This is a genomic window from Paenibacillus sp. J22FR5, from assembly GCF_059691975.1.
In genome coordinates this window covers 1-115343 of sequence record NZ_JCAUAN010000022.1, presented here as the reverse complement: position 1 = coordinate 115343, position 115343 = coordinate 1, and the positions used below count along the sequence as shown (strand labels likewise).

Here is a 115343-nt window from a genome sequence, read left to right as displayed (position 1 = left end):
TTAGCCTGGTACCGGATATACCGGTATGCAGTCGGATCTGTTATTTGAACCTCATTCCACTTCACCTCCGGCACGCCCGGAACAGTGTAAAGATCCGTCCAATTCGTGCCATCTATAGATCCCTGGAACTTGGCGCCTGGCATACGATCCGGGAAATTCCATCTTGGGTAATACGAAATTCGGCTGATCACGCGCTCGTTCCCGGCGCCCAGATCGACTTGCGTATATTTGTCGCCCGTATCACTGTCCGGCCACGTATTCGTATCTCCGTCCCATGCCAACTGTCCATTGATGGCCGAGGACGAGACCGAAGCGGCGGAGACTGCGATTTTACCGTCGAAAGGTTTCTCCAAAGCATCGAACGATTGCTGTACAGCCAGAATGGATGGAGGAACATCCGTTCCCGGTTCATTCGCGCTCAATCGATCCAATTCATCCCGCAGCTTCCGCACCGATCCTAACGAGTATTCGGCCGGATCGAAGGAGGCCTCCACGGCGTCGACAAAAGCGGGAATGTCGGCATACACATCGACCGTGACGAACGAATCCGCCGTTAACTCGCCATCGGAAGCGGAAACCTGGATCGTATGCCTTCCGGTTTGCAACGCGCCGGGCGTCCACGTCAGTTCCCCCGTGCCGGAATCCAACGTCACCCCGTCGATCGCGCCAGCCAAGCTAAGCGTCAGAGGATCGTCGTCCTGATCGGTCAAAGGCAGCTTGTGCGAGAAGCGGTATCCTGCAATTGCCTTCACCTGAACGTTCTCTGCAACCGGCAGCCTATTTGACGGCTCGACCTTGAAGGTCGACCAGTCGATATGCCCGGAAGCCGAGTCCGTCTTGAACACGAAGTACACCAAATACTCGCCCTGCATTGGCTTGGAAATTTCAAGCTCAACGGTTTCCCACCGGCCGTTCGTATTGGGAACATCGAACGTCCCGACCAGCGTGCCGGTATTTCCCCTGCCTCCTTCGCTTAAAGGATTGCCTGTGCCCGTACCGTCATACGACAACGTTCTTAGCTCGATATGTCCCGCAGAGGTTGTCGCCACCTTAACCTGGAAGGTTGACGCCGTCACTCCGAAATTAACCAACGGATAAGCCAGAATGGCGCCGTCCACGGCTCTAACACTTTGATGCCCCGCATCATCCGCATCACCTTCGGAGATGCCGCCTATGACGGCCCAATGATCCGCCGCCAAATACGTGTTATCAGGAATAAACGCAAATTTGAACGTATTCAGGGTCGCCGCCTGACCCTTGTAGACGAATACGATGTCATTGACTCCGGCAAGAAGGCTCGTCAGCTTGGTACGCACTTTAACGGCTTTGCCGCCCGTATTCGGCACCGCGATCGTTCCCAGCAATGCCCCCGAGCTACTCACTTTCCGCACCTCGATTGTACCGCCGCTGGTCTCGCTCGAAACTTCTGCGGATACATAAGACATGCCTTCTTCGAAATCCAGCGTATACGGCAAAACGGAACCGTTCGATAATGCTGCGCCTGCTGTCGTTTCTCTATTCGCGAAGTTGGAGGAAAACTGGAACCAGTCAAGGTCCATCAGCCAAGTGGTCGGATCTCCGCGGAATACCACATAGAGATTCGCTTTCCCGGTCGGAACGTTCGCCATATCGCCGTAAAACGTGTGGAAATAAGCCCAATCGCCCGTATAATCGAAGTTGACTTTCCCAAGATAAGTTCCGCCCGTTACGACAGGGTTATCTCCCTTGTCACTGAACGACAGCGTACCGTTGGTGACCGCGTAAAGCTCCACGTAATAATTGCGCGAAGCATTGCCTGTTGCCATCCGGAAGGCGACCGAGTTTAAGCGCGAGCCGAATCGCGAAAAATCAAAATCTTTATAAACAACATAGTTTCCGCTGCGCGTAGCGATCATGGCCGGATGGCCGTCGATTGCTTTGGTGGTCGGCACCGAATTGTCCGGGGCGCTAAGATCTTCGCGCCCTCCGGCGCTGTCGAAAGCTCCGGCGCTGAATCGTGTGCCCGTCAAACCGCCGATTTTCGCTTCAGTCACATACGCTTGCACAGGCACATCCTTCTCGGCTTCCTGCGAAGACGTAAGCGTCCCCAGCCCGATGTTGTCATGCGTAGCCTTTTCCGGGAAGAAGTTTTTGTCCTTGACCAGTTCCTGTAAATACCTGTATTTCGCGGGGTCTACCTTGGCCACGTTTTTGTAATAGTTGTAGACCTGCTCGTAAAAGCCGACGATATTCGATCTTCCGCGGTTAAAGGTTGAAATCGCGTTGTTATGATAGTTCCATGGCGCGTTATTCGTATAGCCGCCGGGCACTTCGCCTTGCTCCAGATCATAGCCCAGATTGTACCTTGCACCAAATTCCATCGCTTTCAGGACGAGATTGTCACCGGCTTCGTACAGATCGTTCGAGCCTTGCGAATAGGCGAGCTGCGCCAATGCGGCCAGCAAAGCGACGCCGCCCATGGCATGAGCCTGATCCCGATCGCTTTCCTTATTTTGACCCGTAATCGGATTAACGTTGAAGAACACGCTTCCGCCGTAGTAACCGATTTCTTCCCGCGTAATGGCAGGATTATAGAACTGGGCGACCGCCTGATTATACAAGTTGATGTCGTCCATAAAAACAGCCATCGAACCGAGCGCCGCATTATTCAAGGTGGCATGGTTATGAAGCAGATTTTGCAAAGCGACGTCGATCATGCTGTAGCCCGAGCCCGCCACGCCCGTTCCCGCATCGTCCGCCTCGAACATGGCAATCAGTTGATCCGTATCCGCTTGCGACCATCCTGAATACGAAGCTCTTAAAATTTCCGCGGCGGCCGGGAATTTCTGGCCGGGGCCGCCGTTGGACAGATCGGGCTCGCCGACTTGCAGCGTCGGGTATCCTCTCATCGTCTTGGCCCAGGTGATCATGACCTCCCTGGATTTTACGGCATAGCCCTCGTCCCCGGTAATATACCACATCAAGGCCAGATTGTACGCGGCATCGGCGTCGTTTCTGAATCTTGCTCCTTCCCAAGGGTTCGGAATGACCTTCATCGGCCCTTCCATCGCGTAGCTTTTGATCGCGTTGCCCGTCGCCTTCAGAGCCTCGTAGCCGCTCTTCCAAGGCTCAACACCCGCGAGAGCGTATGTCTTCATGCGATCCAGCTCTTCCTTCGTATGAAAGATCCCGGGATGCACGAATTCGAATGCGTTCCTTTTGTATGCGGTCGGAGGAACGTCGTATCCGAGCGGCCCCCATTTGGCATAAAAGTTCGTATTTTCCGTAACGGGCTTGGTCATATCTGCAGAGGTAGTCAGAGAGGCGTCGCTGTACCAGCCAACGAACACATATCCGCCTTTGATCGGCTTCCTCGGTTTTTTGACGGTTCCGCCGTACGGAACGACCTGGTTCTTGATCGCCCGTCCGCCATTGGCTTCAAACGAAACGGTGTACGCGTTGGCCGTCCATTTCGCAAAGACCATCGTATATTTCGAGATCAGAGCATTGAAGTCAAATGGGATCGTCGAGTCCGCGTTCGAATACCAGCCCGCAAACGTATATCCCGCTTTAACCGGCGTCGTGGCAGGCGGGGGCGCCGTTGCGCCGGCCGACAACCGTTCGCCCGGAACGGTTGAACCGCCGTCCGTATCGTACGCGACCATTAACGTCGATTCATATACGAGCTTCGATAAAACGGGGCGCAGCGACAGCACGGCCGCATTGATTTCAATTTGCTTCGTTTTTGCGTTCGCATTCGCCAGAACGCTTCTCGCTGCCTGGATAACCGATGCATAATCGGCTTTCGCCTGCTGAAAGGCGGCAAAGCTGGCAGCCGTATAACGCTGCGAATCGGCGTTGTCGAGCTTGCCCAGGGAATAGGACAACAGCGTAGTGTCTACCGGCGTACCGTACAGCTCGACTTCCGCGACATTCAGGTAGGAGCCCTCGGGTCCTACCACCCGCACATACCGGTAAGGAATCGTCGGCGCTGCCAGCTTGACCGTATTCCATCCGACGACGGGGATTGACCCAACGGTATGCAGCGTTGTCCAGTCCGTATTATTGTTGGAGCCCTGGAATTTGACTCCAACCATCCGATCGGGAAAATTGTACCGGGGATAATACTTGATGACGCTGATCGATTTGGCCTGTCCCTCTCCGAAATCAACGCCTGAATACCGCTCTCCGGGATAATCCGGCCAGGTGTTAATATCTCCGTCCCATGGCAGCTTGTCTCCGCCGGAGCTTACGACTGCCGCGTCGCCAATATAAGATACGGCGATATCCGACGTATTCCATTTTCCGTCGGGAGCCGGCTTCAGCTGATCGACCGCATTATGTACGATTTGCTCCGACATGCCGGGATCCATAAGCGATTCTCCGACAGCCCGAATCAGTTTAAAGGCATCCGTAAGCTTCTCGTAGCTTCCCATCGAATAATCCGAGCGCTTGTAAGCGTTCAGCGTGCTTGCAATCAAGCCGCTGAATGCGCCGTTCGTATAGTCTTCATTCGACCAAGGATTTTCGATCGGGACATCCGTAACCGTGCCATATAGCTCAATTTCACTCATATTCAGAAAGTCGCTTTTAGGCGCTTCGTATCGGATATAACGATAGGGGCCCTTCGAAGAAGCCAGCTTCACCGTTGTCCAAGCAGAATCTTGTGGGACCGCTGTAATTTTCAATAATTCATCCCAGGTTATACCGTCTTTCGATCCCTTGAATGTTCCTCCCACCGCTCTGGCAGCCCAGCCGGGACGAGGGTAGCAGCGTATGCCGCCAACCGTTATTTGTTTAAACTGGCCAAAATCGACCGCAGTCCAATGCGTGTTGTCCGCAGTAGCGTCATTGATGTTATAATCCGCAAAGGTGCTCGTATCTCCATCCCAAACCTTGACGCCATTATGCTGGAGACCGTAGTCGCCCGAAAAGACGCCAGGAGAGGAGAGGTAACTCACGGTGCTGCCGGACGTGTCTACTTTAACTCCCATGCCTGCTTCAAGTGTGCCGTATAATTGTATTTCCGCTACGTTCAAGAAGGAGTTTTGCGGCGTTTCATACCGGAGATACCGATATGGGCCGCTTGCCGGGGTTATAGCAACTTCCGTCCAAGCTACACTCGGCACTGATGTTATTTTGTAAAGCTCTACCCAGTTAACGCCGTCCAGCGAGCCTTTAAAGACGCCATTTACCATCCGATTCGGAAAATTCGAACGGGGATAAAACTTGATCCCTCTTAGCGTCACATTTTTCGCCCCAAAATCCACTTGGGTCCAGTAAGGTCCGCTTCCGGTGACGAAATCGACAAAAGTGTCCGTACTGCCGTCCCATGCTTTTGTCCCGTCATGATCAGAACTATATGAACCAACGGAGCTGCTGTAGGAGACTGCTCCGGCGGACGTATCCATCATATTTCCCAGGTCTACCGCCAGTGTGCCGTACAGCTCGATTTCCGCTACGTTCAGGAAGGAGTTTTGCGGCGTTTCATACCGGATATACCGATATGGGCCGCTTGCCGGGTTGATGGCAACTTCCGTCCAAGCTACACTTGGCACTGACGTTACTTTGTAAAGCTCTACCCAGTTGACGCCGTCTAGCGAGCCTTTAAAAACGCCATTTACCATCCGATTCGGAAAATTCGAACGGGGATAATAGCGAATTCCGCTAAGCGTCGTCCGTTTCGTCCCTAAATCGATTTGTGTCCAATAAGGACCGCTTCCGGTGACGAAATCGACAAAAGTGTCCGTACTGCCGTCCCATGCTTTTGTTCCGTCATGATCGGAACCATACGAGCCAACGGAGCTGCTGTAGGAGACTGCTCCGGAGGACGTATCGATTTTCGTTCCGGTCAATGTTGCTGCTGCTGCTGCTTTCTCTACGGGATAGATCACACTGTTCGGAAATGTATTCACGATAATTGCAAAGAAAAGTAAAAAAATCATACATTTGCTCAACATTCGTTTCTTATTTCTTCTGTTCATATGATTTCAACTCCTTATAAATGCCTTTTTATTGCCAGTTATACACATTTCCGTATACGCTTTCAATAGTTCAGCAAAACTGATGGCAATAACCATTTTTGGGAAAATGCCGACATCGAATCGATGCCGGCATTTTCTGCTAATCATTAGACTTCGGCTTACTTTCCTCCATTATCGAGAAAAGCTTGCACCTGCTTGATCAGTTCTTGACGAACCTTCTCCAATCCGTAGTTTACCATTTGCTGATTCGTTTTCTCAGCCGTTGCTTTCCAATCCTTGTCCAAACCGTTATTCAAGATCGGATCGCGAACAGAAGTAACTGGGTTAATCTTGGCCATTTCCGTCTTCACCGGTTCAGCGTTGAAGACGAATCCGGACAGCGGCTGCAAATAATATGTATCCGGTTTCGATTGGTAATTAAACAGCTTCAGCGTATCCGCATCGTTGTCCGCATTGATTCTGGACATCGTTGGCGACCACGTGAGTTCATAGCCTGGGAACAAATAGTTAGTCGTCTTGTCCGTCATCTTGTAATTGCGATCGCCGTCTTTCGTCCAATGCTCGCCTTCAAGGCCGTTTTCGAACAGATCGTGATTTTCCTGGCTGCTGAACAACCAATCGAAGAACTTCATCGTACGGTCCACATTTTTGCTTGTAGCCGGAATAACGATATCGTTCCATGCTTTATAATCAGTTCCGATTGCGCCTTTCTCCATGTTGCGAATATGAGAGTTGTACACAAACATTTCAATATCGGCCCCAGGAACAGCCGCTTGCAGCTTCTTGCGGATTTGAGCAGCGCCGTTGATTGTTCCTTCATTGGCAGCCGATTTTCCTGCAACAAACAGGGCTCCAGGATCTTTCTCGGAAAGAACGTCTTTCTGAACGAACTTGTTCCACTCAACAAACTTGTCATATTGCGGATACAAGAAGTAAGGATTGTTGTAAGGAGCCGGCAGGTTTGCAAATTTATCGGCAGAATCTCCGAGCGTCGTTGCGCCTAGCACTTTTTTGCCGTCATCGGACAAGATTACGTTGAATGCAGGAGATGTGCCGGCAACCGCTTTGACGTTCGTCAGTTTATCTTCCAAACCGAACATTTTGAAGAAGCCGCGATCATTTTTGAGGGCGAAAGGAATCATACTTTTTTCCGATTGCTGCACTTTCTCCAAGTAAGCCTTCAGATCATCGTAGCTTTTAATCGGCTGCAAACCGTATTTTTCGCGCAGATCTTTGCGGATGAACACAACCTCGATATCGTAGAATGCATTGGTTATCGGAATTGCGAAGATGTGCCCATTAATCGAATTGGCAGTAAGAAAATCTTTTGGAAACGCTTTCTTTAAACCTGGATATTCGTCGTTATTGAAATACTTGTCGAGTTGCTGGTAATAACCGTTCGTCACGTTCTGGTTCAGGCTGCCCCACGGAGCATCAAACGCGAAATCTACCGACTCTCCAGCCGTAATCTTCAGATTCAGCTTCTTCTTGTGATCATCGAACGGGTTGTATTCAATGTCCAACTTCGTGTTCAATGTACCTTTGGTCCGCTTTTCGAATTCGGCCAGCATCTTGTCCATGTCGATCGGCCTGTCGCCGAACAGCATGGCTTTCAAGTTGATCGGATCAGGAGTCTTGGTGGCTGTTGCCCCGCTGTTTGGGGAAGGGCTGGCCGTTTCTGAATTACCGCTTCCCGACTTACTGCATGCCGCTAGCGTAGCGACGAGCATCGTCGCTACTATCAGCGAGGACGTGCTTTTCATAGATATGACTTTCATTTTCTGTTTCCTCCCTATTTTTGTTGAATATCTATACCAAACCGCCAAATTGGCGAGTCCAGACACTTTTGAATCAGCCTTTGACGGCTCCGACCATGAGTCCCTTAACGAAGTACTTCTGTAAGAACGGATACAAGAAAATGATCGGGCCGATGGTGACTACGGTTGTAGCCAGCCTGGTCGACAACGTCGGAACAACGTAGTTCGGCAACGAGATTTTGACCGAGAGCTGATTCGCGAACTCTGCATTGCTCATGATCCGCATGATCAGATATTGAAGCGGGAATTTATTCTCATCGGAAATGAAGAGCATGGCTTCGAACCATTTGTTCCAGAAACTCATCGCATAAAAGAGTCCAACCGTGGCCAATGCCGGCATCGAGATAGGCAGCACGATCTTGAAGAAAATATACAGGTCGTTCGCGCCATCGATCTTGGCGGATTCCGCTAGAAACTCATCGACCGATTTGAAGAAGTTTCGCATGAGAAACATGTTCCATGGGCTGAGGAGGGCAGGAATAATCAGAACCCATATCGTATCCTTCATCCCCAAATATTTGGAGATCAGTAAGTAATTCGCGACCAGCCCGCCATGAAACAGCATCGTGAAGTAAACGTAAAAGTTAATCCCATTCTTGAATTTCAGAGCGCGGATGGACAACGGATACGCCAATGCGCACGTGACCAGCATGGCCAGCGCCGTGCCGACGATAGTGACGAAGATCGTCACCCCATAAGACCGATAAATCGTAGCATCCTTGAAAATGAGCTTATAAGCATCCAAAGTGAATTCCCCCGGCAGAATCGAATATCCATCCTTCAAAATCGACGATTCGGTGGACAAAGAGCTGCTGACAACGGTTATAAACGGAATGAGGCAATAGATGGCGAAGACCGTTAACACGGTATAAATCATGGCTTTCAACAGCCTGTCGCCACTGCTTTCCTTGATCATGACTGCACCTGCTTTCGTAAGAATTAGAAGAGCGCTGAATCCGGGCTGAACTTGCGCGCCAACTGATTGACGGTGATGACGAGAATGAATCCGACGACCGATTGAAAGACGCCGACGGCTGCCGCCATGCTCATATCGCTCAAATCCATAAGCGCCCGATACACGTAAGTATCGATAACATCCGTTGTCGGGTAGAGCAGCACGTTGCGGCCGACAAGCGCGAAAATCATGCCGAAGTCCCCATAAAAAATACCGCCCATCGCAAGGAGCATCATCAGGATAACCGTCGGTTTCAGCAGCGGGAGCGTAATATAACGAATTTTCTTCCACCGGTTGGCTCCATCAATCGATGCGGATTCGTAGATTTCCGGGTTAATACCCGTGATAGTGGCCAGATAGACAATCGAGCCGAAGCCCGCCCCTTGCCATATCTTGATCAGCACCAGAATGAAGGGCCATATTGACGGTTCATTATAGAAGGAGACCGGCGCGATGCCGAAAGAAGCAAGCCATTTATTCAGCATACCGGTATCGCTGGATAACAGCGCCGTCACGAACATTGCAACGACCGTCCACGACAGGAAGTTCGGCAGCGTGACGAGCGATTGGACGATCCGTTTGAACCATTTGCCGCCGAGCTCGGAGAACATGACCGCAATACCAACAGATGCGACCGTGCCGAATACGATAAATAGCGCGTTCAGGTAGAGTGTGTTGAAAATGACGTAAATAACTTCATTGGACTCAAAGAAAAATTCGAAATTCTTAAACCCGACAAACTCGCTTCCGGTTATGCCCTTGATCGCGTTAAAATTTTGAAAGGCTATCACAATGCCGCCCATCGGGAGATAGGAAAATATAAATATCAGCAAGATGCCAGGAAGAGTAAGCAAATACAATAAACCATGCTTGCGTATTTCGGTAACCAGTACGTTCCATATTCCTGCGTTCTTTCTAGTAGGATCGGTTGACTTGGACTTTAAGGCAACTGATTCGATCATCCGGTATTCCTCCTCTGTTTTTTGCAAAATCATTTGTCGATTGTTTGCTGTGGGTTAACTTTAACAAATTTGAGCCGCAGCTTGAATGTGCCTTTTTAAGTTTTGTTTATCCTTTTTTAAGCATAAAAAAGACGCATGCCGTTGTGCTCATGCGTCTTTTTAATATCATTTTCACGTTCATGTTCCGCCCGCGTCCAGATAAGCTTGAATTTGTTTGATCAGCTCATTTCGAATTTTCTCCAGTCCCAAACCTCGAAGCTTCACGTTCATTTGGACGACGGTAGAACGCCAATCGGGATCGAGCCCGTTTCGGATTACTTGCAGCGCTTGCTCCGTAACCGGCCGCACCTTCGCGATTTCCATTTTGACCGGCGACGGATTAAAGCTAAAGCCGGCTAGCGGAATCTTGTAATAGGTTTCGGGGTCAACAGAATATCGTAACAACTCGATGGCCTCCGGAGTTTGATTGGCATTGATCCGCGACATGGAAGGATTCCATGTCAATTCATAGCGGGGAAATAGATAGTTCGTCGCAGCAGGTGTCGGTGTAAACATCTGATTCCCCGCTTCTTTCCAGTGCTCGCCCTTCATGCCGAGCTCGAATAAGTCATGGTTTTCCTGACTTCGGAACAACCAGTCCAAAAACTTCATCGTATCGTCGGCATGCTTCGAGGTTACCGGGATAACCAGATTGTTCCATGCTCGAAAGTCGGTTCCGATGCAGCCCTTCTCCATTTTTCGTTGGCAGGAAGAATAAACAAAAGCTTCCAGATCGGAGCCCGGTATGGACGTGATCAGTTTCTGACGGATTTCGGACCAGCCCGATAACACGCCTTCGATAGCAGCCGATTTTCCGGCCTGGAAAAGGAGCAGCGGATTCCGCTCGTTCAATACGTCTTTATTAATATACTTATTCCACTTCATAAAACGATCAAACACACCGTAATAGTAATCGGGAACATTCAACGGGGCTGGAAATGCCTCATAAGCGGTCTGTGGATCACCATAGGTCGTTGCCCCCAGTACCCGCTTACCATCCTTGGAGAGCACAACATTGAAGTCGGTACCCGACCCTGAAATAAAGTAAGGACCCGTACGATAATTCGGTTGCTTGTCTTCATTGGCGAACAGCTTAAAAAAACCGCGGTCGCCTTTCAATGCTAACGGAATCATTTCCGGATACTCACTGTTGACGGCTTGCAAATACGCTTGCAAATCCTCATAGCTTTCAATCCGCTTCAGTCCGAGTCTCTCCCGCAAGTCCTTGCGAATATAGACGACTTCGATGTCATAAAACATTTGGGTGAGCGGTACGGTATACAAATGCCCGTTAAGCTTGTTGGACTCCAGATATTTCTGGGGAAAAGCTTTTTTCAAGCCGGGATAATCGTCATTGTTGTAATAATTGTCGAGCTTTTGATAATAGCCCCGTGCTACATTTTGCTCCAAACTCATCCAGGGAGCGTCGAACACGGCGTCGATTTCCTCGCCTGCCGCAAGCTTCAGGCTTACTTTCTGCTTGAATTCTTCCGGAGCGTCCCATTCCATATTGATTTTCAAATGAAGAGAATCCTTCGTTCTTCTCTCGAACTCCTTAAGCACGATATCCAAATCCGTAGGTTTGTCCCCGAAAAACATGAACTTTAATTCCCTAAGCTCCGATCCACTTCCATCGTTCTTGACATTCCCCGGTTGGGATTGCAGCATATCGCAAGCGGATAGTAAGAACATTACGCAAACAAATAGAAACAAGGCTCGTTTTTCCTTCACCAATACCTCACCTCCTCAAATCATCTGCTGACATATTTGACTTACAAACAATTAGTACTTTTTTTAAGATCTTACTGCACTTTTTTTAGAATTGGAACATCCCTATGTTCCAACAAAACATCCCATTCCCGATCCGCCTCTTTCATGGCCGTTTCCATGCTTATTTTACCGGCCAGCCATTCTTGGACCGTCTGATAGAACCAATCATTGAAGGAAGAAGGAGGCATATTTCGCCCGGAGAAGTCATCCATTGAGGTAGATTTTCCGGTTTTCGGATCGTTCATAACACGGAGCACATCGAGCATGGCTTCCGGCTGCGGATAGCTGACTTCTTCCCGAGTGGCCGGGATTCCGTTAAAGGCCTGTAAATAGCGGAGATATTGATCCTGGCCGTAGAAATAATGAAGAAACTGAGTAATCGCCTCCAACTTGGCGGGATCCGCAGCTGCTGCGGCAGAGATCGACCACCCAGTCGGCATCGGCTCCACTGCTGCGTTTATTTTCCCTTTATCATCCGGCAGCGCAAAAAATCCGTATTCGAAAGAAGGATCAGCTGCCTTGATTTGATTAAACATCCAAGGACTGGAAAACAGCATAGCCGCTTGTCCCGAGACGAGGATTGAAGCCGTTTGATTTTCAGCCGTCGTCAGAGATCCCCGTGCCACATACCCATGCTCCCATAGGGAAGCCAGTTTGTCCATCGCCTTCATGGGCCCGGGGTCGGTCCAACTGACCTTGCCTTCGCTCCGCTCGGCGTACCAATTCGGATGATCAATATAAACTTCGTCAATTAGAAACTTGTTGATCCAATACCTCATGTTTCCAATGTCTTTACCCCCGACGACTAAGGGGTCTATACCAAGCTGTTTGATTTTTTCGCACGCCTGCATAAATTCATTGAACGTCTTGGGCGAAGCAACAATCCCGGCCTTACGGAAAACGGCTTTGCTGAAGATGATTCCTTGCGGGGCGGCAAGGTCTAACGGCATTGTATAAATGAGGCCGTTTACTTTCGGAACGACTCGAAGCAGGTTTGCCAAATCACCCGGAATTTCATGAAGCAAGCCGGCGTCAGCGAACAACTGCGTATCGCGCATTTCCACTAAATCCGGAAATTCCCCGACAGACACCTTCATTTTCAAGTACTCGCCATAAGATCCGGACCAGGTTTCATTGACTTCATCGATCTCAAGATGCGGATGCGATTTCTCGAATGCGCCGATAATTGAGGCAATGCCTTGCTTATGCGACAAATCGTCTTTTGCATACGCAAGCGTAAAAGAGAGAGGCTGCGTTAAATTATGGTCATCGACAGCGGGACGGTTCCCTCTTAATATCCCACACGATGCAAGTATAATCAGGCTTCCTATTATGAGCAGCACAGCTGAAATCCGCAATCGCTGCATGGATGTGACCCCCTAGTGATCCATTAGGCAATCGTCTGCCTATGGATGTATCGATTGTTTGTATTCGAGAGGCTGTTTGCCGTACCGCTTCTTAAACATTTTGCTAAATTGCCGAGCATTATTGTACCCGATCCTGTCCGCGATTTCATACAACATCAAATCGGTTTGCATTAATAAGCTCAACGCATGCTTCATCCGCACCTCGGTGAGGTACTCCTTGAAGTTTACGCCCGTATGCTTTTTGAAAAAACTGCTGTAATAGTAAGGATTCATAAAAGCAGAAGCAGCCATCGATTCCAGCGTAATATTCTCTGCAAAATGTTCATCAATGAAAGCTTTAACCTCCATAATCTGCTTTAATTCCTTATTGCCTATTTTAACGGCAACATCACGGCGAATCTCGGCGATTACGGCGTAAACATATTCGGACATTTGATCGAACGTATGAAACCGTTCAAGCCTCGCGAGAAGCTCGTGGTCGTCCAGATCGGTCGTTCCCGCAGAAATGCCGAAATCCGCCAGTTCCTTCCGAATGCGGATGATTCCCGCATAGACAGCGATGACTACCGCCTGTTTGCCGTCAGGCGCAAGCGTACGCAGCACCCCCATCAGTTCGCTTACCGTATCCTCTGTATCTCCATGAGCCGTCGTGACCATAGAGGTTACAAGCTTCTTCAGCACATCGTTTATTCGGCTTTTTACCTCCGGATCCGCTTGCGTCTGCTGTCCCTCAATAACACAATTCCATCCGGTAAAAAATCGGACTTGCAGGGAGTGCATCGCAGATTGTGCGGAAATGTGCGTCTCCTCCAGCTTTTGTACCGCTTTTCCGACACCCAATGTAAAGTTCGTCTTGACATACTCATTCACCTTATCGTGAAAATCCCGCGACAGGGATAACGCTTCATCTAAACGGTCATGCTGGAGAAAAATGCCGTGCAGGTCCCCTTTGCGAAAATAGATGCCGGAGCATGTCTCCGAAATGGATTCGGCAAGAACATTGGCAATGGCAAAGTCGAGCAATTTTCTCTTTTTTTCCGAACTGCTGCTCCCGTCGTTCTTCATGCCATCCAATTCACCAAAGCACACTGTAATATAATTGCTGCGCGAGACGACACCCATTTCTATTAATTGGGATGATGCACCTTCATCCCCGTTTGTCATTCTCAAAAGCACTTCCTCAATGAGATCGGTTCGCTTTTTCCGTTCATATCGTACCGCCATTTCTTTCTCGCGGACTCTGTCCGACTGGTCTCCGATAAGCCGGATCGCCTTCTGAACGATTTGCTCCAATTGATCGATATCGACAGGCTTGACCAAGTACCCGATCGCCCCGTACTTCAGTGCATCCTGGGCATAGGCGAAGTCGCGAAAAGCGCTGATAAACACAACTTTTATATTCCGATTCGTCTCATGGATTTCGCGGATGATATCAATGCCTGTGTAACCGGGCATGCTAATATCGCTTATAATCAAATCAGGCGAGGTTGAATCTATCATCTGCCGCAATTCTTCCCCGTCATAAGCTTCACCGACGATTTCCAAGCCAAGCTCATGCCAATGCAGCAGCTTGCGCAGCCCCCTTAGAATGATCGGCTCATCATCCGCGAGCAACACTTTTAGTTTTCTCATATCGCCGTTCCTCCCTTTGCAGCGGATATAGCATTTGAACCGAGGAACCGATTCGCGGTTGGCTCTCGATCGTAATTCCATACGGCTCCCCACATGCCAAGCGAATCCTAGCATGTACATTTTTGAGGCCGATGCTTTTCCCCGTCACGCTCTCTCCCTCTTCCAATTGACGTTGAACCCGTGCCTGCGTATCGGAATCCATCCCAATGCCGTTGTCGAATATCGTAACAGCCAAACGATCCTCACCCGAATTCTCTATTGAAACAAGCACAGTGCCTTTCCCTCCTTTGGGTCGGATCCCGTGCTGCACCGCATTCTCGACAAGCGGTTGAATGGACAGCTTCAGAATAAGCGCATCCATTAAGTCCTCATCCACGGCTACTTGCAGATCGACCCTGCGATCAAACCGCACTTCAATCAAGTGAAAATAATGATTCAAGTGCTCCAGTTCCCGCTGTACAGTTACCCACTCTTCACCGAAGTCAATCACATATTCAAGCTGGTTGGACAAAGAGTGAATCATTTTCGCTACGCCCATAGCATCCTCGGCTACGGCGCTCATACGGATCACTTCCAGCGTATTATATAAAAAATGAGGTTGAATCTGCGTCTTCAGCGCATTCAATTCCGCTTGTTTGCGTTTGATCTCGGCCACATAAGCGTCGTTGATAAACAACTTGAGCCTTTCGATCATCCGATTGAAGCTTTGTGCCAGCCGACCCATTTCATCCTTGCGCGTCGTCGTGATTCCGGTATCCAGATGTCCCGACTCAACGCGAGCCATCAATCGCATAATATCAAGAATCGGCCTAGTAAACGTCTGGGAAAATAAAGCGCCCAGCGCGAGAAGCGCGAGAAGGCAAATTGCGGAAGCAATCATCACGTTCGATCTGATCTGAGTGAGCGAAGCGTAGAAATCTGCCTTGGATACCAGCCCTATAACTTGTCCGCCGATAAACGGGACCGGCTCTGAGTATAAGAGCTTAGTTCCGCTTCTTCTGGCGGCCAGCTCGTCGAACCGCTTCCCGAGCTTGTCTTCTTGATTGGAATACAGAATATAACCGTTTCCATCCACGACATGCACTTCATCCCTGCGATCAAGATCAACCTTTTTGAACAGGTTTTCGAAGATATCAAGATCAACGTCAATATACACCGTGCCAAGCACCTCTGTATCGGGACCAAGATTGCCGGAAGTATCGTTATAGTTGCGCGCAAACGTAATCACGGGTCTAGTCGACTTAAAATAAGTTTCTGGATGAGGCGGAAAAATAGCAAGCTGCCTCGGTTTTCCAGATAACGTATAGGACCAGTTGACAGGTGGATAAGGTTCATTCGAATCTAGCATTTTATTCGTGCGCGACTGGTTGTAAACGACTAAATCGGATTTGCGCACGAATAAAGCGTTTTCAATGTGGGTGTCGCTATACAATATCGTTTTCAAGAAATCATCGATCGTCATCCTATTGACCCTGCCGAAGCGGTTGAATTCTTGTCCCAAAGAATTGCTACTTTGACGATCCGCGATATCTATCGAATTATTATACATGCTTTTCGAAATAATATTGTAGTTACGTAAAATGTCATCTGCATTTTTAGCCAGATAGAGCACCATTTGTTTATAATTATTCTCCGTGTTTCGTTCAACCTGATCGGTAAATTGATTGAGCGACAGCGCACTTAGCACAAGAAGAGGAATCATCCCAATCATTAGAAATGCCAAGGAAAACTTGAAAAAGATGCTATGCCGTATTGTCGTCCATTTGTTCATGAAATCGTCTCCCAATCCCGGTGTGCAAAAAGGCATTCTCTATGATTATAACAGATTAAGTTTCTGTGCAGAAAGTGAATAATCTTGCTATTTCAACTAAATCGCACAAAAGACCACCTCCAGACCGTTTGGTCCGATGATGGCCTCTGTCCGTTTGCTTAAACGGGTATTGCATGCTGTCCGCATGCGGTTTCCTGACGGATTGTCACCCCGTCCGCGCCAACCTCTTGGACAAGTACGGACAATCCGTCTCCATCCTTGTCTAGATCGGTCACTTTAATGATCTGAACTCTGCCATCCGACAGTTCTACACGAAGTTCATCAGCGGATGCTGCCGCAGCTTTTGTAATCATGGCTGTTTTCTCATAGGTTTCGATAACAGATATGAAACTCGCGCTTTTACCGACAGCGCGAGCGCATAACATTTTGCGCCGGTACGTCTCATCGCCCAAGGGAAAATCTCCCCCGATGGACGCGACGAAGCGCACCGCGTTTAAGCCTGACAACTCTACGGTAATGACGCCTTCTCGGCCCAAATCCGCAGGATTAGCCGGTACTGCCAAGTCATACTGTTTGCCCATAAGCTTAACGGGACCTCCCAAGTAATCGACGCCAGCCCCGTTTCCTTGATCGGTATTGTGAAAGCGTATAGGCAAATCCGATAAATACCGGATTTCGCCGTTCTCCGTCACGACATAAGGATCACCCCAAAAAATCGTCTTTTCAGTCGTCTTATTCAAAAAGCCATGCTCGCCGTATGCTTCATCCGTTCGAACCCGAAGCTCCAACATCGCTATTCCCTCCACGGAAATGTCCAGATCGTCCCTTCCCAAAATCCACGCTCCGAACTTCCCTTGGGTAAGCGTTTGCCCGTCGCCCACCACCTCATAATGAAGCTGTTTTTGCACATGGAAGTATTCGGGGTCCGTGCCGACGATCATCTCCACCTCAGGCGGCCATACCGTATAATGATTCATGTTTAGAGGGCCGTCCTCGTTGTGCTCCGTCCGGTTTCCTCTATTGTCGAAGCCCGGTCCGAAGCCCATCTCGAACTCGGCTATAACGGTTCCGGACGTGTCGTACCAATCGCAGTCGGTAATGAATTGGGCGCTCCCCAGCGGATCGGCGCTGAACTGCTCCGTATGTTGCTTGTGCCGCTTGCGATCCGCTTCCAGTCCGACCAATCCTTTGCAGTGAAACAAATAGTCATAGGTATGCTCATCTTCACCGCATAAATAATCAAACAAAACCACATAATCGTCAGTAACAACGGTCAGTCTGCGCTGCAGGACCGGTTCCGTGAAGTCTGTTCGTTTCGAGTATTCCGGAATTTCTTCAGGAATGGGCACATATCTGCCCTCATTCCAAGTCCGTTCCTCAAACGTCTTATCTCCGTTAACCCGCCAACCTCCGTAGGGGGGATAGGACCAGCGGGCTTTGTTCTCCACAGCGCAAGCTTGGAATAACCCGCCGCTATGAAACAAAAGCCTTCGCCCTTCCGTCGGGTCCTGAAGCTTCTGATCCACGACGACCATATTGTGGGTAATGGAATTTTGCACGTAAAACTTGTACATAAACGTATGATAGTTGTACCAGATGCTCTCCGGGTTGTAAAAGCTTTTTCCATAACGCATGATGGATAACAAGCTGACCCTGTCGTAATGGCCGTGAGCCCCGCCGTGAGAGCCGTATTTCACAACGGCTTGAATCTGTTCGCGGGGAGCTCTGCCTTCGGTTTGCGAGCGAAGGACGGCTATGCCGGAATTGTCCGCATAAGCCGAGGACAGAAACGGCTTGGATTCGCTTGGTTTCAGGGCTGGAACGGCGTACAGCAGATCCCGATCCGCAAGACCGCAAGTCAGAAGAATATCGGCATATTCGGGTCGACCGTAGAGGTAATAAGCGAGATCGAAACGGGCATCCATATAGCCTCTTGGTGAAATGCCTGGAAGCTTGGATTCGGCGGAGTCATTAATGCCGAAGAGTACGCCACGATAGTCCGCGAAAGGCAGCAAGCTGTCCCAGAGCTGGGTGATCGAACGGTAGTTCCTGCGGCTTGGCCCCCAGATATCGACGCTAAGGCCGTCAATGTCCGGCTTCTCACCGGGAGTCACCTGGTCGTAATAATGGGCCGGTACCCATACGTCGGCTAGATTAATGCCCCAAGGCCGACAACTCTGCGATATCTCAGAGAACAAGCCAGCGGCCATCAGGTTGTAGCCGACCGAGCATTCATACCACCAGCCGTCGTCCAGAGTGCCTTTGGACAGATGATCAAAGAAGCCGCCGGTCCCGTAAAGAAAACGAGTCATCCGTTCATAATCCTGAATCGACTGGCTGCAATACAGTGCACCGATCATTTCAGCCAATGTCCAGTTGGATATTCCCCCTTTGCAGAGCGCCCAATCAATCAACTCGATAAACAGGCGGAAGGTTTGTTCCACATGAGTATGGTCTTCCTCGGACAGTAATCCTGAATCGTAGAGCAAATCATAGACAACCGCAGCATGCTTGAACAATTCGCCTTCGTGAACCAATTCCTGATGGCTGGCTCTCCGCGTTGCCGGATAACCCTTCGCCGGATCGACGAGCCGGCGAAGAAACATCGCCGCTTTCTCCGCCAAATCCCGTCTGCCCGTCACCTTCCAGACGATGACCGCATTCTCGGCTTCATGTGAGTGATGGGTCTCAAACAAATAAAGACCATCATGGAGTTCGGGCACGATCCACTTGTCAGCCCGTTGTTCATACATGTCCAGGAGCTCACCGGCCCATTCATGACTTTGTACCTTCTTACGCACTTCTTCCCATTGCGAGTCGATCATTTTCACATAGGGATGGGACAGTGATCGAAGGGTAAACAACTCCAGAACATCGGCGGCATCCCCTTGCCCGTTGGGAATCGCCGTAATTTTTTGTCTTTCATGTCCGCCGGGAGCGACCTTTTCCGGGACATCCACGCTGATGCAGAGCCTCCTGGACTCCCAAGGTTCCAATAGGATAAAGGGTGGGTCCAGTTTGACGGACATCGTTTCCCATCCGTATTTCTCGCAAACAAAACTTACGTATTGTTTGTGGTTCGTACAATTTTGAACCGTCGCTTCATATTGGCCTGTTTCCCCCGCAGGCACGGCTTTAGAACGAACCGGGGCGCAGAAATGAATGGCCTGCCTGCGTTTCAGTTCCATTCGCTGCAACTGAAAAGGTTCGTTCGAGCCCCCGCTCTTCCATTCACCGGAAATACGGATGCTCCGAACAAATTTCCACTTTCCCGACAATGACTTCTTATCGTCAAACTGATTCAAAGGGATGATGATGGAATGTCTGCCTTGTCCAGCTATCAGACATTGTGCAGTGGTAAATTCCACCTGTTCCGGCATAGGGCTTTTATTGATCAACAATCCGGCCTCAGCCTTCAGCTCAAGCCAACCGTCGACTGGCAGCTCCACTTCCAACGCAAGGCTGTGCCAATCTCTCAAATCTGCGCTGAAATCGTTTTTCTCCTCGAAGCCACGCAAATACCAGTTATTCGATTCTTGTACGTCAGGAAATTGAAACGTAACGTTGTCCCCCGGAGCAATAAAGATTGCCTCCTCATTCATCTCTCTTCTATTCGGATAACCGTCCTGTACAATTTCCCATTCCTTAAGGTCAATTCTCGCTGGCTGATTTTCCAAATCGTCCACCATCTTTCTCAGTAATATGCTATTAAAAGACTAGCACAAAGAGAATAACGGACATATGCTCTTTTTTATGAGTCTTAGGTGCTTTTTTTGTAAGTTATGATGAACGTGAGACAGCTCCGAATTTTTTTGGAATCGTAAGTTAAAATGGGAAGCACTATCCCGCACACGCCTGAAGCGCTGCGAAAACTAATTAAGCATTTGGGAGTTCAATAGTGTTATAATCGCCAACGAATTTCCTTATGATCGCAAGCACTCCGCAAGCCAATCAAAGGACTTACGTCCCGATATTTCGTGACTACCCGGAAAAAGATCCGTTTGGAAACAATCCAGTGCATTCATGCCATTATAAATCTCCTTAAGCTCCGCAACAGCCTCGCGTACATTCTCTACCGGAAAGATTGGATCGTTCTCGCCTGATTCTACAAATAAATTACGAGGGGCTATTAAGCCGATGAGCTCCGGTTGTTCGGCATCGAGCAGGATACCGGGCAAGTAATTGTCGATGCAGTGATGCATGGCAAGAATACTTCCCCGAAATGTATTCGTCCAACCGGCAAGTACAGTGGCCTTAATACGGTCATCAAGTCCTGCCGTAAATGCGCTGATCAGACCTCCTCCGGAAAAACCGAAAATCCCGATTCGGCTAGCTATGACATCATCTCGAGATTGTATGTAATCCAGCGCCCGGATAGCTTCGTAAACCCGCATGCCAGCCAATGTTCTACCGAACATCAACAATTGGGACGACAGTGTGCCGCAGGAGCTGTAGTTCGGATTCGCTTGGATCTCTTCCGCCATCCGACGCACGCCGAAACCCATGATTTCCGGAATGACCACAAGCAGCCCCCTCTTCACCAGTTCCACAGCAAAACGGTTATGGATTCCGGGTTCGTCCAACACGCTACCGTTCGGAGCCAGACCAACAGCGTCTCGTTGACCATTTCCATGTCCATGGCAAGCCAGAACCGCAGGCCATGAGCCTTTTCCATCTTTCGGTACCAAGACCATTACAGGGACATCTACGGATTCCATGGTTGTATATTGGATGTGCTCAAGATAATAGTCGCCGTAATCCTTCGTCTCCAGCACAATTGGCTGAAGTGGTGTTACCGTTCCGGGAAAGCTTCCCAGCGCTTGCCTTAATCGGCCGCATAGTTCCTGCCGATCTACTCTGGTAAGCTTCTTTCCTGACCGCAGCTTAAGTCGCTCATTCTTCGTTTCCTCGTACAATCGCTTCAGAAATTCATCCGTTGTCCATTTCATATTGCTTTCCTCTCTTCCAACACATCTATCAAAAGATACGGTGCTTCCATCCATTAATCTTCGATATCGCTTCCACATAATAATAATCGCCATAAATGAGCGAGACATCAATAAACGAAGTGCCGCTGCCAGTAGCATGCAGCAGAATGGCTTCGTGCTCCGGCTGATCCCAAGTCGCATAGTTCTCAGTCAGCGAACGCAAGATCCGCTCTGCTGCACCGGCGTACAACCTCTTTTCTCCTGGCGGCACGAAATCTGCAAGATCAAGTAAGGCTGAAGATGCAATCGCCGCTGCTGAGGTGTCCCTCGACATGCCCTTTTCCGATTCTAAGCGGAAATCCCAATACGGGACATGATCCTCAGGCAGCGCAGCAATGAAGTAATGCGCGATCCTCTTCGCTGTATGAAGAAACCGCTCATCCCCCGTGTGACGATACGTATTCACAAAACCGTATAATCCCCAGGCCGTACCACGGCTCCACGATGATTCCGGAGACAAGCCTTGGCCGCCAAAGTTTTCGATATAAGCGCCAGTCTCGGCGTCGAACGAAAGGATGTGCTTCGTCGATCCATCCTCCCGGATGCCATACGCCATCGTCGTCTCGGCATGACGAATCGCCATATGTTTATACCTAGGATCGCCAGTCACGTTGCTAGCCCAGAACAGAAGCGAGATGTTCAGCATGCAATCGATAATGACCCAGCCAGGTACTGGTTTACCGTCAGGTCCATTATTCCAGGCTCGAATATATCGCCCAACAGGATTATAACGTGCTGCTAGAAAATTCGCTGCTTCAATCCCTCTGCGGAATCCATCCGCATCCCCTGTTAACGTATTTTTGATAACAGCTGTTGGCAGAAATTGAAATCCTACGTCATGATGAAGCTCCTCCGTTGGTTTAATGAACCACTCTTCCAGAAGGCCATCCCACTGCCAGGCAGCCTCTTTATAGTAATCCTTGCCAGTCATATCATTCATGATCCACAGGATGCCCGGCCAGAAGCCAGTCGTCCACCAATCGGAGCCAATGTCGTCAAACTTGCCCTCTTCCCCTGCGAAATGCGGACATTTCGTACCCATTTGATCAATCGTGCGCGTAATTTTTCTATCGAGTCTTGCCATGATGTCTTGCCAATATGTTGTACTCATTATGAATACCTCCATCTGTTTTTTATCCATTATAGATCACCATTCCACGTAAAAGTTATGAAACATTATCAATAAATGTTCATATTTTGTCATATAGGAGGTAGTCTTATAAACCGGCTATTCGAACCTGTTATCTTTGATCATCAAGACATCGTTTGGGATTATCACCTTCGATCCGAACATGACTTCAAACGTACATGCGGCAATTCTACAAGTCTTAACAGCAAAACAATGGATACAAGGAATTGAAACGCTGCATATGATCAAAAAAGGGGCAGACCGAATTTAAACATTCGTCGCCCCTTTTTGTTGTTCCAATCATCCCTCAGTTGTTCGGTTTAAAGATAATCAGCTTGATTACCAGTAAGGCTTCCAATCTTTCACAATGCGAATTAATGCTTCAAAATAGAAATAATCTCCCCAAATGTTGCACTCGTTGATGCCCATTCCGCGTGGCTTATTATACACCGCGTGGATCAACACGCCATTTGACTCTGGGTAATTCTTGGCTGAGTAGTTTTCGTAAAGTGATTTCAGGATGTGCAGCGCCGCATTCTCGTAGACGTTTTTCAACGGGTCTAGAATTGGTAATTGTTTGGAGAGCTCGAGCAGACCGCATGCGGCAATCGCAGCCGCCGAGCTATCCCGCTCCTGTTCATTGCCTTCCAAGAAGATCAAATCCCAGTAACAGACAAGATCGTCCGGCAGACGGTTAAGAAAATAATTCGACAGCTTCTTGGTCAAGTCGAGCAGTTCTGTATCACCCGTATATAAATAGCTGAGCGGGAAGCCACTGATTCCCCAGGCTTGACCACGCGACCAGCATGTATCGTCGGCATAGCCTTGATGCGTTCTTCCGAATCTCGGCAATCCGGTTTTCACATCCATATAAAAAGTATGGTACGTCGATGCATCGTCTCTGATAATAAAGGCGGCTGCCTGCTTGACATGACTTCTCGCTGCTTCAGCGTACCTGGGTTCGCCTGACACTTCAGTCGCCCAATACAAAAGTGGCAGATTTAAGTTGCAGTCGATGATCATTCTGCCTTGTTGTTCGGGGTCGCTGAGTTCTCCCCAAGCCTGCACGATGCCTGCTTTATCAAAGTAGCGTTCCATTAATAAATCCGCTGCGAGCAAAGCTGTCTGCTTAGCTTCTTCATTGCCGGTTAGCTTGTAAGCAGCGACACAAGAAAGGGAATACAGAAAACCAATATCATGCGTATTTGTTTCGATTCGTTTCTCTACGCGTTCCTTGTAGCCTTGAAGTTGGCTTTCCGCGACAAGGCGGTATTTTTCATCCCCTGTATACTCGTAAGCAAGCCATAGCATACCCGTCCAGAAGCTAGAAGTCCACTCTACATTGTCAATGCCCGGATAAATCAGATTAACGCTTGCAGGCGCCGGAAATTGATGTGTGAATGCTTCCAGGTTACGATCGATTTGCTTAAGGATAAAACCAATGGCTTCCTCTGCAAATGATGAATCTATGACTGGGGGTTGCCCAAACTGCTCCAGACGGTTCAATGGTTCCAATTTAATCGCATGCACAGGTTATCACTCTTTCTTTTCATTGTAGACTATCTTCTCATTCTCACTGTTCCTGTTCTTCAAAAAAGAGCTCCAGCCCTTTCGTAAAAACTTCCGGCCGCTCCATATTGGAAAAATGACCTGCATCTGTGATATCCATTCTACGAGCGGATGGCACCAGAGCGAGCAGCTTTTCCGATGAACGGATGCTGCCCTCCCAGTCGTCGCCTCCGATGATGACAAGTATGGGCGTTCCGCTGCTTCGTTCGCGAAGGCCGCGAGTAAGAGCCGGACCGATCAGGCACTTGGGTTCTTGATGCCTTAGTGTCCACGCTGACCAGTCGCAGACCATGCTCCACAGCTGCTCACGGATTTCTTCCTTGTATGCTCCGCAGCCTTCCATCAAATTAGCGAACCACTCGTCTACCTTCGCCTGGATAGCCGGATCGCGACGGTCCAGTCCTGTCGATGGGGTCTCTTGGGCGGAATCGGCGTCCTGCTGCGGTTCTTTGTCCGACTCCTCCTCATCCGTATAGATGGCTCCGCCTGCAACAGAAACAGTCATCGTATGCTCCGGATACAGATGCTGAAAATCCAGCGCTACAAAGGCCCCCAAGGATAAACCAACGATATGTGCTTGCTTAACGCCCAGATGATTCATCAGCTTGTACAGGTCCTCGGCATGCAAATAATCTTCACCCTCTTGAGGCATATCCGAAAAGCCATAGCCTCTTAAGTCATAGCGAATGACCTGATAGCGGAAAGCCAAACTTGCAAATTGGGTATCCCACATTCTCCGATCTACGGAATGTGCGTGAATCAGGACGACAGCCGGTCCTGATCCGGAGACTTCGTAATACAGCTCTTTTCCGCCGATGTCGAGACGTCCTGAATGAACTTGAAGATTGTCCATGTTTATCCTATTCCTTTCGGTCATATCCGTTCACGGTAAGTAAAATAATCGAAATCGGCATGATGTCCGCCACCGCTCATATCCTGTGCGCATATGCCGACCATTGCGCCTGTAAAGCCCAGCTTTCCAGCGTATTCGTCGGAAAGAACGCCGAAATCAAGCGCAGGCCCGATGTTCGACCAACTGCTTCCGTCTCCGCTGACGGCAAACTGAAGCACCCCATGCTCAATCGTCACTCGCAAATAGCAGCGTTCCCAGCCATCGGCAATTACGACGCTTTCTAGAAGCTCTTCGTATTTACCCCCGACACTTTTGGCGACGCCAATATGTTTGCCCAAGCGTTCATCATGACTGATGCGCAGATAATAATAATCCAGTTCGTCATAGTAGCAAACGAGACCGGCCATATGGAAGAAAGACTGCGGATTAAACTCAACACATGTTTCCGCTTCGCACTCAAAGTGCTGCACACGACGCGCCACCATACTTTGTTTGTGCCAGGAATTCAGAGACTCCCTGCCGCGCAAGCGAAGATAGCCCGGACGCTTCTGCAAAGAGAGCCAGCTTTCATCAGCCGGCGTTCGCAGCGTACTGAAATGAATATTCAGCTGAGGAGCATCGAAATCGTCCTTCTCCGATACAGGGGTGAATGGATGCGGCTCCAGCCCTGGAGCTGCGACTTCAAGCGAAGGAAGCCGGGTGCCGTTTTTAAGGCGGGGCCACCCATCCTCCGTCCAAACGATCCGTTGGATGTTCGTTTCGCGTCCAAGCGGGTTCAAACGTCTTCCATCAGGCAGTACGCGTATTGCCAGATGGGAGATATACCATTCTCCGTTCTGTATCTCTACAAAGGCCGCATGGCCTGCATTTTGCAGCGGATGTTCACGATCATATGCCGTCGTCATCATCGGATTGTCCGGAGCTGTTTCGTACGGTCCTTCGATACTGCGGGAACGGGCGACGGTAACTGCGTGGTTGCATCCAGTACCACCTTCTGCTGTAATCAAATAATAGTAGCCGTCCTTCTTGAACATACTAGGCCCCTCGGTGACGCCAATTTCGGTTCCTCGATAAATGACCGACTCCTCTCCAACCAGCCTGCCCTCGGCATGATCGTATTCCTGCATCAAAATCCCGCTAAAGCGCGGACGGGCTGTCCGAAAATCCCAGCGCATCTGCATCAGCCATTTGCGTCCATCGTCATCGTGGAAAAAAGCAGGATCGAATCCTTTGGCGTTCAGATAGATCGGCTCTGACCATGGACCCATGATATTTTCAGCTGTAATCAAGTAATTGTGCAAGTCTTTAAACACGCCTTTGCGTCCCACTACATTCGTATACAGCAGATAGAACGTACCGTTATCGTAAGTCAGATTCGGCGCCCAAATACCGCCGGAGCTCGGCACTCCGAGAAGATCAAGTTGACCGGCCTTTGATAGCGGATGGGTCAGCAGCTGCCAATTGACCATATCTCGCGAATGATAGATCGCAACCCCCGGAAACCACTCGAACGTCGATGTCGCAATATAATAGTCATCCCCGACACGCAGCATCCATGGGTCTGGGTTAAAGCCGGTCAACACGGGATTCGTAATTTTCAACTTTGCTTCTGATATCGTCATTTTGTTCCTCCTGCGTTTTCTTTTTAAATATATTTCGTTTTGTTCTTCAACTTAAACGGATTCCCAGCCGGTTATGTGATATCGTTTGCCCGTATAGTTGCCTATGCGTTCAACATCAACACCTTCGTTCCAAGTCAGCTTCACCCAATTAAAGTTGCCTTCACGGTATTGAAAAGTCGATCCGTCATCCTCATAAAGGAAGCAATCTAAAGGTTTGTCTCCATAAGCTCTAACGGTGATGTCGAAAGTGACATCTTCGGAAACATACAGCAAAGGCTTGGCTAGCGGCAGAAGCGTACCATCCTTCACAAATACCGGAATACGTTCCAAGCTCGGCGCAAAGTTGTATGCTTCTCCGCCTTCGTAAGCCTCATTTGTCCAGAAACACCGCCAGCGGCCTTTCGGGAGATACACGCTGCGCTCTGCTGTGCCTGTTACGATTGGTGCTACAAGGATGGAATCACCCATCATGTAGGCATCTTCGATTCCGTACGTGTTAGGGTCATCCGGGTAATCCATAACAAGAGCCCGAAATGGCGGCAACCCTTCCATGCTATATTTCGCATAGCTTGTGTACAGATAAGGGATCAATGACATACGTATTTCGAACAGCGTTCGGCAAGTGTCTCGAATATCCTCGTAATTATCGAGGAATTCACCACGTATGTTTTTGTCGCGTTCCACTTGCATCCATGGCGGATTCGGAATTCTCCAGCAGTTGAGCAAGGCCATTGGCGAGAAGACGGCCGTTTGAATCCTTCGAATCAAATCCTCGGGGGAATCCGCTTGACGGACTTCGGGCGACCATAAAAGTCCAGAGAATCCGCTGTTTACGACACCGCGTATAAACACCTCGTGATTGTACAGATCGCTGTAAAGTACAAAAGGAAACGGCGAAGCAAGAGCTCCGGAGGATCGGACTTGAGAAAGAGTCCTTCGATCAGTCGCTTCGAAAGGAGCCTGTATGGCGGATTGATACAGCGTTCCCAGTTGGTTGTGCATCTGCTCCCCGTCCATCCCTGATGGGAATGTCGCTATATCCGGAAAGGACCAATTTGAATGCACAAAGTCGGAGCTGTCACATTCATCTAATTTAAATCCGGCTATCCCTTTTTCAACAAACTCCTTCAAATGATGCTTAGCGAAGATGTCTCTGGCTTCCTTTACGAATAGATCGGGGACAAGACCTTCCCAAACCTCATAATCACCGGAATAAGGGATCAATTCTTCGTACATCGGGGAAGTCGGATGCACAAAAAGGTGCTCCCAGAGGTTGACCCGGTAACTCATATCATACAATTCATCTAGCATGCCTTCATGGTCCGGGAAACGGTTATCATCCCATACAAATGAGCAAGAATAAGCCTTCGTTTGCCAACCGGGCTCAAAGCCAAACACATCGACCGGCATCCCATCGTCACGGAAGCACTTGGCGAGCCGCAAGACATCCTCACGTTTGGCTGCACTATAAGCCCGGTACCACATCCCGAGTCCCCACATAGGAGGAAGAACGCCTCCCCCGGAAAACAGATTGTACCGCTGCACAGCGGTCACCATGTCCGGACCTTCAAACAAATACACATCAATGCCTTCCGCTGATGGAATATCGACAACAACCGATCGATCTCCCTCCGTAGTCTGGTAGCCGTACAATTCTATTTCAGAGGTCCCGATTTCCTTCTGTTCAAATTTCTTGTTCTCCGAAGCTCCTTTACGCAAATTAGTCCCGCAGTAGAAAGTTGCGTAGCGCGATGTGTCAACGAAGACGCCATATCCTGCGGTCGTTACATAAAACGGTACAGGCGCATGACTGTCTCCTGTATCAGCCACGGGATCGCTGTTGACGCGAATTACTTTCTTCCTGCCTGTATGATCCACACGGTGCAGTTGCAGCCCAAAACCATAAATATGCTCCTCGGCTTTCAGAGGAAGTTCAAGATAAATTCCTCTTGCCGATTGCCTAATCACGATGTCACTAAGCGGGAAGGGCGGAACTCCTTGGCAATCGAGCTTCCCAAGTTCTTCCGTTTTCACTTCCGTTTCACGTAGATTGACTGGAGTGTGTGATTCGGGCTTTCCGAAACGAATTCTCCAAATGCCATTTGCTATTTTTTTCATCAAAAACCCTCTTTTCTGTGTTTCACCCAAATCCGAGTCAATTATTTCATAATTATCAAACGATATTTTTATAGATTATATCCCTTCTTCCATCGAAAAAGTTATAATGAGATATGAGGAAATGTTTGAATCTTATCCACTTTGGAGGAACTATGAACCGGCTGTTCGAACCCGTTTATTTTGAACCAAACTCGTTGGTTTGGGACTATAAAATACGCAACGACCATGATTTCAAAGGATATTATCACTGGCATCAGTGCTGCGAAATTTTTTTTGTTCACGAAGGGCAAGGAACTGTCGTTGTGAATCAGCAGACGTACGACATTCGCCGAGGCATGTTTTTTTTCTTTCACCCCTATCAGTTGCATCAAGTACACGCAGACGTATCCCTGGAGCATCCTTATATACGATCCATTTTCTATGTAGACCCGCTCTTGGTTGAGAAGCAGCTTCGGGCCTTTCCAAATCGGCATACTTTGTTCGCTGCATTATGGCAAGGCAAGGACAAAAATCATGCTTATGATTTGTACGCCCAGGTTGAAATCATGGAATGGATTTACGAATTGTACGAACAAGCAAGAGGCAAAGGCAAAACGGAATACTCCGAAGAAACGACGATGCTGCTGCTTCAAATTCTGAGTTGTCTTAGCAGAGCAGAGCCCTTCAAGAACGAGCAGGTGTCCCAAGTGATGGAACGAAGGACGCTTCGGTATTCCGAGGCTATCATGCGCTGGATCGAAGACCATTATCAGGAGGAAGTCAGCTTGGAACGTCTAGCAGAAGAAACACATTTATCCAAAAACTATGTCTCTAGAATCTTTCATCAGGAAACGGGAAGCAGTATTACGGATTATTTAACAGCAAGGCGCATTAAAGAAGGCTGTCGGTTGCTGGAGACGACAACTTTGCCTGTAGAAGAAATCGGTATCCGCATAGGTTTTTCGAACGCGTCTTATTTCGTCCAGTTGTTCAAGAAAGTTGTCGGAACTACACCGCTTCAATACAGAAATAAATTGTGAGCATGCTCACAAGAACCTCCTATTCCACTTGAAGAGAAGTGGAGATGCATAAATTCTATTTGCCGTACCCATTCAATGTTACTTGCGTTTAACCTCCTTTTCGAATCTAAACGCTCATCTCCCCTCTACCTGCAAATAGTATTGTTTACATAAGTAATTTTCATTGCACGATTTTATTGACGATTAAATAACTTTATTTCGCATCGTTGTACATCAAAAGGCCCTACGAGTTATCGTAAGGCTAAAATCAGTTATTAGTTTCTCCATCACAATTTAATGCACCAATCTTCCATCCCGAAACCGTACTACCCGCTTCGCCTGCTCCGCAACCTGCCGATCATGCGTAGGTTGAAGCTCATAGATATAGTTCCATTAGTTGAAGGAAACCCTTGAGATGCCGTAAGCGGATTGTAAATTTATTTGAACGAACGATCTCGCTAATAATAAAGAACTACTAAAGATTCGACCAACCGGGCCCAGTATTCTACATCTCCACTGCAACAACCTTGTTTCTCCCTGTTTTCTTCGCACCATATAAAGCGTTGTCGGCATACTCCAACAAGTTTTCCTTTGCAACCTCAGGATATGTTGCCACACCTATAGAAGCAGTGATTTGGATACTTTGAGAATCGGATACATGAAAATTGCGATCACGTACATCTTTACACAGCTGTTCTGCAACCTTAAGTGCCTGTGTCAAGGGACAATTTTCCATTATAACGGCAAATTCTTCGCCGCCTACCCTGAATACGAAATCGGAATAATACCCTGTCGAGTCCATAAGAATAGCTGCAAACTGTTTTAATACTTCGTCTCCTGTTTTATGGCCATACGTATCATTAATCTTCTTAAAAAAATCAATATCCACCAATAAGACCGATAGAGCTCCTTGTTTATGCTCCGCTTGTTGAAGTTTATGGTTAAAAACCGAATCAAAAGATCGATAGTTTAACAGCCCGGTCAAATAATCTTTAGTTACTTCCGATTCGTACTTTAAGAAAAGGGATTTTGATTTATCCAAATAATGAATGAAATAAGCAATGAAGACTCCACCTGGCAAAAAAATGGCGAGAAAAATTGGTGTAACTGATAGGCTTTTGGCTCCTAGCAAGAAATAATTTACAATCGCAGGCAAAAGGGCTGCGTACACCAAGGCGTAACCCCACTTTTTACGTGAATCCCTTACATAAAAAGCGATGGCACCACAACCAACTCCTGTTGCTACAGCTGAAATTGAACTCATGATGGCAGCAGTTGTAAATCCTCCGAATAGAAATATACGGCCGAACGAAATCATCAAACTTACCAATACGGAAGAATACAATCCTCCCACCATGGAAGCACTAACGATTGCAAGGGAACGTAAATCAACGAAAACCGTCGAAGAAACGTGAATGCCAAAAAACATCTGAAATATAGCTACAAGTCCGAATACAAGGCCTATGATGAATTTAGTTTTGCTATCGTGCCGAGAGGTTATCAGACTCTTTTTTGAAAACTGTGTCAAAATAAAAATACATGCGGCGAGTATAGAAAAGTTGGAAATTAACCCCTGTACCATTACATTCACTTTCTTTCGTTCAATATTGCTTACTGGGCACTAATTCAAATCCTCAAACACACGAAGGACGGTATGGGGCTGAATTTAATTAAATCCAATTTCGTTTCCAAAGCAAGTTGCTCCATCCCATGACTTCATTATCAATTACGTTATCATGAATTAGAGCTTTGCACCACAACCAAAAAGATGACCCCTGTGCAATATGCAATACAGGAATCATCTATTATTGGCCTCCTAGACATAAACAACTCTTTTTCAAGTGTCCTTGACAGAGGGTCCAGATCAATTGACCTTTTGGGACAGCCCCTTTTTTATGGCTTGAACGCCAGCAATGCCTCTCTAACCTCGGCCGCCGTGTCCATCTCCAAAATCCTTTCTGCTAAAGCCGCGCAATCGCTGCGGTTCAAATCCGTAATCACTTTCTTCACCTTGGAAAGCGATGAAGCAGCCATGCTCCATTCATGCAGACCTAAGCCGAGCAAAAGCGGTGCGGCAAGGGGATCTCCGGCCATGCTGCCGCACATGCCGGTCCATTTGCCCGCATCGCCAGAAGCATCAATGACTGTCTTGATCAGACGAATGACGGCAGGATGAAAGTAATCGTATAAATAAGCTACCTTCTCATTCATACGATCGACAGCAACTGTGTACTGCACAAGGTCGTTCGTCCCGATGCTGAAGAAGTCTACTTCCTTAGCAAATCTAGAAGCGAGCAATGCTGCTGACGGAATTTCAATCATAATCCCCAAATCAACAGAATCCGCATAAGAGATTCCTTCTTGGCTTAGCTGTTCACGCACCTGCTCATAGATTTCTTTCGCCTGACGCCATTCTTCCATGCCCGAAATCATCGGAAACATGATTTTCACATGACCGTGAACCCCCGCTCGCAAAATTGCACGAAGCTGGGTAATAAGCAGATCCTTGCGATCCAGACAAAGTCGAATGGCTCGGTAGCCAAGAAAAGGATTCATCTCCTTCGGCAAATCCAGATATGGAAGCTCCTTATCGCCACCAATATCGAGTGTACGAATAATAACAGGACGTCCCTTCATTGCTTCTGTTACTGCCCGGTAAGCTTTATATTGGGTTTCCTCGTCCGGCATCTGAGATTGCCCCATAAATAAAAACTCAGTACGGTACAGTCCTACAGCTTCAGCCCCTTGGCTCAGCAGGCTTGCCGATTCTTCCACCGTACCGATGTTTGCAGCCAGTTCCACACGAAAGCCGTCCTTCGTGACAGCGTCCCGTTCCACATAGGCCAGCAGATCGGCCTTCTCGGTTTCATCACGCAGCATGAGAGCATGGTAGGATTCTTTGGTTGGCGCCGATGGGTGTAAGATACAGTCTCCGGTCGAGCCATCAATAAGAAGCTCATCTCCTTGCTGAATCTGATCAATCCCATCCCCCAATCCCAGGATCGCTGCGATTCCTAAAGAATTGGCCAAAATAGCGGTGTGGGAAGTCTTGCCGCCTATACGAGTGACAAACCCGAGCACCAAATTTTTGTCCAACTGAACCGTATCGGAAGGTGTCAGATCGTCTGCTACGAGAATGACAGGCTCAGCGATATCGGACAGCTGTGTTCCTTTGCGTTCACATAGCTGAGCGAACATCCTGTTTCCTACATCGCGAACATCTGCCGCACGTTCCCGCATATATTCATTCTTCATGCTTTCGAACAGAGCAGCAATCTGCGTGACCACTTGATGAATCGCGCTTTCCGCTGTCCACTGCTCACCCACAATTAAGTTCTCCATGGGTGGATAAAAGGTTGGATCTTGCAAAAAGCTGATCTGCCCTTTTAGAATCACAGCCTTTTCTTCCCCAAGTGTACGCTGCGCCTTCTCAATCAGAACTTGCAGTTCTGCCTGGCAAGCAGCCTTAGCTTCCCGAAGCCGTTCAACCTCAGCGGCGGTATCTTGCGTTTTCTTTTTCTCTATGTCCGTTAGTCGCACTGGAGCGTAAACGAATGCTTTACCTGTGCGAATGCCGGCGGATACCCCTAGTCCTTGCAGTACTCTCTCCGTCATACTTGTTCCTTCCTCCTATCCCTCAAGCAACTATAAGCAGCTCTTATGCTTCTCCAAAGCCACTTTCCACCAATTCAGCCAAAGCATCCAAAGCCGCTTGTTCATCCGGTCCTTCTGTTGTCAGGGTAATGGCAGAGCCCTTTTCCAACCCAAGTGTCATAAGACCGAGAATACTTTTCCCGTCTATGATCGCGATATTAGGTTCATTTTTATATTCAAGCTTTACGGTCGATTGAAAAGATGCAGCTTTTTCTGTAAACAGTTGGGCAGGGCGAATATGAAAGCCGGAATCGTTCCGGATCGTAAGTTCTTTTGTAAGCATGACTTGCACATCTCCTCTTAAATGGTTTCCAAGATTGTTATTAACTGCTGCGCTTCGGTCACTTGTAGCAAGCTTTCACGAAACTCCTCATGAATCAGCTTACGGGAGAGCGCGATCAAAATTTGCAGATGCTCATTGCCTGCGGCGGCTTCCGGTACAGCGATCATGAAGACGATGCTCACAGGTTGGTCATCCAGTGATTTCCAATCCAGCGGCCCAGTCAACTTGGCAAAAGCAACTCCCGGCTTGCTGACTCCGCTTGACTTCCCGTGAGGAATAGCGACACCAAAGCCTATACCAGTCGAGCCGGTCTCTTCCCGCTTCAAAACTGCCTCCAGGTATGCTGCCTTATCCGTAATGCAGCCAGCCGCGACAAGTCCGTCGATCATGGATTGCATACATTCTTCTTTGCTTGTTGCTTGTAATGGGATTAAAATGCTTTGCTCATTCAGCAGCGCTTGAATATTCATATCGGTATCCTCCTACATAGAAAGGGGGAGGTGCTCAGCTTCTGCTTAGCTCCCCCTTCTTGCTAAATTTATTTGTTTAAAGAATTAGTCTCTTACAGGCTTCTTCAATATATTCAGCATGATGGCTGTAACAACCGTTCCTGCTACGATAGCTAAAGCATACAAAGCCAGGTGGCCAACGGCATTCGGGATCGGCAGAACGAAAATCCCTCCATGAGGCGCGCGCAGAGTAGCGCCGAACAGCATGGATAAAGCGCCTGTTAAAGCGGAGCCGACCATGATCGAAGGGATCACGCGAAACGGATCGCCTGCTGCAAACGGAATGGCACCTTCCGTGATAAACGAAATTCCCAGAACGGAAGCCGCTTTACCGGCATCCCGCTCCTCCTTCGTAAATTTCTTCGGAGCAAGCAGAGTTGCCAGCCACAAACCTAGTGGAGGTGTCATACCAGCCGCCATCACCGCTGCCATCGGACCGTATACACTACTGGCCAACAACCCTACAGCGAACGTATACGCCGCTTTATTAACAGGGCCGCCCATATCGAAAGCCATCATCGCTCCCAGTAGAACACCCAGCAATACGGCATTCGTGGATCCGAGCGATTTGAGCCATACCGTCAAACCATCCATAATTGCTTTTACCGGTTCGCCAATCACATAAATCATTAAAAGTCCAGTAATACCGGTAGCCAGTAAAGGAATAATCAGAATAGGTTTCAATCCTTCAAAATTCTTAGGCATCTTGATATGATCTTTCAACAGCTTTGCGACATAACCCGCAAGAAATCCGGCAATGATCCCGCCAAGGAAACCTGCTCCCATTTTTGAAGCGAGCATCCCACCAACAAGACCCGGCGCCAAGCCTGGCTTTTCAGCAATGGAGAAGGCGATGAATCCCGCCAAGATCGGTACCATCAGCGCAAAAGCTGCTCCGCCCCCAATGTCCATTAAAGCAGCGGCAAAAGTACCTTGTTCCTTAAAAGCCTCAATTCCGAATATGAAAGAAAGTGCAATGAGCAACCCGCCCGCGACAACCAAAGGTAGCATATTTGAAACACCTGTCATCAAGTGCTTATAGGCCCCGGTTCGTGAAGCGCTGCGCTGAGATTTCGACTGCTCTACTTGCTTCAGATAATCATCAGCAGAGGCCGCTTCTTTGTTCAACGCTTCATCGAGAAGACCTGCCGGATTTTTGATTGCTTGCGCCACAGGAACTTTAACAACAGGCTTACCGGAGAAACGGGATTCTAGCACATCCGTATCCGCAGCTACAATAATGGCATGAGCCTCAGCAATCTCCTGCTCGGTAAACTCATTTTCTACACCGACAGCTCCTCTGGTTTCCACTTTAATCGAAATACCCTTTTCTCTGGCTGCTTTTGCCAAGGATTCAGCAGCCATGTACGTATGTGCAACACCGGTTGGACAAGCAGTAACAGCAAGAATTTTTTTCATAGACGCCCCCGCCTTCAATTCGAATTTGTTGTTGTTGGAATAGACCATATGTTCACACTGCCTAGTTTTTCTTTCACTTCAGCAAGCAGACAAACCTGTGTTCCTGGCTTCAAAGCCGTCACGGTTCCTGCAGTTGAGCTCCACCTCGCAGCTTCTTCCAGCGACATACCATGCAGCATGCAATAAATGAGCGCGGCTACCATGGAGTCCCCAGCCCCAACTGTACTTAGGGGAGTAATTGGAGCAGGTTTGGCGCGAATGGCCTCCGTCTCCGTTACAAGAATGGATCCCTCTCCACCTAAAGAAACAGCCACGTAAGCAATCCCTTTAGCGATTAATCTTCTTGCCGCGTCGATAATCTCTTCATCCGTCCGGAAGGACTCTCCGAAGAACGACTCCAGCTCATGAATGTTCGGCTTAATCGCATAGGGAACAGCCTCAATACCATGAATGAAAGGCTCTCCATCGGCATCCAATACAGTCCGAACACCAGCCTCATTCGCAATCTGGATTAGTGTTTTATAGAAATCACTCGGTATACCCTTTGGCAAACTGCCCCCCAGGACAACCAACGATACATGACAAACATCAGTTCTGAAACGATCGAGAAATTGATTTAACACATCATCATCTACCGTGAATCCCGGCTCATTCAACTCCGTTGTTTCTCGGGTATGTTCCACATACACCTTCAGGTTCGTTCTCGTTTCACCTTTCGCCTGAACAAACCAATTCGGGATGTCCAGACTCGAAAGTGTATCCGTCAGCACATTCCCCTGGCGCCCTGCACACAAGCCCCACGCCGTCACATCAACAGAAAAATTCTTCAATACTTTGGCGACATTGATGCCCTTTCCTCCAGCATCCATTCGCCATTCTTTAATCCGGTTCAATCCGCCAAGAACAAAATCTTCTAAAGTTACCGTTTTGTCCAAGGCAGGATTCAATGTAATCGTCAAGACAGGCTTCATGACTTCCTCCCACCCGTCTGTATGACGGTAACGGTAATCCCAGCCGTATCTAGCTCTTTCAGCGCATTGTCCGATATACCGTCATCTGTCAGAAGCTGGTCAATCTCGTTTAATGCCGCAACCTTAGCAAAAGATACTTTTCCGTATTTACTGTGATCCATGAGTAGAATCACTTGCTTGGTTGATCGGAAGAAAGCCCGTTTGGTCGAAGCCTCCAACATATTCGGTGTTGTCAACCCAATGACAGGATCCAGACCATTGATAGCCACGAAGGCCTTATCGACATGCACAGATTCCAATGCCTTCTCGGCTAACGGACCTACCATCGCCAGCGTTTCATGACGCAAGGTGCCACCTGTAAGAATCAAATCGATGCCCGTGTTGGCAGACAATTCTTGAGCTACCGCAACGGAATTGGTTACCACCGTAAGCTTCTTGAATGATTTCAATTCCTTAGCCAAATAATAAGTTGTCGTCCCCGAATCAAGTATGATGGAATCGCCTTCTCGTACCATTGATGCGGCTTCTTTAGCTATCAGCTCCTTTTGTAAACGATAGCGATCTTCTTTTTCCACAAAAGTAGGCTCTGAATTGTCACTGACAAAGGCTACAGCTCCTCCATGTGTGCGGCGAAGCTTGCCTTCTTCCTCAAGAATCTTCAGATCTCTTCGGACTGTTGATTCAGACACCTGAAAATGCTGCGCCAGCTCCTGAACGGACGCACGCTCTCTTTCTTGAACATAATCGGCGATCTTCTGCTGACGTTCTTCTTCAAACAGTATCACGATCCCCCCCTATCCCAACAATTAACTTGCGCATATACAGTCATTTAATTGATTGTTTATTCTCATTTATGATTATATGTGATTGATATTTATTTGTAAAGCGCTTTCTATAGGTAATTTTTTGATGAAAGTTCATGCCTACCTGGCATATCTTCTAGTTATTGATAGTTGTTCAACTCTTGTTTCCCATTAGCGTAAAGCCGCTCCTGCCCAGAAAAAAATCACTACAGCCTCCGCCGCAGTGATTAGTTCTTGTTCCATATTAACGGGCTGATGGGAAAACGCGTTGAACCATTTCAGAAAATTCTTGAAAGAAACCGGCGATCGGTCTTCCTTGACCAACATCTGTCACATATTGGTTGACCCGATTGACAAATTCGGGATTTGTAGACACGTATACATTTTGGATGTTTGGGTCAGCCAAACGAACTTGGTCAGCGATTTGCTTTTCAAGCTGCGGCGTGATGCCTGTTTGACCGACATTTGTAACAGCCGCTACATAAGCATTCCGTTTGGCTACTAATACATTCGCGCTCTTTACACCATTAATCTTGCTAATCTTATCAGCTGCTCTTTTGGCTACTTCAACACGATTGTCAGTTGCTCTTACTTTAATATTTCTAATAAATTGAGCATTCTATTCACTATTTATACCCATTTTTTTCATCGAGTTAATTTAAAGGATTGGTGCATCCTAATCTTGAGAATCGAACTAAAATCAGGAGGCAACAATGAGAACGATCCTAACCTTTTGTATTTGTTTTTTATTATTTCAGTCTGTTGGTTACGCCGCTCCCCAAAAAGACCGGTCTTATTATGAAACGAGCGGAGAAGTCGTCTGGGAAATATCTACCGATGAGAAAGTGATCGCCTTAACATTCGATGACGGTCCTCATCCGAGTCATACACCGCAGATCTTGGACTTGCTCAAACAGTATCATGCTAAAGCCACTTTTTTTGTGGTTGGGAACAAAATAAAACTTTATCCTGACGTGCTCAAACGAGAAATAAACGAAGGACATGAGATAGCCAATCATACATATAGCCATGCTTTTCTTTCTAAACGGATAAACATGAAAAATGAAATTAATAAAGCAGAGGAAACCATTTTCTCCGTCGCCGGGATTCGATGTCATTTATTTCGTCCCCCCGGGGGCTTTTATGACGAGAGGTTAGTCAGTATTGTCAAGCAAGAAGGATATAAAATGATAATGTGGTCATGGCATTTGGATACGAGGGATTGGAGTACGCCAGGGGTCAATAAAATTGTAAATAAAGTTTTAAACAATTCGAGCAGCGGGGATATCGTACTGTTCCACGATTACGTGGAAGGTCCTACTCAGACCATCGAGGCTCTAAAAAAGATCTTGCCGGAATTGGAAAAGAGAGGGTATCGGTTTGTTACCGTCTCCGAGTTGTTAACCTATCAGAAGGCAGTCCCTGCTAAGAATCCGTGAACACTCCTATTTATCAAGGTGCCCATCTCAGATAAAATTACAGTCTTCGTTAAACACGTTTCACGGTTTCTATAGTTTTATATTACTTTTTCTCTGTCGCATAATAAATCATCGCAATAGTCGGGTTAGCTATCCCAATCAGCAATGCTGCTTTCCAGCCGCCGATGGCGTATGCCCATCCTCCTGTCGCTGAGCCTATAGCACCGCCAACAAAAAAAATTGCCATGTATAAACCATTAAGCCGGCTTCGGAACTCTGCTCCCAATGAGAAAATAGCACGCTGCCCAAGGACCATGTTTGCCGAAACTCCCATGTCTAAAAGAATGGCCGCAACTACTAGAGATACCAATGCGAATGTCGAACCGGTTTGGATCATTAGAGGAAGAAATACAGAAACGATAACTAAAGCCAGGGCTATCCCTGTGGCAGGACGAATCAGGCCTCTATCCGCAATACGGCCTGCCACAGGCGCAGCTGCCGCTCCGGATACCCCAACCAATGCAAACAGTGCAACTCCTTTTTGGGAAAAATGAAAAGTCGGACTGGTCAATAACAAAGGAACAGTTGTCCAGAACAAACTAAAAGTACCGAACACACAGGCATGATAGATCGCCCTACGTCGCAAGATTGGGGTCGTTCTGAGTAAATGCAACATGGAACGCAGAAGTTGTGGATATTGTACGGTTGTCAACGGCTGCCTTGCAGGCAGTGCCTTTGCTAATACAAGTGCCAGCACAAAGATCGTTATACCGGATAGGACAAATACGGCGCGCCACCCCATAAACTCTGTCACAATACTTGATATGGGACGTGCAAGCATGATACCCAGTAACAAACCGCTCATGACATTACCCACATTGCGGCCACGTGTGGCATCTGGCGAAAGATGAGCTGCGTACGGTACTAGTACCTGTGCTGCAACTGATCCCAGCCCGATAAACAGTGAAGCTGTAAGAAACAGGGGAGCGCTTTTGACAACTGCAGCAATCGTCAAAACTATTGCAGTGAAGAGCAATGACGCAACAACAAGTTTTCGGTTTTCAAGTATATCTCCCAAGGGTACGATAAATAACAATCCGATTACGTAACCAATTTGAGTCAGTGTGACGATCAGGCCAGCTGCCCCAGAAGATAATCCAAGCGCTGAACTAATGGGTCCTACTAAAGGCTGCGCATAATAGAGATTAGCTGCGATTACTCCGCAAGCGGCAGCCAAAATGAGAATGATCCACGCCGGAATAGGTTTTTCAATTCTTTGATTTTCGATTGAACTCATAGTAAGCACTCCTTTACATGTCAAGAATGTTATTATTACCGCGGAACGTTCGTTCCAGTAATAATAAAAAATTATATTTATAGCATCTTAATTACTGTGTTCATCATGTTATAAATAATTTTTTTGTCGCTTTTCACCTTGGATACTACATTAATTCTATGATTAAGGTTAAGCAATAGGTGTGCTAGAACCTTTATAGAGGGGCTTTCTCCGTTACAAGCTGATAGAATAAAACAAAAACAAAATATTATCACACAAATACTTTTCAAAACACTGTATTTACGCATTATCCCCCCTCACCTATTTCCATTTATTGTTATCCTCATTCATTATCACCAATATCATCGTAAGCATCCCCAAGTGTTTCAAAATCCTCTTTCAGCCAGTACCGCTGGGTAGCACAATAAGAAAACCCGAGGTATATCCTCGGGTTTATTTTAATAGGAGCAGTCTAAAACCAATCACAGAAAAACAAGAATCCTGTGTATTTTTTACTCATAACTGAAAGAATGGCTTAGGTGAGCTGCTTGTATACGGGGCACGCTTTAGTTCTTCGGCAATGATGCGGATGCCCTCTTCAATAACTTGCTCATTGGTCCGAATGATGCTAAGGCGCAGCAAGTTAAGCTTGGGAAAAGATGAAAGGAACTGCTTATCGGTTGCCAGTACATCAACGCCACGATTCTCCAATCGCTTGACCAAATCTTCTGTATCAATGAATTCCGGAAGGTGTATGGAAGCGAAGAGCCCTCCGCAAGATTGGATCGTATATAAGCACTCTTTGGGCAATAATCGCTGTGAAATTTCCCTTAGATGTTTAATGCGATGATTGTACAAGGATTTCATTTGCTTCGCATGATGAGCATACATCCCGGACTTCATATAAATCTCAAGCACACCTTGAGAAAGCACTGAGGTGCTCAGATCCGCAGTATGTTTATGCCATTGGAGTAAAGGAATAAACGAATTTGGTACTGCGGCCGCGGCAAGCCTTAATCCGGGCAGCATCACTTTGGAAAACCTTCTGAGATAAATGACATGACCGGCTCCATTATAAGCGTGAATAGGATCAGCTTTACTGTTTGTTTCCAAATCAGCAAGATAATCATCCTCAACGATGTAAACGTCATTTGCTTTGGCGAGTTCTGCCAGTCGCTGTTTGTCTTCCGCTGAGTAAGAAGTGCCTAACGGATTATGGAAGCGCGGGATTGTATAAAAAAACTTTATCATATTACTTTGAAAATAACGCTCCAAAGTTCCCCAATCAATCCCATCAGGAGTTCTTTCGATGCCTATTACCGTTTGTCTTTGTGTCTTAAGCGCAGCCAGCATTCCCCAGTAGGTTGGCTGCTCAACCAGAATGTTGGTTTTTCCGTTTGGGAAGGGCATCCCAGCTAGAAGATGAAGAGCTTGTTGAGCGCCTGAAAAAATAAAAACTTGCTGTGCCGAAGGGAAGACCTGTTGCTGCTGAAAAAGCTTTACGATCTCCTGGCGAAGAGAAAGCAAACCCTGTGGATCGGGATAAGTGAATATAGACGTCTCAAATAATTCCATCGCTTTGTTCAAGCATTGACGAAAATCGTTTTGCGGTATCGACGTTGGATCGGGAGCAGCTGATGCAAAATCGATTCGTTTTGTTTGTAGCAGGGGAAGAAGGGCTTCTTTGGCTACGACAAAATAACCACTCTTCGGACGTGAATAAATGAGGTATTGATTTTCGAGTTCCTGATAAACAGCAATAATTGTGTTGACACTGCAACCGAATCTTTGGCTCTGCGTACGGATTGAAGGAAGCTTCTGACCCGGTTTGAGAAGACCATTGATTATGTCCAAACGGATGATTTGCTGAATGGATTCCTTTTTATTTTTCATAAATATGTCTCCAACTTAAATAATTCGCCCCTTATCTGTACCCTTACAGATGGATGGATAGTCAATATACATCGTATTTTGTATCTACTATAATACAAATAATATACAGATGTGTATATTTAATAAATATTATCGTGCCTTGATAACTCAAAGTATCGAGTGCGTTTTTTGAGGTGATTGTAATGAACAAAGCAACAAATGGATGGATCAATGGTTTTCTGGGTGTGCTTATCTTCAGTGGCTCACTACCCGCAACACGGTTGGCTGTGATGGATTTTGATCCGTTATTCCTCAGCGTATGCCGTGCCGCGATTGCTGGGGTGTTAGCGGGAGTGCTTCTCCTCATCTTCCAGCAACAACGGCCTATCCGAAGTGACGTCGTTCCACTATTGTTCGTAGCACTCTGCGTGGTAGTAGGTTTCCCACTGCTGACAGCCTTTGCACTTCAGTATGTCACATCCGCGCATGCCATTATCTACGTTGGGCTTCTGCCGCTTTCGACGGCGATCTTCGGCGTATTGCGGGGCGGTGAAAGCCCGCGACCAACCTTTTGGATCTTATCAGCTCTAGGCAGCTCGCTTGTAGTAGGATTCGCCATAACTCAAGGGGCTGCCTCTTCACCCGTCGGTGATGCGTTAATGCTGGCATCTATCATCGTGTGCGGTTACGGTTATGCGGAAGGGGCACGACTATCACGGAGACTAGGGGGCTGGCAGGTGATCTCTTGGGCACTCGTTCTTTCGCTTCCCTTTATGTCGCTGCTCTCGTTTTATTACTCGCCGGTTTCGTGGGTGGGTATCAGTGGTTCCGCACTCTTGAGCCTTGCCTATGTCTCCCTGTTCAGCATGCTCATCGGTTTTGTGTTCTGGTATCGTGGTCTTGCCCAAGGAGGTATAGCAGCGGTCGGGCAGTTACAACTCCTCCAGCCCTTCTTCGGCCTGCTGCTTTCGGCACTCGTCCTGCACGAGTCAATTGGTTGGCCTATCTTTATAGTAAATATCGGTGTCGTACTGTGCGTGGCGATCGCACGGCGATTTGCATCAAAATAATTTCCCAATGTCAGCTCCAATTCGTAGTGCTATCCTAAGTAGTTCAATAAAATAAGCAGGCTGCCGCGGCACCTGCTCATTAATGTTCTAATTCAACAAACGTTATGCGTTAGTTCAACGTTTCTTTGCCACCTAACTCCAATTAGCGTAGCGACTTGAATGCGGCGCGAAGTTCTGCAGTGAAAAGTTCTGGCTGCTCCCACGCCGCGAAGTGTCCGCCCTTGTCGAGCTTGTTGTAATACATGAGTTTGGGATACGCCCGCTCTGCCCAACTCTTCGGTGCTTGATAGAGCTCGTCAGGAAAGACGCTCACGGCAACCGGGATGGAGACGCCCTTGACGGTGAAAAAGGGGTATTTGTTCTCCCAGTAGAGACGAGCCGAAGAAATCGCCGTGTTAGTCAGCCAATAGAGCGTGATGTTGTCGAGGACATCGTCTCGCGTAAGGCCTCCGGGGTGTCCGGCAAAGGCCTTCGAGATCAGCTCCAGACTACGCGCGTCATGGTCAATCATAAAGGCTGCCAAACCGACGGGCGAATCTGCCAGTCCGGTCTGCGTCTGCGGGCGCGTCCCCATCATTTGGGCGTAGCCGATGTGCTTGTAAAAGAAGTCCAGCTGCTTGTACGCTCGCTTTTCGTCATCTGAGAGACCGGAGGGCGGCAGGTCGCCGCACTTGAGCGCCTTATCAATGTAGGCTGGAACCGTACCAGGCATGTTGGAGTGAATGCCAACCAGTCCCGGAGGCGCCTGTACAGCCATCAAATCCGTGACAACCGCACCCCAGTCGCCTCCCTGCGCCACATACTTTGTGTATCCAAGGCGCTTCATCAGCTCTGCCCAGGCACGTGCTATGTGGTCGGGATCCCAGCCGGTCGTGGTTGGCTTGCCCGAAAATCCGTAGCCAGGCATCGATGGAATCACCAGATCGAAAGCGTCCGATGCCTTCCCGCCATATGCCGTGGGATTGGTAAGCGGCTCGATAATCTTCAGCAACTCGATGATCGAGCCGGGCCATCCGTGCGTGACGATGAGCGGCATAGCACCTTTATGCTTCGAACGAACGTGAATGAAGTGAATGTCCAGACCATCGATCTCGGTGATGAACTGCGGCAGGGCGTTCAGCTTCGCCTCGATCTTGCGCCAGTCATAATCTGTCGCCCAATAGCGCGCGAGTTCCTGAATCGTCGCGAGCTGCACGCCTTGCGATTGATCCGAGACCGTTTCCTTATCAGGCCATTTTGTCGTGTTTATGCGCCTGCGCAATTCAGTAAGTTCCGCTTCCGGAACATTCACATGAAACGGACGAATGGCGTTCTTGTCTGTAGATAGCTTTTTTATCTCCTTTTGATTAGTTATGGATTTTTGGAGATTTGCTTGCGGATTCCCGCCTTTAGCATTGGCATTAGTACCGCAGACCGTCAATCCTAGGGACAAGACCAAAATCATTGCCAAACGAAACCAGTATCTGCTCCTCATAAGTAGTAACGCTCCATTCGGAAAGTTTTTTATGGATAACCTTCCGTTAGATTCCATCCAAAGTGCAATTCTTATTCCATGTTTCGGAGTAAATGCTGAAACACCCAGCAGTCTAAATCTTGTACTATATCTTCTATTTCCCCATAAGTTCCATGTGTAGCTAAATAATATCCGTCACTTAAACGATCTAAAAATGAGAAATGGCTTACTTCTTTATCTGAAGTGCAGCCTTGAGTATATAAGCCATAGATATAAGTAAAAAATTTATCTATCGAGATATTACCTTCAATAAATTCTGAACGTATTTTCCCTAACATTATGGGACACAATTCGAATTTCATTGGGTTAAGAACTACTCAAGTGTTTAAGTTGAGAAGAAAGAGTACTTTAATAGGCGCCATTATGTAAGTTTGAAAGGCTGCATGGTTTCGGCGGCAGGAGCACCATATTCGTTGACTGGACAGTGTGAATCAGCTATCCCCATCCATCCGTTTCCCATTTCAGCTATGAGATAATAATGTTGGAGGACAATAAAGTTTTGAAGTCCTTCTTACAATCATATAATTACAGGTCTTTTTAGACTAACGTTCTGCGTTAGTTGATGTTCTGTGAAAATAAAGTAGACTGACCCATAAATACAAACCAGCAGCAGCCATGGACGAGAAAATAAAGCCCTAGACTGCTGCTGTTTTATTGAACAAACGTTTCCTAATAATGGTATGAACATTTTTACATTCGCGAAAAGTCCATATCAATATATGGTGTGTTATTCAGTAAGTTGAAATAATAGAAGCGTCGAGCTTGTTCATCCCACTCTCTCCAATCAGGAGCATTAAAATCTCTGCTTCTATATAGCGCGGATAAAACCCTAGCTTGTCTTAAATCGATAAATAAAGGTATTTTCTTTAACCATTCTTGACATATCGTATTTTCTTTACAATAACCGTTTAAGAAGTTGGAAAAAAAGCGCTTTGTAATCTCCTTTCTAACCTCTCCATCCACAACCCAGGGGATAGGGATTTCATAAAATAATGGTGTAGCAATATCAGACACAAACCAGCTATATTCCGCCTCGTCAAAGTCGATAATATAGGCCTTATCCCCATCATTTAGATAATTACCGCAGCTGACATCCCCATGAATAAGGCCGTATGTATCTTTATCCTTGGTAAGAGCGCTAACTTCCCCAATTAAACGGTCGAAACTACTATATAATTCTGACGGACAATAGTTTTTAAATGAAGCTAATAAAGCATTGTCATTCCATTCATAGCGTAAATGTTGGGGGGGATAGTGAATTGAAAGCTTATGTATTTTCCCAACAAATTGACCTATATTCTCATAAAAAGTATTGCTCTCCTCGGCAATTTTTGCATTTCTGCCAGAAATTTTCTCAAAGGCTGTCACAACAAAAGCATCATCAATTGTATGAAGAAGATCACCCGTTAAAGACAGAATCGGTCTAGCTACTTTTACACCAGACTCCGCCAAAAACATGATAAAGTCTAATTCCGCTTTCGTTAATACTTCATTCCGATGTGTGATATGGGCAATTCTTAGAATAACTTCACGATCTTCGACCAATCCAGAATAAACAAAGTTTTGAAACCCATTTAATTCGATCATTGCGTCTTCGCGTATACCATAACGTTCCGCGGCTTGTCTCAATATATCTTGATTGAATAGCTGTTTAATATTCTTATCCATAGTATTCTTTGATCACACTCCAAAGGTAATATGATCTAATTCTAATCGAAATCAATTGATTGCTGTAAATAAAAAAACGTTTTTATTGAATTTTCCTGCCCGTTTAGCTTAACGCCCGCCGCCAGTCTACAACAATGAAAAATGTATCTAAATAACCCTCGATGACAACGTCGGCTGGTAGCTGTATCTTGCTTGCTCCCACCCAACTTAGGAAAGTTTGGATTTTGGGTTGCGCTTTAACCTTAATAAGAGAATTTGTCTGATCACAAAGTAACAAATGACTGCTAAAACTCCTCCAATAATTACAGCTCCTAGTAGCAATTCAGCGTCTTTGTGTAATACACCTCTAGCCCACCCCCACTTATGCGCATGCGGATCGAAGTTTTCATGAAGCAAAGTCTTTCCAATCTTTAATTCCAATGGTGCAAATGGAATGTATACAATCTTTGTAAAAAAATAGCCTACTAATGAAGATGTCATACTAAATTTCAACCATTTAACTATAAAAATCATCAGCACAAAAGCAATGCCTACTGTTGGTATAGTCAACATTTCTGAGATTACACCGATTGCAAAGCTCATTGCTACAAAATGTGGTCCTGCAGGGTCATTGAGCAATTCGTACCATTTACTCGTAATCTTTGTCTTCAACTTAGTTATAATATTTTTCATATGCCACCATTCTCATTGTTTTTTATATCATAATACATAACCCATACTAGCGACCATTAAGTTAATACGTCTTCTGAGGGGGCTCGGTTTATACTTTTGCATGAATAATTCCCCCTTTCTTCCGCAATATAAAAAGAGTTGCTCTACCAGTATAGACAACTATAATGAAAGATTAATGAGAAAAATTTTAGGATACAAAAAATAGACCTACAACAACGGGCTGTAGGTCTATATAAATATTTCATACAATCCAATGCAAACTAGAAGGATACCCCCAGTATATTCGACCGTTTGCCAAGCCATGTTCTAGCAATTTGTTGACCAGCTCGAACTCCAATATATATGGTTAGTAACGAGAACAAACCAATGGATATCGTCGTCATAAATGGAGATAATCCTGTCACACCTGCTCCAAATCCACCAACAACACAATTTAGTGCAAGTGCAATTCCGAGAGTGAACGACTCCTTCCATGAAATTATTTTGTTTCCATCTATGTCAGCTCTATCGGGACTATGAAGTAAAGAGGTGATTATATTCTCATTTTGCAATTCAAGTTTAGAACTATTTTTCAAATCAGCTTTGATTGCAAAAAGCCCAATAATTATTATCAAGGCTCCCCCTCCCCAGTTTGCAAAATCACTCGATACATAATGAGAAATAACACCACCTAAAGTGATTGAAATATAAGAAGCAATCATCGAAAGAACTGCAATAATTAGATTTGAAATAAATGGAACCCGTGTCGAGCGAGTACCAAATGAAATACCAATCCCTAAATTATCTAGATTAGCTGCGAGACCAATTCCTAAAATTGAAAACCAATGCATATTTATACCTCCTCACATAGTCCGATGATAAGATATGCGCTTCTAGCCCAAAAGTTTCATTTCTTTCAAGGAATCACAATAGTTAACATAACCTTCTTCGATTATTACACTCACTTTTGATGTCACTCGTCTCTATGTAGAACAGCGTCTTTTGTATAGGACTACATTAATGTCATTTACTAGAATTAGAGGGTAATTTGGCATGCCTACATTTCACTCTACCATTCGAATTCTATTACTTTTCTGGAAATATTGACAAGCAATTAGCTAGTATCATTCAATATGAACAAAAAGAGGAACCTTCAAAAGAAGGCTCCTGCTGCTCTCTACATGAAGACGAATAAAAGAAATGAAGGACTCCCACAACATACGATCAAAAAAGTGCACCACAAGCAAAGTTACTATTAAAGTTACTTTGCAGAAAGCAACTCTGGAACCGTCACTAAGGTATAACCTCTTTGCCTCAAATAGGCGATAATCTGAGGAAGTGCCTCTACCGTGTTGTTGAGATTGCCGTGTTTCCCGCCTGCAAAATGTTGAAGGATTATTGCGCCAGGGCTGACCTCTTTTCTTACACTGCTTAGAATTTGTAACGCAGTTTTCCCATCCCAGTCTAACGTATCAACGGACCAACCGATTAATTGATGACCTGAGATCTGAGATTCTTTAACTACCTGAGGAGAAACCGCACCATAGGGTGCCCGAAATAGGGTAGGAGCTTCGCCTGTAATTTGCTTTATCACATCGTCTGTAGATACGATTTCACTTTGAATTTTATCCGTAGTCGCTTGGGCAAGATTGAGATGATCCCAGGAATGGTTACCGAGAACGTGTCCCTCATCTACAATTCTTTTCAACATCTGCGGATGTTGTTTCGCATGTTCTCCGACTACGAAGAAAGTCGCTTTAACCTGCTCCTTCTTCAAAATATCCAAAATTCGAGGCGTATATTTGTCATCGGGGCCATCATCAAAAGTTAAAGCCACTTTAAGACCGTCTTTTTTCACGTTATTGATCACTGCCGCAGCGGCACTCTTTTGATCATTGGCGGAAACAGCTATGTCCTTTGTCGCTTGTTGAGGCGTATCTACGTGTACAGGCGATATTATTTCTGTATTTGGTAGAGAAACTAAACTTTCTGTATGCACTGAGCTGCTGCACCCTGTAATCGTTATAAAAACTACCAGGATTACTGCCTTAAGGATAGGCTTCATTCTTGCGCCACTTCTTTCTCACATTTACTACTCTGATTACATAATCAAGAGAATTAAATAATTTTATATTTGATAAAAATCTGTATTCAGGCACTGGATTTTTCGTTTGAGAGTGTTACTACTTGATTTTGTTGTTTTCGTTTTTTCATCCAACTAAATAAACCATATACAATAAGCAAAATGCCAGCTGCAACCCCATACCGCCACTTGGATGGCGTTCTAACCATCTCTTGGTTAATCATTGGAGAAGGAGGTTCAAGATGAGAAACTTCTTTGGCAGACACAATAGGGATTTGAGTCAGTAGTTCCCCCTCTTTCTTTATTTGATAAGTGCCGATAACCTCATCTGCTTCGATCGTTTTCTTTCCACTTTGCCACGTATTGAAAACAGGCGTATACGTATAAACAGCCTCTTCGCCTCTTAGCTTGGTCAGCACAAAAGAATTACTCAAGACGCCTTCAACGCTTTCACCATAAAAGGTCGTCTCACCGACGGTATCCCCTTTTTGAAACATTTGCTGCACATCAATATGGTCAAGTCCATAATTACCTATCGTCTCTACATCATGGTATTCATTTCCCCGCGTTGATTTCGTCACAACCGCAATGACCGTTTTATTGTCTTTTTTCATATATTCGATTAAGGTGTTATGTGCTTGGCTAGTAAATCCCGTTTTTCCTCCCAAAGCTAACGGATTCTGAAAAATAAGGCTGCGATCTCTTATTGACACTTGACGCTGATCTGTTTTCACTACCGTTTTTTCGGTTCCCATAGCTTCCATAATGGCTGGGTACTTCATGGCCTCTTTGGCAAGCAGAGCCAAATCATTGGAAGTCGTAAAATGTTGTGGATCGTGCAGACCGTTAGGTGTGACAAAATGGGTGTGCAGCATGCCAATTGACGCTGCCCTCTTATTCATCATCTCGGCAAAAGCGGCCTCATCCCCTCCAATATGTTCAGCAATCATCATGGCCACATCATTGGCCGAGATAACTAGCAGAGCCTTCAAAGCTTCATCTTTCTGCATCTTCTCGTCCACTTTTAAATTAAATACAAAATTGCTCACTTCTTGCTGCGCGGCTTTTTTACTCGTAGTCATCCATTCCCCATCCGCCATATGATCTTCTAGGAGGATGGCCGTCATCAACTTCGTTAAGCTAGCTGGATACGCTTCTTCATCTTTATTTTTTTGGTAGAGGACCTCACCTGTCGAACTATCTATGACAACACCTGTACCGCTATTAATTTCCGGAGGATTGTCGTTTCCATACGCAACTCCTATTTGGCCAATCGACACTAAGAGAAAAATAATAAAGAACACCGCTTTTTTCATTCCATTTCCTCCTGCGATAGAACAATTTATCTATCTATCTACTTCGCTATGTATTGGAAAGTTGTCTTTCTTGTTTAAGTTTAAGGGGGAGCGTGTTTTATTATAAGTTTGATTCATTAATGCCAGATGAAAAATAGATTAGATTTTTTCAGAATCTTTACATGCACAAAAATTGAATTCTCATGAGTGAAGAATTATAATAAACCGCGTATGTGGATAGATGTAACTATGCGGAAGTTAACACCTCTGCCCAGCTGCATTCAAAAGATACAAAAAATTAGGTGGATGGGGACTGTTACACAATGTCGAAACAATCTTTTCTTAAAATCATGTGTTTAACTTTTGTTTTTTTTATCTTCACTTATTCTATTTTATATGATCGGTATAAAGGTACTGGTGGGTACCACTATAGCAATCGTGTTGCCGTGCTTGAATACCACCATATTGATCCTATCGCATCAGATTTTACAATTACACCCGAAACATTTAAAAGCCATCTAGAAGCGCTTAAGGCGAAACATTACAATGTGATTTCTATGAAAGAATTTATTGATTTTCTTAATGGTAAACATTCAGTGCCTCCAGATGCAGTGCTTCTTACCTTTGATGATGGATATGAATCTTTCTACAAATACGCTTACCCTGCTTTAATGGAACAGAAAATGACCGCCACCAATTTTATTATCGTCAGTTATTTAGGAACGAATCCTGGAACACCTTTTTTGAATTGGGACGAAATTAAAAAAATGAAAGCCGACGGGTTCGATTTTTATTCCCACACATATAATTCTCACGACTTTTCAGTAGATCAAAATGGAAGCCCTGTTTCCCCCTTAACGAATCCTATCTATTTAAAGGAAAAAAACAGGATGGAAACTGATGCAGAGTACAAACAACGGGTAAAATCCGATCTTATGGAGGCAGAAAACATCATACAAGAAAAGCTTGGGGATCAAGAAAAACTGTTTTGTTTCCCACATGGACGATACAATAATGCTCTCATTGATATCGGCGACCAGTTGGGATATAAATACTATTTTACTGGCTTAGATGGATTAAACACACGTGGAACAAAGTTAATAAAACGTATAAATGCGGGTTCGGCAAATATTAAAGCTTCTAGTTTGATCAGGATTCTAAATGGAGAGACAAGTGTAACTGGAAATTTGAGAATTCTTTTGAAAAATATTGTTGTCAAGCAGCGAATGTCAGACTAAACAAATTCAAGACGGAGTCTACCTAATACAAACAGGCAGTCAAAACATAAAATACTGTTTTGACTGCCTGTTTATTCGATTTCACTCGGTAAAAATTTTACCCATTGTTTTCCTCCTCCTGTGAGGAAGTCAGGAAACCCGTTATACCTTTTACTTCAGGGTTGACAACATTTTAATAAGTAACCAAACCTCCAAATGATAGTTAGTGATCATGACTTCCTCGAATCGTATTTCTTGTTCTGGCTCACTAGAACCATTCTTTCTTTTTGAAAAAAAAGAGCATTCCGATCGTGATCGTGACCATAAGTCCCCACACATACATATATCCGAAGTTCCAGTTTAATTCAGGAATGACTTTAAAATTCATCCCATAAATGCCGGCGATAAAGGTTAAAGGGAGAAATATGGTACTGATTATTGTCAGTGTTTTCATTGTTTCGTTCATACGATCAGATTTCATACTGATCTGCATTTCCAATAAGCCAGTCATAGACTCGCGAAACATATCAATTGAATCAACAACCCGAGAGACATGATCAAAGATATCTACAAAATAAACATCTGCATCAGGATGGGAGTAAGGGAGGTTTTGGTGGCTAATTGATCCAAGAACTGATCTTTCTTCAACGAAAACCCGACGAAGACTATGTGTAATACGTTTGAAATGAAATATTTCGCGGGATATCTTGGAGTAGGGATTTTGATGAATAACCTCTTCCCAGGCTTCTACTTTATCTTCGATGTGATCTACGATTTGAACGTATTCATCTACACACCTATCCATGATATGGTAAAGAATCTGTGCTGGAAATTTCATTTTCCCTTCTACTTCTTTGAATTCTTCATATAAACTTTCTAAAATTGGAATATTTTCTTTATAGACAGAAACCACATAGTTCTTACCAAGTACTAGCGCAATTTCCATTGGTTCGTAATTTTCATTGATAGCAAAGAAAGAAATGAAAATATTGTTTTTATATTTATCCATTTTGGGACGTTGATTTAATTTAATACTGTCTTCTACCAAAAGATGGTGACAATCTAGAAGATCTGAGAGAATATAATTGGTTTCTGATGGATCAGGATTACAAAGTCGAATCCAAACAATCTCATGCTCCTCTGGTTTTCTTACTTTTTCAGTAGTAGTTAGATTAGTTACAGTATTATAAATCAGCATGAATATCCTCCATTATTATTCTCATTAAAATAAAAGCCGCTGTACAATTACAGCGACTCCAAGGTTGAATAAACTTAACATAATTATAAACATTCATATATCATGTGGTTTTTGGATTTGCTGTTTTTGATTTTTTGGCCTTCTTTATAACTTTCTTATGTACTGACCCGGCTTTGCTGCTTTTGATACCTGAAGTAGTATTCTTTTTAGCCTTCGCATTCGTTAAGGTTTTCTTTGCACTATGCGCTGTGTGAACCACATTTTTCTTAACATGACTATTGGTTTGTGAAGCAGCAAAAGCAGAACCAGTGAAACTAAACAACAAACAAGCGGAGAGCCCTACTACCAGTAACTTTTTCAAAATGGTTTTCACCTACCTTTCGCTGATTATGCTTACACTATAATATTATCCAAAATCATTAAAACTTTCTGTGAACAAGCTTAAAACGAGGTAAAATTTATGAAGGATGACATCAGAATCAAAAATCAACTCGAAAACAGCGAATACGTAGCATGCCAACTATGCATCGTTCGATGCTGAGCTACAATGTAACTAGATTAGTTGAGCCCACATTCAGAAAAATTCGTATAGCCCATCTTCAAAGTATTTTTATTCCGACTCACCTAAAATCTTCTTTCCGTATCCCTTAAAGAAAATATCAATCTCTAATTCAGTTTCAATAGCGTCTGACTAGGGACGAATTGGACATGGGGTCGCGTGAATATGTGACAAGGTTACACCGAAATTAAATATCATTTCATGCTTTTTATCCTTATTCTTCTCATTAGTTAATGCTTGTCTTAATGTCTCTCCCTCAAAAAATTGCATCAACGCCTACGACTGATTTTTATCGTTTTGTTCTACTATTATATATACAGTAGGAATATTTAGCTCTGTCCTATCTAGACACTTCAGAACATTTATTTCTTGTGATAACCAAGAACGATACTGTTCACCTTTTGTTCTTTTCAAAACAAAACTACCTCTAACATTTTTAATTATTCCTACATCAGATGTATGACCCTGCCTTGGAAATATGATGTCTTTAACAATACCTATGTCCGTTAGCGGAAAAGGCTGCCGATCCATTGGTGTCGGCAGCCTTCTGATGATCATTGAACTATTGTTCTTTCATTATCGCAGCAGGGCATCCTTTAACTGCAAATCCGCAATCAATTTCCGAAGCCGTTTTACTTATTGGCTCAATCCATTTCAGCGAATAGTTTAGGATTTGACAGTATCAAAGAAGGCCGTTGCGCTGCCCGTAATTGGTTGCCTTGCTCATTCCATCTCTAATCTTCAAAATCTCCACCCCCGACTTCGGATCCAGCGCACCTATCGGCTCAACCGCCAATATTCGGGATTTTTTATAGAGTCTTACCTATATCAGTTAAAAAGAACGATTAATACTATTTAAGTTGCTGTCATATTTGTTGAAGTTTGCGTTACTGACTTTGTTAAGTTATTCAATAAACGATTGTTAACAATGGCATTTCCGGCTTGTGTGCCAAGTCTTTGTCCTAGATTGTTACCCAATATCCCCCCAACAACTGACCCAATAACGGTCCCAACACCCGGGAGAATTGTAGTTCCAAGAATAGCTCCGTACTCAATACCAGCCATTACACCGAATGCCCCTGTTACATTTCCCGTCGTCTTGACGGCAAATTCTTTTTTATCCATTTGTCCTTCGGTTAAATTCTTCACATCTTGGAATTCAGATATACCTCCAGAGACAAGACCTGCCCATAATGAACCACCTTGTAACATGTTAACCTCTCCTTATTTTTTATTTTTCACATTAGAAATTGTGCCCCATTGTTTTAAAAAATCATCAAAAAGGGTATTTCCAACATTCCCCTTTATATTTCATAAGTGATCGTATCTTCTGCTTTCCCCTTACTATCTTTCTGCACTAATGGAACTAATGGAATCTCGGAAGTAACCTCTTTGATTTGGTCCTTGATCTCGAGCCATGCTCCCGTACCTTTAACCGCAAATTTGCGTACGGCTTTTCTACCTTCTGGAGAAACAGCAAGTACGATAGCTGCTGCACCCAGGAGAATGCCGAAAAGTGATTTATTTTTCATATGCTAAACCTCCATCAAAATTTATTTTTAAATAATTCCATAAAATGAAAATTTTTATACGAAGAAGTGTCGGGAAATAAACGAATGAATATTTGAAATATGGACTGTGAATAATAGCCAAATCAACGAACTAGATAATTTCAACATGGGGTAAGGAGAGTAAAGGAATGTATTCATTGCAAAGCAAGAACAGATTTCTCCATGTCTTACCTGGGAGATTGCGCATGGAAATCTGCGGCCTGAAGGGTTGCAAGCTTACTGCCGATTTATTAATCAAAAGATTCTCAACATGTAAAGGGATATATAAAGCTGAGCCTTGTACGCTTACAGGCAGGCTCCTTCTTCTTTATGACGAGAAGCGTATTACAAAGCAAGATATTTTCGGGATTGTCAGAAATATCGAAGATCAGGTCTGCCTACAAAATGCCACAGTCCACACTTGTAATCAATCCATTTTTGATAGGGAAGAAATGCAGAAGGAAGTTTCAGCTACAAATGATGTTGAATTTCCTGTAGACATCAAAGTTCTCCCCGAGATGCAAAACCCAAATACGAAACCATCTTTGGGGAAAATCCCCATACCTCTTGCTTTATCCATGGGCGGACTAGCTATTCTAGGAGCGAAGCAGTTGTTTATGGGACGTTCAGCATTGGCTAGAAGTCCGGCCCCTTTCTACTTGTCGGCTCTTGTTTCCGTTGTAACGGGTTACCCTTTCTTAAAGCGGGGAATTCATAACTTTTCAGAAAAGAAACAAATAAATTCAGATCTCATTTTAGGTACCAGTGCACTAGCTCTCGCGCTTATACGTGAAAACTTAGTTGTGCTAGCCGGACTCAGCATATTGCAATTCGTTAATTGGAAGAGAAGTCAGTCTGTCTTACATGCGCAACAGGATATTTCTTTGTCGCCGGATATTCAAGTCTACACTGAAAAAGCAAGCAAATTGGGGCTGATTGCTGCTGGAATTACGTGGGCGGTTACCCGAAATCCGCTGCGTGCAATCGCTGTTCTTTTGGCTGCAAATCCGCGGCCTATGACCTTACCTGCTAAATGTGCATGGAATCAAGCTGAACTTGTTTCTGATGAAAGAAATTATGTAGTTCCAGTAAAAGGATCATTGTCTCAACTTGCACGCACGAAGACAATCTTGATTGAAGACTCTTCTCTCCTTTTTGACCCTCCGGAAATTGAAGAAATAGAGTGTCTGACTACGAATGAAGAAGATACAGATAAAATCGTTTGTCATGCAGCATCATTGATGGCAAAAAGCAGCCATCCTTGGAAAGAAGAGATATGGAACAAGGCAAAACAAACGTGTCGTACAATTCGTACCGCATTTCACGTGGAAGAAAAAGAACATGGAATCAAAGGAAAAATAAACAATTGCCTTACTTTGCTCGGCAGTTTGAAGTATCTTGAGGAGCACGGCATTGATTGCACGGCATATGAATTAAAAGCAAAAAGACTAATGAAAAAGGGCAGCAGTGTCCTGTTTGTAGGAAAACAAGGACTCAAGAAGTTTGAATGTTTGGGTCTAATCATCCGACATCAAGAAACCGCCATCAATGAGCAAGGCCTTACGGCTGCTTCCTTTATAGAAAAAGGTTGGCGCATCCAGTTATTACATAACAGTTTGCATATCAGCGATGAATTGCTCTCCGGGCATCATTTGGACTTAAGCTGGTTGGCACTAGAGCAGGGTGAAGTGATTGAAAAAATCGCCATTATGCAGCAGAAAGGCGAGGAAGTACTATTTGTCTCAAGTACAGAGCAAAATCCGATCAATGCCTTTTTTAAAGAAGCCGGCTTAGCGTCAATTTCCATCAATGAGTTGAAAAGTATTCAGGAAAGTGCAACGTATGCCGAGATCATCGATCAAACGGTAAACCATCATGTTTCCGTTACAAAAAAATGGAATTTACTGGGTGGTGCTTTAGCGACGTTCGGAATGATAAGCGCCCCTGTTGTCAATTTAGCTGCAGATGCATTATCGCTTGTATTTATGTCCAGATCGAAAAAAATTAGCGAATCATTCCCAGCTATACCAACAAATACGTACCATCCTGAAATAGCGGCTACTGCGGAAGCCCCAATTTGGCATGCCCTTTCAAGCGAACAAGTCACCGAAGATTTCCATGTTGATCGAAGGCAGGGTCTGACATCCGACCAGGTTATTTCTTTCCGAAAACGTTATGGTTCGAACCGGCTTGAAAGCAAACAGCCCACCCCTTGGCTCGTCTCCTATTTGGGACAATTCAAGGAATTTACAACCCTGATCCTGCTCGGCACCTCGGTACTTGCCCTATTTACAGGGGGGATGTTCGATGGCATTGCCATGGGATCCATCCTGCTCGCTAATGCTGCCATTGGGACGATTCAGGAACGAAAAGCTGAGAAAGTTGTCGAGACGCTAAATCAATTTCAACCACCGGCTTGTAAAATAATAAGAGACGGAATGCAGGCGGAAATGTCCGCTGCGGAATTGGTACCGGGCGATATCGTTTGCTTTGAATCTGGGGATCGTGTCCCAGCCGATATTCGTTTGATAAGCTCTTGGGGCTTGCGTGTCAACGAGGCGGCCCTAACCGGCGAATCATTACCTATTGAAAAAAACGAATCTGCATTGACAGCAGATTGTCCTCTTGCCGAGCGGAGAAATATGCTATTCATGGGGACGGATGTATGCGCAGGTAAAGGTATCGGCGTTGTTGTACATACAGGTATGCAAACCGAGATGGGCCATTTAATGTCCCTTATGAAGAATCATGAAAAAGAAGTCACACCCTTGCAGGAAAAGGTAACGTCTATAAGCAAAAAGTTTGTAAAAGGTGCTCTTGTAGCTGGGGGACTTGTATTCCTAACCGGAATGCTGCGCGGCATACCGATTACTCAAATGATTACAACTTCCATAACATTGGCGGCTTCCGCTATTCCGGAAGGACTGCCAGTTACCATTACCATTGCTTTGAGTGCGGGAATTTTCCGAATGGCAAAGAAAAACGCATTGATCAGAAAGCTTTCTTCCTTGGAAACACTAGGCAGAACAACGATCATTTGCACGGATAAGACAGGCACTTTAACCAAAAATGAAATGACGGTTAAGACCCTGTCAACGGTTGATCGGGCATGGACAATAACCGGTGACGGGTATGAACCGATAGGTCAGTTTGAAGAGCTCATTCCCGAGGTGGCTGCCACTTCCGCAGCAGCCGTCCAAACGGAGATTCATGATGACCACCATATTGTAGCTAATCCTGATTTGAAGCGACTTCTCCAAATCTGCGTGCTTTGTAATAACAGCAAACTCGAACAGGAGGAAGGAAGATGGATGACCAAAGGGGACCCAACCGAAGGCGCACTTCTCACACTTGCAGCCAAAACCGGATTGTGGGACAAGGATATGTCCCATTGGCATCGTGGACTTGAAATACCGTTCGACTCGGGCACTGCCAAAATGAGCGTTGTTTGTAAAGATACTCAGACCGAGCAGGAATGTTTTCTGTTTTCAAAAGGAGCCGTAGAAACCATTGTTCGCCATTGCAACCGATATCAAAAAAATGGTGAAATTTTTCCTTTATCGGAAGTGCAAAAACAACTTATTTTACAACAAAACGAGAAACTCTCATCAGAAGCCTTACGTGTACTTGCCTTCGCTTACAGACATATGGATGAACATACAAATGAAAAGGGAATGGACGAAAAGGAACTGATCTATGTCGGTATGGCTGGAATGATGGACCCTCCAAAACCCGATGTTGAAGACAACATCCGCGAGGCTTTAGAGTTAGGCGTGAAGCCTGTTATGATCACCGGCGATCACCCGATTACGGCTATTGCCATCGCGAAGCAGCTTGGCATCTATAATGGTTCTCAGAACGTTATATCTGGTCATGAACTTGAACGTATATCTGATGAAGAACTGGATCGGATTGTGGACCAAATAACTATTTTTGCGAGGGTTACACCGGAAAACAAACTTCGAATCGTAAATGCCTTTCAAAAACGCGGACATATTGTCGCCATGACAGGCGACGGCGTCAACGATACCCCTGCCATCAAACAAGCCAACGTAGGGATTGCGATGGGGCGATCAGGAACGGAAGTTACGAAAGAAACTGCTGATATGGTTTTGACAGAAGATCATTTTGGAACGATTGTTGAAGGTGTTAAAGAAGGTCGAACGATCATAGGAAATATCCGTAAAGCGCTCGGCTGCTTATTAACCGGAAATTTAGCTGAGATTATTGTGACTAGCGCCGCTGTAATGGTCGGGCTGCCTATTCCTTTAGTTCCCATTCAAATATTGCTAATGAATCTGCTGACGGATGCTCTACCCGCGACGATTTTGGCTGTAAATCCGGGAAATAAGACGAAACAAACAAAGCGGAGTGATATCGTTGATAAGGAATTGTATCAAAAAGTGATTACTAGAGGAGTCCTTCTGGGATTAGGATCAATCGGCTTGTTTGCCGCAAGTATTGCTGCCGGGGCACCTATTCCTGTTGCTCAAAGCATGGCGTTCGCGACATTAGTTGCGGGGCAATTGATTCAAACCTTCTCATGGCGTCAAGAGGGTTCGGAGGAAACAGTTCGCGATTGGACGAAGGATCGGTTTTTACTTGGTGCACTTGGCATCTCCTGGATGACTTTACTTGCGGTCTTGTATATTCCGCCTTTAGCCGGATTTTTCCATACCGCTCCCCTCTCAATTATGCATTGGTTACCAATCATCGGCATAGCCGGGTCAGTATCGATTTTATCAAAACCGCTGCTTTCCCTCATTTCAAGAAAAGAAGACAAGTTATTGCCATCAATGAGCGAATTTGCGAGTGCTGCGGTTTAACAACCGCAGTATTCGAAACTCGTACAATCCTAATAAACTTTCGAGGGTGAATATCCATGATTCAAAAGAACATAGACAAAATTATTATCGGTACCGCGCTTACTGTAGCAGCCTCCGCCTTACTCCCAGTAGCCAAAACCGCCTTGCAACCGATTGCCGCAGCCGGCAAGCAGGGCAGTGACGGTTTGTTACAGCGCGCCAGATCCCTACTCCAAATTGCCCGGGAAGAAGTGGAAGATATTATAGCCGAAGCCCAGTTTGAAAGAATGAAAAAGCAGCTTGATAAAGAAATCGCATCTCTTGATAACGAAGGGAAATGACATGATAAATGAGGTGAATACTGGCAACATGGAGCAAAGCATAGATTTTCATTTGCGGGAAGCTTTATCTCATCTGGAAACCGCATTAAACCAAAGTGTGAGAAGTGTACATGAAAATGATGGCTCGAAAAAAGAAATTGGCTTGAAATGGGAAAAATTTCTTGGAGAATTTATTGGCCAGGTTCGAGAACAAGGTAAAAAATCACGAATCAATCTTCTCGGTTGGATTACCTTTCCTCGCATTCGTTAACAATGAAAGAACGACGCCTCTTAATCACATGAAGTGAAACAGAGGCGTTCCTTTGTATGGAGCTATTGCCTATTTGCGCTAATATTCATCGGATCCGGAAGAATGGACCTTCTATATTTAGGTATTCAGTGCATCTATTTCTTGTAAGAGAAGACTCCAAGCTTCCTGCCTAGCCACATGTACAATGGATTCTTGATAGGAACTCACTTCCTTTCCTTTCAAACTTTACCCTGGAGGTAAGAAACAATTGTAAGAGGTGCTATTGAGGCTACTAGGTGAAATCGTAGTAGCAGACGATCTACTCGCTTTATTCAATCATTGTTAAGAGCTTTTCCTCAAAGGTATTTTACTCGCGGTCTCTCCTAAATATACGGGTATAATAATTCCAATCGGTATCGAGGGACTGAGCATCTCAAGATTGAAACCCGTGATTAATCCTTAAGCGTCCACTCGTTGCAGCCCTAACCTTTGAAATGATAGTAGGTGTTGCCGCCCCAGACTCTCCCATATTTTCGAAAGCTTGGACGCAATAACTTATAAAAGACATATGGTTCTGTCTTTCTCGTAATTTACCTCTTTACTTCATGGTTGTTGAGCAAACCGTATTGAAATCATGCCTTACTAACGGTAGATCGAAAACTAATTAATGGTAAAAACAACTTCTGCATCATTTACGAAAATCAGTTGTTCGCTTAACTTAGGAATGTTCCAAATCGCTCATTTGCAACTAAAATGGGACGCATAAATCCGTACTCTTCTGCCCTTTAGATTAATAAAAACAAGGAGCATCTGCCGCTGCAGAACTGCTCCCTGTTTTGTTCAACTATAGTTTTCCTACCTCAATCCTCGAACTCATTCTTTTTACAGTACCAAGTTTCTATTTTCTTACATGTATTTTCAATTTTTCTTTTAAAATTATCCCGATACTCCGCTTTAATGTCTCTTCCACTGGATCCATACTCTTCATAACAATCAATTAGTAAATCCGTCACATTATATCAAATTACATATCATTTAAATTGCTTGTTTCATATACCAGCATAGATCCGTGATTATCATCCGGTACAGCATAAAGCCTCATCTTTTGACCGGCGTTCTCCACGAATACTGGATTGCGGGTAATCACGTGCCCTTGCGGGGAAATTTCAGTGATGGGTACCTCATGAATGATATCCAACGTTTTCATGTCTATCAGGGCTAATCCCCCCAGCTCGTACGGCTTGGAATTGCAGCCTGTAGGATTGGCGAGCTCTGAGATACCACTCAAAATCATTTTCCCTTCGCCTACATAATGACCATCTTGATAGTCGACAAAGTGACTCGAGTTTTCTTTAACAAGCAGCAGTTGCCCATTTGGGTTCCATTCATAGAACTTGCGTGAACCCCAGCTGTTACCTATAAGCTTCCCATTTTGACCTTCACGGACCAATCCTCCGATATGATCATGGACTCGGAACGATTCTTCTGCTTTCATAGTCCTAGGGTCTACTTTGTAAACTATAGATTGGCTGTTGGGTCGGTATTCGGCGACAGGTATCCATATATGATTACCATCAAAATCAATACCGCCTGGGTGATAGATGTTCCCTTCACCCAAGGACATATCATTCACAAGCTTCCCTTGATTATCAAAGACGAACAAGTGACCGATTCCCTTTCCAGGAGTACGGTCATAACCGTCCTTGGGCTGGTTATATTTAACTGGTGTTTCGATAAGTTCAACTGAGGACAAAAAAAAGAGGTTCCCGATTCGAACCATCCCTTGTGAGTGGTAATTGTTAAATTGTAGATCGATCTTATCTTTTTGCTCCCATTTCGTATTGCGAGTAAGATTTCGGAACTGAGCAATGAGTTTCTGATTGTCCATATGTGCTTGTCCTTCCACAGTTATACTGGGTTGTCTCACTAGAAAAGCTTGAATTCATGGAGCATGGGTGTAGATTTCAATCAGGAACTTTCGCCCCGCATCTTTTTCTTCAATTGCACCAACTCTGCAACATTTCGCGTCGTGATCGATGCAACACCTAAATCAGCATACTGACGCATCAACTCTTCTTCATTCACCGTCCATACGTAAATCGGCAAATCTAAGGATGCAGCATAATCCATTAGCTCTTGGCTAACGATACTATGGTGGATATTGATGCCAAAACAAGAGGCTGCAAGCGCATCCTCGCAGGTTTGTACCATAGCATCTCTATACGAAAGTGTTCTAAACAGGTTGTGGTCGGTATTCAGCAGTTTGCGCATTTCCGGTTTCAACTGCTGAGCCAATAGCGCACGATCTAGCTCACATCCGGATAGAAACGCTTGCTCCAACATCCCATATTTCTTCACCAACGCTGCCGTCGGTTCGATACTACCGTCCACCTTCAAATCCAAATTCACGATTTTGCCCGAAGCTTGGATAAGCGGCAGCATGTCTTGCAACCGACAGATTTGTATCGTTTCACGCTGTTCCCCATGAGTGACCTCAAACCGGAGCTCTCTTAATTCTTCGAAAGTCATTTGTGAGAGGGACAATTTCGACCCTTCCACGGTAATCCATTCATCATCATGGGCCAAAACCGGGATACCATCCTTTGTCACTCTAACGTCTTCCTCTACCACGTCCGCACCAAGCCGAAGTCCTGTTTGCACGGAATGTAGTGTATGATCAAGCGTGTTCATGCTGCCGCAGTGAGCAGTTATGAGTGGAAATCGATACGTCATGATGCGAACACTTCCTTTCATCTCTCGATATAGATAGCGTTTGTAAAGGCGATTAATGTGCGAACTCCGCGAACGATGCCTCTAAGCTCGGCACGAATCCATAGAAGTTCATCGCCAGGTATTTCGATCACGTAATTCGACTGATTCTTAGTCACTACTTGTTCACTCAAAACACCTGAATTTCCAATCAAACTGAGTGTGAATGCGGACTCTGGATAATCCCAAATCCCTTCCCGCACGTGATAATCTATACTCACATGTGCCAAATAACTATAACATCGATCATGCTCAGGAACGCCATCACCGATTCCATACACCGCAGCTTCGGAATGAAGCGCTAACGATAGCAGCGGTCCCATAGTTACAGTGACTTTCCCCTCTGAGAGTGCACGAACCGCTCGTTTCGTCACAGTCTCCTCCCCATCATCGATGTCGAGATACGTCACCGATACCGGTTCATCCGTTTGCTCCTGAGTGTGCCAATCCCGCCCTGACGTAGCCGCAATCCGGTAGCCTTCGTTCAGCTTGTTGGTCCACAAACGGTAGGCACGGTCATTGTCCGTTTTAATAGAAGGGAATGTGCCTGACCATACCTCGATATAGTCGATATCGTCCCAGTCCTCGATGTTGAATTCCCAAAAGCAGCCCGTACAAATTGGACTTCCTATGCGAAAAGGATGTGCCATCCCTACAATGCCCCCGTTGCTATGGACTTCGGCAATCCCTTTATGGATATCACCCGGACCTGCCGGACGCCAATCAATAAAATTGTTCAATCCTATAGTAACCATATGACCATAAAAGGTCGTCCATTCCATCCCAGAAATGATTGAAATTCCGCTTTCTTTTTCCACGATGTCCTTCTCATTTAAACCCGTCATGGTATTATGGTCGGTCAAAGCTATACACTCGAAACCGAGCGCCTTTGCGCCATTAGCCAGCTCCAAAAGCGTTTGTCTTCCGTCACTGTGAAAAGTATGAGTGTGTAATTCGCAAGCAATCCAGGGCATGCCGCTTATTCCTCCTCTTGATGAACTTGCATGGTGTATCGGCAGCTTTCTGTAACAATCGCATGCAAGCTTAGCGTAATGTGCCACAGGCCTGCTGGCATTTTACCACTGACAAAGCCTGGTGAAGCTTCCAGCTCACTTATAACTAACAGCTGCTCGGGATCGTGCCGATGCCCTGCACCTCGGTGCCGTTCAGGATCGTCGACGGACACGGTGATTAAGTTTTTCAGCGGCAGAAAGGATTCCCATTTCGCTTGAATCCGCTCACGCTGATTGGGCTCCGTGTACTTGTTTATACTCGCGAAAATCATCGTTTTCGAGAGTTCCCGGTCTTCTAGATTTTTGGGCTCATAAGCAAAATGGATCCTTAACTTGCCAACGTGCCCACCTAAGTGAAACTGATACGAAATATGAGTTTTGGAAGCATTGGGATGTACAATTCCTTGTACATCCAGAATGAGTTGATTCATCGGGACCTCGCACTCTCTTCAGTGATCATACTGCGGATATAAAAGTACCCCATTACGGAACAAAGCAGGAACGTAAAGAAGGCGATCGCCGCAGCTAATTGTTTTTCTTGAAACACACCGAAAACCTGTTCCATGGATACCCCTAACATTTGTGGGGCGTTGGGTCCAATCAGAAAAGGAGCCGTAAACGAACCGATCACGCCCATGAACACAAAGGTAACGGCAACGAGCAGCGTTTTATACGTAAGCGGCAAAATGAAACGTACGAAGATTTGCAATTTACGTGCCCCTACATCCTTTGCGCTTTCAATAATAGAATTAGGGACTGCGGATAAGGCTGACCCAAGCAGCATCGTCGTAAAAGGAATGTTAAACCACAAATTCGCGATAATAATCCCCTTCATGTCGAAGATAATACGCGGCATTTCCCCTCCGTTGACCAGAAGCAGCATGCGGGATACCCAACCGTGGTTGCCAAGCAATTGAATTAAACCGTACGTAGCGATGACGGATGGGATAAAGATTGGAATCATGTACATGTTGCGAATCCATTTCACCATCGTACCGTTATTGAATCTCATATAAGCAGCCAAGACGTAGCTGATAATTAGCACGAGAATGACTGAAACAATCGTCACTTCCATCGTAAAAATAATGTTGGAGCGCATCAGTTTATCCGTAAATAAATACGCATAATTGGACAAATCGTAGCCGCCGGATTTATTGGTCAGGCTTTCTTTGAACGAAATAATGATCGGAATGACCACAGTGACGAAGAGCAATAAAAAAGAGGGGATGACTAGAAGCAATCCCAGTATCCCCATTTTCATTTGTTTACTCATTGCGCAGCAACATCACTTTGCCAACGCTTGGTCATATCTTTGTCCAGTTCGCCGATATTGAAGGAACGGAATCCTTCAGATGCACTTTTGAATGAATCTTGAATTTCTTTTGACATATTTGATAGCTTAATCCCAGGGAAGCCATGCATTTTGTCTACAACCACGGCTTGTGCCTCAGGTGAAAGAACGAAATTCAGGAATTTGTAGACAGCATCCTTCTTTTCCGATAACTTAGGCACCATTAAGTAGGTTGGTCCACCGTTAAATCCTGGCTTGATTTGCGCCATTTTTGTTGTTTTTGGAAGCTGCCCTTTAGCCAATTGCTCAAGTACCATATCCGACCATGCCGGTATCATATCAACTTCACCGCTCGTCAATAAATCTAAAGTGCCTTGGTTTTTCTTTGGATAAATACCTTTGCCATAAACGGATTTCCCCAGTTCCTTGAGCAGTGCAAATCCTTGATCCCATCCTTTTTCAACGCTTGGATCGGAATTATGAATAGCTTCTTCAGGCAGGAACTTATACAAAGTTGTTGCTACGAAAGAGTTACCGGAACCCCCTGTGGATGGATCGTTATAGGCGAATTTGTCCGGATTTTTCTTGATCCAATCGTACAATTCATCCAAATTTGTTGGAGGTGTTTTTACTTTGTCACTGTTATAAGCCAATACAACCGCAGATGACCGATAAGGAATAGCGAGATTGGAGATATCTTTTAACGTTTTCTCATCCACACTCGCAAGGTTTTTAATTTTGTCGACGGGTAACGTATCCCAGAGGTCATCTTTTTGCCCCCGAGTTACATAAGACAAGCCATCTTCGTATAAATCGATATCGCCTGAGCCTTTATTCGCTTGTTTGGCAGCCGTAATACGGTCATAGGTTGGTTGCGCACCAGTTCCTGAAGGAATATAGACCGGTTTTACTTTAACATCCGCGTTTTGTTTTTCGAACATAGGAATGATCGTATCCCATAGATCTTTTACATTTTGCGAGCCGGTAAAATAGAAGTTAAACTCGACAGGCTGTTTACTGCCTGCTGTTTCTTTAGCCGGACTGTTGCTTTGAGCTGCGGAACCTGCACTTGTCGAAGAACTGCCGCACCCGGATATTAAAGCAGCGGTAGCGGTCATTAACGTCACTAACATAATAGCGGATTTCTTGCGTAACATGGATGATTCCTCCTTGGATTGGGTTTAATTTTCCGAATATGCTAATGCTTTTGCGAAGCTTGCTTTTACTTGTTGCCCTGTATGAAGATCCTTGACAGAATCGCGTGGTTGAAACGCCCGGATTGTTCCGTATTCCGGCAAATCGATGGACACTTCGGCATAATGCCCAAGCACCATAACCTGTTTGATCACTCCGGAAAGGCCTTGTCCCTCTTCACTTTCTATCATCACGTCTTCAGGTCGAACTGCCAGTTTTACGTGCCCGGACAGATTTTTTAAATTTGGAAAACTTAGATGCCCTACAGTTACACGTTCGGCTGCGATCACCCCTTTCAAAAAGTTCATTTTGCCGATAAATTGGGCAACAAACAATGTACTTGGTTCATCATAAATCTCTTGCGGGGAAGCGATTTGCTCGATATTCCCTTGATTCATAACGACAATGCGGTCTGAAATCGACAATGCTTCTTCCTGATCATGGGTGACAAATACCATCGTAAGACCTGTCTTGGATTGAATCTCTCGCAGCTCCTCCCTCATCTCGTGACGAAGCTTGGCATCCAGTGCAGAAAAGGGTTCATCGAGCAAAAGAACGGCAGGCTTCAGGAGCAGTGATCTTGCAACCGCTATGCGCTGCTGCTGACCACCGGAGAGTTGACCCGGATATTTAAGCTCTGCTCCAGGCAAGCGAACCAGCTGAAGCACTTCGTTCACGGCTTTATCGATGTCCGCCTTTTTCATCTTGCGTATTTTAAGACCGAATGCCAGGTTGTCGAAAACCGTCATATGCGGCCATAGATTGTAACCTTGAAATACCATGGATGTCGGACGTTTTTCAGGAGGCGCGTGAAGAGTACTTTTGCCCTCAATGAGAATGTCACCCGAATCCGGGTCCAGAAACCCTCCGATGCTACGAAGAACCGTGGTTTTACCGCAGCCTGATGGGCCTAGCAGTGTGATTAATTCACCCTTACGAACATCAAGAGAGATTCCTGTTACGCCTTCTCCTGTTTTATAGCGCTTCGTCAATTGTTGAACAGAAAGCTGAATGTCCATATGTGCCTCCTTCTATTTGCTAATTGTTCTACCGTCATTTGAGTTGGAAGCCGCTGGACATAATATCTGCGCTCACAAAGCGTTGTGCAGCCAGCAGTAGGATAATCGTCGGCGCTGTCAAGATAATGGAAAATACAGCACCCGCGTAGGCCGGATAATCGCTGATGATCGAATACATGACAATCGGCATCGTTTTATAATTGGGGATGCCCACCAGGAAAGTGCCCTGCGCTTCATCAAGCGAGTTAAGGAACGTAAAGATAGAAGCCACGATAATACCCGGCATTGCCATCGGCAACGTAATACTGCGAAACACACGGAACGGACTCGCCCCCACATCCCTGGCTGACTCCTCTTGAGCCATATGCACATTTCGGAAAGCAGCCGTTGGGATCCAGGTCATGAACATAAGCACGTTGATCATATGGATCAAAACAACGCCTATCAATGTGTTCATCAGTCCGAGTTTGTAGAAAAGCACAGCGATCGAAACATAAAGTCCCATTTTAGGAAAAGCATGTGTCAGTAGAAACGAGAACAAGAAGAACCGACTAAGCGGAAATCGTATGCGTGCAAACGCGTAAGCCGCTGGGATACAAAGAACAATGGATAGAGCGGTCACGATGGATGCGATCATAAACGACAATCCGATCGATTTCGCGATATCCTCCTGCTGGAACACAAATGTCCACCATTTGAGTGACCATTCGTGCGGCAAGATATCTGGGTAGGTCCATTTGCCGGTAAAAGCCAGTATGGCTAGGTTGAGCAGCGGGCCCAAGAAGAAGATGACGAACACAACAAGTATGATAAATTCCACGATTTTACGTGGCCCTATCGCTTTTAAATACCAACGCATGTAGACTAACCTCTCCTTCCAATGGAAAATGTTTGGGTCGATTGCCGGACAATTAACTTGGGCACAAGCTGCTTGGGATTCTCAATGTTCGGTTCCTGGCGGATGAGCTTGTCCAACAAGCTAAAAGCCTGAGTCCCCATTTCCTCTGTATTGACCCTGATGGTTGTTAAAGAGGGTGAAAACATAGCGGCAAAATCGATATCATCAAAACCTACAACCGCTACTTGTTCAGGAATGTGTACCGACTGCTCCAACATAAACTTCATGGCGCCTAGCGCTATCATATCGTTGGTGGCAAATAGCGATGTAAACCCGCCTGCACGAAACTGCTCCCAATGGGCGCGCATTAACTCATACCCTTCCCCGAAGGTGGAAGTCGAGGCCTGTAAGACCGATGATGATGGGATCGGAACCCCAATTCCTGCCATGTAATTCTTAAAACCTTTCAGCCTCAAATTGTGGCTCCGATGCGTCTGCGGCCCGGCAATCACGAAAATCTGACGATGCCCTAATTCCGTTAGGTATTCGGCGACCATCCGTCCGCCTTCCTCGTCTTGATTAACAATATGCATGACCCCGTCGACATCAGTGGAGCCATTGACCATCACATAGGGAACTCCAAAATTTGCGATATAATCAATGACGTTCTGCTGCAAGCGACTGATCAGGATCAGTCCGTCCACCCTTTTTTCCATCATAAAATCAGCTGAACGCAGCGACATCTCATGATCCGTCGTAACGAAAACAGAATAATTCAAGCTTGCAGCTGTCATTAAAATAGCGTCGAGGATTTTGCCGTAAAACGGATGGGACGCAATAGGATGATGTCGCCGATAAATCAGGACGCCAATGTTATGCGTTCTCTGTGAAACCATAGCCCTTGCCACTGCATTGGGCTTATATTGTAATTCCTTAATAAGCTGGAGCACCTTATCGCGTACCTCCAAGCTGGTATAGCCCTTACCAGAAATCACCCGCGACACGGTTGATTTAGATACACCGGTGCGTAGGGCAATTTCCTTAATCGTATGCTCCATGCTGCGACCCCATTTCTTTGTGTGAGACCGTTCCCACATATTTAATTTAACGTAGAACTATTATGTCTGTGTTAGCAACAGGATAATTAATTGTAAAGACAAAAAAGCTGACCCTAGGTCTTTACAACCTTCGGGACAGCCCAAATACTAAGATGAGGGGACTTGCACCAACTAGATAATGCGTGCCTCTGGGCACGCTAAACAAAAAAGAGCTGCTTCAGTGCAGCTCCTGCGCTATAGTTTTGCTTTAGCATAATGAATTATGTGGTACGATACGAATCTTCTATGAAATACGATTTAATTAATTCCTAATCATTTCTTCGCTGGCCAGCATGTCGATATGGGGTGTTCGTGCAAGAGTATCTCCATAGCACCCCATTCTAGGACTCGTATCCTCCAGGCTTATCCATAAGATATTTTTAGGCTGTTGCACTGAATTTGTCATTGGTAATGATTCCTCCCATTATCGTGTATTTTTCCTTGCCGCCATCGTTCTTCAATACAGTTTTTTCCTTCACTATGCTTTCAACTAGATTTAATAGACTGTACCGTAACCTCAGTCATTCGAAAATTCAATTTCCTTCCCCTTCCGACATTCTACTTTCGTTAAGTCTAATTTTATAAGTTCCCCCCCATGCCTTCATCGATAGGATGATCGGTTCCAAGGTCCTTCCAAAATCAGTAAGAGAGTATTCTACTTTGGGCGGAACTTCTTTATAAACTTCTCTGTGAATGATGCCATCCCGTTCAAGCTCCCGTAACTGATGCGTAAGCATGAACTGCGTAATTCCCGGATTGAAACGCCGGAGTTCATTGAATCTTTTCGTCCCGTCAATGAGATGATAGAGAATAATCCCTTTCCATTTCCCGCCGATGACATCAAGAGTTGTCTCCACAGGACATCCTTCTACGTTTGGATTTGAACCATATTTGTTTCTTCGATCGCCCATAACTCAGTCCCCTTACAAAGGTATTATTTTTCATACTATATACGAAAATTCTGCGTACTTCCTTAAAGTAATTATACATCATATAATTCAAATGTACGAAAAAACCATTTTTAAGGGAAGAATAGGATGAACGAATAGTAGTAATCAAATTGAAACGAAATAAAGGAGCGCAATATTATGAAAATCAAATATCATGGTCATGCCTGCATTCAAATCCATACCGGTGGGAAATCGCTCATCATTGATCCTTTCCTAAGTGGTAACCCCGCAGCCACAATCAAGCCAGAGGACATTATTACCGACGCCGTGCTGTTAACCCATGCCCATATGGACCATATTCTCGACGCGGCGCCAATAGCGAGCGCCAACAACGACGCGCCAGTCGTCTCTATCGTCGAACTCGCGTCCTACATGTCCTGGCAGGGCGTAAAAAATTCAATCGGCATGAACATGGGCGGCACGTTTGATCTCGGCTTTGCGAAGGCGAAGATGGTCCAAGCTTTCCACAGCTCGGGTATCGTCGTTGAGGAAACGAAACAGATTCTATATGCAGGTATGCCTGCTGGCTTCCTCGTGTTTGCCGAAGGCTTGACAATTCTGCATGCGGGCGATACATCCTTGTTCAGCGATATGAAAATGATCGGTGAGCGTCATCCGATCGACGTCGTTTTCCTTCCGATCGGCGACCATTACACGATGGGACCGGAAGATGCGCTCCAGGCGGCGGAATGGTACAACGCGAAGCTGACTGTTCCGATTCACCACAGCACTTTCCCGGGCATCACGCAGGATGAGAAACAGTTTGTAAATCAGCTTGAAGAACGGGGGTTGAAGGGCAAAGCGATGGCGCCCGGCGACGTACTTGAGATCGTAGGCCGCTAACAAAATACGTCGGTAAGAAGGTGACTCTTGAATTATTCAGAAGTCATCTTTTTATATTGCCCGTCGTTACCGTTCTTGCATCTTAATAACTGAACGGTCCTTTCACATACATCGTTAGGATCGATTGTGCTGGAGAATTTCTAAGGATTCACCTCGTGAAATTACGAACATTGTTGAAATAACAAATCGAGTAGGCCCATGCGCAATTGCATGGGCCTCTCACAGTTCCGGAGGTGCGGGTCATCGCATCCGGACCCTCCATGATTATAGGTATGATATTTCATACTATATACGAAAATTCTGCGTACTTCCTTAAAGTAAGTAAACAGCATATACTTCAATTGCACGAAAAAACCATTTTGAAAGGAAGAAAAATATGAGCAATCACCACAAAATGAAAGCAGTCGGTGCTTACCGATATCTCGCTTTATCCGATCCGGAGAGCCTTGTTGATCTGTATATAGAAAAACCGATTCCTACTGGTCGTGATCTACTGGTAGAAGTAAAAGCCATCTCTGTTAACCCTGCCGACTTGGGTGTTCGGGAGAACAACAACTATGAAGAAGAATCACCCAAAATTCTTGGTTGGGATGTAGCTGGGATCGTGGCACAGGTTGGACCTGAATGTCACTTGTTTAAACCTGGAGATGAGGTATATTATGCAGGAAGTGTGGCTCGCCCAGGGGGGAATAGTGAGTTTCACTTGGTAGATGAACAAATTGTGGGATTCAAGCCGAAGAGTTTGGATTTCGCTCAAGCAGCCGCTTTACCGCTCACCTCGATTACTGCTTGGGAAGGCTTATTTGATCGTTTAGGAATCAGTCATAGCGTAGAAGATAACAAAAATAAAAGCTTACTCATTATCGGTGCAGCAGGAGGAGTAGGATCGATTACTACTCAACTTGCCAAATTAGCAGGTCTAACTGTAATTGGTACTGCTACACGCCCAGAGTCAATCCAGTGGACTAAACATCAAGGCGCGGATTTTACAATCAACCACAATAACCAGTTTGCATCACAGCTCAAGAGCATTGGATTTGAGACCGTTGATTATATATTTTGCTTAAATGACACCGTACAACATTTAGCGAATATGGCAGAAGTCATAGCTCCCCAAGGCAAGATTTGTTCTATCGTTCCTGCAGATAAGGTTTCTTGGGCGGGAAGCTTGGCTATGGACTTGTTCTTTTCTAAAAGTATCACGTTTGTATGGGAGCTTATGTTTACCCGATCATTGTTTCAAACCAAAGATATGATTAAACAACACGATCTACTGAATAAACTGGCTAATTTAATCGATAATGGACAATTGAAAACCACTTTAACTGAACGCATAGAACCAATAAATGCAAAAAACCTACGAGTCGTACATGAAAAAATGGAAACGGGAAGATCGATAGGAAAGATTGTGTTGGAAAATTTCTAATACATCTTTTTCGATAAATCCCTGGTTCTCACTTCTGATTCCTGCATGAACATCTCGTCATAATAATGTTAAAGCGGATAAGGAGCGTTTGCTACTGCGTGTAACATCTGACTCAATCTCTTTCACGTTAGCATAAAAGACATCGATTTGTCTTATTTACTTCAACCAACTGCGACGATCATTACATTTAATTTTTTGGATAAATCAATCTCGTAAGGAATGATCACTTGGCCAACTTCATCCTCAAACACACGAACAACCGGACGGTATGGAGCAGAGACGTTCAAATCGACGACGACTCCCGTTTCTCCCGTATCCAACGTCACGGTGACACCAATCGGGTAGATGGCGACTTTATCGCGAAACAACGATAGTTTTTCATGATCATACAGCTCTCCTGCTCCTGTAAACAAAATCTCCATAGCCTGATGCGGCAGCATGGGAGCCCGGTAAACCCGATGAGTAGTCATCGCATCGTAGGAATCGACCAAGCCGATCCATCGTGCATATTCGTGAATGTCTGTTCCGGATATACCACGCGGGTATCCGCCGCCGTTGATTCTTTCGTGATGCTGATAGGCACAATGGGCGACAAGAATGGGAATGTTCGGTTCATCCTTCAGCAAGAGATATCCGTATTCCGCGTGTTTGGTTATTGCTAAAAACTCTGCATCCGTAAGTTTTCCTGGTTTCCTCAAAATATCCAGAGGAACTTTTGTTTTTCCGATATCATGAAGTAATGCTCCTAAGCCCAGAACCATTAACTCTTCCTTAGAATAGCCATGGGCTAGTCCGAGCATCGTCGTATAAATGCACACATTGAGTGAATGCTGGAACAAATAATGATCGGTGATGCTTAAATTCGTTAGCATAATCATGGCGTCCTTATGGCGGCTTAAATCATCAATAATATCCTTCATAAGTGGACGAAATGACTTACCAAATTGCACCAAACGCTTATTCCCGGCATCATTCATCAATTTTTTAAAAGTAGTCTTAACCTCTTGAATCGTACGAATTCTCGTTTCTTCGCTAATGATATCTTCGATTATTATATCTTCCGTTCGTGGGTCATGGATGTACACATAATCAATACCATAATGGGACAGTCTTTCAATTAAACTGGTCGTCAATTCCATGCCGACGGAAAGTAACACATGACCATTTTCATTATGAATGTGTCTGGCCAATTTCATCCCCGTATGGCAAGACCTGAGCGGTAATAACCTCATGTTTCACCACGCCCCCTTTATTCGATAAAAGTGCCATGTTGCATTATAGCAGAGTTCGGTTAAAATTTGAATTTCGTCATTTCCCCCAACAGATCTTGCGCCATTTGAGCCAATACAGCAGAAGCAGCCGTAATTTCTTCCATTGCAGCTAACTGTTCTTCGGAAGAGGCTGCCACCCCTGCGGAATGGTTCGCGGACATTTCGGAAATACTTACGATCTTCTCAATCGATTCCACCATAGTCTGCATATTGCTATTCATATGTTGTATGGCCTCGGTTACTTTTTGCGTTTGTACTGAAGTATCGTTCACAGCACTCCATATATTGCGGAAAGTCGAATCGGCATCTTCAATGCATTGTATTCCCTGTTTCGTCGAAACACTTCCTTCTTTAACAACAGATGATGCAAGTGTGGAACTTTGCTGTATCTCTTCAATAATACGTTTGATCTGATCTGTAGAATCCGACGTTTGCATGGCCAATTTTCTAATTTCACCGGCAACTACAGCGAATCCTTTACCCGCTTCCCCTGCCCTTGCGGCTTCAATGCTGGCGTTCAAAGAAAGTAAATTAGTTTGTGTGGAAATTTGGGTAATGAAAGAGATGATTCCCCCAATATCTGCGGCTTTCTGCGCAAGTGTACCGACTACTTCCTGCAACTGCTGCGATTGGCTATTCATTGATTCCATCTGATTTTTCGCTTTTTTCATCATTTCATTGCCCTCGTCGGCTGTGCTCGAGGAATGTGCGATCGACGAGTTAACCTTCGCGAGAGTATCGGTGATTAAATCCATTTGTGAAGCCATACCCAACGTTACTTCACGTATTTCTTCTGTTTGCCTCATTTGGTTATTGGCCCCATCGGAAACATCTAGAATTAATGTCGTCACTTGTTCATTTGCTTTACTGCATTCGCTTGAGCTAGCTGTTAGCTGCTGTGAAGTTGCGGCAACTTGTTCTGCAGTTTCCGACACGCTGCTTAGCATGGTTCGCAAATGGTTGGTCATGGACATCATATCGCCGGCCAGCGCAGTGACTTCTTTGTTTGATTTAATGGACAAGTCCGTTTCGGAAAGGTCGCCAGCAGCAATTCGGTTCGCTGCCCGTTGAAGTCTTTGGAGGGGGTGAGCGATCAATCTGGCGATAAAGAACCCTAGAAGAATCACTACAGCAATAATCATGGCTCCAACGAGGATCATTCTCCATTTCAACGTATCTGTATAGCTTTGCAGCTCACTTTTATTGAGAACAGCGGCCATTTTCCAACCTGTTGATTTAGAAGTAAAAAGGATGACGTACGAAGGCTTCCCTTCCATGTTCATTTCAAAAAATCCACTGCTTTGCTTCATTAATGAAGAATAGTCAGATATTTCGAACGAAATGGGCTGCTTTGTTTTCGTCGTAACAGCCGTCCCGTTGTTTAACTGCTCCAAAGTAGAGAACGTCGTTTCGCTATTCGGATGGGCGAGCACGGTTCCTTTTTCGTCAAACATGAACACATAACCGGTTTCGCCAATTTTGATATTTTTCACAATCTCCGATAATTTAGCTAGACTACGGTCTAGTCCCATGACCCCAATGATATTACCCTGCGCGTCTTTTACCGTAGTCGTTGTGCTGACGATCGTCGAAATCCCGGTTGGACTATCATAGCTGTAAGGAGCAGATCGTTTGTTACCTTCAGGATCTTTGATGGATTGCTGATACCAGGGACGTTCGCGAGGGTCATAGCCACCCTTCATCGGATCGTTAGGCCATTGAATGTAGCCGCCATCTTTAGTCCCCATATATACATAGGTAGTATCCGGATGGTATTTCGCATAGCGATCGAACTCACGATAAATATCTCCTTCAATGCCGCGACTCTGCTCTTGTTTCGGTTCGATATGATCACCCTTTTTATCGAAAAAGGTCGTTACCGTTTTGTCCGCTTTTGAGGCAACAGACATATGAGCTAGAAACTGTAAGTCCTCATCAATGCTTTTATACATCGTACCGAAGGTGTTATCTACTTGCTCAAGCTCCTTTTGTACAGAGTTGGAAAGCTCATCCTTCAGTAATCCACGAGAGTATTGATAGCTGATAAACCCCAGCAGTACTAACGGAATTAGTGCGATCAAAGAAAGGAGAAGCATAAGCTGCATTTTCATTGATTTCATGTGTGGACATCCTTTCAGTTTTACGGTGTATATTCAATTTAAGTCATGATTCAGTTCAATTTAAATTTCTCTACTAATCCTTGAAGCTCCCCTGCCATGTGTGTCAATGCTGAGGATGATGATGAAATCTCCTCCATAGAGGCCAGTTGTTCTTCTGCTGCAGCAGACACATTTTCAGTCCCAGATGCCGTTGTTTGTGCGACTTCGGCGATCCCTTCAATTGCTTTTACAACTTGCGTTGCTCCTGCTGATATTTGTTGGGTGGCAACGGTTACCTCTTGCACCTGGCTGCTCACCTCATCGACGTAACGTTCAATCTCAGAGAATAAGCCGCCTGCCGTTTGCACGACTTCTATTCCCACATGTACTTCGTTTGTTGCCGATTGCATCGATTCCTGAGCTTTGTCGATCTCCCCCTGAATGGCATGAATCAGAGTCGAAATTTGTTCTGCCGATTTAGAGGATTGCTCAGCAAGCTTCTTCACTTCACCCGCCACTACGGCAAATCCGCGTCCGTGTTCGCCCGCTCTGGCCGCTTCAATAGCCGCGTTCAGCGAGAGCAAATTCGTTTGCTGAGCGATTTGCGTGATCGCTCCCGTGATTTGGCCAATCTCTTGGGAAGTATCGGCCAGTCGGGTAATAACCTGCGCTAATCCGTCGACCGAGCCGCTGATAGAGCTCATTTGTCCTACGGCAGTCTGTATCGCACGTCCGCCTTCCGACGACTTTTCTGCCGCCTTCGTTGTCGTGTCGGCGACCGACTGCGTACTAGCCGCAATTTCCTGGATTTTCTCAGATACCTCATGGATCGTCTTGGCGCTTTCCACTACGGTATGAACCTGCTCATTGGCTCCATCCGCCATCTGTTCTACGACTCCCGCAATATGTTCGGTAGCCTTGGCGGTCTGCTCTGCGCTTGCTGAAAGCTGCTCCGAAGAAGCAGCCAATAGATTGGATGATTCGCTGACTTCAACTAGGACGGATCGCAGCGAATCCACCATAAGGTTAAAGCTGGCTCCAAGCTGGCCGAATTCGTCTTTCGACTTGATATGCGCCCGATGGCACAAATCGCCCTCGCTGATTTTCCGGGACGTATCGTTTAAAACACGGAGCGGAGATGTAATGGAACGAACAATAACGAACACGATGACTACCCCTGCAAGCATGGCTATAGCAATCACAAGTAATGTTCTTTTGAAAATAGGAGCTGCTTCTTGTGTCACTTCATCTTGATACCAGCTTGCCGATATTTTCCATCCGGTTGATTTATTCGTTGTAAAGAACTGTGTTTTGGCTTTTCCATCGAAGGGACTTATGTACTCAAGTTCACCTGAATCGGAAGCAAATATACGATCAATCAGTGCCCCTTTGTTTACGTCTCCAATTTTTGCTACAGGATGAACCAAAGTTTTTCTTTGTGCGTCTATGATTGATACAAATCCTTTATTGCCTATCTGGGTTCCTTTTACGAGATCAGCCATCGATTTCAGGCTAAGATTCACTCCCACAACACCATGATCGTCATATACTGTCTTTGCTATGGTCACCGTGAGATTATTTGTTGCCAGCGATACGTACGGTTCCGAAATGATGACCTTCCCTTTGCTCTCTATAGCTTGTTTATACCACGGTCTTACCCTTGGATCATAATCAGGAGGGTTTTTGATCGTAGTTGGAAAAACCACATGTTCCCCTTCATCTGTTCCCACAGTGACAGCGTCTAACTCGGGATGAAGTTGTTCATACTTGTCGAGCATTTCTTTGAGTTTCGGCTCTCCGTTCCCCTGTTTCGAGCCGATCACTCCTGCGGATACTTGTTCCGCCAAGAAATCAACATCCTTCAGTTGAGCTTCTATTATTTGCGTAATCGTTTGATTCAGCAAATCAAGATTACCAGAAGCGGTCCGCTTAAATTGGTCATCCACTCTGCTTTTGGCTGTATTGTAAGAAATCCCGCCGATTGCTAGGCTGGGGACAAGCAAAATGACCGCGAAAGCAAGGATCAGTTTGCTTTTAACCAATCGGAGCTTGGACAGTACTGAACGGACATTGAATCGGGACGACCGTAGTTTTTTTTTCATTTTAAAAGCCTCCTTTTATATGTGTTCAATGATCTCACTTTTACTCAAGACCTCTTGAAGGTTCAACAAAATAAGCAAACGGTTGCCGCCGACTTTGGCAATGCCTTGTAGGTACTTCGCCTTAATCCCGCCGACAATTGCAGGCGGGTCGTCAATATGATCCGAGTCGATGTCAATAACATCGTTAGCAGAATCGACAATCAATCCCACCTCAATATCCTCCACGGCAACAATGATAATCCTTGTGTTATCCGTATATTCGCTTTCCGTGAAACCGAAACGCCCGCGCAAATCAATAACAGGCGTAACCACGCCACGCAGATTGATGACTCCTTTTATGAATTCGGGCGCTTTAGGAACAGTAATCAATGGCTGTATCCGCTCAATGGTTTTTACTTTTTCCACTTCCACACCGTATTCTTCTTTTCCTAGAGCAAACACGATCACTTTTTTATCCTCTGACATCAATAAACCCTCCCTGGTAATCAATTTACTTCTGCTATAGAAACCCCTTAACCACCAATTCGAATTTTACGGTAAATAGCGATAAAAGTGAGCACATCGATACGCTTCCCCATTTTTTTCGCTATTCTCGCCATTTTAACTAACGTGGTCCAAAACTCATTCAGAACTTGAGATTCAAGATCCGTTTCTTTGGATGATTGATTGAAGTTATTTTTGTAAGATCCTCCTTCGTCTGATATGAGGTATTGAATTTGTTGTCTATTCCACTGTTCGTCGGTTACATAACTTAAGCCGATATCTCGCATTTTCTTGCGTACCGATGTAACTGGTCGAGATAACTCTCTGGCAATAACCACAGGTGGGCACTCGGCGGATAGTCGGATCAGTTTTTCTAATTCTTGTGAAGACCATGGTTTTTTTGTCATCTAAACAACCCCATTTCTTTAATCTGTAAGTGTTGTAATTGCTGATAATTCGATAATCGGAATGACAACACCGTCCCTAGCATCATTATTTAATTAATGCGTTCGTATCAATGATCAAAGCGACTTGCCCGTCCCCAAGAATCGTAGCGCCGGAAATAGCGAATAGATTGGTCAAATAGCTCCCGAGCGATTTCAGCACGATTTCCTGCTGACCGATGAATTCATCGATCATTAATGCAGCAATATTCTCACCATTGCGGATAATGACCATTTCCTTCTCGGCTTCGTTAGCCTCGTTATAATCCGGCATCTCGAATACTTCGCTCAAGGAGATAACCGGAATGACCATGCCCCGGAACTCAATCATTCGGTTGCCGTGAATATGGCGAATTTTCGATTGCTCTACGGCTGACGTTTCCACGATCGAAGATAAGGGTATCGCGTATTTCTCGTTTCCAAGACGGATCAGCATCGCAGAAATGATCGACAAGGTCAGTGGCAGCTGTACAGAGAACTTCGAGCCATGGCCCAGTCTCGATTCTACGGAGACATGTCCACCTAACGATTGGATCTTCGTCTTTACCACATCAAGGCCGACGCCGCGACCGGAAATGTCGGAGATTTTGTCCGCTGTACTGAAGCCAGATTCAAAGAGCAGCTGAGCGATTTCGTTTTCAGTCATTTTAGAAGCTTGATCTTGTGTGATAAGGCCGTTTTTCAACGCGCGCTGCAGCACTTTTTCATGATGAATCCCTGCTCCGTCTTCCTCCACTTCGATAAATACGTGATTCCCGCTGTGAAAGGCGCGCAAGTGCACTGTACCGGTTTCGTTTTTTCCAGATGAGACGCGTTCAGCAATCGATTCGATACCATGGTCAACCGCGTTTCGGAGAAGGTGGACCAGCGGGTCGCCGATTTCATCTATTACGGTGCGGTCAAGCTCCGTTTCTGCTCCTGAGATCACCAGATCGACTTTCTTATTTAAGGTTTTCGCTACGTCCCGTATCATGCGGGGAAATCTGTTAAATACCGAATCTACCGGCACCATGCGCAGTTTCAATACAATGTTTTGCAAGTCGCCGCTGACGCGTGACATATGTTCAACCGTTTCGCTTAATGCGCCATGTCTTACTTCACTAGCCAATTGCTCTAAACGACCACGATCGATTAACAGCTCGCTGAACAGATTCATGAGTGCATCCAACCGCTCAATATCAACACGGATTGTTCGATTGGTCACGGGAGTTGTATTTTGCTGCACTGCCGCTGCGCCTTGCTTACGTCCAGCTTCCAAGTCAGGGGCCACTGCCGCTGAAGCGGATGCAAATTCTTGCTTGGCTGCTTCCATTTGAGCGTTAAATTCCGACGTTACCGAGCTAGATATAGACCCACGGACCATTTCGGCAAGAGAGCCTTTGTCCACTTGTACGATATTTGCGGCCTCGATCTCGGATACACCCAGAATCTCTTTCTCAAGCGCTTCTTTATCGACTTTCGAACTATAATAAACCGAAATTGAACGATCAAATTTCTCTAGCTCAATATCCTGTACAGATGGGGTTGATTTGACGATCTCACCATGAAGGTCAAGTACGTCGAATACCATATAGGCTCTTGCTGCTTTCAAGACACAATCTTCTCGTAAGCTGACTTCGATGAAAAAGACCAAATGGCCTGAGTCAATAGACTGCTGGAGGACGGAATACTGGTATTGGTCGACTTCCAGTCCTGAAACGCTTTTGCTGGCTGTTACGGGAGCTGAAGAAGTCTCCGCTTGTTTGTGATAGCCGCCAGTGACGATCGATTTCAAAGCCACAACGATCTCGGCGACATCGGCTTTTCCCGTACCGCCTTGAACAATGTCTTCCACCATCGTTTCGAGCGAATCCAAACTCTTAAAAATACAATCAAAAATAAACGGATCCATGTCCAATTTATGGTTTCTTACAAGATCGAGCACATTTTCCATTTCATGAGTCAAGGAAGCCAAATCCTCAAAGCCCATTGTCGCTGACATTCCCTTCAAGGTGTGAGCGGAACGAAAAATATGATGGACGATGCCTATATCCTGAGGATTAATCTCCAGGCTCAACAAATTTTCGTTCATTGCCTGCAAATGTTCCTTCGACTCCTCGATGAACATAGACAAATATTGACTTAATTCCATTACGTATACCTCCAAGGGCTCAAATTAACCTAGATTTATATGAAACTCCGATATTGTAGGTTTTGGGTTCCAAGAACTAGTTCTCTGGTTCTATATCCGAAAATAATATCATTTTTACAGAGAGAGTATAATTAACTAAAGTTAGGTCAATTGAATTTTTGTCGAAATATGTCTATACTTTGATGTAATTACTGGAATCGTCAATCGATTATTACATAAAAATGGCAACGTGTTGTTAGGAGGTATTCTATGACTGATCATCTGAACGGACACGAAGTACTGCAGTCCAAGTTAAAAATACCGCCCTTACGCCAAGAGTTTGTATATCGTCCTCAAACCGCCTCTCTCTTGAACGAATCATTAAGCCGTAAATTAACAATCATCTCCGCTCCGGCTGGATTCGGTAAAACGTCGTTTGTCTGTGAATGGCTTCTTGGGTGTCCTTCCAAGGCAGCATGGTTGTCCCTCGATGCGGCCGATAATGATCCGGTTCGTTACTGGAATCATTTCCTATCCGCTTTGGAACAAGTTGCACCAGAATATTTCCTACGTACTAGAGCATGCATACAAACACGGGGATTGAATATCTCCGAGCCCCTTATGGTTCCATTATTGAACGAGTTGAGTATGTTAAAAGACCCCATAGTACTCGTACTGGACGATTTTCATTTGATCAACTCGGAGGACATCCATCAGGCAATGGCCTATTTGATCCACCACCTTCCTCGTAGCATGCCTATCATTTTGCTTACAAGGGATTCGGTTCCTCTCCCACTGCAGCGTTTGAAAATCAAGCAAGATCTGTACGAAATCGGTAGAGAACAGCTCTGTTTTAAAGAAGAAGAGATCAAGCAACTATTTTCCATTATGGGGGCAGGTATCTTAACGGAGACAGAATTGGATGGAGTGAACCAGCTAACCGAAGGATGGATTGCCGTATTGTGCGTAATCGCAGCCCAAGCTAGCAGTACTCCTGGGTTAAAATACCTAGACACCCTCGATCCGTACCTTTTACAAGTCTTCGATTATTTGTATGAAGAACTGCTTTTGACAATGGATAGCAAATTACAGTCTTTTTTACTTCGCACCTCAATAATCGACCGTATGTGCCCAGAACTATGCAATGAATTAACTAGACGCAATGATTCTCGAACGCTGCTGGCTCATCTGGAACGCTCAAATGTCTTTATCACGCTGATCGAACCTTCAGAGAAATGGTACCGATATCATTTGCTATTTCACGAATTTTTACATGATCAATTAAAAAAACAATTTCCGGAAGAAATTCGAATCCTTCACGAGAGGGCAGCAAAATGGTTTGCTTCCAAAAAGCTGATGAAGGAAGCCATCGAGCATTCGATTGCCAGCTCCAACTGGAACTTGGCGGCAGAATGGCTCAGTGAGCATGCTCCGGCTTTTTTACAAGATCATCTGGTCTCTACGATTGAGTATTGGCTTCGCCAAATACCTGAGATGGTTTTCCCTCTATATCCAGAGCTTTCGATCGTTCGATCCTGGACTTATCTGATAACCGGAAAAAATGAACTTGCTTTATCTGACTTGAAAGAGCTTACCTGCAAGTTGAGTGATGTAACGGAGGAATCTCCCTTACGCAATCGCCAGTTGGCTGTAGAAATGTATCTTATTGAAGCACTTATAGCCATGCGTGCGCAAAATATGGAGGAAGCGATTAATTGCGCCAGAAAAACCATTCTATTGTATCCTGTTGTATCCAATTATTATCATATGATTACTGAAGTGTTTATCAATAGTGAGCTATTCATATACCGGACACGCGGTTTTAATGGCCGTTTGAGTAGAGCTTTTCAATTTTACACAAAAATTCGTGAGATGTGTGAAAAGGTAAACAACCCAAGGTGGCAGTATTATGCATCATCACTGGCTGAGATTGCATATGAGAAGAACTTGTTTCCCGACGCATTATATTATTCGGATATTGGCGCCAGCCTTGGCTATGATAGAAAGATACCCAGCACTTTCATTCGCGCAATGTTAGTCCGTGTACGGATCATGAAGATCATTCAATCTCCCGATGGTTTCCATACAGAGTGGCGAAGACTGGAAGAAGGCATGAAGCATATCGGTGCCGACGCACAATGGCAGCATTTAATTATCGCTTTTCAGGTGCGGGAAGCATTAAAGGAAGGAACAAGCAGCATTGTTTCGGAATGGGAACAGGTTAACCGTTTGGCGGAAAGGGATGCTTTATCCGTTGCCCGGGAATACGAATACGGCACATTAATTCGTGTATTCCTTTGGCAAAACAAGCTAGAGGAAGCGGAAAGACTGATTCATAGCTTCCGTGCGTTAATGGCAGTGGAAGACCGGTTTGCGAATCTGTTGGAATTGGACCTTCTGCAGGCGGTGCTTTTCTGCAAGAAAGGAAACGTACGCCAAGCGCTTGCCATGTTGGACAAGACCATAGCATTGGCGGCACCCGAGGGGTTTATTCGCCTTCTCCTGGACGAAGGGTACGATGTCATCCACTTACTGTTCAAGTTAGCGAAGCTCCCGCGTGCTATTCAATCGCCAAATGCTTCCTATCTGCAGCTATTACTTGATGCGGCACAAGAATACGCTATTGTTCAAGAGAATGACCAACCCGCAAACGAGAGGTTGCCTGAAGCACTCACTCAGCGTGAGCTTGACATTTTGAATTGTATCAGTCGAGGAATGACCAATTTTCAAATCGGGGAAAGGCTCGGTCTTTCCGAAGGTACCGTGAAAGTATACAACAACCAGTTGTTCACTAAACTTGGTGCACGGAATCGAACTCAAGCCATCAAACGCGCCAGAGAGGCAGGAATCTTTTTGTAGTACGTAAAAATACAGGTTTCATATCAATGATCTCATAGCTTAAATTTATCAACTAATTCTTGCAGTTCCCCAGCCATGTGGGTCAGAGCAGCAGACGAAGATGAAATTTCCTCCATAGAAGCGAGCTGCTCTTCGGCGGCGGCAGACACGTTCTCGGTCCCAGATGCGGTTGTTTGCGCCACGCTTGCGATTCCTTCAATGGCATATACGACTTGCGTCGTTCCGGTTGAAATCTGCTGAGCAGCGGTCGAAACCTCATCTACCTGGCTGCTTACCTCATTGACAAAGCGTTCAATCTCGGAGAATAAGCCGCCAGCCGTATGAACGACTTCCATGCCATGGCCGACTTCCTTTGTTGCCGATTGCATGGATGTCTGAGCTTTTCCGATCTCATCTCGAATAGCATGGATAAGGGCCGCAATTTGCTCCGCTGATTTGGAGGATTGCTCGGCTAGCTTTTTCACTTCGCCCGCTACCACGGCAAATCCACGTCCGTGTTCGCCCGCTCTTGCCGCTTCAATGGCCGCGTTCAGCGATAACAAATTCGTTTGTTTAGAACCAATCGCTCCGGCGGATATTTCTTGAGCCACGTAATCAATGTTCTTCAATTGGGCTTCTATCATCTGCGAAATGGTTTGATTCAGCAGCTTCACATTCGCTGTAGCAGCCAGCTTCATTTGGTCTTCTACTTTATTTTTTGCCGTCGTATAAGAAATCCCGCCGATAGCTAGACTTGGAACGAGCAGAATGACTGCGAAAGCCAGGATCAGTTTGCTTTTAACTAGTCGAAACTTGGATAATACCGCGAGGACATTAAATTTAGACAATCGTTGTTTAAGTTTCATTGCGTACAATCTCCTTATTACAAATGACTTATCTTAACCTAATGCCTTCTTAATCGCTTCAAGCACTCTGTCTGCCTGAAACGGTTTAACAATAAAATCTTTGGCACCCGCCTGTATGGATTGAACAACCATTAATTGCTGTCCCATTGCTGAACACATAACGACCTTTGCCTTCGGATCGTCTTGCTTGATTTGTTTCAAAGCATCAATGCCCTCCATCTCCGGCATAGTGATATCCATCGTCACCAAATCGGGCTTTAATTTACGATATTGCTCAATGGCTTCAATGCCATTGGCGGCCTCGCCAATAACCTGATGGCCGCCTTTTGTAAGGATATCCTTTAACATCATTCTCATAAATGCCGCATCGTCTACTACCAGAATATTCGCCATCTTTTATACCGCCTTCTCTTCTTTTAATAATAAAATGATGTTCATTTCACCAACCTGGTCGATAGACAAGGGAACAGAAATGGCCTTTTCAAAACCAAACAGTTTCATCTGACCTTCCATAATGGTCGGGGGAGTAATATCCACCTTCCGCCCCTTCTGCGAAATCAATGTACATATGCTTCCAGCCACCATATTCGCGATTTCCCCTACAAAACTATGCAGCATCTCACCTTCCAGAGCCATACCGAACATGGTCTCCCCCAGCTTTCCAAACGACTCCCCATGCCCATCTATCAGCATCCGTCCAGCAATATCACCGGTAAAACCCACCAACACACACATACCGGTTCGCAAAACTTTTTCACTGTATAAAAAAGGCGCTCCAATCGTGACGGGTACATGCATGACTTGTTTCACGGAATCAATGGTGCATGCCAGTAGATCACTTACATTTTCATTAAATGAGATCATTTTCATTTTCCTCCTTGAGTGCCTAAAACACTGACAGTTACTGTTTGTTTTCGATCAACAGTACTTTCATTGCCAGATCGTTTTGCCGAATCAAAGTCAGCACTTGATTGTTTTGCTCCAGCAGCATGTGTACGGTAGCGGAAAGCTGTTCTAAAGCGGCGGTCGCCTGCTCGTTAATAGCTGCGAAGCTTCCTGTCGACTCCTCGATCGAGACGGAGGATGTACGGATAGCACTCATAAGATCGATATGGTCATCAGCACGCCGGCCAATCTCCTGAATCGAATCGTGAATGCGCATAAACATTTGCTTAATTTCCATCGATAAGGTGCTGTTACTTATTAGTTCCGTGGTATGTCGTATACTGACCTGCACATGCACGGCGCTTCCGTTCACTTCCGACAGCACGTGCTTAATTTGTGACGCTGCTTGGCCGGCCGTTTCGGCCAGTTTGCGGATTTCGGTTGCCACTACCCCAAATCCTCGCCCCTGCTCGCCCGCTCTCGCCGCCTCGATGCTGGCATTAAGTGATAGCAAGTTGGTCTGATTGGCAATTTCCTGGATCGTGGAGTTGAAGCCGGAAGCTTCATCGATTTTGCCGACCAAATCCTCGATATTGGACTCCGTGGAGGTAAAGAACTCCTGAAGTGCGGTTGTGGTATGATGCAGCTTTTCCACCGTTTCCCTGCCAGTCTTTGCTGCCGATCTCGTCTCCTGAATTTCTGTTCCAATCTCGCCCAGCGATTGAAACATTTGCTCCAGCATCTGATTAGCCTTCTGTACAGACTCGCTGATGGATAGCGTGGATTCCGCCTGATTGGCCGCCCCTTCGGCGATTTCCTGAAAAGCCAGATTCATCTCCTTGAACGATGCGCCGCTTTCTTCGCTTTTTTGCGTAATCGCAGACATATTCTTAGAGAACTTCTCGACATTCTCTTCGAGATTCTCTCCTTGTTTCTTTTGTGCCTCCAGCAATCGAGATGTCTCGATCTGTGCATTGAACATTTTTTGCTGGATGATGCCTGCTTGTCTTACCAAGGTAAAAAGCATAACGCTCAATAATACAACGGTGATTACGTAGGAAAATATCAAGTCTGTCCCAATAGCTGCTTTTATAGCTTTGGATATAAACATAGCATATACCATCAAAGAGGTTGAAATTGCGATTCCCGAAAGAAGCAATATTTTGTCCAAATACATAGCAGCCAGAACGATTATAAAAAACAAGCCGAAAGGAGTACCGGGTTTCGGCAGAGTTATCAAGGAAAAAAGGAGCTGGCCTGAAACGCTGAAAATGGCAATATACGGCAATAATTCAGTGAATTTTCGTTTATAATGGCCGAAAACAAAGATCCCTAGCGCTAATACGCTTAACACTAAAAACGCGATTTTTTGTACTGCTGTGTAATTGGGTGTAAGAATACCGAAGCAATACAAAAGAATAACCACCACGTACAATTTAGAAACGACCCCATTTTTAACGTGTAAATCTTCTTTTCGAAATGTTTTCAAAATATCCATCTTTATACCATCTCCCTGTTCTCTAATCAGCTTTTTAAACATTGCTTGCAATCATGATCGTAGGCAGATCGGCTAACGAAATTTCTTCACCCGTTGCCAAATAACGAATAAATGGTCTCTGCATATGATGCTCAATACGAGTTACAATCGCTTCACTCCCGTCAAGCAAACTCACCTTTATGCCCGGCGGATAAATGGGGACTGCCTTAACAAATGCACCAATTACATCTTGCGAATACGTTCTGCCGTTTTGACCCATAATCACCTCAAGAGCTTCATGAGGCGGCATCTGCCCATCAGATACCAAGTGATCGTACATATTGGCAACGGCACAAACTTGTGCAAACTCATGAAATGCATTTCCGGATATAGACCGGGGGTATCCTGTGCCATCCAGGGTTTCATGATGCTGATATGCGACATGTGCGGAAAGCAAACTTATCTCTCGTATATTGCGCAATATTTGAAATCCGGCCTCCGGGTGCGCTTCAACCCTTTTTTCTTTGGCTTTTCCGATGTCGTGAAGAAGGCATCCTACCAACAGGTCCCTGAGCTTTAGATCATTGTATCCGAGTTGTTTCCCCATTTGCAGCGACATGATCGCCACGTTTACAGCGTGCGCATACATGTTTAGATCACTGGTTACGGTAGATGAGGGAATGCCTATAACGATCGGGCGCAACGACGCTTCGACCAAAAGCTTGCCTGCGCTTTGAAATATTTTTTGCACGGGAATGGGTTTATTCACTAAAACAGCATCAAAACACTCCTTCACACATTCAACGATATCCATCCAGGTTGGCATATCGAGCATTTCATCCATTGTAATGCCTTTCGATACGGCATCCTCCACAATCAAATAGGAGATCCCCATTTCTATTAAACGATCCAGATATTTGGGATGAATCGTATGTCCCGCTGCCAAAAGGATCCGGCGCTTCGCGTCGAAAACCGGCTTGGCTAACTGCATGCTTTGCTCTTGATATTCTCTAATTTGAATCAATCTCATGGTATTTGATCTCCTTGTTTAAAAGTTATTAAGTTAGATTGGAGTTTGTGCGCCATCTCTTTAGCTGATAAAGGCTTGCTATAAAGAAACCCCTGGGCGTGCTCGCATCCGTTATGAAGCAGAAATTCTTGTTGATGCTCCGTTTCAACGCCTTCCGCGATCACTTCCAAGTGTAAATTATGGGCCAGAGAAATAATCATCTTCGTAATCGCCATATTGTTACTATCCATGTAGAGATCTCGTATAAAAGATTGATCTATTTTCAAAGCGCTGACTTCGAAGTTCTTCAAATAATTTAACGACGAGTACCCTGTACCAAAGTCATCAATGGAGACATGAACGCCCATTTGTTTTAACTCTTGAAGTTTTGTGATGATTTTCTCTTCATGATTCATTAGGGCGCTTTCCGTAATCTCAACTTCCAGTAGCTCTGGAGTTATTCCCGTTTCCGATAAGATTTCGCTCAGTCTGGAAACAAATGAATCCTGAAGAAACTGCTTCGCTGATACATTTACGGCAATCCGCAACGGGGGAATGCCTTCTTCCTGCCACTCGTTATTTTGACTGCACGCTTTCCTTATCACCCACTCACCAAGCGGTACGATGAATCCTGATTCTTCTGCCAGTGAAATAAAATCGTTAGGCGGGATGACTCCCATAACCGGATGGTGCCACCTGATGAGAGCCTCCACACTTTGAATCGTTCCGGTCTTTAATTCGATTCTCGGCTGGTAGTGAAGAACGAATTGATTTTCAGCTAAAGCTTTATGAAACTGAGTTTGCAAAATAAACTTATCGTACTTTTTATCGTCGTAGGAAGAAGTGTACACTTTCACGTTGTTCCTTCCCTCCGATTTCACCTGGTACATGGCGGTATCAGCTTGTTTCATCAGTACATTCGCCGTTGATCCATGATCGGGATAGATGCTGATGCCCATACTCGCTGTGATTCTTACCTCATGCTCCAAAAGTGAAACAGGCTCTTGAAGGCAAGCCATAACGCTCTTTGCTGCGTTCAACGCCTCTTCTTTCGACTGAACGTTTCTGAGCAGAATCGTAAATTCGTCCCCGCCATTTCGGGCGAGAATTTGCTCTTCCTTGAGGCACCGTTTCATCCGGTTTGCCACTTCGATAAGAAGTTGATCCCCTGTATCGTGTCCAAGCGAATCATTCACCCATTTAAATTGATCCAGATCAATGTACAACAACGCAATTTTCTGTTGCGCCTGTTCAGCTTCTTTGATGCAAACATGAAAAAGCTCAGCAAATTTGGCTCGATTGTATATTTCTGTCAATGTATCGTAGAACGCCAGTTTGCGAATCTTTCTTTCGGATTCTTTCCGTTCAATGGCCAGAGAAGCAAGATGGACAAAGGCTTCGATTATTTTATACTCATAAGCATTCAGCCTCTCGGATTTTTGAGAAAATAAGGAGTACGCCCCTATAACCTTGTTATCAAAAGATAAGACCGGAAAAAACCAACAGGATTTTATGCCATGCGTTTCAAATGTTTGTTTGAATAGAGAACGCTCCCACAATGGATCGCCCAATATATCGTCAATCAACACCGGTTTCTTCGAAAGTACGGCTTTGCTCGCGTACATATTCGCGTGGTCGATAGGAATGCCATCAATAGCATGAATATACGAATCAGGAAATCCCGGAGAGGCTCCATTGGTAAAAATGCGCCGATCTTGGTTAATTAGCATGATGGAACAAAACCGTCTCGGCAGCTTGGCATTCGTTTGTTCCGCTATTTTCCGCAAGATTACCGATAAAGGCTTTCCAAGAGCAAGCAAGCCAAGAACTTCATTCTGGGCTTCTATCATGGCTTCCGCACTTTTACGCTCTGTCACATCAATTGAGATCCCATGTATGGCGGTTACTTTACCTTCCTTGTCCTCTTCCCGTCTCAATTGCGTCTGAATCCACCGCATTTCCCTTGTTTGCCCATGAAAAATACGGTATTCAACCAAATGCTGATTCCCACTGTAAAAATACTCTTGCGGGATATGCCGATCATCCGGATGTACGATATGATAAAAACTGCTCGTATGGTATGCGTCTTCCTGGGAAATGCCAAACACCTTCTCTGTCCCCTCTGAAATAAACAGCAGCTGTTTCGTTTCAAAATTCCTGGCCCAAAGAACGATATCCAGACGATCCAGCGTATCGTACAAAGTCGTTCTGGTTTGTAAAAGCTCCTGTTCGGTTTTCTCTCGCTCCGTAATATCTTGAACCACGCCAAAAACATGCGTACATTCATCCGTATCATTCATCAGCCAGATTCCTTGGGCCATAACATGCCGAGGCTCCCCGTCCGGACGGGAAATTCTGCCCGTAAATTCAAACGGTCTCTTAACTTCTCTTGCCGCCAAAATTTCTGCATAAAATGCCTCTACATCGTCAGGGTGAATAGCCTCTTTGATGATTTCTTCGGAAAGCTTTGTCTCCGGAGCGATTCCAAAAATCCGGTAATACTCTTTGGAACCCGTCATTTCTCTGGATGACAGGTCTATTTCCCAATTGCCGATATGGGCAATCTGCTGCGCATGCTCCAGGTCACGCTGCTTTCTGCGCAACTGATCATTATCGCTGTTCTTTTCTGCTCTCTCGACGAACGGATAGGCATCGACAATTGCCGTTTCTTGATTGCGGACTTGAATGTTTTGATAAAAGAATTTGCTTTTGACATATGATTGTAAGAGACACCATAAACCTTTCATTGGTTACTCCTTCTCTGTATTTCTCAGGAAATAATGGCTGTTTGACTGTTACCCTCATCGCGAGCTGGTTCCAGCCACTTCTCCAAATCCTCTGGAGGAACCGGCTTACTAAAATAATATCCTTGAATTTCATCGCAATCTCGATCCTTCAGAAAATCGAGTTGTTCCTTCGTCTCTACGCCTTCGCAGATTACCTTCAACCCTAGATTGTGGGCAAGTGTGATAATGGCGGTAACAATTGCCGCATTGTCCTGATTGCTCGCTGCATCCTTCACGAATCCTTTGTCAATCTTCAGTACATCGAGCGGAAAGCTTCGTAGGTAGCTAAGACTTGAGTATCCTGTGCCGAAATCGTCGAGCGCAATGCTCAGACCTTTTTTCTTCAGCAGATGCAGCGTATGGCTCGATAACTCAGGCGTTTGCATGATGCAGCTTTCCGTCAATTCGAGCTCCAAAAGGGCGGGATTTATTCGGAACTCCGTAATGATGTTCTGAATACGAACGATTAGGTCTTTATTCTGAAATTGGCGGCTGGACAGATTGACCGAAACAGGTTTCGGACGAAAGCCTTTTGCCTCCCATACTTTGATCTGCCGGCATGCCTCCGTCAACACCCATTCGCCGAGCGGTACAATTAAACCCGTATCCTCCGCCACTCCAATAAATTTATCAGGCGGAATCATCCCTTTTTCCGGATGGTTCCAGCGGATCAGTGCCTCCACCCCGGCTAATTTCCCGCTTCGCGTTTCGACTTTCGGCTGATAGAACAACACAAGTTCGTTCCGTTCGATTCCCTTACGCAAGTCATTCTCCAAAGAAAGACGTTCGAGCAGCTTCCCGTTCATATCCTCGGTATATATATGCAGGCGATTGCCTCGTTCCTTCGCGACGTACATGGCGGTTTCGGCATTTCGCATCATCATGTCCGCATCCGTCCCGCCGATCGAATAGATGCTTGCCCCGATGCTTGACGTTACATACAGCTCGTATTCCTTCACTACAATCGGTTGAGCGAATACGGCATGGATCGCTTCCGCCTTCCGCAACACATCCCCCGGTGATCGGACATTTTGTATCAATACCATAAATTCATCTCCCCCGGGACGGGCCAAAAAGTCATCATTGTCCAAACAGCCTGACAACCGCTCCGCAAATCGCAGCAGCAGTTGATCGCCTACGTTATGCCCAAGACTGTCATTCACATTTTTGAATCTGTCAATATCCAGAAGCATCACCGCTGTAGACTGAGATTGCCCGGGAAGTTCGCTCAGTATTTGCCGAAGCCGTTCTCTAAACTGCATAATGTTCGGCAGCCCGGTCAGCGAATCGTGATAGGCTTGATACCGCAGCTCCTCCTGATGACGACGGAATTGCCGCTCTTCGAAATAGTACACACGTACCATGAAAGCCACGTTCAAGACTAATAGGATAAAAAATAAAATCCCAATAATGCCCAGCCGGGACAAAGCTATGTTTTTCACAAACAACTCTCCGTCAAAATCAAGCCCCAGCACAGCATCCTGGCGTCCGTTCGAATCAAAGATCGGGACAAACGCGCTTATCGTCTTCCCCCACTGATCCTCAGTCACTTCAGACTGGAATGTAAGTTTGCCATGAAAAGCTTCATCCAGCTCCAAAATCCGTTCCTCGTAAACGGTTCCGATGGGAACCCTGTATTCTTTATCTTCATCAATGTATCCATTGCGGTTATAATCCGTTTCTGGTCCGAGAATGAACACTTTTTGTCCGTCCCCCAGCCTGCGAAGGGTGTAAATGCTGTTTATTTGGCGGTTCAGACGCATCCAGTCGATCATGGTTGTCATCATATGCATGTATTGCGGGTCATTCGCCGCTGTGATTACACCGATCTTCTCATGCCCCAGCTTCGACAACTCATAAGCCAGAATCGGCGCATTGCCGACCAATGTATCTCTTGTACGTTCGTATTCCCGCTTCTCTGCATTGTTGACGAAGAACCAGCCTCCGCACAACAACCCAGCCGTAATGATTGCCATCGCAACGGAAGCAGTACGCAAACCGCGTCTATCACGCCAAGATTGCCAATACTTATACATAAATTTATTCATCCCTAGCAGGACAAGCATCATCACTAAAACAAACAAAGCATAATCCCAGTTATTGCCGATAAATCCATTCAGTGTAAACATTCGAATTCCCCCTTGGATACAAAACCCAATTATACCAATCAACATATGTCATAAGGTATTAAGAACTAGTTCTAAAGTTGTACATCAAAAAGATTTTACCATTTTTTCGCTCAAAACTAAATTAACTAAAGTTAGTTAACGTCAGTTAACATTGAATAATTGTCGAAATATGTCTATAATTAGAGGTAAACACGGTGTAAGTTTCATACATGAAACAATATCATTTTGTTTGGAGGTGCCCCATGACCGGTAATCTGAACGGAAGCAATTTGGTGCGATCCAAGTTAAAAATACCGCCCTTACGCCAAGAGTTTGTATATCGTCCTCAAATTGCAAATCTCCTGAACGAGTCATTAAACCACAAATTAACAATCATCTCCTCTCCGGCTGGATTCGGCAAAACGTCACTTGTCTGCGAATGGCTTCTTGGGATTCGTTGCAAGGCAGCATGGTTGTCCCTCGATGCAGCCGATAACGATCCTGTTCGTTACTGGAATCATGTCGTACACGCTTTGGAACAAGCGATACCGAACTATTTTCAAAGGTCACGGGCATGGCTGCAATCCGGGGGATCGGACATATCCGACCCACTTTTAATTCCATTATTAAACGAAATGAGCATGCTTAATGACCCCTTGGTTCTTATATTGGACGACTATCATCTGATCCAATCGGAGGACATCCACCGGACGATGAGCTATTTGATCCGTCATCTTCCTGACACCGTACATATAATTATGCTTACAAGGGGTGCCGCTCCTTTCCCGCTTGGGCGCTTGAAAGTCAATCGTGAACTGCATGAAATCGGGAGAGAAGAGCTCGCTTTTAAAGAAGAAGAGTGTCGAAAGCTTTTTTCCGTTATGGGGGCACACCATTTATCGGGGCTTGAAATTCATGAATTGAATCAGCTTACTGAAGGTTGGGTGGCCGTTTTATGCGTAATTGCAGCCCGTGCTTCCATCACACCCGGATTAAAATTCCTTTACGCAATCAATCCGAACCTTTTGCAAGTCTTCGATTACTTTTATGAAAAACTGCTTGTGACGATAGAAAGCGAATTACAGTTATTTTTACTTCGCACCTCCATAATCGAACGTATGTGCCCTGAACTATGCGAAGTTTTAACCGGACGCAAGGATGCACATAAGCTGCTAACTCAGTTGGGGCGCTCCAATGCTTTTATCACGCAAATTGAACCGATAGAGCAATGGTACCGATATCACCTGCTATTTCGTGAATTTTTGCATGACCAATTAAAAAAACAATTTCCGGAAGAAATACAGTTCCTACATGAAAAGGCCGCAAAATGGTTTGCTTCCAAAAAGCTGATGGACGAAGCCATCAACCATGCGATTGCCGGCTCCCTCTGGGAACTTGCCGCTGAGTGGATTGGCGAGTATGCTCCGGCCCTTATCCAATGCAAACGGACCTCCACGATTGAACTGTGGCTTCAGCAAATACCCGAGGAGATTTATGCAGCTTATCTGGAATTTCCGGTCGTCCGCGGATGGACTTATGCGGTTACCGGCAAGATCGATTTGGCATTAGCCGATTGGCAGATGCTTTCCTCCAAATTGCAAGATGTTTCCGTGGAATCTCCAAGACGCTTACGCCAGTTGGCTATTGAAATGCATATGATTGAATCAGCTATAGCCATATCGAACCAAAATCTGGAGGGAACGATCGCCGCCGCCATGAAAGCCATGCCGATGCTTCCGCTCGAAGGCAGATATTATCCCGCAACCGAGGAATATACCGGAAGCAGACTGTTCATATCCCGGGGACAATCCGGCTTTTGGGGGCATTTGAGCAAATCATTAGTTTTGTATGGCGGATTTCGAGAAGTCTTTGAAGAACAAAAAGTACCTTTACAAGGCTATAATGCAGCTATGCTAGCGGAAATTGCCTATGAACGGTATTTATTTTCCAAAGCATTGCATTTCTCAGATCTTGGCGCTATCAGCGGCTACCAAACAAAGACGGCCAGCGTATTCATTCCTTCCATGTTAGTCAGAGTCAGAATCATGAAGGCTATACGATCCACTGAAGGTTTCCATGCAGAATGGAAACGACTGGAGGAAGGCATGAGGCATATCGGCGCCGACATACATTGGCAGGATTTGATTCTCGCCTTTCAAGTACGGGAAGCGTTAAAGGAAGAAATAAGCGGAGTCGTTTCAGAGTGGATGGGGATTAGCAGATTGACAGAGAGAGGAGATCTATCCGTAGCTCGGGAATATGAATACGGCACTTTGATTCGCGTATTGCTTTGGCAAAATCGGCTGGCCGAAGCGGAAAAGCTGCTTGATGACTTCCGTGCATTAATGGCAGTGGAAGACCGGTATGCACATCTGTTGGAGTTGGACCTTTTGCGGACTGTGCTTTACGCCAAAAAAGGGGATCTCGGCCATGCGTTATCCTTGCTGAACAAAACAATCGAGCTGGCGGCGCCTGAGGGTTATATTCGACTCTTTCTCGACGAGGGGCAGGAAATCATCCGCTTGCTGTTCAAATCAGCGAAACTTCATTCTGTTAATCAATCTCCAAATGCTTCTTATTTGCAGCTTTTACTTGATTCGTTGCAAGAATCCTCCACCCTCGAGACGGAAGGCGATCATTCAAAAGGAAAATTGCTTGAAACGCTCTCTCAACGGGAGATTGACATTTTAAACTGCATCAGTCGAGGAATGACTAATTTGCAAATCGGAGAAAAGCTCAGTCTTTCCGAAGGTACCGTGAAAGGATACAATAACCAGTTGTTCACCAAGCTTGGCGTCCGGAATCGGACTCAAGCCATCGAACGCGCCAGAGAGACAGGAATTCTTTTGTGACGGTACGCTTCGGACGAGCTCGGCATCCCAGGATTGTTCATCCTGACCAATCGTCCTTGCCCTCTGCGGCGCATATAAGTCAAGGTAAGGATTTGGAGATTGAACGAATGCCATCAAACGGTCAAGGGGCTGATCCTTCGAAGGTGTCCGAAATTCTTATCATTTTATGAGATAAATATAGCTTGCTCCGTTTTTTTGCGGCACGAGCTTTCGTCATGGACAATGCTGGTTATCGAGTCCAAACCTAAGGAAACAGCAGGTTGAAATATCACCTGCTGTTTCCGATATTGAATGGATCAATAAATTGTTTGGATTAGCTGCATAGTGGTATGGACCATATGTTGTAGTGAGACTCATATTTCGCCTTTCACAACATTCAGCTGAAGAAATTGAGTTTTTAGTCCTAGCTTGATTTCGCAACTCTTTTTAGGTTTGAATTAATTCATCTTTTGCCTTTTTAATGTTGTGGTGGAAAGTTCTAATTAAAGCTTTACACCACAACCACATTTTTTTAATGGGACGATGTTCTGTTCTCGAAGCTGATTTAAACGAAAGAAAGAGGAGCAGCTACAAAGCAACTACTCCTGCAATCGTTTCCTGTCGATTGTTCGTTCTTCATTACAAACCACCAGAGTCTACGGACTTAGCCTGTACTGCGTTACCCCTTCAATTCCCTTTTCCTTTTTAAATACTTGCAGATTATCTTGATGCCTTCTGTCCAAGCACATCTTATACCGGTATCCTTGTTCTATAAAAAACTGATTAAACATTCCGTTCTCCCCTGCTACTGCTTCTTGTTCGACCACATCCAAATAATGTCGCGAATCCTGAATACGCTTGTTCATCTCTTGTCTATCTTGCGCTACCGTACCATGACCGGGGATCAGCAGCTTAACGGCATCTTCGGATACCAGACGATCAAGCGTACGGAGTGTCTGCTTATATTCAGCGAAGCTGTCGTATACAAAAGGAAACTCAATATCGGATAAATAATCTCCCGCGATTAAAAGTCCTAATGGCTGAATGAGCGTCAGGATGCCATCTGAATTATGCCCTCTCGCTTTGTAGAAAGTCAAAGTGGTATGTCCAATCTGAAGTTCTTCAACTAGCTTACATACGACATCTATTTGGGGATAAACAATTTCATACTCACGGTCTATATAAAACTTATCGTCATACTTGATTACCTCCTCCTCACTAGTTCGTTTCTAATCTTCGTTATCCACCTTAAAAGGTTCACGTGGCGTTGAAAGCAGCTTGGAAAATAAATCGCTCGTCTGCCAAGTTAAACTTTCTAGTTGAAGAGCATCCAGCGTAATCTGTATGCCGAGACCGTTTGAAATAATCTCCAAACGCTCTCCGTTATGTGTAAACACCTTCCGTACTGTGATTGAAGCGAACTCATTGCTTATTTTAATTTCTGGCAGTTCGTTGTCGCTCATATCAATCACCCTATTTCTTTTCTTTTTGGATTTCTTCGATAAACGTGCTATTGATCAAATGGGATGTATCGGGAACTGTCTTGATCATGTCGACCGATTTTAAAAACTCTCCATTATCTTTGGCTGTATGAGCCAGTGAAACGTTCGTGCTGCCGGCTTGAAATGCCTTAATATTATCTTCGACAGAAAATATTTTTACGCCCTCTAATCCTAACTCATCTGCTGATGTTTCTGCAGCTTTAGCCATGATGGCCTTCGACTCTTCAGGATTTTTTTGATAATAATCGACCGCATCATACCAGGCATTTAGAATTTTTTTGACTTGATCCGGTTTGTTTTTTATCACATCATCGCTGCCCATCAATACATCTGCGATTAGACCTGGTGTTTCCTTAGATGAATAGAGGAGCTTACCTTTGCCCTCGTTTATAGCTTTACTTAGGAACGGCTCCCATATGACAGCTGCATCTGCTTGGCCCGAGATGAAGCCGATCCTGCGTCAGCAATCGCCATGTTTGTAAATTTCACATCATTCTCCGTTAAACCCGCTTTTTTTAGTGCTTGCAGCATAAAAAAGTGATCGACCGTACCCATTTCGGTGACAATCGTTTTGCCTTTAAGATCTTCAAGCGAATTGATACCCGGTTTTGCCACTAATCCATCCGCACCATAAGAATTATCATTAATCAGCACAACTTGGCTCTTTAACCCTTTTTCTAGCGGCGCTATCACATCACTTAAAGCAAAACTGTTCATATCAACCTTGTTCGATTCAAACGCCGATAGCGAATCGCTATATACGGGAAACCATACAAGTTCCACGTTTACGCCGTTTTTGGTAAAGAAGCCTTTCTCTTTGGCGACATACCATAGAAACCAGCTAGGCCAAGCGCTTAAACCAATTTTAATTGCCTTTCCATCGGTTGGAGCCGAGCTTCTTGCAGGCTTGCTTTGTCCGCAGCCTCCTACTATCATCATACACACCACAATAAGCAAAGTAAGGGAAATATGTTTTCTCTTCATGTCTACTCCTCCATCCTCTTTATAAGAAAATGCCAAGATTGTTCATGCCCATCGTGGTGTGATCTAACAAAACCATCCTATTCGCTAACTCCCAACCGCAATACCGCTTACGCACTTTATCTATCCGTTCGCAAGAAATCAGCTCATGAGCGGCATAATCGAATTTACTTCGATAGAGAAGCAAATTCGATTTGATAGCAACTTCGCTGTATTCGTCATGCCGCTCTATGCACTCCAATCTAAAATTCGTCAAAAAACGCCTTGTTCGCGAGGGAGGATCCTCTGCCCAATTATAATCCGTGTACGTTCGCTGAATGCGCATTTCAAGCGAACCATGCGTATCGTTCATATGCCAGGATTGATCGCTGAACGGGGAGGCGTGCCGCTCGCGCGTTACCCGAATCGGTATGCGATACACAATATCCTGTGCCAAAAAACTTAACCATTCATGAAATTTTCCGTTATCCAGCCATTCCGCTTCCTTCACGAGAACATGCTGCGCTTCATTAAAAAGTAGTTGGTCCTCATGGGAATAAGCCGCAATTTCCATACTCATATCATCCCTCCTCGTTATGTAAGGGTTGCCCATCCAGCATATCCTTTAGATAATTTTCATATAAATACCTTTGATTTCCTTCACCATAACGTGGGTAATACGCAACACCGGGACAAGGCCATTCTTCGTCAATTTGAGCGCTGCCCATGCCATTCATACCCATTTGATAATTTAATTTCATCGTTCTCTTGGCAAAGGAATTGCCTGCTGTTTGCGTAATGGTTTCCCATGTCATGGTATCATCCATCTCGAAAACACCCGACATGCTGAACGATGTCGACCCTGCGCGATAGGACATTTCTTTGAATTCCTTCGGCGTATCTTTAAACATAAAGAACCAATTCCATATTTCGATCTTGTCCGGACCTTTAGGCAGCCACTGTCTCCACGAGATAAATGGCGTGGCCGGAACATTTTTCGGATCTGGACTGACGGTCATCAAAAGGAAAGAGGAGTTTGGATAAATATTTCCAAGCATTTCTCTGGAATCTCTTACGATCTCCAACTGTTTTTGGCTAAGATGTTCGGTAGTGAATGTATCTGCAATATCCTTAGGGAAGTTCCAGAATGGCATGTCACTTGGCACCACTTCTTTGTCCAGAGATATACTCACGCAGTGCCCATTGCCAGCCTGAATATGATAACCTCGCATAACATCGAACATCGGAATATCGGTAGCTCCGATTTCTACGGCTGAATGATGAAGGAAAATAAGGTGATAATCGTCGCTGCTGAAGTTCTCGGCCGCCATTTTCCAATTAGCATTCACGGTCCAGCGTTGCGGTTCCCCAATGACCTCCATTCCACCTTCTTGCAAACCGAAAAGTAAGTCCAAATAGTATTTGCTATCTGCCAAATATTCCTCAAGCGGCGGAGTATCCGGGCTTAAACATCCAAAAATAAAGCCATGATTCGTTTCTGCTCGGATTCCGATCATATTCCACTCTTTTTTATTCAGGCCATTATAGGCTTGCTTTTGAGCCGGCATGCCGATGAGTTCGCCGTTATTTTTATATGTCCAGCCATGGTACGGGCATCGAAAATGAGAGGCGTTTCCTTTTTCTGCCCGGCAAACCCTGACTCCACGATGAGGGCATGCATCTAATAGAACACGAATTTGACCTTCTTCTTCTCGTACCACAATGAATGGATCCTCACCGATATAGCGGAGAACGTAATCTCCCTTGGATGGAATTTCAGATTCATGCCCGAGTAGAACCCATTTCTTCCCGAAGATTTGTTCCATCTCCATGTCATAAACTTCTTGATCATTGAAAATCCCAATCGGAATCGTTCCCTGACCGATACTGTCACGCATTTCATTCAAAAGCTTAGCTGCCTTTGGAAACTTAACAGGTGCACTTGTTGTTTCTTTCATAATGATCACCTCTCTCAGCTGATTTAGAACGAATTCGTTGCTAACCAATCCGCGTAAGCTTTAACGCCATCCATTAATCGTTCGTATTTGGGCTTATAACCAAGCTCTTCGCGAGCTCGCGAGATGTCAATCGTTGCGTAAGAATCGATATCCGGAAATACGCCTTCCCCAACATTTATTTGGGAGTTCGGGTACAATTCACGTACATATCCGATCAGCGTTTCGTAGGACGTTTTGTAGCCCGCCGTGATACTGTACACAAACGTGCTCATGGTTGAAACCGTACATGCTTGTATGCAGGCTTGGGCTACATCAGTTACATGAACATACTGGAATTCGTGATCTCGTCCCTGCTCTTCCTCTGTTGGGATCCCATGTTTGGCGTTAAGCAGCAGCGTTTTCATATAACACTGCATAAATTGGCCCGGTCCATAAATCCATCCCGGACGCAGGGAGGGGATTTCGAGCCCATATAAATTCATATAGCCTCGCGCTAATTTCTCGGTAAATACCTTCGTTGCTCCGTATACGCCTGTAGGGTGAAGCGGAACATCTTCTTGGATTGTCCCTAAATGTGCATTGCCCCCATACGCATATTCCGAACTGAGGTTAACCACCCGTTTAATACCAGAAAGCCTTGCCGCTTCGAAAACATTTGTCGTCCCCAAAGCATTGGTAAGCACGGTTTGGTAAGGGATATCGATGGCCGCCACTGGATGGGAAATCGCAGCCGTATGAATGATCCGTTCAACATTATGGCGTCGGATGGTTTCTAGAAGCAGTGACAGATCCAACAAATCACCTTGCACATAGACCAAGTTTTCTTCTTGTGTGTTGTCCTTCATTCGTCGATCATAATTAACTACCTTATGTCCTTGCTCTCTTAACATGCGAACTAGTGTCGTTCCAAGAAAACCATGTCCACCGGTAACCATGATACTCATAGCTGCTTTCCCCCTTTAGATAAGACTTCCAGATTGGCTTCGTGTCTTCGTGTTAACCCTTTCGTAAAACGATAGTTATTTTCCAGCATAAAAACTTGAAAGGATTCATCTTGCCCATGCTGTTGCGTTGTTGATTCGGCTATCTGGAAATAAGTCTCGGATGCGATAATCCGGTGATCAATTTCTGCCGCATCGTCAGTTACCGATCCATGACTGGGTAAAAGAATCAAATCAGGGCATGTTTCTTTCAATTGTTTTAGCTTGCTAAGTGTATTTTTATAGTTGGCAAAGGTGTCAAAGATAAAGGGAAACTCAATATCAGATAAATAATCGCCGGTAATTAGAAGCTTACTGGACTCTACAAAGCACATCATGCTGTCTGGATTGTGACCTTGCGCGTGATAGAAGGTCATCACCGTATTTCCAATAACCAGAGATTGCCCCTCTTCCCGAACGACGTAATCTACATGCGGATAGGCAATATCATAAGGGCGCTTGATATAATATTGGTCATCTAATTCCAGTACAGCGTTGATGGCCTGCTGCCTATCCGTACGCTCTGCGAAAGCTTCACCCGCAATTGTTATACAATCCGTAAAACTGCCATAACCTGCGATGTGATCAAAATCCGAATGGGTAAAAAACAGATACATGGGCCGCGTTCCTTTCACACGATCCACATACGCACGTATCTTTTCAATCTCAGAGGAGAGATAACCCGGATCAATGACTAACACAAGATCTTCCGTATCAATAACATACGAATTGGTTTGATATAACTCACTTTGAAATACAGCTACAGCTTTCGAGATATGGGGCAATAACAAAGCATTCAACCACCCTTCTACGTGTCATGAATAGTAACATGGATCTTGTATATTCGGATCATAAAGTCTTGTGTAACACAAAAGTCAAGATATATGTTATATTTTTTTACATACATAAACCTGATCCTCGAAGGAGTGGGACGAATGAAGGAGAAATTAACGATTAGTGAAATGGCAAAACTTCGTGGTATGACGACCGAGACCTTGAGACATTACGATCGTATTCATTTATTCAAACCACATGTCGTCGATAAGCAATCTGGATATCGGTACTATTCAATTTATCAATACGAAATTTTGGGAACCATCAAAGAACTGCGTCAGATTGGGATGACGACAGATGAGATCAAACAATACTTCGATCAGCGGAACAAAAAGAAATCATTGGAGATTCTAAAAAACAAACATGCAGAACTTGAATCGACGATTAGAGAATGGGTGGACATCGAGGAGAACATACGGGAAAAAATCAAATACTTAGAAACAGTTTGCACGGACGACGGTCCTGCGGAGGTCATGTTCCGAGAAATGAAAAGTCGGAGAATCATCACGTTACATCAAAAGATCAACAGCAATTTGGAACTTTGTTATGGGGTCATTGGGTTGGAAAATATGTTAACTGAAAAGGCGCCCATTCTCGCAAGCAACAGGTTGGGGGTTTTGATTGATATCGAGGACCTGATGAATCAACACTTCGAGATGCCGTCCACCATTTTTGTCGTCGCAAAGGAGAAAACACACATTCAGTTGGAGTACTTAACAATTATTCCCGCAGGTCTATTCGCTTGTATTCGATATTACGGGGAGCTATGGGATCGAAGTAAAAGCCTGTCCATGTTAGTGGATCAACTAGACAGACAGGGCTATCGGATTATCGGAGATGCCGTACAAATTATGCAAGTGGATATTACCATTACGGATAATCCGAACGAAGTCATGTTTGAAATTCAGGTTCCAATCCTAAAGGTTTGACTTACGCTCAAGAATAAAAGGAATTAGTTTTCATAATTTAGAAACTTCTCCCTATCGCTCGAACGGAACGTCAGTCCTTTATTGGTTCGAATTGCGCTCATTTTGAAAGTAACGGTCCTGCATCAGGTACAAGTTTTTACGAGGTTGCAACTAGGCAAAGCAAAGAAACCGACTCTTATTCAAAGCGAGCTGAATGTTATAATTCCCCAACATGGAAAAGATGAACTGCGAAAGTTGGTAGAAAATTTCAATTTCATGTCCCAGAGAATCGCCGAATTATTATCCGATCAATCCGCACTTGCTATATAACTCTCTAGATTTTATAAATTGCTTCGCAATCAAACTCCAGCTGCCTGACAACTCGGAAATGGTTCAGTCCCTCACCGCTTTCTACAAGCTTGGGTTAAACAAAGGAGAAGAATTCATAACGATACAGTACGAACTTAACCATGTAAAGTTCCCATGTGAATAACCTGAATTTACGCTATCGGCAGTCCATTATATTTTCATATTCTTCTACTTGTAAATGCTAATGTTACAGTATTTCTTATATTAAAACAGGGCACAATGCTGCCGCATTTTTACGACAGCATTGTGCCCTGTTTGTAAGGTAGTGACAGAATACCAGTTCTCTAAAATTAGCTTCAGCAGCGAAACTCCGTCTAGAAGGGGAAATCTGGAATATGTTCACAAACTTCATTTGTGGATATGTTGGGTCCCCCCCCCCCCCCTAGGTCGAACGGTACCCAATTAGGTTCATTCTTTTTTAACTACATCCAAGAAGTTTCCAAAAAGCATCAAGCAAATTGTTCCGCCAACATTTCTGCCCAACGAAAATTGGCTTCCTTCGTTCTGCCTGCGTTATGCGGCGTATGAACAACATTATGCCGACCGAGCAAGGGGTCATTCAACGGGAGAGGCTCCACATCAAATACATCCGCTGCGAGACTTAATTCATCAGCCAGCACTCGTTTTCGAAGTTCACTGGTGTCGCAAATGCCAGCCCGGGTTGCGAGAATGACCAGGCAGCCCTTCGGCAGCGCTCTCGACGGTTTGTTGGCATAAGGATCGATTCCTATGAATGCTTCTTCCAGAGAAGCAAATGAGGCTAAACACGCTGCAGTTACCGGAGCAGCTAACGAAATAAGTCGGGTAACAGAACCCGGGTTGGGGACTGCCTCCGAAAGCTTGGTTTGGGATTCCAAAGGAAGTCGAATAAAGGTAATATCACCTAAGCGTTGCAATAATTGATGAAGCCTGTCTGCTGATCTCCGGAAGTTTCCATAAGACAAAGCCGGAAACCCGCATCGCTTACTCATCACCTTATCCGGAATCAAGTACCATGATCTTATCCTTTAATTCCGGATGTTGCAATGCCTTCTACAAAGTATTTCTGACATAATATAAAGATGATAAAGCAAGGAATTAGCGACAACACCGACATGGCGAACATAGGTCCCCAATCGGATTGCGAGCTGGAATCCAGAAACAGCCTTAAACCGAGCGGTACCGTAAACTTGGTTACATCGCTCAAATAAATCAGTTGACTGAAAAAATCGTCCCATGTCCATAGAAACGTAAATATCGTCGTTGTGATTAGGGCAGGAACAGCAAGCGGCAGAATGATCCGCCAATAAATATGCACAGTTCCGCAGCCGTCGATCGTTGCAGCTTCATCCAATTCTCTAGGCAAGCCGCGAATAAATTGGACGGTCAAAAAGATAAAGAAGGCATCCGTTGCCAGCCATTTCGGCAAAATCAGCGGAAAAAACGTATTCACCAAACCCAATTTGTTAAACAAAATATACTGCGGGATCAGTGTTACATGATGCGGCAGCATAATCGTCATTAGCATCAAGCCGAACCCTGCTTTTTTGAAGCGAAAGTTTAAACGGGCAAAAGCGTAAGCGGCCATGGAACATGAGATGACATTTCCCAGCACCGCACCCAGAGAAACGGTCAGCGAATTGAGCAGATAACGCGAGAAAGAGTTACCCTGGGCTCCATACCAGCCTTGTACGTAATTTGTCAACACCCATTGCTTAGGCAACAGCCCGATTCCAGAAAATATTTGGTTCCCCGGCTTGAAGGAGCTTCCAAGCATCCACAGCACAGGGTAGAGCATCACGAACGCAATCACGGAGATCGTGAAATGCTTAAACCATTCCGTATTTCTATTGTCATACTTCATGAGCTATTTTCCCCCGTCCTCGTAATGCACCCACGTTTTGCTAGTACGGAACACCATAAATGTGAAAAAGCCGATCAGAACAACCAATACCCAAGCCATCGCAGAAGCGTAACCCATCTGAAAGAAGGCGAATCCTTTCTTGTATAAATACAGAGAGTACATCAGCGTGGAGTTAATCGGTCCCCCCGTACCGTTACTGATTACGAAGGCTTGCGTAAACGATTGAAACGAGGTAATAATTTGCATCACCAAATTAAAGAAAATGACAGGTGAGAGACTCGGTAAGGTAATGCTAATAAACTGGCGCATTTTTCCTGCGCCGTCAACCGACGACGCCTCGTAATAGTCCGTCGGAATTTGTTTTAACCCCGCCAAAAAAATAATCATGGACGAACCGAATTGCCATACCGATAGCAGCACAATCGAATACAGCGCATATTTGGGATTGGCCACCCAATCGGGAGCATGGATGCCGAAAAGAAGCAGCACTTGATTCAGGAGCCCGTCGCCGCCGAACATTTTCCGCCACAGCATAGCGATCGCTACGCTTCCGCCCAACAAGGAAGGGATGTAATAGACAGTACGGTAAAAGCCTAGGCCCCTGATGCCTTTATCCAACAAATGAGCCACACCAAGAGCGAATGCGAGTTTCAGCGGAACGGAAATAAATACATAGAGGAACGTCACCTTTAATGAAATCAAGAACAGCTTGTCGGACGCAAATATCGTATTATAATTATCCAACCCGATCCAAGATGGAGCATTCAGAATGCTGTAATCGGTAAATGAAAAATAGAGAGACGCCGCCATCGGACCCAATGTTAAAAAAATCAGGCCGATCAGCCATGGGGTAAGAAAAAAAAGGGCCGCCCCATTGTGACGGAAGCTCGCTTTCGCTTTCACCCGCTTTATCGAATTGACCGTGTCGGTCATCACCTGCGTGTTCATGAAATCCCCCCGTTGCATCGAAAGAGTAGGCCAACCGCAATCTGGATTACGGTTAGCCGTTTGCAAATCGATCAGTTATTTGCTTTTTCCTAGAATTTGATTGGCGCCTGTAATAAATTGATTGATCACGCTATCCGCCTTGCCTTGTCCGAAAGCCATTTGTTCGCTGGAAGTTTTGAAGCTTTTATCAACCTCCGCATAGCCTTGAGGATATGGCGGATCGATATCGCTGGAATGCTTGGAAACGGTATCGATAAAGTCGAATATCATTTTATCCGTTTCCGACAGCGACGCTTTCAGCTGTTCTCTAATCTGGGAATTTACCGGAACGCCCCGCTCGGAACCGAGAATTTGAGCGGCGTCCGGATCGTTGACTAGGAAGTCGATAACCATTGCCACTTCTTTCGGATGCGCCGACTTGGAGTACGCCGAAATGAACATGCTCGGTTTTAAATATTCCCCGTTTTTCTTTTCGCCTGCCAAATGGGGAATCACTTGAATCTTCAGTTTGTCGTTTTGATTTTTCATCGCCTTTTGGAAGGCTACGATTTGATTGGACCAGACGAAATCCATCGCTGCCTTACCGAGCGCGAGCGGGCGGGTTTCGAGCGCATTCGTCATTGCCGCCGTAACTTCCGGAGAAGTGATACCGCCGTTCTTCCGCAAATCCTCCCACATTTTGAACCAGCCCGTCAGATCATCCTGTGTTGCTCCCAAATTTCCATCGTTGAATAACGCATGTCCGTTTTGGCGCACCATAGTTTCAAAAATATTCGTCGTTCCGGAAATATCCGTGGAGCCGTAGTATCCTTTTCCCTTGACCTGAGCAATTTTCGCCGCGATATCGCTAAAATCTTTCCAGGTCCAGCTTTCCTTCGGATCTTCGATACCCAGCTCCTTGAAGACAGGGGTATTATATATGACTCCCGGAGCATTGACTCCCAACGTTATCGCATAAAGCTTATTGTCCACTGAGCCCGCTTTTATCATCGTCGGATCGTGATTGTCGGTCTTGAGAACTTTACTTTGCACATAAGGCCCCAAATCCAGAAGGGCTCCGCGTTTAGCGTAGTCAGTAATGAAAGCGTAATCCATTTGAATCAAATCGGGCGCATTCGCCCCGGCAACCTGGGTGGAGAGCTTGTCGAAGTAGCCGTCAAATCCGGAAAATTCAGGTTTAATCGTAACCTCAGGATGCTTTTGTTCAAATAGCTTTAATGCTTTCATTGTCAGATCGTGACGGGTTTGCGATCCCCACCAGGTCATGCGAAGCTCCACTTTTTTGCTGCTCTCACTTCCTGCCGCAGCCTTCTTGTCATCCTTCGGCGTACCGGCGGAGCATCCGCTAATCGCGAGAGCGAGAGAAACGGACATCATAACTAAAGTTCTTTTCATCATGTGATTATCCCCTTTTTATCGACTATTCATTAAACACAACGGTCTTCACAACTTTATCTGGATTTTTACTTGAATATTCAAATGCCTCAGCAATTTGATCCAAGGAAAAACGATGTGTTATCAGATCTTTCACATTGATCTTCCCATCGGAAATCCACTGTATCGCTGTAGGATAAGCGTTTACATATCTGTTTACAGCAACATAATCCAATTCTTTATCTAGAAGTGTTGCAATATTCATTTCTACGATATTACCTCCAGGCCAGCCTACCTGCACAACACATCCCCCCGGGCGGCAATAGCTAAAAGTAGATGCAGTAGCTATTTTTGCTCCGGCAGTTTCAAATACGACATCTGCAGTTCCTTTTATACTTGTGTCTGTTGGAAGAGCAACCAAATCAATTCCTATTTTTTTTGCTAATGCGAGTCTTGTTTCATTAAAGTCAACACAGATAGCTTTTCCTCCGCCTGCCGCCTTAAAAGCTTGTGCAGTAAGTAGACCAATGGGACCTGCACCAAGGATTACAGCAGTAGCACCAATATTAAATCTGGCACGATTTACAGCATGTACCCCTACTGCAACGGGTTCGACCATTGCAGCTTCTTCAAACGATAAGGCTTTTGGAATATGAAATACCATATCATGACGTATAGAAATGTAGTCACAGAAGGTACCATTAACCGGAGGCGCTGATAGGAAAATTACATCAGGACATAAATTATACCGCCCTGATTTGCAATAACTACAAGTCCCACAAGGAATACCAGGCTCGATAACAACTGGATCGCCTACCGAAAAGCCTTTAACTTCACTTCCGACCGCTTCAATAATTCCACTTGATTCGTGTCCTGGAACATAGGGCTCTTCCACAATGAAATTGCCTAATCGTCCTTCTCGGTAAAAATGTATATCAGATCCGCAGATGCCATTAGCTTTTATCTTGACTAAGACCTCATTCGATTTCGGTAGTGGTACAGCCTCTTCAATTACTGTGAATTTATGTTCCTTATCGAGATAAGCTTTTCTATTCGTATTTTTCACGTATTCAGCCCTCTGTAAAATTTATTTAACTCTTTGTGAACTATAAACAAAGCGCTTGGTAATTGTTATGCACCTTCAGCGCAATAAGCTTCCTCATAACTAAAATTAAGTTTCAGCTTCAATGCTTCTGATAACAGTAAAAGTGTAAGCGCCTGTCCGTATGTCATGGGGCAAATGGGAACATCCCTGTAATCCTGCAGGCTGTCACTAATAGCCGTGCCGTATGACACTTCAGTCATAGTGCCGTCCTCTGTAATTCTCTCTATGATAGCCCTCAGGGCTTTTATCCCGTATTCCCGATATCTTTCGGGAATGTAGCCCAGCCGTACTGCCTTCAAGATTCCGTATGCAAAGCCTGCCGTTGCTGAAGCCTCCACATAGGATTCGGGGTCAATGATCAGAGTATGCCACATGCCGTTTTCGTTCTGATATTGCTCTAAGGCTTTTACTTGGCCGTGTAGGGTATCTAGAAGAAACCACTTAACTCCCATGTCGTCTTCTCCCAGGATATCCAAATAGTCTACCACACCAGAGGTATACCAACTGTTACCTCTGGCCCATTGAATTTCACCAAAGCTGTGTCGTCCATTGAAGTCAAAGCCATGATTGAACAGCCCAGTCTTCTTGTCTGATAGGTATTTAATATGAAGCAAAAATTGCCGGACAGATTCTGCCAGATAATCTTCCCGTCCCAGTAGCTTGCCCATTCTGGCCATAAAAAGTACCGTCATAAAAAGCGTATCGATCCAGATCTGTCCGGGATTTTCTACTCCAGATACGATATGCTGAAGCCCCATTTCTTCAGTCCGAGGCATTTCCTTCATGACCCACTCGGCCCATTCCTTGCAAAGATCCAAGTAAATACTATTTTTAGTGTACTCATAGACATATGATAGGGTCAACAGCGGACACATGGTGTTAATATTCTTTTCCGGGAGGCCGTTTTGGATATTGGTATCAAACCATTGGATCAAAAAATCAAGTACTTCCTGTTTTCCGGTTTCGGCATAGTATTTTTGCATACCATATAAACCGACTCCCTGAGCCCATTCCCAAGTCCCCATATCGATAATGCTAATCGGACAGATCTCATTGACGCCTGTTTCATTATCGAGGTTTTGCATTCTGTAGGATACTTTTTCAAATAGTCTCAGTAATTGGTCTCTTTCCATGGTTATACCCATTCCTTTCGCTTCGCTCAGCACAAACCATATTGAAATCGTTTTGATTCAATGAGCAATTTTTTATAATCTAAACTAATAGGGATGACAGTTAACAACAAATTAGGAGCTTTGTCGTGCTCGAAATCGCTTCCATCAACAATAAGGTGGGCACTAACTACAAACTTTTCATCGCATTCAAAGACACAGCTTCTAGGGAAAGGTTTAACCGTTTTAACACTTTAGCTTGGAAACGTGATTTCCGATACCTATTTTTGTACAGTGGCCACTACTGTAGTACAAAGTAAAAGTATCCCGAAATCTGAAACAGCTACTTACAGCTCAAAAAGCATCGAGGTCACAAACGTGCCACTATTCCCATTTCATGATTTGTTTAAAAAGGATGCGCTTCCAATAAACCGTATTAACCACATGGTCATCGTTTTGGTTTTATATGCTATTCCCTTCTACTGTGTAGTGCAAATTGTGATTTCAGACATATTCCTCACTTTCTTAGTAATGAAAAATTCATACCCCCTAATTTGATTATATCGAGTCTCAAAAAAATAATATTGCAATATTGTTTATTTTTATTGCATTTTTGTTAATGCATGATTAAAATCAAATCAAATACAACAACTGATAAGGTAAGGGTAGAGATCAATGGATAATAACTTCAAAAAAGTCAGAGAATCCTTTAATGTAGATCTTCAGTTGGAACACACCACGGGGACAGATAAGGACGTAATGAACTACTACCATGTCCATAATGTATACGAAATTTATCTGGCTGTTACTCCAGGAGCAGAAATGTGGATCGGCAACCAACGGTACATTGTTTCTCCCAATGATCTTTTTCTTTTGAGCACAAGTGACCAGCATCGGGTAATCGTCCATGACCGGAAAGGTTATGAAAGGTATATCCTTTATTTTAATCCTCTCTATATTCAGCCTCTTTGCACTTATAACGCTAGTCTGCTGGAATGTTTCGGCTTAACTGGTTCACACCGCATCCACTGCCTTAAGCTATCTCCGGAAGAAACCCAAAAGCTTATTTCAATGTATACCCAATTATCTGGTACTCAAGCCACTTGTAACTCATATGCCTGGGAAATCAAGCTTAGGATCCTTCTGGCCGAAATACTTATTTTTATTAATGAAATATTTTTGCGAGGAATACAGTTAAAAGATGCTGAAAATACTTTTTCCACCGTTCATAATACCTTGATGCATGTTATGGAATATATAACTAGCAATTATCATAAGGAATTAAATGCTCAGCAGGTTTCTGAACTCTTTGGCTTAAACCGTCATCAGTTAAATCAGCTTTTCAAGGAAGTTACCGGTATTTCGTTCCACAAATATCTAGTCAACACTCGGATTATCAAGGCGCGAGAGCTATTGGAGCAAGGCAGCATATCCACAACTCAGGTTTGTTATGAATGCGGTTTTAATGACTATGCTCATTTTATTCGAACTTTCAGTCATGCAGTAGGCATATCACCAGGGAAATATGCTCGTCAATTCCAAAAGAAAGTATGAAACTTCAACAAATGATACAAAGACACTAATTCTATAACATTTATTCAATTTGTTTATACTTGTACCACATCATTGTAGAGCGATGACGACCTGCCTCTAGCTTGTAGTCAATCTTCTCGCGTTTGTTTGAACGTTCAACGGTGGTTCGGCGTTTGTAAACAAGCTTCCACTCTTCAAGCCTCTGACGACACCAAAAAAATAAGCGAGAATTGTCCTTGCTGCATGTATGGTAGGTTCGACCGTACTTGGCAACGGAGCATGAAGTGGGACACGTGTTGGTGGTTCGGTCTTTCATCATAGGACATATCCATAAGTTTTCATTTCCTTACCTGGGGATAGCACCCATGCTGGACGCACAGAAAAGGCAGCCGATCATCTTCATCTGGCCGGCTGCCTTCATCCTTTATTGATTGAACTATCGTTCGCCGTTAGCGTAATGACATTAGGATTTAGTTTAAATCTACATCAACTCTGTTTTTATATTTGATTTTAATAAAATTAGAACTTTCTATTATGTTGTGAATAATTTCAATTCTTGAACCTGATAACAATTCCACTGCAAACTCGTTATTTTCAATATCGCTATAGCTTTGAATTTTACCTTTAACTTTTAGTTTGTTTAACTCTTCCTGATAGAAAGATTTAAAATCACGAACATTTACATAGGACAAATAAAACGGAGAACAAATATTTTCTTTTCCTTTAAATATAGTTCTTTTAGGAAGAGGAATTGCAATGTTTTTAAGTTCTTCTTCATATTCACATTCAAATACTTTGCTTGGGAACAAATAACTTTTTACATAGTTATTATATTTTACATTCCAATAGTAACATTGAAAAAAAATAAAAATGGGTATCGAAATAATCAAAAGCATTGAAGGGACTTTTTTACTCTTGGCTACTTTTATAATCACAATAAGAATAATCAGACCAATAATCATTAATATTGTATAAGGTATATATAGAATATTCCAACCCAAACAATCACCTCTATAGTAAAATTTCGTTGCATTAAACTGCCAGTTAGCGTAATTAAGGCTGCCGAACGTTTCCTCGGCAGCCATTTTGTATTCAGTTCTCGTTCCTCGTTAGTTTAATCTCCTAGACTTTAGACAATTGTTGCACAGTATCCTGTTTCCTTACCTTTTTCAACTGCATTGATATACCCATCAAAGTAATATGGTATATCATCTTCTTTCCCATTCTGAATTCTACCTCTAACTTTATCGAAAGCATAAATTGAAATTGAAAATTCCGGCTCACCAGTAACTAAAACAGGTTGTTCTCTATCTTGTATCCAATAGTACTTCCCACCATAATTCCTTCTTGCTACTTCGAAAATGTAACTTCCAACCATAGAAGAAACAGAATCCAAAGAATCATTATCTATTTCATACTCACATAATTCTTCAAGAATATCGTCTACTTTACGTAGGCTTTGTACACTAAAATTGAAATTCCCTTTATCAGAGAAATTAGTTATGAAGCTTTCTGCCGTTGAAATAATGTCTTGTTCTAATTTACTTTGCATTAATTCTAGCCTCCGATTATTAACACTATTGAATATGGACATATCCCAAAACGTCTATTTTCACTTTTACATCCCTAAACTCTTCTCCAGACATTTCCATTATCCTGCCCGTTAACGTAATGGAGGCTACCGATCATGCTGGCAGCCTCCCAATGGTGTGTTTATTGAACAAACGTTCACCGGTAGTTAAATGCGTTTACTGAGCGTGAATATCTGTATAATCTTTTGGTGGTACTGTTGAAAATTTAGAACGATCTATTTCCTGGTTAAAAGAAATCGAAGATACTTCAATTCTATTAGTAATCTCTCCAATAGTATTTGATTCAATCATTTTTAACAAAACACCTGTTTCTGAATCGACCCACATTTTAAATTGTGTGGCATTATGCTTTTTAGCTAGATTAACATCGTGTGTTCCCTCAATTAAAGTTACTTTACGATCAAGCAAGATAGCTTCACCTGTAACTTTATAGTTTTTAGTTTCATCGTTCAACCAAAAAGCATAAATTTGAGGTAGAATTACTTCTGTTGCTTGATTTGAAAAAGCCGGATCCGTTCTTAATATATATGTCGTTTCTCCGGTTTCAGCTTTAACTACTCTTGGACCCTTGATTTTGTCTGTTATCGTTTTGGTTGTATCGGCTTTCATGAATTTTTGAATCTTGTTATAAAGTGTAAGTATTGATTTCCCATCAGATGAAGATTCTTCGGTAGTATGTTCAGTTAAGTTATCTGTTACTTTCACGTAACTACCTGGACTATTGCCCTCTGAAATATAAAATTCAATAGTTTGATCAACGTTAATTGAGGTAAATACCTCGCGAAACGAACCCTGAATTGTATTGTAGTTATCGACTGCGTTTAGCATTCTTTCTTTAATACTCGAATATTCCGGAATAATTGGTGAGATGATCTGTTCGTTAGCTGCTGGTATGGTAGGTGAAGTGATTTTACTGTTATTTTCAGTGTTTGGAGTCGTTTTAATTTCATATTCAATTGTTGGAAAGATAACAGGTCGAAGAATATCAATAGCATAAACAGTTCCCACAATAGAGAGTAGAGCCAGTATTCCTAGACTTAAAAAGAATTTTTTTCTTGAAAACTTAGTAGTTTTCGAATTAATTTTCTTCTCTATTTTTTCCCACATCATTGAGGAATCGGAGTATTCTACAAAATCATTTTGAAATTGAGTTTCTAGTTGGCGTTCAATGTTTTTAAACATGAGGAAAACCACCTTTTAAATCAATATGAAGAAATTCCTGTGATTGGATTAATTGCCGCATTTGCTTTAGTCCTTTATTACATCTTGATTTTACCGTCCCTACAGGAATGTGTAATATTTGTGCTACTTCTTCATTTTTCATTTGATGAAGGTACTTTAATACTAGAACCGAGCGAATCCTCTCTGGAAGTTGTTGCAGTTTAATTTGTAACTCACTTTGCATTTCCTTGCCCTCATACGTGTTTTCTACGCTTACAGTGACAAATATCTGTTTCAAACGATTCAGTAGAGCCTCTTTATTTCTTCTTTTCAGGTGATTTCGACACATATTCATCGTAATGCTCAGCAACCAAGGTTTCTGATTTTCGATAGATTTAAATCCAGATTGAATAGCTTTCACGAAAACTTCTTGACACATGTCCTCTGCATCTTGCCGTTGTTGTAACATGTAAAAACATGTCCTTTCCACATCCAATTTAAAGGTTTTAAAAAACTCTTCTGCTGTCAGAATAAGCCCTCCTTTCAGTTGTTTTATCTATGTAACAATTAAACAGTTCAAAAGGTTCATTTTTAGCGTTATATAATTCGCATCAGATTGTTTTAAATGAGTCCTACTTTATATTAATTCAATCAACGTCGATGCTGCGTGGTAACTTTAATTGCACCATGCTGCCCGATAGCAGGGAAAAGGCAACCGGTTTCAGTCGGTTGCCTTTTCGTTTGGAGAATTGAGCTCTCGTGTCCCGTTAGCTCAATAAGCATTGGGTAATCTCAGCCTCGTTGCAGGACTTTGTGAAGCATATGTGGCTCATCTTTTAATAAGCATCTAATAAGTTTATCTCCATAGATAGTTATTGTTTCTTCCCACGGATGACCTAAAATACCCCATGAAAAATCCCTGGCAAAAAAGAAATGATAATCTCCATCTGGATGAATGGAAATTATCCAATCTCCATTATCTACTCTCCACGGAACATGTCTTGGAAACTCCAATCGTGCATCCACTAGATAGCAATCATGTTGCCAATCTAAAGCGTAAATAAGCTCCCCAGGTTGGGTGCATTGTTGAAATGCTATAGCGGATTTGTCCTCGAAGTCTCTAATGAGTTCTTCTGTGTAACTGTTAGATATATCGTATTTGATAAATGGACTAGGGAGGCTATACGAAGGGAATATTGTGGTGCTGGGTTTAAAATGAAAATCTCTATACAATCTTGACCACACCATTTCCAACTCGTCTTCTTCTAATAAAGTCCAGCCGCTCATTCTTGCACCCCTATTTTTGATATGTGTCCAACGTATAAAACACCCTTTTACAAAGTATATCAAAAGAATGGCTTATTGCGTTAAACTGCCCGTCCCTCGGTTTTAAGGGTTTATCTCACATATACTCACTCATTCGCAGGATTTTATCACCTTGGTTTGCAGATGTTGTTCATGAGAGCGCTCATCAGACGTAGC

94 protein-coding genes (1 of these 94 running past the window's edge) are annotated in these 115343 nt (G+C 44.8%); 15 read left to right on the top strand and 79 right to left on the bottom strand.

Features of this window, described 5'->3' with window-relative positions; genetic code table 11:
* The 11 genes from AC58P7_RS23700 to AC58P7_RS23650 form a co-directional block, all read right to left on the bottom strand.
* On the bottom strand, nucleotides 1-5963 hold the 5' portion of the coding sequence (locus tag AC58P7_RS23700; protein ID WP_497347275.1) for a discoidin domain-containing protein. 1612 nt of this gene lie to the left of the window's left edge; the window shows 5963 of its 7575 coding nt (coding positions 1-5963); the start codon lies at nucleotides 5961-5963; its stop codon lies off the left edge, out of view.
* 158 nt (nucleotides 5964-6121) lie between these two features.
* Complete coding sequence (locus AC58P7_RS23695; RefSeq protein ID WP_497347273.1) at nucleotides 6122-7741, bottom strand: ABC transporter substrate-binding protein; 1620 nt, start codon at nucleotides 7739-7741, stop codon at nucleotides 6122-6124.
* Between the two features lie 73 nt (nucleotides 7742-7814).
* Nucleotides 7815-8696 (bottom strand): carbohydrate ABC transporter permease, encoded by an 882-nt coding sequence (locus AC58P7_RS23690; protein ID WP_497347272.1) that lies wholly within the window; start codon nucleotides 8694-8696, stop codon nucleotides 7815-7817.
* Between the two features lie 23 nt (nucleotides 8697-8719).
* Nucleotides 8720-9730: an ABC transporter permease gene (locus AC58P7_RS23685; RefSeq protein ID WP_497347270.1), complete on the bottom strand. Its 1011-nt coding sequence runs from the start codon at nucleotides 9728-9730 to the stop codon at nucleotides 8720-8722.
* A 144-nt stretch (nucleotides 9731-9874) separates the two neighbouring features.
* Nucleotides 9875-11467 carry an extracellular solute-binding protein gene (locus AC58P7_RS23680; protein ID WP_497347268.1) on the bottom strand — a complete coding sequence of 531 codons (1593 nt, stop codon included), beginning with the start codon at nucleotides 11465-11467 and terminating at the stop codon, nucleotides 9875-9877.
* A 71-nt stretch (nucleotides 11468-11538) separates the two neighbouring features.
* On the bottom strand, nucleotides 11539-12873 hold the full coding sequence (locus AC58P7_RS23675) for an ABC transporter substrate-binding protein (RefSeq protein ID WP_497347266.1): 1335 nt from the start codon (nucleotides 12871-12873) through the stop codon (nucleotides 11539-11541).
* Nucleotides 12874-12912: 39 nt separating this feature from the next.
* Nucleotides 12913-14505 (bottom strand): response regulator, encoded by a 1593-nt coding sequence (locus tag AC58P7_RS23670; RefSeq protein ID WP_497347264.1) that lies wholly within the window; start codon nucleotides 14503-14505, stop codon nucleotides 12913-12915.
* Nucleotides 14474-16276 carry a cache domain-containing sensor histidine kinase gene (locus AC58P7_RS23665; RefSeq protein ID WP_497347262.1) on the bottom strand — a complete coding sequence of 601 codons (1803 nt, stop codon included), beginning with the start codon at nucleotides 16274-16276 and terminating at the stop codon, nucleotides 14474-14476. Before AC58P7_RS23665 ends, AC58P7_RS23670 begins: the two co-directional genes overlap by 32 nt.
* Nucleotides 16277-16434: 158 nt before the next feature.
* A complete protein-coding gene (locus AC58P7_RS23660; RefSeq protein ID WP_497347260.1) occupies nucleotides 16435-19953 on the bottom strand; it encodes a hypothetical protein in 3519 nt (1172 codons plus the stop codon).
* 246 nt (nucleotides 19954-20199) lie between these two features.
* Entirely contained in the window at nucleotides 20200-21225 is a 1026-nt protein-coding gene (locus AC58P7_RS23655; protein WP_497347258.1) for a dienelactone hydrolase family protein, read from the bottom strand.
* A gap of 28 nt (nucleotides 21226-21253) precedes the next feature.
* Nucleotides 21254-22375, bottom strand: a complete 1122-nt coding sequence (locus AC58P7_RS23650) for a glycoside hydrolase family 88 protein (protein ID WP_497347256.1) — start codon at nucleotides 22373-22375, stop codon at nucleotides 21254-21256.
* A 136-nt stretch (nucleotides 22376-22511) separates the two neighbouring features.
* Between AC58P7_RS23650 and AC58P7_RS23645 the strand changes: the two genes are divergently transcribed.
* Entirely contained in the window at nucleotides 22512-22664 is a 153-nt protein-coding gene (locus AC58P7_RS23645) for a hypothetical protein (protein ID WP_497347254.1), read from the top strand.
* Nucleotides 22665-22732: 68 nt separating this feature from the next.
* On the opposite strand, the gene AC58P7_RS23640 is transcribed toward AC58P7_RS23645, so the two are convergent.
* Genes AC58P7_RS23640 through AC58P7_RS23625 form a run of 4 tightly spaced genes read right to left on the bottom strand, consistent with a single transcriptional unit; the run spans nucleotide 22733 to nucleotide 28555 of the window.
* Entirely contained in the window at nucleotides 22733-23923 is a 1191-nt protein-coding gene (locus AC58P7_RS23640) for a glycoside hydrolase family 88 protein (protein WP_497347252.1), read from the bottom strand.
* 43 nt (nucleotides 23924-23966) lie between these two features.
* Complete coding sequence (locus tag AC58P7_RS23635; RefSeq protein WP_497347250.1) at nucleotides 23967-24815, bottom strand: alpha/beta fold hydrolase; 849 nt, start codon at nucleotides 24813-24815, stop codon at nucleotides 23967-23969.
* 20 nt (nucleotides 24816-24835) lie between these two features.
* Complete coding sequence (locus AC58P7_RS23630; RefSeq protein ID WP_497347248.1) at nucleotides 24836-26437, bottom strand: glycoside hydrolase family 43 protein; 1602 nt, start codon at nucleotides 26435-26437, stop codon at nucleotides 24836-24838.
* 51 nt (nucleotides 26438-26488) lie between these two features.
* A complete protein-coding gene (locus AC58P7_RS23625) occupies nucleotides 26489-28555 on the bottom strand; it encodes a glycoside hydrolase family 31 protein (RefSeq protein WP_497347246.1) in 2067 nt (688 codons plus the stop codon).
* A gap of 152 nt (nucleotides 28556-28707) precedes the next feature.
* Here AC58P7_RS23625 and AC58P7_RS23620 point away from each other — a divergent pair, with 152 nt between their 5' ends.
* Nucleotides 28708-29574: a helix-turn-helix domain-containing protein gene (locus AC58P7_RS23620; protein ID WP_497347245.1), complete on the top strand. Its 867-nt coding sequence runs from the start codon at nucleotides 28708-28710 to the stop codon at nucleotides 29572-29574.
* Nucleotides 29575-30058: 484 nt separating this feature from the next.
* On the opposite strand, the gene AC58P7_RS23615 is transcribed toward AC58P7_RS23620, so the two are convergent.
* The 8 genes from AC58P7_RS23615 to AC58P7_RS23580 all read right to left on the bottom strand — a co-directional run bounded on the left by AC58P7_RS23615 (nucleotide 30059) and on the right by AC58P7_RS23580 (nucleotide 37724).
* Nucleotides 30059-31135 (bottom strand): diguanylate cyclase, encoded by a 1077-nt coding sequence (locus AC58P7_RS23615; RefSeq protein WP_497347295.1) that lies wholly within the window; start codon nucleotides 31133-31135, stop codon nucleotides 30059-30061.
* Between the two features lie 311 nt (nucleotides 31136-31446).
* Nucleotides 31447-33168 (bottom strand): phosphoenolpyruvate--protein phosphotransferase, encoded by a 1722-nt coding sequence (ptsP, locus tag AC58P7_RS23610; RefSeq protein WP_497347243.1) that lies wholly within the window; start codon nucleotides 33166-33168, stop codon nucleotides 31447-31449.
* 43 nt (nucleotides 33169-33211) lie between these two features.
* Nucleotides 33212-33490: an HPr family phosphocarrier protein gene (locus AC58P7_RS23605; RefSeq protein WP_497347241.1), complete on the bottom strand. Its 279-nt coding sequence runs from the start codon at nucleotides 33488-33490 to the stop codon at nucleotides 33212-33214.
* 17 nt (nucleotides 33491-33507) lie between these two features.
* Nucleotides 33508-33960 (bottom strand): PTS sugar transporter subunit IIA, encoded by a 453-nt coding sequence (locus AC58P7_RS23600; protein ID WP_497347239.1) that lies wholly within the window; start codon nucleotides 33958-33960, stop codon nucleotides 33508-33510.
* Between the two features lie 84 nt (nucleotides 33961-34044).
* The gene (locus tag AC58P7_RS23595) at nucleotides 34045-35418 is read right to left on the bottom strand and encodes a PTS fructose transporter subunit IIC (protein WP_497347237.1); all 1374 of its coding nucleotides are present in this window, start codon (nucleotides 35416-35418) and stop codon (nucleotides 34045-34047) included.
* Between the two features lie 14 nt (nucleotides 35419-35432).
* Nucleotides 35433-36389, bottom strand: a complete 957-nt coding sequence (pfkB, locus tag AC58P7_RS23590) for a 1-phosphofructokinase (RefSeq protein ID WP_497347235.1) — start codon at nucleotides 36387-36389, stop codon at nucleotides 35433-35435.
* Nucleotides 36386-37174, bottom strand: a complete 789-nt coding sequence (locus tag AC58P7_RS23585) for a DeoR/GlpR family DNA-binding transcription regulator (protein WP_497347233.1) — start codon at nucleotides 37172-37174, stop codon at nucleotides 36386-36388. The genes pfkB and AC58P7_RS23585 overlap by 4 nt, the downstream gene beginning before the upstream one ends.
* 262 nt (nucleotides 37175-37436) lie before the next feature.
* Nucleotides 37437-37724, bottom strand: coding sequence for a YhcN/YlaJ family sporulation lipoprotein (locus AC58P7_RS23580; RefSeq protein ID WP_497347293.1), 288 nt, complete (start codon nucleotides 37722-37724; stop codon nucleotides 37437-37439).
* A 181-nt stretch (nucleotides 37725-37905) separates the two neighbouring features.
* Between AC58P7_RS23580 and AC58P7_RS23575 the strand changes: the two genes are divergently transcribed.
* Complete coding sequence (locus AC58P7_RS23575; RefSeq protein WP_497347231.1) at nucleotides 37906-38631, top strand: polysaccharide deacetylase family protein; 726 nt, start codon at nucleotides 37906-37908, stop codon at nucleotides 38629-38631.
* An 82-nt stretch (nucleotides 38632-38713) separates the two neighbouring features.
* On the opposite strand, the gene AC58P7_RS23570 is transcribed toward AC58P7_RS23575, so the two are convergent.
* Together AC58P7_RS23570 and AC58P7_RS23565 are read right to left on the bottom strand one after the other, a co-directional pair.
* Nucleotides 38714-39907 (bottom strand): MFS transporter, encoded by a 1194-nt coding sequence (locus tag AC58P7_RS23570; protein WP_497347291.1) that lies wholly within the window; start codon nucleotides 39905-39907, stop codon nucleotides 38714-38716.
* Between the two features lie 495 nt (nucleotides 39908-40402).
* The gene (locus tag AC58P7_RS23565; protein ID WP_497347229.1) at nucleotides 40403-41779 is read right to left on the bottom strand and encodes an aminotransferase-like domain-containing protein; all 1377 of its coding nucleotides are present in this window, start codon (nucleotides 41777-41779) and stop codon (nucleotides 40403-40405) included.
* Between the two features lie 182 nt (nucleotides 41780-41961).
* Here AC58P7_RS23565 and AC58P7_RS23560 point away from each other — a divergent pair, with 182 nt between their 5' ends.
* Nucleotides 41962-42828: a DMT family transporter gene (locus tag AC58P7_RS23560; RefSeq protein WP_497347227.1), complete on the top strand. Its 867-nt coding sequence runs from the start codon at nucleotides 41962-41964 to the stop codon at nucleotides 42826-42828.
* Nucleotides 42829-42970: 142 nt separating this feature from the next.
* Here the strand turns inward: AC58P7_RS23560 and AC58P7_RS23555 are convergent, their stop codons facing one another.
* From AC58P7_RS23555 to AC58P7_RS23530, 6 genes are all read right to left on the bottom strand, one after another.
* Nucleotides 42971-44272, bottom strand: a complete 1302-nt coding sequence (locus AC58P7_RS23555; protein ID WP_497347289.1) for an epoxide hydrolase family protein — start codon at nucleotides 44270-44272, stop codon at nucleotides 42971-42973.
* A gap of 759 nt (nucleotides 44273-45031) precedes the next feature.
* Complete coding sequence (locus tag AC58P7_RS23550; protein ID WP_497347225.1) at nucleotides 45032-46009, bottom strand: phosphotransferase enzyme family protein; 978 nt, start codon at nucleotides 46007-46009, stop codon at nucleotides 45032-45034.
* Nucleotides 46010-46216: 207 nt separating this feature from the next.
* Complete coding sequence (locus tag AC58P7_RS23545; protein WP_497347223.1) at nucleotides 46217-46660, bottom strand: DUF2062 domain-containing protein; 444 nt, start codon at nucleotides 46658-46660, stop codon at nucleotides 46217-46219.
* Nucleotides 46661-46941: 281 nt separating this feature from the next.
* Nucleotides 46942-47511, bottom strand: coding sequence for a manganese efflux pump (locus AC58P7_RS23540; protein WP_497347221.1), 570 nt, complete (start codon nucleotides 47509-47511; stop codon nucleotides 46942-46944).
* A gap of 410 nt (nucleotides 47512-47921) precedes the next feature.
* Nucleotides 47922-48725, bottom strand: coding sequence for a polysaccharide deacetylase family protein (locus AC58P7_RS23535; RefSeq protein ID WP_497347220.1), 804 nt, complete (start codon nucleotides 48723-48725; stop codon nucleotides 47922-47924).
* Nucleotides 48726-48811: 86 nt separating this feature from the next.
* Nucleotides 48812-50059 (bottom strand): D-alanyl-D-alanine carboxypeptidase family protein, encoded by a 1248-nt coding sequence (locus AC58P7_RS23530; RefSeq protein WP_497347218.1) that lies wholly within the window; start codon nucleotides 50057-50059, stop codon nucleotides 48812-48814.
* 302 nt (nucleotides 50060-50361) lie between these two features.
* Between AC58P7_RS23530 and AC58P7_RS23525 the strand changes: the two genes are divergently transcribed.
* Nucleotides 50362-51276: a polysaccharide deacetylase family protein gene (locus tag AC58P7_RS23525; RefSeq protein WP_497347216.1), complete on the top strand. Its 915-nt coding sequence runs from the start codon at nucleotides 50362-50364 to the stop codon at nucleotides 51274-51276.
* Nucleotides 51277-51523: 247 nt separating this feature from the next.
* On the opposite strand, the gene corA is transcribed toward AC58P7_RS23525, so the two are convergent.
* From corA to AC58P7_RS23500, 5 genes are all read right to left on the bottom strand, one after another.
* Entirely contained in the window at nucleotides 51524-52453 is a 930-nt protein-coding gene (gene corA / locus AC58P7_RS23520) for a magnesium/cobalt transporter CorA (RefSeq protein WP_497347214.1), read from the bottom strand.
* A 100-nt stretch (nucleotides 52454-52553) separates the two neighbouring features.
* Nucleotides 52554-52814, bottom strand: a complete 261-nt coding sequence (locus AC58P7_RS23515) for a hypothetical protein (protein ID WP_497347213.1) — start codon at nucleotides 52812-52814, stop codon at nucleotides 52554-52556.
* A gap of 474 nt (nucleotides 52815-53288) precedes the next feature.
* Nucleotides 53289-53543, bottom strand: a complete 255-nt coding sequence (locus AC58P7_RS23510) for a hypothetical protein (RefSeq protein WP_497347211.1) — start codon at nucleotides 53541-53543, stop codon at nucleotides 53289-53291.
* Nucleotides 53544-53867: 324 nt separating this feature from the next.
* On the bottom strand, nucleotides 53868-54224 hold the full coding sequence (locus AC58P7_RS23505; RefSeq protein WP_497347209.1) for a glycine zipper domain-containing protein: 357 nt from the start codon (nucleotides 54222-54224) through the stop codon (nucleotides 53868-53870).
* A 92-nt stretch (nucleotides 54225-54316) separates the two neighbouring features.
* Nucleotides 54317-54544 carry a hypothetical protein gene (locus AC58P7_RS23500; protein ID WP_497347207.1) on the bottom strand — a complete coding sequence of 76 codons (228 nt, stop codon included), beginning with the start codon at nucleotides 54542-54544 and terminating at the stop codon, nucleotides 54317-54319.
* Nucleotides 54545-54711: 167 nt separating this feature from the next.
* Here AC58P7_RS23500 and AC58P7_RS23495 point away from each other — a divergent pair, with 167 nt between their 5' ends.
* Genes AC58P7_RS23495 through AC58P7_RS23485 form a run of 3 tightly spaced genes read left to right on the top strand, consistent with a single transcriptional unit; the run spans nucleotide 54712 to nucleotide 59958 of the window.
* On the top strand, nucleotides 54712-59388 hold the full coding sequence (locus tag AC58P7_RS23495; RefSeq protein WP_497347205.1) for a cation-translocating P-type ATPase: 4677 nt from the start codon (nucleotides 54712-54714) through the stop codon (nucleotides 59386-59388).
* A gap of 56 nt (nucleotides 59389-59444) precedes the next feature.
* On the top strand, nucleotides 59445-59708 hold the full coding sequence (locus tag AC58P7_RS23490) for a DUF5132 domain-containing protein (protein WP_497347203.1): 264 nt from the start codon (nucleotides 59445-59447) through the stop codon (nucleotides 59706-59708).
* A 28-nt stretch (nucleotides 59709-59736) separates the two neighbouring features.
* A complete protein-coding gene (locus AC58P7_RS23485; protein WP_497347201.1) occupies nucleotides 59737-59958 on the top strand; it encodes a hypothetical protein in 222 nt (73 codons plus the stop codon).
* A 1003-nt stretch (nucleotides 59959-60961) separates the two neighbouring features.
* Here the strand turns inward: AC58P7_RS23485 and AC58P7_RS23480 are convergent.
* The 11 genes from AC58P7_RS23480 to AC58P7_RS23430 all read right to left on the bottom strand — a co-directional run bounded on the left by AC58P7_RS23480 (nucleotide 60962) and on the right by AC58P7_RS23430 (nucleotide 70069).
* The gene (locus tag AC58P7_RS23480; RefSeq protein ID WP_497347199.1) at nucleotides 60962-61825 is read right to left on the bottom strand and encodes a DUF6454 family protein; all 864 of its coding nucleotides are present in this window, start codon (nucleotides 61823-61825) and stop codon (nucleotides 60962-60964) included.
* Nucleotides 61826-61905: 80 nt separating this feature from the next.
* Nucleotides 61906-62670, bottom strand: a complete 765-nt coding sequence (locus AC58P7_RS23475; protein WP_497347197.1) for a glycerophosphodiester phosphodiesterase — start codon at nucleotides 62668-62670, stop codon at nucleotides 61906-61908.
* Nucleotides 62671-62687: 17 nt separating this feature from the next.
* Complete coding sequence (locus tag AC58P7_RS23470) at nucleotides 62688-63680, bottom strand: CehA/McbA family metallohydrolase (RefSeq protein ID WP_497347195.1); 993 nt, start codon at nucleotides 63678-63680, stop codon at nucleotides 62688-62690.
* A 5-nt stretch (nucleotides 63681-63685) separates the two neighbouring features.
* A complete protein-coding gene (locus AC58P7_RS23465) occupies nucleotides 63686-64150 on the bottom strand; it encodes a hypothetical protein (RefSeq protein WP_497347193.1) in 465 nt (154 codons plus the stop codon).
* The gene (locus AC58P7_RS23460) at nucleotides 64147-64992 is read right to left on the bottom strand and encodes an ABC transporter permease (protein WP_497347192.1); all 846 of its coding nucleotides are present in this window, start codon (nucleotides 64990-64992) and stop codon (nucleotides 64147-64149) included. The genes AC58P7_RS23465 and AC58P7_RS23460 overlap by 4 nt, the downstream gene beginning before the upstream one ends.
* Nucleotides 64989-66167, bottom strand: coding sequence for an extracellular solute-binding protein (locus tag AC58P7_RS23455; protein ID WP_497347190.1), 1179 nt, complete (start codon nucleotides 66165-66167; stop codon nucleotides 64989-64991). Before AC58P7_RS23455 ends, AC58P7_RS23460 begins: the two co-directional genes overlap by 4 nt.
* Before the next feature lie 24 nt (nucleotides 66168-66191).
* The gene (locus AC58P7_RS23450; RefSeq protein WP_497347188.1) at nucleotides 66192-67223 is read right to left on the bottom strand and encodes an ABC transporter ATP-binding protein; all 1032 of its coding nucleotides are present in this window, start codon (nucleotides 67221-67223) and stop codon (nucleotides 66192-66194) included.
* A 34-nt stretch (nucleotides 67224-67257) separates the two neighbouring features.
* Complete coding sequence (locus tag AC58P7_RS23445; RefSeq protein WP_497347187.1) at nucleotides 67258-68082, bottom strand: ABC transporter permease; 825 nt, start codon at nucleotides 68080-68082, stop codon at nucleotides 67258-67260.
* 5 nt (nucleotides 68083-68087) lie between these two features.
* A complete protein-coding gene (locus AC58P7_RS23440; protein WP_497347186.1) occupies nucleotides 68088-69119 on the bottom strand; it encodes a LacI family DNA-binding transcriptional regulator in 1032 nt (343 codons plus the stop codon).
* A 301-nt stretch (nucleotides 69120-69420) separates the two neighbouring features.
* Nucleotides 69421-69564: a hypothetical protein gene (locus AC58P7_RS23435; protein WP_497347184.1), complete on the bottom strand. Its 144-nt coding sequence runs from the start codon at nucleotides 69562-69564 to the stop codon at nucleotides 69421-69423.
* 127 nt (nucleotides 69565-69691) lie between these two features.
* Nucleotides 69692-70069: a winged helix-turn-helix transcriptional regulator gene (locus AC58P7_RS23430; protein WP_497347182.1), complete on the bottom strand. Its 378-nt coding sequence runs from the start codon at nucleotides 70067-70069 to the stop codon at nucleotides 69692-69694.
* A 177-nt stretch (nucleotides 70070-70246) separates the two neighbouring features.
* Here AC58P7_RS23430 and AC58P7_RS23425 point away from each other — a divergent pair, with 177 nt between their 5' ends.
* Complete coding sequence (locus tag AC58P7_RS23425) at nucleotides 70247-70951, top strand: metal-dependent hydrolase (RefSeq protein ID WP_497347180.1); 705 nt, start codon at nucleotides 70247-70249, stop codon at nucleotides 70949-70951.
* A gap of 376 nt (nucleotides 70952-71327) precedes the next feature.
* Nucleotides 71328-72377 (top strand): zinc-binding alcohol dehydrogenase family protein, encoded by a 1050-nt coding sequence (locus AC58P7_RS23420; RefSeq protein ID WP_497347178.1) that lies wholly within the window; start codon nucleotides 71328-71330, stop codon nucleotides 72375-72377.
* A 161-nt stretch (nucleotides 72378-72538) separates the two neighbouring features.
* Here AC58P7_RS23420 and AC58P7_RS23415 read toward each other — a convergent pair whose 3' ends face one another.
* The 6 genes from AC58P7_RS23415 to AC58P7_RS23390 all read right to left on the bottom strand — a co-directional run bounded on the left by AC58P7_RS23415 (nucleotide 72539) and on the right by AC58P7_RS23390 (nucleotide 80906).
* Entirely contained in the window at nucleotides 72539-73609 is a 1071-nt protein-coding gene (locus AC58P7_RS23415) for an HD-GYP domain-containing protein (protein WP_497347176.1), read from the bottom strand.
* Nucleotides 73610-73668: 59 nt separating this feature from the next.
* Nucleotides 73669-75768 (bottom strand): methyl-accepting chemotaxis protein, encoded by a 2100-nt coding sequence (locus tag AC58P7_RS23410; RefSeq protein WP_497347174.1) that lies wholly within the window; start codon nucleotides 75766-75768, stop codon nucleotides 73669-73671.
* 50 nt (nucleotides 75769-75818) lie between these two features.
* On the bottom strand, nucleotides 75819-77849 hold the full coding sequence (locus AC58P7_RS23405) for a methyl-accepting chemotaxis protein (RefSeq protein WP_497347172.1): 2031 nt from the start codon (nucleotides 77847-77849) through the stop codon (nucleotides 75819-75821).
* 15 nt (nucleotides 77850-77864) lie between these two features.
* Nucleotides 77865-78314, bottom strand: a complete 450-nt coding sequence (locus AC58P7_RS23400) for a chemotaxis protein CheW (protein WP_497347170.1) — start codon at nucleotides 78312-78314, stop codon at nucleotides 77865-77867.
* 47 nt (nucleotides 78315-78361) lie between these two features.
* Entirely contained in the window at nucleotides 78362-78739 is a 378-nt protein-coding gene (locus tag AC58P7_RS23395; RefSeq protein ID WP_497347168.1) for a hypothetical protein, read from the bottom strand.
* 85 nt (nucleotides 78740-78824) lie between these two features.
* Nucleotides 78825-80906: a chemotaxis protein CheW gene (locus AC58P7_RS23390; RefSeq protein WP_497347166.1), complete on the bottom strand. Its 2082-nt coding sequence runs from the start codon at nucleotides 80904-80906 to the stop codon at nucleotides 78825-78827.
* A gap of 249 nt (nucleotides 80907-81155) precedes the next feature.
* Between AC58P7_RS23390 and AC58P7_RS23385 the strand changes: the two genes are divergently transcribed.
* Complete coding sequence (locus AC58P7_RS23385; RefSeq protein ID WP_497347164.1) at nucleotides 81156-83744, top strand: winged helix-turn-helix domain-containing protein; 2589 nt, start codon at nucleotides 81156-81158, stop codon at nucleotides 83742-83744.
* Between the two features lie 32 nt (nucleotides 83745-83776).
* Here the strand turns inward: AC58P7_RS23385 and AC58P7_RS23380 are convergent, their stop codons facing one another.
* The 7 genes from AC58P7_RS23380 to AC58P7_RS23350 are packed head-to-tail and all read right to left on the bottom strand — an operon-like array spanning nucleotide 83777 to nucleotide 92875.
* Nucleotides 83777-84589, bottom strand: coding sequence for a methyl-accepting chemotaxis protein (locus AC58P7_RS23380; RefSeq protein WP_497347162.1), 813 nt, complete (start codon nucleotides 84587-84589; stop codon nucleotides 83777-83779).
* A gap of 33 nt (nucleotides 84590-84622) precedes the next feature.
* Nucleotides 84623-84982 (bottom strand): response regulator, encoded by a 360-nt coding sequence (locus tag AC58P7_RS23375; protein WP_497347160.1) that lies wholly within the window; start codon nucleotides 84980-84982, stop codon nucleotides 84623-84625.
* Nucleotides 84983-84985: 3 nt separating this feature from the next.
* Entirely contained in the window at nucleotides 84986-85453 is a 468-nt protein-coding gene (locus AC58P7_RS23370) for a chemotaxis protein CheX (RefSeq protein ID WP_497347158.1), read from the bottom strand.
* 37 nt (nucleotides 85454-85490) lie between these two features.
* The gene (locus tag AC58P7_RS23365) at nucleotides 85491-86972 is read right to left on the bottom strand and encodes a methyl-accepting chemotaxis protein (protein ID WP_497347156.1); all 1482 of its coding nucleotides are present in this window, start codon (nucleotides 86970-86972) and stop codon (nucleotides 85491-85493) included.
* A 34-nt stretch (nucleotides 86973-87006) separates the two neighbouring features.
* Nucleotides 87007-87981, bottom strand: a complete 975-nt coding sequence (locus tag AC58P7_RS23360; RefSeq protein WP_497347154.1) for an HD-GYP domain-containing protein — start codon at nucleotides 87979-87981, stop codon at nucleotides 87007-87009.
* On the bottom strand, nucleotides 87978-90707 hold the full coding sequence (locus AC58P7_RS23355) for a bifunctional diguanylate cyclase/phosphodiesterase (RefSeq protein ID WP_497347152.1): 2730 nt from the start codon (nucleotides 90705-90707) through the stop codon (nucleotides 87978-87980). Before AC58P7_RS23355 ends, AC58P7_RS23360 begins: the two co-directional genes overlap by 4 nt.
* 23 nt (nucleotides 90708-90730) lie before the next feature.
* Nucleotides 90731-92875: a putative bifunctional diguanylate cyclase/phosphodiesterase gene (locus AC58P7_RS23350; protein WP_497347150.1), complete on the bottom strand. Its 2145-nt coding sequence runs from the start codon at nucleotides 92873-92875 to the stop codon at nucleotides 90731-90733.
* 242 nt (nucleotides 92876-93117) lie between these two features.
* Here AC58P7_RS23350 and AC58P7_RS23345 point away from each other — a divergent pair, with 242 nt between their 5' ends.
* Complete coding sequence (locus AC58P7_RS23345) at nucleotides 93118-95706, top strand: winged helix-turn-helix domain-containing protein (protein ID WP_497347148.1); 2589 nt, start codon at nucleotides 93118-93120, stop codon at nucleotides 95704-95706.
* A gap of 635 nt (nucleotides 95707-96341) precedes the next feature.
* Here the strand turns inward: AC58P7_RS23345 and AC58P7_RS23340 are convergent.
* The 8 genes from AC58P7_RS23340 to AC58P7_RS23305 form a co-directional block, all read right to left on the bottom strand.
* Nucleotides 96342-96782: a hypothetical protein gene (locus tag AC58P7_RS23340; protein WP_497347146.1), complete on the bottom strand. Its 441-nt coding sequence runs from the start codon at nucleotides 96780-96782 to the stop codon at nucleotides 96342-96344.
* Between the two features lie 132 nt (nucleotides 96783-96914).
* The gene (locus AC58P7_RS23335; RefSeq protein ID WP_497347144.1) at nucleotides 96915-97148 is read right to left on the bottom strand and encodes a dihydrodiol dehydrogenase; all 234 of its coding nucleotides are present in this window, start codon (nucleotides 97146-97148) and stop codon (nucleotides 96915-96917) included.
* Nucleotides 97149-97158: 10 nt separating this feature from the next.
* Entirely contained in the window at nucleotides 97159-97578 is a 420-nt protein-coding gene (locus AC58P7_RS23330; protein WP_497347287.1) for an ABC transporter substrate-binding protein, read from the bottom strand.
* A gap of 8 nt (nucleotides 97579-97586) precedes the next feature.
* Entirely contained in the window at nucleotides 97587-98171 is a 585-nt protein-coding gene (locus AC58P7_RS23325; RefSeq protein ID WP_497347142.1) for an ABC transporter substrate-binding protein, read from the bottom strand.
* 19 nt (nucleotides 98172-98190) lie between these two features.
* On the bottom strand, nucleotides 98191-98727 hold the full coding sequence (locus AC58P7_RS23320) for an aromatic-ring-hydroxylating dioxygenase subunit beta (RefSeq protein ID WP_497347140.1): 537 nt from the start codon (nucleotides 98725-98727) through the stop codon (nucleotides 98191-98193).
* Between the two features lies 1 nt (nucleotide 98728).
* Nucleotides 98729-100105: an aromatic ring-hydroxylating oxygenase subunit alpha gene (locus AC58P7_RS23315; protein WP_497347138.1), complete on the bottom strand. Its 1377-nt coding sequence runs from the start codon at nucleotides 100103-100105 to the stop codon at nucleotides 98729-98731.
* Nucleotides 100106-100128: 23 nt separating this feature from the next.
* On the bottom strand, nucleotides 100129-101049 hold the full coding sequence (locus tag AC58P7_RS23310; RefSeq protein WP_497347136.1) for an NAD-dependent epimerase/dehydratase family protein: 921 nt from the start codon (nucleotides 101047-101049) through the stop codon (nucleotides 100129-100131).
* Nucleotides 101046-101885 carry an MBL fold metallo-hydrolase gene (locus AC58P7_RS23305; protein WP_497347134.1) on the bottom strand — a complete coding sequence of 280 codons (840 nt, stop codon included), beginning with the start codon at nucleotides 101883-101885 and terminating at the stop codon, nucleotides 101046-101048. The genes AC58P7_RS23310 and AC58P7_RS23305 overlap by 4 nt, the downstream gene beginning before the upstream one ends.
* Nucleotides 101886-102020: 135 nt before the next feature.
* Here AC58P7_RS23305 and AC58P7_RS23300 point away from each other — a divergent pair, with 135 nt between their 5' ends.
* On the top strand, nucleotides 102021-102848 hold the full coding sequence (locus AC58P7_RS23300; RefSeq protein WP_497347132.1) for a MerR family transcriptional regulator: 828 nt from the start codon (nucleotides 102021-102023) through the stop codon (nucleotides 102846-102848).
* Between the two features lie 298 nt (nucleotides 102849-103146).
* Complete coding sequence (locus tag AC58P7_RS23295; RefSeq protein ID WP_497347130.1) at nucleotides 103147-103320, top strand: histidine kinase; 174 nt, start codon at nucleotides 103147-103149, stop codon at nucleotides 103318-103320.
* A 325-nt stretch (nucleotides 103321-103645) separates the two neighbouring features.
* On the opposite strand, the gene AC58P7_RS23290 is transcribed toward AC58P7_RS23295, so the two are convergent.
* From AC58P7_RS23290 to bglB, 6 genes are all read right to left on the bottom strand, one after another.
* A complete protein-coding gene (locus tag AC58P7_RS23290) occupies nucleotides 103646-104185 on the bottom strand; it encodes an NAD(P)-dependent oxidoreductase (protein ID WP_497347128.1) in 540 nt (179 codons plus the stop codon).
* A gap of 11 nt (nucleotides 104186-104196) precedes the next feature.
* Entirely contained in the window at nucleotides 104197-105039 is an 843-nt protein-coding gene (locus AC58P7_RS23285) for a carbohydrate ABC transporter permease (RefSeq protein ID WP_497347126.1), read from the bottom strand.
* A gap of 3 nt (nucleotides 105040-105042) precedes the next feature.
* Nucleotides 105043-105987, bottom strand: coding sequence for a carbohydrate ABC transporter permease (locus AC58P7_RS23280; protein WP_497347124.1), 945 nt, complete (start codon nucleotides 105985-105987; stop codon nucleotides 105043-105045).
* Nucleotides 105988-106062: 75 nt separating this feature from the next.
* The gene (locus AC58P7_RS23275) at nucleotides 106063-107385 is read right to left on the bottom strand and encodes an ABC transporter substrate-binding protein (RefSeq protein ID WP_497347122.1); all 1323 of its coding nucleotides are present in this window, start codon (nucleotides 107383-107385) and stop codon (nucleotides 106063-106065) included.
* Nucleotides 107386-107407: 22 nt separating this feature from the next.
* Nucleotides 107408-108427 (bottom strand): NAD(P)-dependent alcohol dehydrogenase, encoded by a 1020-nt coding sequence (locus AC58P7_RS23270; protein WP_497347120.1) that lies wholly within the window; start codon nucleotides 108425-108427, stop codon nucleotides 107408-107410.
* Nucleotides 108428-108492: 65 nt separating this feature from the next.
* Nucleotides 108493-109599, bottom strand: coding sequence for a beta-galactosidase BglB (bglB, locus tag AC58P7_RS23265; protein WP_497347118.1), 1107 nt, complete (start codon nucleotides 109597-109599; stop codon nucleotides 108493-108495).
* A 651-nt stretch (nucleotides 109600-110250) separates the two neighbouring features.
* On the opposite strand from bglB, the gene AC58P7_RS23260 reads away from it, so the two are divergent.
* Nucleotides 110251-111129, top strand: a complete 879-nt coding sequence (locus tag AC58P7_RS23260; protein ID WP_497347117.1) for an AraC family transcriptional regulator — start codon at nucleotides 110251-110253, stop codon at nucleotides 111127-111129.
* A gap of 449 nt (nucleotides 111130-111578) precedes the next feature.
* Here the strand turns inward: AC58P7_RS23260 and AC58P7_RS23255 are convergent, their stop codons facing one another.
* The 5 genes from AC58P7_RS23255 to AC58P7_RS23235 form a co-directional block, all read right to left on the bottom strand.
* The gene (locus tag AC58P7_RS23255) at nucleotides 111579-112193 is read right to left on the bottom strand and encodes a hypothetical protein (RefSeq protein ID WP_497347115.1); all 615 of its coding nucleotides are present in this window, start codon (nucleotides 112191-112193) and stop codon (nucleotides 111579-111581) included.
* A gap of 44 nt (nucleotides 112194-112237) precedes the next feature.
* Nucleotides 112238-112660, bottom strand: coding sequence for a hypothetical protein (locus AC58P7_RS23250; protein WP_497347113.1), 423 nt, complete (start codon nucleotides 112658-112660; stop codon nucleotides 112238-112240).
* Between the two features lie 196 nt (nucleotides 112661-112856).
* Nucleotides 112857-113882, bottom strand: coding sequence for a LolA family protein (locus AC58P7_RS23245; protein ID WP_497347111.1), 1026 nt, complete (start codon nucleotides 113880-113882; stop codon nucleotides 112857-112859).
* Nucleotides 113875-114390: an RNA polymerase sigma factor gene (locus AC58P7_RS23240; protein WP_497347285.1), complete on the bottom strand. Its 516-nt coding sequence runs from the start codon at nucleotides 114388-114390 to the stop codon at nucleotides 113875-113877. The genes AC58P7_RS23245 and AC58P7_RS23240 overlap by 8 nt, the downstream gene beginning before the upstream one ends.
* A gap of 263 nt (nucleotides 114391-114653) precedes the next feature.
* The gene (locus AC58P7_RS23235; RefSeq protein ID WP_497347109.1) at nucleotides 114654-115148 is read right to left on the bottom strand and encodes a DUF2716 domain-containing protein; all 495 of its coding nucleotides are present in this window, start codon (nucleotides 115146-115148) and stop codon (nucleotides 114654-114656) included.
* Nucleotides 115149-115343: the final 195 nt, after the last annotated feature.

Coding starts and splice junctions, on each gene's coding strand:
- AC58P7_RS23410 (WP_497347174.1), bottom strand. CDS start 75,768: ATGAAATCAATGAAAATGCAGCTTATGCTTCTCCTTTCTTTGATCGCA.
- AC58P7_RS23395 (WP_497347168.1), bottom strand. CDS start 78,739: ATGACAAAAAAACCATGGTCTTCACAAGAATTAGAAAAACTGATCCGA.
- AC58P7_RS23560 (WP_497347227.1), top strand. CDS start 41,962: ATGAACAAAGCAACAAATGGATGGATCAATGGTTTTCTGGGTGTGCTT.
- AC58P7_RS23505 (WP_497347209.1), bottom strand. CDS start 54,224: ATGTTACAAGGTGGTTCATTATGGGCAGGTCTTGTCTCTGGAGGTATA.
- AC58P7_RS23450 (WP_497347188.1), bottom strand. CDS start 67,223: ATGGACATTCAGCTTTCTGTTCAACAATTGACGAAGCGCTATAAAACA.
- AC58P7_RS23235 (WP_497347109.1), bottom strand. CDS start 115,148: ATGAGCGGCTGGACTTTATTAGAAGAAGACGAGTTGGAAATGGTGTGG.
- AC58P7_RS23480 (WP_497347199.1), bottom strand. CDS start 61,825: ATGGACAATCAGAAACTCATTGCTCAGTTCCGAAATCTTACTCGCAAT.
- AC58P7_RS23495 (WP_497347205.1), top strand. CDS start 54,712: ATGTATTCATTGCAAAGCAAGAACAGATTTCTCCATGTCTTACCTGGG.
- AC58P7_RS23555 (WP_497347289.1), bottom strand. CDS start 44,272: ATGATTTTGGTCTTGTCCCTAGGATTGACGGTCTGCGGTACTAATGCC.
- AC58P7_RS23605 (WP_497347241.1), bottom strand. CDS start 33,490: ATGCTTACAAAAGAACTTACGATCCGGAACGATTCCGGCTTTCATATT.
- AC58P7_RS23690 (WP_497347272.1), bottom strand. CDS start 8,696: ATGATCAAGGAAAGCAGTGGCGACAGGCTGTTGAAAGCCATGATTTAT.
- AC58P7_RS23255 (WP_497347115.1), bottom strand. CDS start 112,193: ATGGCTGCCGAGGAAACGTTCGGCAGCCTTAATTACGCTAACTGGCAG.
- AC58P7_RS23510 (WP_497347211.1), bottom strand. CDS start 53,543: ATGGATCGGCAGCCTTTTCCGCTAACGGACATAGGTATTGTTAAAGAC.
- AC58P7_RS23400 (WP_497347170.1), bottom strand. CDS start 78,314: ATGTCAGAGGATAAAAAAGTGATCGTGTTTGCTCTAGGAAAAGAAGAA.
- AC58P7_RS23455 (WP_497347190.1), bottom strand. CDS start 66,167: ATGTTACGCAAGAAATCCGCTATTATGTTAGTGACGTTAATGACCGCT.
- AC58P7_RS23370 (WP_497347158.1), bottom strand. CDS start 85,453: ATGATCTCATTTAATGAAAATGTAAGTGATCTACTGGCATGCACCATT.
- AC58P7_RS23435 (WP_497347184.1), bottom strand. CDS start 69,564: ATGACAAATTCAGTGCAACAGCCTAAAAATATCTTATGGATAAGCCTG.
- AC58P7_RS23310 (WP_497347136.1), bottom strand. CDS start 101,049: ATGAGTATCATGGTTACCGGTGGACATGGTTTTCTTGGAACGACACTA.
- AC58P7_RS23420 (WP_497347178.1), top strand. CDS start 71,328: ATGAGCAATCACCACAAAATGAAAGCAGTCGGTGCTTACCGATATCTC.
- AC58P7_RS23540 (WP_497347221.1), bottom strand. CDS start 47,511: ATGCATTGGTTTTCAATTTTAGGAATTGGTCTCGCAGCTAATCTAGAT.
- AC58P7_RS23650 (WP_497347256.1), bottom strand. CDS start 22,375: ATGAGTACAACATATTGGCAAGACATCATGGCAAGACTCGATAGAAAA.
- AC58P7_RS23475 (WP_497347197.1), bottom strand. CDS start 62,670: ATGACGTATCGATTTCCACTCATAACTGCTCACTGCGGCAGCATGAAC.
- AC58P7_RS23275 (WP_497347122.1), bottom strand. CDS start 107,385: ATGATGAAAAGAACTTTAGTTATGATGTCCGTTTCTCTCGCTCTCGCG.
- AC58P7_RS23685 (WP_497347270.1), bottom strand. CDS start 9,730: ATGATTTTGCAAAAAACAGAGGAGGAATACCGGATGATCGAATCAGTT.
- AC58P7_RS23535 (WP_497347220.1), bottom strand. CDS start 48,725: ATGAAGCCTATCCTTAAGGCAGTAATCCTGGTAGTTTTTATAACGATT.
- corA (WP_497347214.1), bottom strand. CDS start 52,453: ATGCTGATTTATAATACTGTAACTAATCTAACTACTACTGAAAAAGTA.
- AC58P7_RS23285 (WP_497347126.1), bottom strand. CDS start 105,039: ATGAAGTATGACAATAGAAATACGGAATGGTTTAAGCATTTCACGATC.
- AC58P7_RS23385 (WP_497347164.1), top strand. CDS start 81,156: ATGACTGATCATCTGAACGGACACGAAGTACTGCAGTCCAAGTTAAAA.
- AC58P7_RS23250 (WP_497347113.1), bottom strand. CDS start 112,660: ATGCAAAGTAAATTAGAACAAGACATTATTTCAACGGCAGAAAGCTTC.
- AC58P7_RS23355 (WP_497347152.1), bottom strand. CDS start 90,707: ATGAAAGGTTTATGGTGTCTCTTACAATCATATGTCAAAAGCAAATTC.
- AC58P7_RS23440 (WP_497347186.1), bottom strand. CDS start 69,119: ATGGAGCATACGATTAAGGAAATTGCCCTACGCACCGGTGTATCTAAA.
- AC58P7_RS23615 (WP_497347295.1), bottom strand. CDS start 31,135: ATGGTACAGGGGTTAATTTCCAACTTTTCTATACTCGCCGCATGTATT.
- AC58P7_RS23315 (WP_497347138.1), bottom strand. CDS start 100,105: ATGAAAGAAACAACAAGTGCACCTGTTAAGTTTCCAAAGGCAGCTAAG.
- AC58P7_RS23460 (WP_497347192.1), bottom strand. CDS start 64,992: ATGAGTAAACAAATGAAAATGGGGATACTGGGATTGCTTCTAGTCATC.
- AC58P7_RS23630 (WP_497347248.1), bottom strand. CDS start 26,437: ATGACGATATCAGAAGCAAAGTTGAAAATTACGAATCCCGTGTTGACC.
- AC58P7_RS23335 (WP_497347144.1), bottom strand. CDS start 97,148: ATGAGCGACAACGAACTGCCAGAAATTAAAATAAGCAATGAGTTCGCT.
- AC58P7_RS23655 (WP_497347258.1), bottom strand. CDS start 21,225: ATGAAATGGACAACGGATGAATTTCTGAAGCGATTGTACGAGGAAACG.
- AC58P7_RS23465 (WP_497347193.1), bottom strand. CDS start 64,150: ATGAATCAACTCATTCTGGATGTACAAGGAATTGTACATCCCAATGCT.
- AC58P7_RS23620 (WP_497347245.1), top strand. CDS start 28,708: ATGAACCGGCTGTTCGAACCCGTTTATTTTGAACCAAACTCGTTGGTT.
- AC58P7_RS23430 (WP_497347182.1), bottom strand. CDS start 70,069: ATGGGCGATCGAAGAAACAAATATGGTTCAAATCCAAACGTAGAAGGA.
- AC58P7_RS23415 (WP_497347176.1), bottom strand. CDS start 73,609: ATGAGGTTATTACCGCTCAGGTCTTGCCATACGGGGATGAAATTGGCC.
- AC58P7_RS23325 (WP_497347142.1), bottom strand. CDS start 98,171: ATGAAGAGAAAACATATTTCCCTTACTTTGCTTATTGTGGTGTGTATG.
- AC58P7_RS23625 (WP_497347246.1), bottom strand. CDS start 28,555: ATGAAAAAAATAGCAAATGGCATTTGGAGAATTCGTTTCGGAAAGCCC.
- AC58P7_RS23670 (WP_497347264.1), bottom strand. CDS start 14,505: ATGAGAAAACTAAAAGTGTTGCTCGCGGATGATGAGCCGATCATTCTA.
- AC58P7_RS23365 (WP_497347156.1), bottom strand. CDS start 86,972: ATGGATATTTTGAAAACATTTCGAAAAGAAGATTTACACGTTAAAAAT.
- ptsP (WP_497347243.1), bottom strand. CDS start 33,168: ATGACGGAGAGAGTACTGCAAGGACTAGGGGTATCCGCCGGCATTCGC.
- bglB (WP_497347118.1), bottom strand. CDS start 109,599: ATGGAAAGAGACCAATTACTGAGACTATTTGAAAAAGTATCCTACAGA.
- AC58P7_RS23565 (WP_497347229.1), bottom strand. CDS start 41,779: ATGAAAAATAAAAAGGAATCCATTCAGCAAATCATCCGTTTGGACATA.
- AC58P7_RS23500 (WP_497347207.1), bottom strand. CDS start 54,544: ATGAAAAATAAATCACTTTTCGGCATTCTCCTGGGTGCAGCAGCTATC.
- AC58P7_RS23350 (WP_497347150.1), bottom strand. CDS start 92,875: ATGTTTACACTGAATGGATTTATCGGCAATAACTGGGATTATGCTTTG.
- AC58P7_RS23380 (WP_497347162.1), bottom strand. CDS start 84,589: ATGAAACTTAAACAACGATTGTCTAAATTTAATGTCCTCGCGGTATTA.
- AC58P7_RS23595 (WP_497347237.1), bottom strand. CDS start 35,418: ATGAAAAAAATTCTTGCTGTTACTGCTTGTCCAACCGGTGTTGCACAT.
- AC58P7_RS23445 (WP_497347187.1), bottom strand. CDS start 68,082: ATGCGTTGGTATTTAAAAGCGATAGGGCCACGTAAAATCGTGGAATTT.
- AC58P7_RS23260 (WP_497347117.1), top strand. CDS start 110,251: ATGGATAATAACTTCAAAAAAGTCAGAGAATCCTTTAATGTAGATCTT.
- AC58P7_RS23345 (WP_497347148.1), top strand. CDS start 93,118: ATGACCGGTAATCTGAACGGAAGCAATTTGGTGCGATCCAAGTTAAAA.
- pfkB (WP_497347235.1), bottom strand. CDS start 36,389: ATGAAGCCTGTCTTGACGATTACATTGAATCCTGCCTTGGACAAAACG.
- AC58P7_RS23635 (WP_497347250.1), bottom strand. CDS start 24,815: ATGGACAATCTTCAAGTTCATTCAGGACGTCTCGACATCGGCGGAAAA.
- AC58P7_RS23665 (WP_497347262.1), bottom strand. CDS start 16,276: ATGAACAAATGGACGACAATACGGCATAGCATCTTTTTCAAGTTTTCC.
- AC58P7_RS23280 (WP_497347124.1), bottom strand. CDS start 105,987: ATGAACACGCAGGTGATGACCGACACGGTCAATTCGATAAAGCGGGTG.
- AC58P7_RS23320 (WP_497347140.1), bottom strand. CDS start 98,727: ATGAGTATGGAAATTGCGGCTTATTCCCATGAGGACCAACTACTTTTT.
- AC58P7_RS23390 (WP_497347166.1), bottom strand. CDS start 80,906: ATGGAATTAAGTCAATATTTGTCTATGTTCATCGAGGAGTCGAAGGAA.
- AC58P7_RS23575 (WP_497347231.1), top strand. CDS start 37,906: ATGAGAACGATCCTAACCTTTTGTATTTGTTTTTTATTATTTCAGTCT.
- AC58P7_RS23360 (WP_497347154.1), bottom strand. CDS start 87,981: ATGAGATTGATTCAAATTAGAGAATATCAAGAGCAAAGCATGCAGTTA.
- AC58P7_RS23550 (WP_497347225.1), bottom strand. CDS start 46,009: ATGGATAAGAATATTAAACAGCTATTCAATCAAGATATATTGAGACAA.
- AC58P7_RS23490 (WP_497347203.1), top strand. CDS start 59,445: ATGATTCAAAAGAACATAGACAAAATTATTATCGGTACCGCGCTTACT.
- AC58P7_RS23375 (WP_497347160.1), bottom strand. CDS start 84,982: ATGGCGAATATTCTGGTAGTAGACGATGCGGCATTTATGAGAATGATG.
- AC58P7_RS23530 (WP_497347218.1), bottom strand. CDS start 50,059: ATGAAAAAAGCGGTGTTCTTTATTATTTTTCTCTTAGTGTCGATTGGC.
- AC58P7_RS23300 (WP_497347132.1), top strand. CDS start 102,021: ATGAAGGAGAAATTAACGATTAGTGAAATGGCAAAACTTCGTGGTATG.
- AC58P7_RS23570 (WP_497347291.1), bottom strand. CDS start 39,907: ATGAGTTCAATCGAAAATCAAAGAATTGAAAAACCTATTCCGGCGTGG.
- AC58P7_RS23245 (WP_497347111.1), bottom strand. CDS start 113,882: ATGTTTAAAAACATTGAACGCCAACTAGAAACTCAATTTCAAAATGAT.
- AC58P7_RS23525 (WP_497347216.1), top strand. CDS start 50,362: ATGTCGAAACAATCTTTTCTTAAAATCATGTGTTTAACTTTTGTTTTT.
- AC58P7_RS23405 (WP_497347172.1), bottom strand. CDS start 77,849: ATGAAAAAAAAACTACGGTCGTCCCGATTCAATGTCCGTTCAGTACTG.
- AC58P7_RS23675 (WP_497347266.1), bottom strand. CDS start 12,873: ATGCAGCGATTGCGGATTTCAGCTGTGCTGCTCATAATAGGAAGCCTG.
- AC58P7_RS23695 (WP_497347273.1), bottom strand. CDS start 7,741: ATGAAAGTCATATCTATGAAAAGCACGTCCTCGCTGATAGTAGCGACG.
- AC58P7_RS23425 (WP_497347180.1), top strand. CDS start 70,247: ATGAAAATCAAATATCATGGTCATGCCTGCATTCAAATCCATACCGGT.
- AC58P7_RS23600 (WP_497347239.1), bottom strand. CDS start 33,960: ATGAATATTCAAGCGCTGCTGAATGAGCAAAGCATTTTAATCCCATTA.
- AC58P7_RS23485 (WP_497347201.1), top strand. CDS start 59,737: ATGGAGCAAAGCATAGATTTTCATTTGCGGGAAGCTTTATCTCATCTG.
- AC58P7_RS23470 (WP_497347195.1), bottom strand. CDS start 63,680: ATGCCCTGGATTGCTTGCGAATTACACACTCATACTTTTCACAGTGAC.